General features: G+C 49.1%; 75 protein-coding genes. 27 read left to right on the top strand and 48 right to left on the bottom strand.

Annotation, left to right across the window (positions count from 1 at the left end; translation table 11 throughout):
* Window positions 1-94: 94 nt before the first annotated feature.
* Window positions 95-1,810, bottom strand: a complete 1,716-nt coding sequence (locus tag Q4491_RS14575) for a hypothetical protein (protein WP_303458414.1) — start codon at window positions 1,808-1,810, stop codon at window positions 95-97.
* 306 nt (window positions 1,811-2,116) lie between these two features.
* On the opposite strand from Q4491_RS14575, the gene Q4491_RS14570 reads away from it, so the two are divergent.
* Together Q4491_RS14570 and Q4491_RS14565 are read left to right on the top strand one after the other, a co-directional pair.
* Window positions 2,117-3,424, top strand: coding sequence for a mechanosensitive ion channel family protein (locus tag Q4491_RS14570; RefSeq protein ID WP_303458412.1), 1,308 nt, complete (start codon window positions 2,117-2,119; stop codon window positions 3,422-3,424).
* Between the two features lie 445 nt (window positions 3,425-3,869).
* Window positions 3,870-4,265 (top strand): PEGA domain-containing protein, encoded by a 396-nt coding sequence (locus Q4491_RS14565; RefSeq protein ID WP_218385323.1) that lies wholly within the window; start codon window positions 3,870-3,872, stop codon window positions 4,263-4,265.
* Window positions 4,266-4,470: 205 nt separating this feature from the next.
* On the opposite strand, the gene Q4491_RS14560 is transcribed toward Q4491_RS14565, so the two are convergent.
* The 11 genes from Q4491_RS14560 to Q4491_RS14510 form a co-directional block, all read right to left on the bottom strand.
* Window positions 4,471-5,511: a hypothetical protein gene (locus tag Q4491_RS14560; protein ID WP_303458409.1), complete on the bottom strand. Its 1,041-nt coding sequence runs from the start codon at window positions 5,509-5,511 to the stop codon at window positions 4,471-4,473.
* Window positions 5,508-6,299 (bottom strand): VOC family protein, encoded by a 792-nt coding sequence (locus Q4491_RS14555; RefSeq protein WP_303458407.1) that lies wholly within the window; start codon window positions 6,297-6,299, stop codon window positions 5,508-5,510. Before Q4491_RS14555 ends, Q4491_RS14560 begins: the two co-directional genes overlap by 4 nt.
* A 9-nt stretch (window positions 6,300-6,308) precedes the next feature.
* On the bottom strand, window positions 6,309-7,355 hold the full coding sequence (locus Q4491_RS14550; protein ID WP_192016449.1) for a ferritin-like protein: 1,047 nt from the start codon (window positions 7,353-7,355) through the stop codon (window positions 6,309-6,311).
* A gap of 14 nt (window positions 7,356-7,369) precedes the next feature.
* On the bottom strand, window positions 7,370-9,298 hold the full coding sequence (locus tag Q4491_RS14545) for a hypothetical protein (protein ID WP_303458405.1): 1,929 nt from the start codon (window positions 9,296-9,298) through the stop codon (window positions 7,370-7,372).
* A 9-nt stretch (window positions 9,299-9,307) separates the two neighbouring features.
* Window positions 9,308-10,693, bottom strand: coding sequence for an alkaline phosphatase family protein (locus Q4491_RS14540; protein ID WP_303458403.1), 1,386 nt, complete (start codon window positions 10,691-10,693; stop codon window positions 9,308-9,310).
* A complete protein-coding gene (gene eboE, locus Q4491_RS14535; RefSeq protein WP_303458420.1) occupies window positions 10,686-11,888 on the bottom strand; it encodes a metabolite traffic protein EboE in 1,203 nt (400 codons plus the stop codon). The genes Q4491_RS14540 and eboE overlap by 8 nt, the downstream gene beginning before the upstream one ends.
* A 40-nt stretch (window positions 11,889-11,928) precedes the next feature.
* Window positions 11,929-12,813 (bottom strand): TatD family hydrolase, encoded by an 885-nt coding sequence (locus Q4491_RS14530; RefSeq protein ID WP_225445231.1) that lies wholly within the window; start codon window positions 12,811-12,813, stop codon window positions 11,929-11,931.
* Window positions 12,800-13,744 carry an EboA domain-containing protein gene (locus tag Q4491_RS14525; protein ID WP_218385305.1) on the bottom strand — a complete coding sequence of 315 codons (945 nt, stop codon included), beginning with the start codon at window positions 13,742-13,744 and terminating at the stop codon, window positions 12,800-12,802. The genes Q4491_RS14530 and Q4491_RS14525 overlap by 14 nt, the downstream gene beginning before the upstream one ends.
* 17 nt (window positions 13,745-13,761) lie before the next feature.
* Entirely contained in the window at window positions 13,762-14,688 is a 927-nt protein-coding gene (locus Q4491_RS14520) for a UbiA family prenyltransferase (RefSeq protein WP_303458400.1), read from the bottom strand.
* The gene (locus Q4491_RS14515; RefSeq protein WP_303458398.1) at window positions 14,685-16,601 is read right to left on the bottom strand and encodes a 3-dehydroquinate synthase; all 1,917 of its coding nucleotides are present in this window, start codon (window positions 16,599-16,601) and stop codon (window positions 14,685-14,687) included. Before Q4491_RS14515 ends, Q4491_RS14520 begins: the two co-directional genes overlap by 4 nt.
* A gap of 419 nt (window positions 16,602-17,020) precedes the next feature.
* Window positions 17,021-17,536: a GNAT family N-acetyltransferase gene (locus tag Q4491_RS14510; RefSeq protein ID WP_303458396.1), complete on the bottom strand. Its 516-nt coding sequence runs from the start codon at window positions 17,534-17,536 to the stop codon at window positions 17,021-17,023.
* Window positions 17,537-17,692: 156 nt separating this feature from the next.
* Here Q4491_RS14510 and Q4491_RS14505 point away from each other — a divergent pair, with 156 nt between their 5' ends.
* From Q4491_RS14505 to Q4491_RS14495, 3 genes are all read left to right on the top strand, one after another.
* On the top strand, window positions 17,693-18,010 hold the full coding sequence (locus tag Q4491_RS14505) for a hypothetical protein (protein WP_303458394.1): 318 nt from the start codon (window positions 17,693-17,695) through the stop codon (window positions 18,008-18,010).
* A gap of 270 nt (window positions 18,011-18,280) precedes the next feature.
* The gene (locus Q4491_RS14500) at window positions 18,281-20,710 is read left to right on the top strand and encodes a M9 family metallopeptidase (protein ID WP_303458393.1); all 2,430 of its coding nucleotides are present in this window, start codon (window positions 18,281-18,283) and stop codon (window positions 20,708-20,710) included.
* Window positions 20,711-20,960: 250 nt separating this feature from the next.
* Window positions 20,961-21,875 carry a pirin family protein gene (locus Q4491_RS14495; RefSeq protein ID WP_237795337.1) on the top strand — a complete coding sequence of 305 codons (915 nt, stop codon included), beginning with the start codon at window positions 20,961-20,963 and terminating at the stop codon, window positions 21,873-21,875.
* 114 nt (window positions 21,876-21,989) lie between these two features.
* Here Q4491_RS14495 and Q4491_RS14490 read toward each other — a convergent pair whose 3' ends face one another.
* The 3 genes from Q4491_RS14490 to Q4491_RS14480 form a co-directional block, all read right to left on the bottom strand.
* Window positions 21,990-22,760 carry a helix-turn-helix domain-containing protein gene (locus Q4491_RS14490; RefSeq protein WP_303458391.1) on the bottom strand — a complete coding sequence of 257 codons (771 nt, stop codon included), beginning with the start codon at window positions 22,758-22,760 and terminating at the stop codon, window positions 21,990-21,992.
* A gap of 15 nt (window positions 22,761-22,775) precedes the next feature.
* Window positions 22,776-23,237 (bottom strand): carboxymuconolactone decarboxylase family protein, encoded by a 462-nt coding sequence (locus Q4491_RS14485; RefSeq protein WP_192016438.1) that lies wholly within the window; start codon window positions 23,235-23,237, stop codon window positions 22,776-22,778.
* A gap of 159 nt (window positions 23,238-23,396) precedes the next feature.
* Window positions 23,397-24,305, bottom strand: a complete 909-nt coding sequence (locus tag Q4491_RS14480) for a LysR family transcriptional regulator (protein ID WP_225445230.1) — start codon at window positions 24,303-24,305, stop codon at window positions 23,397-23,399.
* Window positions 24,306-24,411: 106 nt separating this feature from the next.
* Between Q4491_RS14480 and Q4491_RS14475 the strand changes: the two genes are divergently transcribed.
* The gene (locus Q4491_RS14475; protein ID WP_303458388.1) at window positions 24,412-25,767 is read left to right on the top strand and encodes an MATE family efflux transporter; all 1,356 of its coding nucleotides are present in this window, start codon (window positions 24,412-24,414) and stop codon (window positions 25,765-25,767) included.
* A gap of 934 nt (window positions 25,768-26,701) precedes the next feature.
* Here the strand turns inward: Q4491_RS14475 and Q4491_RS14465 are convergent.
* Window positions 26,702-26,914 carry a cold-shock protein gene (locus Q4491_RS14465; protein WP_027250907.1) on the bottom strand — a complete coding sequence of 71 codons (213 nt, stop codon included), beginning with the start codon at window positions 26,912-26,914 and terminating at the stop codon, window positions 26,702-26,704.
* A gap of 312 nt (window positions 26,915-27,226) precedes the next feature.
* Window positions 27,227-28,480 (bottom strand): MFS transporter, encoded by a 1,254-nt coding sequence (locus tag Q4491_RS14460; protein ID WP_303458385.1) that lies wholly within the window; start codon window positions 28,478-28,480, stop codon window positions 27,227-27,229.
* Window positions 28,481-28,582: 102 nt separating this feature from the next.
* Here Q4491_RS14460 and Q4491_RS14455 point away from each other — a divergent pair, with 102 nt between their 5' ends.
* Entirely contained in the window at window positions 28,583-29,497 is a 915-nt protein-coding gene (locus Q4491_RS14455; protein WP_192016435.1) for a LysR family transcriptional regulator, read from the top strand.
* A 143-nt stretch (window positions 29,498-29,640) separates the two neighbouring features.
* On the opposite strand, the gene Q4491_RS14450 is transcribed toward Q4491_RS14455, so the two are convergent.
* Entirely contained in the window at window positions 29,641-30,561 is a 921-nt protein-coding gene (locus Q4491_RS14450; RefSeq protein ID WP_192016434.1) for a LysR substrate-binding domain-containing protein, read from the bottom strand.
* 127 nt (window positions 30,562-30,688) lie between these two features.
* On the opposite strand from Q4491_RS14450, the gene Q4491_RS14445 reads away from it, so the two are divergent.
* On the top strand, window positions 30,689-31,603 hold the full coding sequence (locus Q4491_RS14445) for a DMT family transporter (protein WP_192016433.1): 915 nt from the start codon (window positions 30,689-30,691) through the stop codon (window positions 31,601-31,603).
* Window positions 31,604-31,688: 85 nt separating this feature from the next.
* Here the strand turns inward: Q4491_RS14445 and Q4491_RS14440 are convergent, their stop codons facing one another.
* Window positions 31,689-32,171: a VOC family protein gene (locus tag Q4491_RS14440; protein WP_218385286.1), complete on the bottom strand. Its 483-nt coding sequence runs from the start codon at window positions 32,169-32,171 to the stop codon at window positions 31,689-31,691.
* 100 nt (window positions 32,172-32,271) lie between these two features.
* Window positions 32,272-33,015: a metallophosphoesterase gene (locus tag Q4491_RS14435; RefSeq protein WP_303458380.1), complete on the bottom strand. Its 744-nt coding sequence runs from the start codon at window positions 33,013-33,015 to the stop codon at window positions 32,272-32,274.
* Between the two features lie 519 nt (window positions 33,016-33,534).
* Between Q4491_RS14435 and Q4491_RS14430 the strand changes: the two genes are divergently transcribed.
* Window positions 33,535-34,377, top strand: a complete 843-nt coding sequence (locus Q4491_RS14430) for a hypothetical protein (RefSeq protein ID WP_303458378.1) — start codon at window positions 33,535-33,537, stop codon at window positions 34,375-34,377.
* Between the two features lie 88 nt (window positions 34,378-34,465).
* On the opposite strand, the gene Q4491_RS14425 is transcribed toward Q4491_RS14430, so the two are convergent.
* Both Q4491_RS14425 and Q4491_RS14420 read right to left on the bottom strand, forming a co-directional pair.
* The gene (locus tag Q4491_RS14425; RefSeq protein ID WP_303458376.1) at window positions 34,466-35,128 is read right to left on the bottom strand and encodes a DsbA family oxidoreductase; all 663 of its coding nucleotides are present in this window, start codon (window positions 35,126-35,128) and stop codon (window positions 34,466-34,468) included.
* Between the two features lie 88 nt (window positions 35,129-35,216).
* The gene (locus tag Q4491_RS14420; RefSeq protein ID WP_237795326.1) at window positions 35,217-35,585 is read right to left on the bottom strand and encodes a hypothetical protein; all 369 of its coding nucleotides are present in this window, start codon (window positions 35,583-35,585) and stop codon (window positions 35,217-35,219) included.
* A gap of 239 nt (window positions 35,586-35,824) precedes the next feature.
* Between Q4491_RS14420 and murQ the strand changes: the two genes are divergently transcribed.
* The gene (gene murQ / locus Q4491_RS14415; protein ID WP_303458373.1) at window positions 35,825-36,733 is read left to right on the top strand and encodes an N-acetylmuramic acid 6-phosphate etherase; all 909 of its coding nucleotides are present in this window, start codon (window positions 35,825-35,827) and stop codon (window positions 36,731-36,733) included.
* An 11-nt stretch (window positions 36,734-36,744) separates the two neighbouring features.
* On the opposite strand, the gene Q4491_RS14410 is transcribed toward murQ, so the two are convergent.
* On the bottom strand, window positions 36,745-37,626 hold the full coding sequence (locus Q4491_RS14410; RefSeq protein WP_192016428.1) for an AraC family transcriptional regulator: 882 nt from the start codon (window positions 37,624-37,626) through the stop codon (window positions 36,745-36,747).
* Between the two features lie 170 nt (window positions 37,627-37,796).
* Between Q4491_RS14410 and Q4491_RS14405 the strand changes: the two genes are divergently transcribed.
* From Q4491_RS14405 to Q4491_RS14380, 6 genes are all read left to right on the top strand, one after another.
* Complete coding sequence (locus tag Q4491_RS14405) at window positions 37,797-38,948, top strand: iron-containing alcohol dehydrogenase (protein ID WP_303458418.1); 1,152 nt, start codon at window positions 37,797-37,799, stop codon at window positions 38,946-38,948.
* A 314-nt stretch (window positions 38,949-39,262) separates the two neighbouring features.
* Complete coding sequence (locus Q4491_RS14400) at window positions 39,263-40,051, top strand: TetR/AcrR family transcriptional regulator (protein ID WP_218385281.1); 789 nt, start codon at window positions 39,263-39,265, stop codon at window positions 40,049-40,051.
* Window positions 40,052-40,271: 220 nt separating this feature from the next.
* The gene (locus Q4491_RS14395; RefSeq protein ID WP_303458369.1) at window positions 40,272-42,626 is read left to right on the top strand and encodes an RND family transporter; all 2,355 of its coding nucleotides are present in this window, start codon (window positions 40,272-40,274) and stop codon (window positions 42,624-42,626) included.
* A 77-nt stretch (window positions 42,627-42,703) separates the two neighbouring features.
* Window positions 42,704-43,468 carry an outer membrane lipoprotein-sorting protein gene (locus Q4491_RS14390; RefSeq protein WP_303458416.1) on the top strand — a complete coding sequence of 255 codons (765 nt, stop codon included), beginning with the start codon at window positions 42,704-42,706 and terminating at the stop codon, window positions 43,466-43,468.
* Window positions 43,469-43,486: 18 nt separating this feature from the next.
* Window positions 43,487-44,638 carry a hypothetical protein gene (locus Q4491_RS14385; RefSeq protein ID WP_192016424.1) on the top strand — a complete coding sequence of 384 codons (1,152 nt, stop codon included), beginning with the start codon at window positions 43,487-43,489 and terminating at the stop codon, window positions 44,636-44,638.
* Between the two features lie 539 nt (window positions 44,639-45,177).
* Window positions 45,178-46,494: a PAS domain-containing methyl-accepting chemotaxis protein gene (locus Q4491_RS14380; protein ID WP_303458366.1), complete on the top strand. Its 1,317-nt coding sequence runs from the start codon at window positions 45,178-45,180 to the stop codon at window positions 46,492-46,494.
* A gap of 140 nt (window positions 46,495-46,634) precedes the next feature.
* Here Q4491_RS14380 and Q4491_RS14375 read toward each other — a convergent pair whose 3' ends face one another.
* The 4 genes from Q4491_RS14375 to Q4491_RS14360 form a co-directional block, all read right to left on the bottom strand.
* Window positions 46,635-47,129 carry a histidine phosphatase family protein gene (locus Q4491_RS14375; protein WP_237796294.1) on the bottom strand — a complete coding sequence of 165 codons (495 nt, stop codon included), beginning with the start codon at window positions 47,127-47,129 and terminating at the stop codon, window positions 46,635-46,637.
* A gap of 94 nt (window positions 47,130-47,223) precedes the next feature.
* Window positions 47,224-48,441: an ABC transporter substrate-binding protein gene (locus Q4491_RS14370; protein WP_237796323.1), complete on the bottom strand. Its 1,218-nt coding sequence runs from the start codon at window positions 48,439-48,441 to the stop codon at window positions 47,224-47,226.
* Window positions 48,442-48,588: 147 nt separating this feature from the next.
* Window positions 48,589-50,031, bottom strand: coding sequence for an ATP-binding protein (locus Q4491_RS14365; RefSeq protein WP_303458363.1), 1,443 nt, complete (start codon window positions 50,029-50,031; stop codon window positions 48,589-48,591).
* Between the two features lie 16 nt (window positions 50,032-50,047).
* Window positions 50,048-50,785: a response regulator gene (locus Q4491_RS14360; protein WP_192016420.1), complete on the bottom strand. Its 738-nt coding sequence runs from the start codon at window positions 50,783-50,785 to the stop codon at window positions 50,048-50,050.
* Between the two features lie 369 nt (window positions 50,786-51,154).
* Between Q4491_RS14360 and Q4491_RS14355 the strand changes: the two genes are divergently transcribed.
* Window positions 51,155-53,470 carry an FdhF/YdeP family oxidoreductase gene (locus Q4491_RS14355; RefSeq protein ID WP_303458361.1) on the top strand — a complete coding sequence of 772 codons (2,316 nt, stop codon included), beginning with the start codon at window positions 51,155-51,157 and terminating at the stop codon, window positions 53,468-53,470.
* 119 nt (window positions 53,471-53,589) lie between these two features.
* Here Q4491_RS14355 and Q4491_RS14350 read toward each other — a convergent pair whose 3' ends face one another.
* Window positions 53,590-54,507 (bottom strand): PIG-L family deacetylase, encoded by a 918-nt coding sequence (locus Q4491_RS14350; protein WP_192016418.1) that lies wholly within the window; start codon window positions 54,505-54,507, stop codon window positions 53,590-53,592.
* 63 nt (window positions 54,508-54,570) lie between these two features.
* Window positions 54,571-56,013, bottom strand: a complete 1,443-nt coding sequence (gene ptsG / locus Q4491_RS14345) for a glucose-specific PTS transporter subunit IIBC (RefSeq protein WP_192016417.1) — start codon at window positions 56,011-56,013, stop codon at window positions 54,571-54,573.
* A gap of 225 nt (window positions 56,014-56,238) precedes the next feature.
* Here ptsG and Q4491_RS14340 point away from each other — a divergent pair, with 225 nt between their 5' ends.
* The 5 genes from Q4491_RS14340 (at window position 56,239) to Q4491_RS14320 (ending at window position 62,053) form a co-directional block, all read left to right on the top strand.
* Window positions 56,239-56,934 (top strand): response regulator transcription factor, encoded by a 696-nt coding sequence (locus Q4491_RS14340; protein WP_225445227.1) that lies wholly within the window; start codon window positions 56,239-56,241, stop codon window positions 56,932-56,934.
* Entirely contained in the window at window positions 56,931-58,394 is a 1,464-nt protein-coding gene (locus Q4491_RS14335) for an ATP-binding protein (RefSeq protein WP_192016415.1), read from the top strand. The genes Q4491_RS14340 and Q4491_RS14335 overlap by 4 nt, the downstream gene beginning before the upstream one ends.
* The gene (locus Q4491_RS14330; protein ID WP_237796301.1) at window positions 58,391-59,662 is read left to right on the top strand and encodes an ABC transporter substrate-binding protein; all 1,272 of its coding nucleotides are present in this window, start codon (window positions 58,391-58,393) and stop codon (window positions 59,660-59,662) included. The genes Q4491_RS14335 and Q4491_RS14330 overlap by 4 nt, the downstream gene beginning before the upstream one ends.
* Before the next feature lie 185 nt (window positions 59,663-59,847).
* Window positions 59,848-60,852, top strand: a complete 1,005-nt coding sequence (locus Q4491_RS14325; protein WP_303458354.1) for an AraC family transcriptional regulator — start codon at window positions 59,848-59,850, stop codon at window positions 60,850-60,852.
* A complete protein-coding gene (locus Q4491_RS14320) occupies window positions 60,842-62,053 on the top strand; it encodes an MFS transporter (protein WP_303458352.1) in 1,212 nt (403 codons plus the stop codon). Before Q4491_RS14325 ends, Q4491_RS14320 begins: the two co-directional genes overlap by 11 nt.
* On the opposite strand, the gene Q4491_RS14315 is transcribed toward Q4491_RS14320, so the two are convergent.
* Genes Q4491_RS14315 through moeB form a run of 10 tightly spaced genes read right to left on the bottom strand, consistent with a single transcriptional unit; the run spans window position 62,050 to window position 75,702 of the window.
* Window positions 62,050-63,216, bottom strand: coding sequence for an acyl-CoA dehydrogenase family protein (locus Q4491_RS14315; protein WP_192016411.1), 1,167 nt, complete (start codon window positions 63,214-63,216; stop codon window positions 62,050-62,052). The genes Q4491_RS14320 and Q4491_RS14315 overlap by 4 nt on opposite strands.
* 35 nt (window positions 63,217-63,251) lie before the next feature.
* Entirely contained in the window at window positions 63,252-65,768 is a 2,517-nt protein-coding gene (locus tag Q4491_RS14310) for an aminotransferase class III-fold pyridoxal phosphate-dependent enzyme (protein ID WP_192016410.1), read from the bottom strand.
* A 10-nt stretch (window positions 65,769-65,778) separates the two neighbouring features.
* Entirely contained in the window at window positions 65,779-68,169 is a 2,391-nt protein-coding gene (locus tag Q4491_RS14305) for a hypothetical protein (protein ID WP_303458349.1), read from the bottom strand.
* 20 nt (window positions 68,170-68,189) lie between these two features.
* Complete coding sequence (locus Q4491_RS14300; RefSeq protein ID WP_192016408.1) at window positions 68,190-69,242, bottom strand: hypothetical protein; 1,053 nt, start codon at window positions 69,240-69,242, stop codon at window positions 68,190-68,192.
* Window positions 69,242-70,462 carry a CynX/NimT family MFS transporter gene (locus Q4491_RS14295; RefSeq protein WP_237796305.1) on the bottom strand — a complete coding sequence of 407 codons (1,221 nt, stop codon included), beginning with the start codon at window positions 70,460-70,462 and terminating at the stop codon, window positions 69,242-69,244. The genes Q4491_RS14300 and Q4491_RS14295 overlap by 1 nt, the downstream gene beginning before the upstream one ends.
* 1 nt (window position 70,463) lies before the next feature.
* A complete protein-coding gene (locus Q4491_RS14290; RefSeq protein WP_237796307.1) occupies window positions 70,464-72,128 on the bottom strand; it encodes a class I adenylate-forming enzyme family protein in 1,665 nt (554 codons plus the stop codon).
* A complete protein-coding gene (locus tag Q4491_RS14285; protein WP_192016405.1) occupies window positions 72,125-73,789 on the bottom strand; it encodes a CoA transferase in 1,665 nt (554 codons plus the stop codon). The genes Q4491_RS14290 and Q4491_RS14285 overlap by 4 nt, the downstream gene beginning before the upstream one ends.
* A 46-nt stretch (window positions 73,790-73,835) precedes the next feature.
* The gene (locus Q4491_RS14280; RefSeq protein ID WP_192016404.1) at window positions 73,836-74,108 is read right to left on the bottom strand and encodes a MoaD/ThiS family protein; all 273 of its coding nucleotides are present in this window, start codon (window positions 74,106-74,108) and stop codon (window positions 73,836-73,838) included.
* Window positions 74,109-74,117: 9 nt separating this feature from the next.
* The gene (locus tag Q4491_RS14275) at window positions 74,118-74,525 is read right to left on the bottom strand and encodes a Mov34/MPN/PAD-1 family protein (protein WP_192016403.1); all 408 of its coding nucleotides are present in this window, start codon (window positions 74,523-74,525) and stop codon (window positions 74,118-74,120) included.
* Between the two features lie 10 nt (window positions 74,526-74,535).
* Complete coding sequence (moeB, locus tag Q4491_RS14270) at window positions 74,536-75,702, bottom strand: molybdopterin-synthase adenylyltransferase MoeB (protein WP_192016402.1); 1,167 nt, start codon at window positions 75,700-75,702, stop codon at window positions 74,536-74,538.
* Window positions 75,703-75,931: 229 nt separating this feature from the next.
* Between moeB and Q4491_RS14265 the strand changes: the two genes are divergently transcribed.
* The 4 genes from Q4491_RS14265 to Q4491_RS14250 all read left to right on the top strand — a co-directional run bounded on the left by Q4491_RS14265 (window position 75,932) and on the right by Q4491_RS14250 (window position 81,666).
* Entirely contained in the window at window positions 75,932-77,956 is a 2,025-nt protein-coding gene (locus Q4491_RS14265) for a TonB-dependent receptor (protein ID WP_303458342.1), read from the top strand.
* Window positions 77,957-77,963: 7 nt separating this feature from the next.
* Entirely contained in the window at window positions 77,964-78,992 is a 1,029-nt protein-coding gene (locus Q4491_RS14260; RefSeq protein ID WP_303458340.1) for a trans-aconitate 2-methyltransferase, read from the top strand.
* 15 nt (window positions 78,993-79,007) lie between these two features.
* Entirely contained in the window at window positions 79,008-80,546 is a 1,539-nt protein-coding gene (locus tag Q4491_RS14255) for an aminotransferase class V-fold PLP-dependent enzyme (protein WP_303458338.1), read from the top strand.
* A gap of 223 nt (window positions 80,547-80,769) precedes the next feature.
* Window positions 80,770-81,666, top strand: a complete 897-nt coding sequence (locus Q4491_RS14250; RefSeq protein ID WP_303458336.1) for a glycosyltransferase family A protein — start codon at window positions 80,770-80,772, stop codon at window positions 81,664-81,666.
* An 86-nt stretch (window positions 81,667-81,752) separates the two neighbouring features.
* On the opposite strand, the gene pbpC is transcribed toward Q4491_RS14250, so the two are convergent.
* The 8 genes from pbpC to Q4491_RS14210 all read right to left on the bottom strand — a co-directional run bounded on the left by pbpC (window position 81,753) and on the right by Q4491_RS14210 (window position 93,106).
* On the bottom strand, window positions 81,753-83,960 hold the full coding sequence (pbpC, locus tag Q4491_RS14245) for a penicillin-binding protein 1C (RefSeq protein ID WP_303458334.1): 2,208 nt from the start codon (window positions 83,958-83,960) through the stop codon (window positions 81,753-81,755).
* A gap of 28 nt (window positions 83,961-83,988) precedes the next feature.
* Window positions 83,989-88,539 carry an alpha-2-macroglobulin gene (locus Q4491_RS14240; RefSeq protein ID WP_303458332.1) on the bottom strand — a complete coding sequence of 1,517 codons (4,551 nt, stop codon included), beginning with the start codon at window positions 88,537-88,539 and terminating at the stop codon, window positions 83,989-83,991.
* Between the two features lie 205 nt (window positions 88,540-88,744).
* Window positions 88,745-89,803 (bottom strand): polysaccharide deacetylase family protein, encoded by a 1,059-nt coding sequence (locus Q4491_RS14235; protein WP_303458330.1) that lies wholly within the window; start codon window positions 89,801-89,803, stop codon window positions 88,745-88,747.
* A gap of 172 nt (window positions 89,804-89,975) precedes the next feature.
* Window positions 89,976-90,524 (bottom strand): hypothetical protein, encoded by a 549-nt coding sequence (locus Q4491_RS14230; RefSeq protein WP_303458328.1) that lies wholly within the window; start codon window positions 90,522-90,524, stop codon window positions 89,976-89,978.
* A 6-nt stretch (window positions 90,525-90,530) separates the two neighbouring features.
* A complete protein-coding gene (locus tag Q4491_RS14225; RefSeq protein ID WP_303458325.1) occupies window positions 90,531-91,325 on the bottom strand; it encodes a hypothetical protein in 795 nt (264 codons plus the stop codon).
* Between the two features lie 73 nt (window positions 91,326-91,398).
* Window positions 91,399-92,184: a hypothetical protein gene (locus Q4491_RS14220; protein WP_303458323.1), complete on the bottom strand. Its 786-nt coding sequence runs from the start codon at window positions 92,182-92,184 to the stop codon at window positions 91,399-91,401.
* Window positions 92,181-92,675: a hypothetical protein gene (locus tag Q4491_RS14215; protein ID WP_303458321.1), complete on the bottom strand. Its 495-nt coding sequence runs from the start codon at window positions 92,673-92,675 to the stop codon at window positions 92,181-92,183. Before Q4491_RS14215 ends, Q4491_RS14220 begins: the two co-directional genes overlap by 4 nt.
* Before the next feature lie 26 nt (window positions 92,676-92,701).
* Entirely contained in the window at window positions 92,702-93,106 is a 405-nt protein-coding gene (locus tag Q4491_RS14210; protein ID WP_303458319.1) for a hypothetical protein, read from the bottom strand.
* 27 nt (window positions 93,107-93,133) lie between these two features.
* On the opposite strand from Q4491_RS14210, the gene Q4491_RS14205 reads away from it, so the two are divergent.
* Window positions 93,134-94,258, top strand: coding sequence for an ISAs1 family transposase (locus tag Q4491_RS14205; protein ID WP_303458317.1), 1,125 nt, complete (start codon window positions 93,134-93,136; stop codon window positions 94,256-94,258).
* Here Q4491_RS14205 and Q4491_RS14200 read toward each other — a convergent pair.
* Window positions 94,145-95,053, bottom strand: coding sequence for a hypothetical protein (locus tag Q4491_RS14200; RefSeq protein WP_303458315.1), 909 nt, complete (start codon window positions 95,051-95,053; stop codon window positions 94,145-94,147). The genes Q4491_RS14205 and Q4491_RS14200 overlap by 114 nt on opposite strands.
* Window positions 95,054-95,413 lie beyond the last annotated feature (360 nt).

Here is a 95,413-nt window from a genome sequence, read left to right as displayed (position 1 = left end):
CTTTCTTGTCCATATTGTCTATCCTTAAGCCTTTAAGGCTGAAGCTTAGACAATTACACAGAATTCAGGACAGTCTCCATCACACCAATCGACTTCAGCTCTTTGCGTTGCTTTTTACCTGTCTTTTTTCTTCGTGTTGCTGAGAGTTTGATTTCGAATCCAAGTAGACAACGAAGACATCATAGGTCCGCAATTCATTTTTACACACAGGCTGTTGCAGTTTGAAGTGGATATAATGATTCGAGCCTTTCTTTTGGTTTGGCAATGCGTGACTTATCTTCCATCCTCCTTCTTGTTTGGTCACGAGATTTACTAATTTTTCATAGATCACCTCATCTTTAGCATCAAAGGCATAAAGCACAGCACAACTGTCTCGGTCTAGAACTTTCGAGTAGTTTTTCATTTGAGTAAATAGCGCGTTCTCAACGTCTTTACTCATAAATGAGCCGTCCTTAAAGCAAATCTTGGCTTCTACCGCTAATGAATTGTGCGAATCTGTCCGAGTCAGCAGCAAATCAATGAAGCTTTTGCAATAGGGTTCTTCAGTGCTGACATGAATATCCAATTCAGCAGGATATTCATCCTCAATTGATACTTTTTTTAATGCAGTGATGACATCCGAACGGGCAGCGTTGATTTTGTCTTTAAGGTGATAAGTGATTTCATTCTCTACTTTGAATTTTTTGGACTTCCCATCCATGTAAGAAGCGACTCCATCCGTTATTCTAATGATACCGGCCTTCAATGCGCTTACTAAGAGATCGGGGACTGAGGTTTGCCGATAGTGCTTGCATGGACAGCTTTTTCGTAACCGATTATGCTCTATTTCTGAGAAATGGTTATACGCTGCTTCAAGCATCGGGTAGTGTTCTCGAAGTTCATTAATAGACTGCCGGGTGGGACGAGTGTAAGTACCGTAAAGCAAGGCTTCTCCACTAAGAAGGCTCGTGACCCATCGAACATACTCCATTATGAGTAATTCATCGGGATAGTGATCGATGTCTCCGTAATCTTCGAAACGGAAAGAAGCGTCGCTATCCAAGCCCTTTTTCGCCCTTTCCATGCATTTCACATAATGCTCGCGGAATCGAATATACCGCCAAACATCATCCGCACCAAGTTGTGAATAGGTGAACCATTTTTTGATTGGGACAAGCGAGTATCTGATCCCTTTTTTCTCATCGATGAACTTGTAACACTTAGTATTTTCAAACTCTGAAGCTGAGGACCCAGCTGGCACGATGAAACTAAGTTCTGGTTGGAATCTCAATACCTTTCCCCCGTTCCGCTGATAATCATCGCCACAATCACGCAATACTGTCCAATCGGGCTGAAGTTCATCGGGATATGACTCCATTTTTTCCTTGAGCGCTGACAGTAGCGTCATTTCAAGGCTATTTTTCCGTTCACCCTCTTTGAGACTTGACAAAATCGTGTGGCATTGGACTAAAGACCATCTTTCATTGCCATTAACAGCCAACAGAATCTCATTTTTTTGACTGTCATAGCAGGGTGTTACTCCGTCTAATAGGCTAAAAACACCACCGTGCTTTCGTTCTTCTTTAAGGCCCAGCATTGCCTCTATATGAGAGACCTTTTCTAAGAAATCACGTACTTTTTGATGCGCATTGGTATAACAATTAAACGGAGCATAGTAGTGGCGATGTGCACTTAAGGATGGGGTTCTATTAGATTCCAAATCACGAATAAGCTCATGATAAGCCGTGTCAAATTTAGCGATGGATTCGTCGGTTAGGTCTGATTCCTCTGCATCCCATAGGATGCTGAGCAAGTCGATATTCTCATTCACAGGCGCTGTCTCCCTTCTCGCCATCATACCGGTTCTAATTCTTTGTGTTGGCAGCCAAAATAAACTTAGTAGCAGAAGCAGTCAATGAATAGCCACCATCTCAGTACACAGTAGTTAGCCTTTTTTCATATCGCTTATCATGCTCTACTGGCGACTGCTGATTGTTAGAACCATATCTACGTCTACTGCTACAAATCCTATCAATCCCCCTCCCCACCCAAGATTTAACATTTTCCCTCATGTTGAAAAGCCGCCATCCATGCTACATTGACGGCCTGTTTGTGATTTATGGCAGCACTATTTTTCATGCTTACTGAATGGTTTACTTCTCACAATATTAATGTTGATCAACTGATAGATCTCGGCGAGGTGCTGGGGTTGATCGCCGGTATCTCTGTCGTGATTCATTTCATACTGCACCGCGGTGTGATTCTGTGGCTGAACCGGTTCACCGGGCACAGCGAGACGCTCTGGCATCAGGCTGTGTTTGGCAAAAAGCTCTTCAGCCGGTTTGCCCTGCTGATTCAGGGCATTGTGATTGCGGTGCAAACCCAGTTATGGCTGTCTGGCGACAGTGCCGTGTATGAGATTTTGCAAACCTTCACGTCACTGTGGATCGTGCTCTACAGCTTGCTGACACTCTATGCGGTACTGGGTGTTATTGAAGTGCTGTTAGGCCGCACGCAGGCTGGCCGCAATATGCCGTTGCGAGGCATTTCGCAGAGTCTGAAAATCATCTTTTTTGTTGTTGCGGCCCTGCTGAGCACCTCGATTTTGATCGGCAAATCTCCGGTCATACTGCTCAGCGGTCTGGGTGCGATGACCGCGGTGATCATGCTGGTGTTTAAAGATCCCATCCTGGGGCTGGTTGCGGGCATCCAGTTATCCGCCAATAAAATGCTCAGTGTGGGAGACTGGCTGGAAATGCCGAAATACGGTGCCGACGGTGATGTGATTGATATCAGTCTGACCACAGTGAAAGTGCAGAATTGGGATAAAACCATTACAACGATTCCGACCTACGCGCTGATTTCTGATTCGTTTAAGAACTGGAAAGGCATGCAGCAGTCGGGGGGACGCCGTATTAAGCGCAGCGTGCTGATTGACGCCACCAGCGTACATTTTCTGGCCGACAATGAGATCCGCTATCTGGAAAAAGCCCAGTTACTCGAACCATACATCAAGCATAAAGTGGCAGAGATCAATCAGTACAACGAACAAAAGCAGTCGGATTTAGGCTGCCGCATCAATGGCCGTCGCTTAACGAACCTTGGCAGCTTTCGTGCGTATCTGGAACGCTACCTTCGCCAGCACCCTAATATTCATCAACACATGACATTGATGGTGCGCCAGTTGCCGCCTTCTCATGAAGGGATATCACTGGAGATTTACTGCTTTACCAATACCACTGTCTGGGTGGAATACGAGCAGATTCAGTCGGATATTTTTGATCACCTGTATGCCGTACTGCCCGAGTTCGGATTGCGCGTTTCACAAGCGCCAACCGGCAGTGATTTTCGCGAATGGCACTATGCCAGAAGCCCAGCCGCAGCACAGAATACGGCATCCGATACACGATCAGCGCAGGTAGCTGAACCGATGAAGATGAATTAAAGAGGCGCAAATCAGTCAGGGCAGACTAAAGCTGTCTGTCCTGACTGACAAAACCTGATCATTGCGATGCTTTAAAAAAGAATAATTAGTCACATCATATTTTTAATTCAGGCCCACCATTATTCTGCCTGTCCTCTTTTGTTCTGCGCTTATAAAGAATCCAGCCTTTTTCAAAAGGCCTCCCTTTTACTTTTTACAGCTGCCACTTTGAATAGCCAAGCAATAAATCGAAATAAAACACCTACTATACGTATAACAGAAAATCCATATAGGGCACTGATATTGATAGGGTTATTCACAAAATCGCTTCTAGTTTATTGTATTTCATGTACAATCCCGTCCGACATTTTCGCCAGCCACTTAGATTAGTTTTTGGTGAATTATCTTTTTGATACGCCCCTTTCTGTCGTATCCCTTTTAACCACTCACAAACCCAAGGTAAACAATGAAAAAGCTGTTTTGTTTATTTATCGCTCTGTTCATGCTGAATGGCTGTGCGGCCATGTTTAGCGGCACCAGCCAGGAAGTCAGCATTCGCAGTAAAAGTCCAAATGCGAAAATTTATGTCAATGAGCGCTATATGGGCCAGGGCCAGGTGCTGACCTCTTTTAAAAAGAAAGAAGAATACACAATCCGTGTAGAAGAAAACGGTTGCGAGTCGGTGATCCCAGTGTCTAAATCTTTTGATGCCACCACACTGCTGGGTATTTTCATCGACTACGGCCTTGTCTCTATTCTGGTTATTGATGGCGCAGCGACAGGTTCATGGCAGGAATTTGACCAAACAAACTACCTGGTTGATGCTGAATGCCAGGCAGAAGTGGCGACTGCCGCTATCTGATTGATATTCCCTTGTTGAAATCATTCCCCCGCTAAGACAAAGAGCAATCCTATCCGGGATTGCTCTGTTAACATCAGAATACGTGCACTACAGAAATCGACCCAAGAGTGCCAGTCTTTGACGGCCGACGGCTCTGCTCGGGGCCATGACACAAAAGTGCCTGTCCCGTTATATTCTCACCTGTCCTGTTACATTCTCTGGCTCTTCAATCACCCGAGGGTTTGAGGCGTGGCGCTTTCAAATCACTCCAGACACCTGCGCCGCGTTTTGCCGGAACGGCCTGCAATGCTTTGTTGTCCTGTTGCTCCTGATACGTAAACAACTGGCACTTGGGTAAAGGTTGCGCCGTACACATCTGGCCGACTTTATCCCAGGTATCTGCAGCCTGAGGCCGCTGTTTACGAAAACTGGTGTAGTTCTGGCTGACAATCGGTGCTTTTGCTGTTTGCGAATCTCCCGAAAAGTAAAAAGACTGCGGATGTCTGTACCATTCGCCGGTCGCGGCGTCAGGCGACAGAGCTTTGTTGAACGCATAACCAAACAAGATAGGTTCTGGCCCTTGCAGGGTAAGTGCATAGGCCTGGATTGAGCCATTCAATAGTGCGCTTCGGTTCGCGCTATAAGGTAAGTGTTTGATAAAATCCCGTCGCGGCGGATGATTTTGCGGCGAGAACAGACAGCACTCCGGCATATCGGCTGGCCTGTCTTCCGGATAGGTCAGGAAATACGCCTTGTTTCCGAGAGACACAAACGAACAAGAATAATTGTTATTTTCTATCGGGAAAATGGGCAGGCAGTATTTGTGGTACTGCTCCATCATCGCCCCTTCGCCATCGCCGTCTGCTGGCCGGTATGTACTGTCGTAATAGGTCGTACCGTATGAAACCGTGTAATCCTGCTGACTCAGTGTGGCAGGGGGATTGGTATAAGGAGGCGGATTGTTTGCATAGTTCTGGAACACCCGAAACATGGTCCAGTCGCTGATCCAGTATTCCGGGTACTGAGGATCACTCGGATCACCCGCCTGACGCTGTGGCAGGCATTTAGACGCTGGCTGACAGCCAAAGTCATTATGCACACCCATAGTGAAATACACATCCGGGGCATCATCATTGTCGGCAGCCAAAACGGCGCTACTCATGACGACGGCAGCCAAAGCCCCAGGACTCAAGACGCCAACAGTGAAGGCACCGAAAATCCGGCCACCTAGCAGCAAATCTTCTCTTTCGATACGAAATGAACTCATGGCTTCACTCCCTGAATCCGGCGAATTAATCCCAGCTGGTTTCGCTGCGGGTCGCTGAACATGGCAATAGATACCCTTTCATCCCCTAATGGCACAGTAACTTCCGGCATGATCACTTCACCGCCCATCATGCCAATTTTCTCTAAACTGAGGGCTATATCGTCCACCCGGATATAAAAGCCGGCGTAGGAATTAAACCCGGGCAGCTCACTGACTTTCGTAATACCGCCGCTCAGTGTCGCGTTCCGGCCGGTGCTGATGGTATAAAAAGGCGCTTCCGAAGAGCCCGTCAACTCAATCGTCCAGTCAAACAAGGGCTGATAAAAGCGCGCGACCAGCTCCGTAGGATGTGCGGTTACTATTTCATTGAAATCAAAAGGCGTTCCGGGAAGCGCAACCACTTGCCCGGCTCGGGTCACAGGCTCCATCACACCGAAGTGGTTTCCCTGCGGATCACACAGCACAGCCAGGCGGTACTGCCATTCTCCGAGAGAAGAAGCCATTGCGGGCATCACGATCTGAGCGCCAAGCGATACCGCTTTTGGCAAAAATGTATCTATCTCCTCAACCTGAATATAAAACAGTGTGTTCTGGGAAAACCCCGGCTCGTCCGAGGTTTTTGTCAGCAGACCAACCGGCGCGCAGCCCGGTGTCGGAGAACGGATTGCGTACAATGTTCCCTGATCATCAATACGCTGAAACTGCCAGCCAAAGACCTCGCCATAAAAATGGCTGAGGTCAAAGGGTGCTGGCGTGACAATCTCGTGGAAAACAAACGGATTCGTCATACACCAGCCTCACACGTTGGTTGCGACATACTGAAATGGCGGTGCGGCAAACTCGCCATTGCCTAAGTCAATCGTGACCATTTTCTGTACGCTTAATCGCAGTTCATACATCAGCCCCATGGCATGATCCAGCTGCTGCGGCTCACCGTTGAAGGTGTGATGCAGTGAGTTCAGCAAAGAAGAGTAGGTGTAATTGGTTTGATCCGCGTAGCGCCGGGCCGTACTGCCCTCAGGGTAATCCTGCGCCTTAGCATTATGTTTAAGGTTATACACATCCTCCGGATTCAGCGGCACGGGTTCGCCGCTAAATGACCAGCCGACCGGTGAACTGGCGTCTTTGACCAGGCGCTTACCATAATAAATTTCGGCAAAACGGTAATAATGTGCCAGTTCGCCTTCTTCATCCGTCGGGGATTTACTGCTGCCCTCACCCTGTTCAACAATCAATTCCAGTGCGCGACAGGCTGTTTCCACATCCGTCACGGCCCACAATTCATCCGAAGGAAACCACTTGGTGTCGGCCAGCTGGCGGCTGGGATCGCCAGTAAAAATGCTGTTTCCCAATTGTACGATCTTGTCGATGATCGCCTGATAAAACTCACCAATCGTGGCGTAATTGGCATCCGCCTGAAGCAAACTGCTAACAGGTATATCAATGGGATTTTCCGGCTCTTCGATGGCCATGAACACGGTTTTCACCTGTTCTTTCGTCAAAGGTGCCAGGGTGGCAATTAGCCCTCTGTCTTCGCCCACTCCCATTGGCAACGGACCAGGAAAGGTCGGAACAAAATCGGGCTTGTTGATTTGCGGCGCACCGCCAATTGCATTGAGCACATTACAGGCGATACTCATGTGCAGCATTTCTTCGATCACAACACTGCGAACTATGTTGCTGGCTTCGACATTCTGCGCCTGTTTCAGCGAAAACATCCCGGTCAGATACACCGGCACAGTGGCGTGTTCAAGCTCGATCGCGCTTTGCAGATACTCACGCAATTCGCTCACTTCGGAAATGTCGTGGATTTTATCAATGATTTGTCTTTTGAGTTTCAACATGTTCGTACCCGCCCTTAATCTTGTTGAGTGAGGTTGCGGCGATACTGCTCCGCGGCCAGTTCTTTTGAACCTTTGACATCTTGTGATGATTCCGCTTCCAGGCTGGCTTTTGCCAGTGGCGAGCTGATTTCACAAGAGGCACAGGGCTCAATAGGTAAAGGCGCGTCGTTCTGCCCTCTTCGCAGCAGATAATTACCGTTGGCATCCTGCTCGCACAGCCACTTGAGCACCATTTGTCGCTTAGGCTCGGAAAGATCACGGGTGACAGGCATATAATTCGGATCGCTCTGCTCGCGGGAGAAAGCCAGTTCCAGCAGATTGCGGAATCTCACCATGGAATCGTAACTGCTGAGATTAACCAGCATACGGCCCATGATCGGGTACAGGTTGTTGTACTGACTCATAATAGGCTTGATGTCATCCCAGGTGGGTTTATCGGGCACGGTAAATTTGTCAAAGACCAGATTGGCAATGAAATCAAACATCTGCTGGATATAACCCGGATCACTGACCGGTGTGTAACTGAGTAAGTACACCTGGCCGTCGATATACTCTCTGGGATTACCCGGCGCTGAAACCTTGTAACCGTAATGCGCCTTGCCGTGTGCGTCGGTGGCAACTGTCTGGCCGAGAGCAATGGCAGACGCCGGGATGTTGATGACAGGAATAGGCACATCTGCCGGTTGCGGGCCGCCACCGCCCATACCTTTTGCCGGTGGCTGCAGCGTCACGGCAATCTTTTCTCCGGCAGCAGGGATGCCATAGCGGGACGCATAGAGATCGACCGACACAGGCACAGCCGGATTTAAGCGATGGACAACCTGATCGGCCCGCACCAGCAGCCCTTCTGCCGTTTCCCGGATCAGCACGCCGTTGTTGTTCGTGCTCAGCAAGGCCAGCGGCTGGCACTGTATTTTCTGAAGCAGGGTCGGGTCAAGATCAGTCACATTGAACAGGGCCCCTTCAGCATTGAGCCAGTCCGGTGTCAGATAAGGGATCGCACCGCCAATCGGAGTAAACTGATTGCCAGAGATTAGCTGTGTGTCGCCTTCTTTGATGTTCTCAAAAGGCGGTTCTAATACCACCAGCTGCATCTTGCCAAGATCAACAAAGGCGCCATCAGTACCCGACAGCGGCAACGCATTACTGAAGTCAACGCACAGGTTGCGGTTGGTGGCATCCACCTGGGCATTAAAGAAATTAATATTCTGCGTCGTGCTCTCGCCGTTGGCTGGCGCGAAACGACGCCCGAGTACAAAAGTATCCGGCTCATAATCTAATGCCGGGCCAATCACCCCGCTGACGCGACCAATGGTAAAGTCCGGATTCTTATGATCCATGTTGTAGCTGTACAGCATCATGCGGACAGACAATTTACCAACCTGCTCTGCCATTGCCTTCAACTGCTGAAGAAAAGGTGAGTGGCTGCTATCAACCCAGCTCAGATCCTCCAGTACCGACTGATAAATCGCCGTGGCGGCCTGATCGCCAGCACCACCTCCCTGCTGCCTGCCGAATAAAATGTCACGGAATGGCGCAGGTAAAAAACGTCCTGCCACGAAATCAGGCGTCTTTCCGTCCGTCAGCCGCATGGTCAGCCCCCAGATTTCAGAGACCATCTGCATCTGGGGATCCAGATCCACCATTTTGGCACTGACCAGATCATTGGAACCGCCCAGCAGCATACCGATGACAGGATCTTTCGCCGGGTCACTGGTGGTTGTACCGTTCTGATAGCCGACCTGCGTTACTCTGCAGTCGATCAAACGAAACGCACCGGAACCACAGGGATTCCACCAGCCATTGGTCGCACCCGGGCCGTACTCCTGATACTCAGGTACGAACTTGTCGACATCGAAATGACGCACATCATTATTGACGGTCGATACGTCCGACTGAAACCGGCCGGAAAACACCATCCGCAAGTTATTTAAGTAGCTCATATTGCCTCGCTATTGAAAGTGCTGTTGCAACAGACCACAGACTTGCTGCATGGGTAGACAATCCGGCTTATTCAACCGGTCTAACATCTGCTTATTATTGGTAATGAATATCGGTCCATCTTCTGGCCGCTCGGCCAAACGCCCGTGACTGCCTTTCACCAGGGAAGGATCCAGAGGAATGACGTCCATGAGCATGCGCTGCCCGAGTTTTTTCTGTAGCAATCGGGCGGCGATTTTCAGTTTGACGAAACGAATCGTAGGGTCGACAAACAGTTCTACCGGGTCGTAGCCGGGTTTGCGGTGGATATCCACAGTACGGGCAAAGTCAGGGGCTTTGCTGTCATCCAGCCAGTAGTAATAATTAAACCAGCAGCCCGGCTCAGCGATCAGCACCAGCTCTCCCGAGCGGGAATGAGCAATGCCAAATGCTTGCTGCTCCTGGCCGTCAAGCACCTGCTCAATGCCAGGTTGTGCCTGCAGCAGAGATTTCACGGCAAAAAGGTCAGCCGGATCTTTGACATACACGTGCGCAACCTGATGATCTGCAACGGCAAAAGCGCGGCTGCTGCCACAATCGAGCAGTTCCCAGCCCAGAGACTCTCGGACACGCAATAAACCGGCTTCGCGTAACAGGCGATTGACCGGCACCGACTGACTGACCTGAGTAATGCCGTATTCAGAAACCACCATGACATCGGCACCCTGCTCACGGGCAAACTCAAGCAAACGTCCGGCTTCGTGATCGATCATTGCCAGATCTTTGGCAATTTCCGGTGAGTCCGGCCCTAAACGCTGCAGGTTGTAGTCGAGATGCGGCAAATACACCAATTGGAGGTGCGGACGGTTCAGTGTGAATTCGAGCATGGCGCAATCGACTATCCAGCGGCTGGATCGGATATCGGCCGTCGGCCCCCAGAAATTAAAAAAAGGAAACGTGCCGACTCTGGCTTCGATTTCCTGATGAAGCTGCGCCGGTTCTGAATACAGGCCCAGGATCTTGCGGCCATCGGCAGGGTAATGCGGACGCGGCGTGATCGCATGGTCGACATCCGCATACATGTTGTACCACCAGAACAGTTGTGAGCATTTCAGTCCGGGATTGTCCCGTTTAAGTTTGTGCCAGATTTTCTCGCCCTGAACCAGTTGATTGGGTTGCAGCCAGAATTTCACTTCTGCCAGTTCGCGAAAATACCAGCCGTTGCCCACAATGCCGTGCTCACCGGGCGACAGTCCTGTCAGCATGGTGGCCTGCGCCGTTGCCGTCACCGCGGGAAACACCCCTTGCATGGGTAACATGATGCCGTCATTAACCAGCGCATTCAGCTGAGGCGTGTGCTCACCGATCAAAGCAGGTGTGAGCCCGACAATATTGATCACGATTAAGGGCTTAGTCATGATGTAACAACCCTCTGTCGGCCAACTGCTGTTCCAGCCAGTGCAATTCGCCGGTTATACCGTCAATCAGGGCATCATCATCCTGAGGCTGCAGGGCTGCGGGCAACACATCCCAGGTGTAGGTTTCGACTTCCAGACAGGGCTTCACGACGTCCTGATAGTCAGCAAGGAACTGAAAAACACCATTGAGTGTGTCGTGCAAGGGCTTGATTGCCGGGTGTATACAGGATGAAAAGCTGAGCGGTATATGAAAATGCACCCGCCAGCTTGTTGTATCGTTAAGTCCGGTGCGCGCCATATACATTGACGCTAATGCCTCAGACAAATCCGGCACAGCGATAATTTTTCCGTCCGGCCGACAGGCTTTTACCTGATGCAGATAGCGCGCTTCGGCAAATTCAGCCAGCAACTCGGGCACATCTGACACGGGATCCTGCAAACTTTGCATATCCACTTCAAACGCATTGGAAATCTGGATTTTTCCTATGGTGATACCGGCTTCAGTGATACGGCGTAAGGCATCATAGCTATCTTCATACATCACGCCCTGATGACACACATCAAAACACACGCCCAGATGCGCCGGATATCCGCCATTGGCGGCCGTCAGCGCCGAGAAAAACGCGATCAGCTGCGATGTAGTTTCCAGCACACAATCGGGCTCCATCTCCAGACATACCATTATGTGCTTGCCCTCCAGCTCTTTCAGCACAGCCAGTTCGGCATTGAGCCGTAACAACTGTTCAATACTCCTTTGCTGCTTTTCCTCACTCCATCGGTGCCGGTAGCCTAAAGGTAAGGTCGAAATCGTTCCCTGCGCAACTGACTCAGGCAGGCAGCTTGCCAGAACCACGCCCAGCTGACAGGTGTAGTTCAACCGATCCGGTTCACTCCAGTCTGGCAGATACACCGCCTCTTTCACCTTGGTCTGATGAAAGTTTCCATAGGGAAATCCGTTCAGGCTGGTCAGTACAACACCGTGTCGCTGAAGGGTTTCTCTGAACGCTTTTAACGATTCAGGCAACTGTAACGTACTGGCAGCGGCGGCACTGAGCCAAAGGCCGCTTGTCATCTCTGACAAAGCGCGCCTGGCCATCACACGGGAAAAATACCGGGCCAGATTCTCTTCCACATCGGCCAGTTGCTCGCCTGGATGGAGATTGCTGCAGTAAGTCAATTCACTCCGTCGCCACATATGCACACCACTCCTTGTGATTTGATTTCTGGGACTGTAATCAGCTTTCGACTATCGGTGTTTGCCCGCGCAGCGCCGAATTGGATTCCCACAATCTGGTCTGATCAACGCTGATGGGGACACTGACGTCTTCTTTGCTGATACGTCCGCTTTGAGCAAAGAAATCTATCGGGTTATCAAACAGCACTTTGGTGATATCCGCATCGCTGTACCCCGCCTGCCGCATCGCTGCGCCTGTTTTCGGCACTTTGAGCGGATCGCTGCATCCCCAGTCTGCGGCACTGTTCACCACCATTTTTTCCAGTCCGTACTCTTTGAGCAGCGCTACCATACGGTGTTCAGACATCTTGGTATTGGGGTAGATAGAGTGGCCACGCCAGCAGTCGGTTTCCATCACCAGAGGCAGCGTCTGTTCATTCAGGTGATCGATAATGACCATGTGTTCAGGAATACCCACTTCACGGATCAAGGCAATGGTGCGTTTCGTACCGCCTATTTTGTCTCTGTGCGGGGTGTGAACCAGTACCGGCAGTTCAAACTCCATCGCGAGCTGCATTTGTTCCGCCATGAACAGCTCTTCTTCAGGCGTAATATCGTCGTAGCCGATCTCACCAACGGCAACCACACCGTCTTTTGCCAGAAAGCGTGGCAGTACCGCCATGACTTCATTCGCCAGTCCCAGATCGTTGGCTTCTTTGGGGTTAAGCCCCATGGTGCAGTAATGATGGATACCAAACTGGCTGGCCCTGAATCTTTCCCAGCCTAACAAGGTGTCAAAATAATCAATGAAACTGCCCACAGAAGTCCGTGGCTGTCCCTGCCAGAAAGCCGGCTCAATAACGCCGACAATACCGGCGGCGTACATACGCTGATAATCGTCCGTGGTGCGAGACACCATATGAATATGCGGATCAAAATATGTCATGATTGAAGTACCCGGTTAGTGAAGAAAACGATTGAGAATGGCCAAAGCGAGACGCAGTCAGAAGATGGTCAATCAGTTGTTGAACCTCGCTGGTAAGCGACGATGAATGCCTTGCTGAAAGCCTTTGCCAGAACGGATCCGGGCAATCCTGCGCACCATTATTGGCCAGTGCCAGCAAGGTGTAGTATTGATGAGCGTCAGATTCTGAAAAGACAAAACCCATATAGGTATCTTTGCCACTGTCGGACAAATACCGAAAGCGCATCCCCAGCCAGACAGACTCGGGGACTTCGCGTTCAGCCAGGAGTCGTTCCTGCACCAGATCCGCACAAAGTTGTGTCAGTTCAGCCGACTGGCGCAGTGGCAGCCCTCTGACTGATTCAATATTCAAATCAAGAAACAGCGCCTTGAGCACTAATTGATGAAACGCCCGCTCGTTGAAATACTTCACCGGGTAGGCGTTGTTAAGCGCCAGTGCCGCGAACAGATTCACATCATTGGTACGGGCTGTTTCGTGCGCAATCCGGTTCAGTTCGTGATGGCTGGACAGCCAGTCCAGTGCCCTGACAACAACAATCTTCTCGTTTTCGTCAAACTGGCGATAGGCAGAGAACAGCACATCACTCCAGTTCGCCGCAGGCACTATGGTTCTCAATGTCAGTAACAAAAGCAGACGCCCGGCCTGATCAACCTGCCAATCTGTACCTTCCGGCTGATAAGGCAGCGCCTGCTCTCCCAGCTTTCGCCGCGCCATGGCACTGGTGAGCAGTAAAGCAGATACCGCGTCCTCCACGGATTGGGTGCCGAGAATTTTATCTCTGGCGACCTGCAGCCAGGTTCGGGCTTCAGGGGTCAGCGCTACCGCCAGCTCACTTTGCAGCGCATCGGGTGAAAAGGGACTGAGCGGAGTATCGAAACGTCGTGAATGCATGACTTGGTCTCACACGATCAGGTTGCCTGTATCCACTTCTGTAAACCAGGCATGATGAAAAACACCGCCACGCACAACAGGCTGGGCAGAATCAAATTCATACTGGCAAGCATTAAGCCATCCAGCAGCGGTACAGCAGCAAGCAGCCCGCCGATAAAGCCCCGCACATTTTTGTGCGGAGTGAACAGGCATCGCTGCATGGTATAAAGCAAATACAGACTCAGGCAGCAGGCATAGAGCCAGAAATAGGGAAAGGTATAACCAAGAAAACTGACCAGAATAACAGGCAGGAAAAGCAAGCCGACAGACCAGAACTGAGACACTTTGTTGGTGTGTTCTTCACGGGCGACATAGGTGATTCCGCTGATATAGAGACACAGCGCCAATGCCGCGAGAAACAACTCAGGGGTGATCTCTGCCAGCATTAAGGCGGCAACCAGATAAACGCCCAAACGGCATCCGCCCATCAGCACCGCGCTGTGTCTGAACTGCTTATGTACCCGGTTATACAGCAGTATTAAAGCCGCCAGTAAACCAACCGCAACCCAGCCATATGCAGCCTGTTCGGGAACGGCACGCTGATACAAACTGCCTGCCAGGCCCATTCCCAGCACCAGCATCCCCAACCCATTGAGCCAGACTGCAGTTGCAGATACCTTGCCCTGAGTAATTGGCCTGGCGTTGTTATTATGCCTGTCCCAATTGGCATCAAAGGCATCATTGAGAAACATACCGGCCAGGTACATCAGCGAGAGTGATAACAGGCAACCGGCCCAGAGTATGATCTGCAGGCTCACACTGCCCGGTAACCATTCTTCTTCGCTTCCCACAACCTCATGGCTCAGGCTGGCCTGCGCGATCAACGCGGCAGCAAACACATTGCTCCAGACACTGGGCAGATTGGACGCGCGACCGAGTGTCAGCCAGGTATGCAGCCGCATCATCCTACCTCCGACCAAGTGAGCGATTCACTTTGCGCGGCGATGTCAGCCTGATGATCACGCTTCAGGGCCAGCAACGCGATAAACAACCGGTCTGCATCGATGTCGTGCACTTCAACACCCACCCCGACGGACGACAAAAGCGTGACACATAACTGGCCGCCGAGATGCTGTCGGAAATCTTCCAGCCCCTGAAACACCACAGGCTGACCCTGCTTATCACACTGATCCAGTGCCGGATGCCACAAGGAAAAACCGAGCCCTGTCAGCAGCTGAATCAGCCTTTTCTGGTCACTCTGGCTCAACAGACCGATCTCTGTCGCATAATAAGCATCCAGTGCCATCCCTATCGCAACGGCTTCGCCGTGACGACATTCATAGTGGCTCATGGCTTCCAGTTTATGTGCCGCCCAGTGGCCGTAATCCAGCGGGCGGGCGTTTCCTGTTTCAAAGGGATCACCGGCAAGCGTAATCTGGTTAATGTGCAGCTCGGCACACCGCGCGATGGCAAACTGGGTGGCCTGATCGTCAAAGGTATTCAGCGAATGCGCGTTGTTTTCCAGCCAGTCGAAAAATTCAGTACTGCGAATGGCGGCCACTTTCACCGCTTCCGCCAAACCAGCACGACGATCACGGTATGACAAAGTATTGAGCAGCGAAAAGTCGTTAAGAACAGCGAACGGTGGACAAAACGTACCAATCAGGTTCTTTGCCCCATAACCGTTCACGCCATTTTTCACCCCGACACCCGCGTCATTCTGGGCCAGCACTGTGCTTGGCATCCGCAATAATTTAATGCCGCGGTGAAACGTAGCGCTCACATAACCCACAGTGTCGAGCACTGCGCCACCGCCCACCGCAATAACCACATTGTGTCTGTCAATCTGGTGCCTCAGCAGGTACTGATATAGCTTGTCTGTTTGCGATGCCTGTTTTATCGCTTCCCCGCCTTTCACTACCAATGGTTGCCCTTTTAAATGTATGTATTGATGATGTTGCTGAAAATAAGCCTGCGCCCGTTCCAGCCAGTCAGGACTTTCATTCACCACGCCCTCATCAACAATCAAAACACAGCCTTGAGCTGCCTCTTCCCGGCGGGCTCTGAGCAAGAGCGTCAATAAATCAGAGTTGCTGAGAGAAAAGACATCGTGAGTAAAACAGACGGGATATTGATAGTGAACGGTGAAGCGAGCTTTGATTGTCTGGATTTCTGTTGCTAACGGCTGAATGTCCGATGCCGATGCACTGGCTGTAAAAGTCGCACGTTGCCAAAGTCTCTGCAGCAGCCAGCCAACAACCGGAATCAGCACACTGCCGGCTACCACTAACAGGAAAGGATCGCTCTTATCACTATAAAGGCTGACATACGCATAAGCCCCCGCCAACCAGCTATTGGCCAGCGACGTTAATACAAGGAATTTGACAAAGGGGTACTGAACCATACCAGCCGCAATCACTGAGGTCTCCGCAAGTACGGGCACCCCCCGCATCATGATGAGCGCACCGCCCCCCATTTTGTCCGCTAGTTGCCGTGCCTTTTGGCGTTCTTTAACAGATAACCAGCGCGTACCAATCCATTTTTCAGAGCAGTCGCCGAGCCAGTACCCAATACAGCAACCCAGGGTCAGCCCCAACCAGACAGAGGCCGCACCAGGTAACGGACCTAAAACGGCCACAGCAAACATTGCCACAACGCTCGAAGGAACAGGCAAAATAATGTCAAATGCCAGTATGACGACAACAAAGAGAAAGAGCAGAAAAAGCCCGGAACCATGATAACCGGACAGCTCAGAGATGGATGATGACACCCATCGCATTGCATCCTGTTCAAATAACAAAAAGCTGACGATGATCAGGGCCATTACACTTGCACAGTAAAGCAGCAAGCCAGTGCCTGTTCGTTGAAATGTATCCATATGTCCCAACCTTGCTCAACTAAAAGTGGGTGACTCACCGACCGGGTACTTCGCACTCGCTTACTGACTTGTCCCTGTCAACAGTAAGCAAAAAGTCACTCTGGTCACTCAACGCTGAGTCAATAATCACACCACATAGTTTCCATGAAGGAATAATTGTTGTTTGAGTTGAATATAGCCCTACCAGAATAAGGGCTAATGGAAGAACACGGTATACACTCAACCAAAGGCTTAGATTGCGATCTGATTAAGAAAATAAATGTAAAGAACAATAAAGTCAGTTACATGAAAACATACGAGCAAATAAACTCAATAACGATTGAAAACCAATCATTTAAATTAAATTTTTAATACAAAGGATCTGGATTATTACTCACCCGAAGATCTCAGGTAACCTATCATTCGTATCGCCACCATAGTTACTCCCTGTCAACTGGGTGAAAAAGCATATTGAATTCAAGTTCAGATTCGCTCATACACTGGAAGCCAAGACGTTCATATAAACGCCGGGCTGGGCTGCCTTTCAATACACTCAGGGCTACAGACTCATTGTTGTCCGTCGCTTTAGTTATCAGCTCGGTGATAAGTGCCCTGCCTATTTTATGATTCTGATACTCGGGAAGGATTTGAATCTGAACCAGATACCACTGGTTCAGAACTGCCTGATAAAATGCTTTAAACAAGCCAACACGCTTATCGGCTATTTCCACAATTTGCGCGTCATCGAAATGATAGAGAATTCGGTTTTTATAGGCATCTTTGTCTGTCAGAGCACCAGCCTTTTGCAAATGATGTCGCATTGTCTGATCACGCAATTCCAACAAAAAGTCCATATCTGCCCATGTCGCTTTTCTTAGTCGAATCGGGTAAGTATCCATGCTTACTTCATCCTGTTTCATCTTCATTTTGATAATAAACAGCATAGTATCAAACACTTAAATTCAATCCAGAACATACGCATACCACTCATTCGAAAAAACCGAACAAGACGGAAGAAAAAACTCACTTTAACGTGATGAAAATCACACTTAGTATAACTGCATGCTTTAAAACATCCTTATTCATCTGAATCAATTGTCGGGAGTCACACTATGAAAACCTTTATTGCAGCACTGTTCACAGTCACCATCGCATTTTCCGCTTCAGCATTCGCCGATTTAAAAGAGTCACTCACGGTACAAGTTACGCCTCTAAAAGGCGGAGCATGGGTGTTCGTAGAAAAAGAGGGCGTACCGCAGGCCAATGTTGATGTCTCTGTGCCCAACCAGAAATCCCATTACAAAACCAAAGAAGACGGGCGTGTGTTTGTTTACAGCCACAGAGAAGCGGCCCACACGTTAACCATCAACATTTCTGAACAAGGTGGCGAGACATTTACGGTTCAACGTCTGATTCCATCAAGCCGATAATTCAGCTGCAACCACTGCTTTCTGCTGGTACAGGCGCGTTTATCCGCGCCTTTTTTATACCTGTGCCCTGCCATTTCGCTCCTTTCTGCAGTGAGAGTTAATCTCTACCCAATTTTTTTTGTACTTGCCTGACAACAATGTCAGGCCGTTTCCTTTTGCGTTTATTTGTGGACCGACCTCTTATTTTAATATTCAACGTGGTGCACTATTATTTCCTGCTGGTATAACAGGCGGCTTACCTTAACACTGATAAATCAAATGGTTGGCCATATGAAATACCTTCATTCCGGATGTCAGCGTTCAGCGCTGGCGCTGCTTATCTCTGCAACGTTATACACAAACACAGCTTCAGCTGCTCCGGCCTGCGAGATAGATGCCTTGTCATCTTCTCCTTCGTCTATCAGGGCGATTGAACAGGCCGATCTCGAATGCAGAATTGCCTGGTTCTCTGCGCCTTCTGATACATTGAACACGCTGTTCAGCGAGAACAACATCCATCAGATACAACAACAGTTAATGCTGCATGTCAGCAACTACCAGGGAGAAGCCCAGCAAGCCAGTGTCATAGAAAATCTCGGTGAATTTATCCGTGCCGCGTATTACGTGCGTTATCCGCATAAAGGACAGTACGGCGATTTTTCTGATGCATTAGATGTATCTCTGGCGAATGCTATTAATACTTTTCTCACCTCGCCCTACGCCAGCCAAAGTGGCAGAGAACAGGTCGCGGCGTTGAAAAGCATGACAACCATGGTCGACAACATCCGTCAGTTACCTCTGACCATGGCCAACCAACTGCAGCTCCTGAATCATTTCACCGCTGAAAAAGCACAGGATCTACAATTTGTTGACACACTCAACAACCTGTTCCGTGCCATGAGCGGGCACATCAGCATTGACAGTTTCTATGATGATCTGGCACAGCATCCTGAGTACCTGGAACAACTGCACCAGTTTATTCTGGACAGCGAATGGGCCCTGGGCACTGAGGCGGATTTCATTGTGACCAATGCCGCACGTGAAATGGGCCGTCTGCTGGTAACACCTCACGAATCAACCCGGACTCAGGTGCTCGCCATTCTGGAATCGCTGCTTCAGCGTTATCCGCTAGGCGGCAAGAGCGACAAAATGTGGGTAGGCATTGCAGAAATGATCAATTACTTTGCCCCCGATAAGGCAGAAGCACTCGGGCTGAAAGATGCAAAGAATCAGCTTGCAGCCAGAGTCATACCACTGCGCCATCACTGTGACGGACCGGCCATTATACGGGCACAGGCAATGACGCAGGAACAGGCCGCAGAGGCCTGCAATATCCTTGCTGATAAAGAAGCCGATTTCCATCAGGTCGTAAACAGCGGCTATCAGCCGGTGGCCGGTGATTATAACGACAGTGTTGAGGTGATCGTTTTCAACACCAATGCCGATTATGTCAGCTACTCTAACTTCCTCTTTGGCAATACCACCAATAATGGCGGGCAATACCTGGAAGGCAATCCGGCCAACCCTGACAATCAGGCCCGTTTTGTGGCCTACCGTAATGAATATGCGCAAGGTTACAGCATTCTCAATCTCGAACATGAATATGTGCATTATCTCGATGGCCGCTTTAATCTTTACGGTGATTTCAATGATGTGCTAAGCCCGGGGCACACAGTGTGGTGGCTGGAAGGTTTTGCCGAGTACATGCATTACAAACAGGGTTATGACGCTGCCGTTGAACTGGCTCGCAAACAAACCTATTCCCTATCTGACATACTGAGCACCACCTACGACCACGACCTGGACCGCATCTATCGCTGGGGTTATCTGGCCGTACGTTTCCTGATGGAAAACCATCCGAATGAGGTCGATACTTTGCTCTCTTTCGCTCGTCAGGGTGATTACACGCAATGGACCGAAACTGCAAAGACGCTGGGCACACGCTATACGGGCGAGTTCAATAACTGGTTACTGACAGTGACCACTGACGGGGAGCAGCCTGGAGAACCGGAACCAAGCCCGGATGAGGCGAAATCATTGGCATTAAACAGCGCTGTCACGCTTTCCGGCGCTGCATACAGCGAGCAACTTTTCTATGTTGATGTCCCCGCCAACACCCGCAACCTTGCCCTCACGATCACAGGTGATGGCGATGCGGATCTGTACGCAAGTTATGAGCGCACCGCCCATTACTACGACCATGATTTCACAGCCTTTACGGCTGACAGTAATGAAACTCTGATTATTACCCCCGACGCCAATGGCAATATCAAGCCTGGCCGTTATTATCTGATCATTGCTGGGCGTGAAGCTTTCAATCAGATCACACTGAAAGCTACAGCAGACAGTGTCGAGCCTGGCGAACATGGTGAGCATACAGGTTCCCAGCCAACGGATGATCTGACACCTTTCGTATTGGAAGCCAACACGCCTCAGACCCTGAGCATGTCAGCGCAGCGTTATCTGGCGTTTTATGTTCCTGAAGCGGGACAAACCCTGAGGGTCTGGGTGACACCCACCGAGCAAGATCAGAAAAGTAATGTCAGTCTCTATGCCGCCAGTGCACACTGGCCGACAGCAGAAAAATACGAAACCGCTTCGGCCTATCCAGGTAATCAGGCGTTCATAGAAATCACGGCAGAAAAAGCCGGGTACATGCATTTACTGCTGACCAATGAAGGAGACACCGCCAATGTTGAGGTGTACGCAGCCACTCTCTAACCTGACAGGCGGAATCTGATATTCGAAATTGAAACACATTTTATAACTCAGACAGCACTCAAACAGCGCAGTAGGGACACTGCGCTGTTTTTTTTATCTACCCTTTAATCACTCTCTCAGACGCCAAACCCTTTCATGCATCACCCTTAAACCGGTACTAGCTTTTTCCTGCATAGGCTTTTTCCATATTTGTTCACGAATAGCTGCTACTGCTCCATACTTAAACCAAAACGACACGCAGGAAAGATGAATGAGCAATACGTTTAAAGAGGTTGAACAGCCTTGCGACTGTAAGGACAGCTGCGGGGCGATCGAACGCATTCTGACGGCAAAAGACAAAGACTTAGGAGGTTTTTCCGTGCGCCGGCTGCTGCCGACAGCACAACAGAAAATGGTTGGTCCGTGGATTTTTTTCGACCATATGGGCCCGGCGCATTTTCCGGCAGGTGAAGGTATTAACGTGCGTCCCCATCCGCATATCGGCATAGCGACCGTCACCTATTTGTTTGAGGGCGAAATTCTGCATCGTGATTCGCTGGGTAGCCTGCAGCCCATCAAACCTGGTGACATCAATCTGATGGTCGCAGGCAAAGGGATTGTGCACTCTGAACGTGAACGTTATGAGGTCACTGCCGTTGATCATATTCTGCATGGCCTGCAGCTCTGGTTAGCACTCCCTCTGGCCGATGAAGAATGTGAACCGGCTTTTTATCACTACCCGGATGACACTATTCCATCCCTTAGTATCGACGGTGTACCTGTCAGAGTATTGATGGGAACCGCATTTGGCGTTACATCACCTGTTCAAACATTCGCAGAAACGCTGTACGTAGAAGCGGATCTCCAGCCGGGGCAGCGTTTCACCCTGCCGATGGCCGAAGAACGCGCCATTTACATTGCCAAAGGCCATGTCTCAGCAAAAGACAGCGACTTACCGGAACACAGCATGGCCATAGTGTCGCAACAGGAAGGGATAACCATTGAAGCAAAGGAACCATCCCGCATCGCCATTATCGGTGGTGAGAATATAGGCACGCGTTATATTGAGTGGAACTTTGTGTCCAGCCGTAAAGCGCGCATTGAACAAGCCAAAGCGGACTGGCGGAACCAGGACTTTCCACTGGTACCCGGAGACGAGACAGAATTCATTCCTTTACCAGACTGACGATAACGAGTGACGAGAGTAATGAGCTAACAGACGCTTGCTGATGATAACGTAAGCGTCTGCTTTACTTGTATATACTGGCATTCTGCGCATTAACTCTGGCTGACAGAATGGCTACCTGCTCTGTACCTGCTTCTTCTTCACCAGCAAGCTGTATTGCTTCGGGGTAATTTTAGCGATGTGGCTGAACTCTCGGGTCATATGCGCCTGATCGGAAAACCCTTGCTCTGCGGCCAGATCCGCCAGCGGGATGTCAGGAGAGAGCTGTATCAGCTCCAGCGACTGTTTAACCCGAAGAATTCGCTGATAGTATTTCGGCGTCATGCCCATCCATTTCTGGAAGTGCCTTTCTATCTGTCGAGTACTGACCGGAATGGGATGATGCCGGCTGTGAGGCTGTACGGCTTTCACTATTTCAGTAATGGTATGACGGGCAGAATCATCAGGATCCAGATGGCGTTTCATCCAGCGATATAGTGTAGCAATACGCGCCTGATGGCAGCGGCAATGACGAAGCTGCTGTTGCAATGGTTCAAGAAAGCATAAATGTTCCGGTTCATCGGCAATGGTAACCGGATGGTCAAAACGCTTGCCCAGCACACTGTAGCCCATGCCCGGATGGAAACGAATTCCAGCCAGGACGGTACCGGGAGGCAGGGTCACATACTGGGCTTCTTTGCTGTTGGGCATGATCATCACACCTTCCGGGTGGCAGTGATTGCCAAAGCAGACATCGCCACCCAGATTGAACATGATGCCGCTTCCGGCATCACTGAACAGCAGTTTTTTCTCTTCAACCACCCGATCAGGTGACACGGAAAGTGACCATATTCCCTGAACATGGTCTTTCAACACACCTTGTGGTTTAAAGATCCTGAAATCCATTTAACAGTGACTACCCTATGCTGCGGTAAAACTCCCTACTTTGGGTTTAAAGGTTTTTACCACTCGATTCCAGCTATTAATTGCATTAATGGCTAACGTAAGATCAACCATAGCCTGTTCGCCAAAGGTGTCCAACACCTGCTGATACATTAGATCGTCCACAGATTTACACGCGCTGAGATGTTCTGCAAATTCCAAAGCGACTTTTTCCTGCCCGGTATAAAACGGCATGTCGCGCCAGGCATTCAATCCCCAGATACGTTCCGGTTGCTCGCCCAGTTTGAGGGCATCTTTACTGTGCATATCAATACAGAATGCGCATTGGTTTATCTGGGATACACGCAGTTTCACCAGCTCCCAAATGGTCATCGACATAGTTTGAGATTCACTAAACTGCTGATGGAAATAGTTTTCCTGCTGTACCAGAATCTCTATCGCTTGCGGTGCAATACTGAAGTAATTTACGCGTTTCGTCATGTAATATCTCCTTGGTCTGAAACATGAAGATACTCACCGGAGCGTGAGATTTATTGAATATTTCCGACATGACGGAATGTATTGCCCGGCTTTAATTATGTGACATCAAAATAAGCCGGCATGATGACGCAGATAAAACACAAAAACAGCGCCCCCAAGTTAAGACAATCTTCCCGTATCAGAGTGATTCTCAGTAAATAACTGTTGTGCCTCTGCGATTAGCCATTTCAGAACTGTATTCCAGCCCGCATCTCTTCGCTTAATGGCGCACAGCATGAAATCGCGCTGATAAGGCAGGTTTTCCGTCGATAGGGTTTTCACTTCGTACCAGTCTGCGGTTGCCACATGCTCAGGAACGAATGCCCAGCCAACACCATGCATCACCAAAGACGATATCAGGTAAAAGCTATCCACGTGCCAGTAGCTGGGCGACAGCGGTTTGCCCAGCGCATTGCCCATGCGATCCCGGATAACCAGCTGTCTGTGCTCAATGAGCTGGCTTTCGGTTGGGGCAGCAAGCAACGCCAGCGGATGCTTATCCGATACAATCAAAGCTTGCCCACTGCGGCCAATCGCGAAACGCTCCAGTGAATCCGATAACACATGATCCTGTAAAACAAAGCCCATGTCCGCCTTGCCACCATCAACCCAGCTGGCGATATCTTCCAGGGAGCCATTTAACAGTGTCACACTCAGGTGTGGATAATGATCCGCCAGCCTGGCATAAAGCACTTCAAAATTTTCAAGTGGCACCGCTTCATCCATGGCAATGGTGAGCTGAACCGGATTAGCAGAAGAGACAGACAATACCCTCGACTGAAGCCGCTGACATTGCGTTAAGACTGACATCGCATCATTTAACACTTCCCTGCCTTCTGCAGTAAGCGTTGGAAATTTTCCGCTACGGTCAAACAATAAAAAGCCCAGATCGGCTTCCAGATTGGCAATTGCAGTGCTTATGCGAGATTGCGCCTTGCCCAACTTTCGTGCTGCGGACGTAAATGATCCCGTTTGCGCAGCCGTAACAAAGGCGTCCAGTTGATCAAGATTCCAGCTGATAGGTGACATTACCCACTCCAACCCATACGAAAAGCGGATGGTAACTAACTTTTTACCATCTTAATTTGATAAGAGAATACATAGTAATACAGATATGCTTCACAGAGAGATAAAAATGGAAGCGATTAATCAAACAGAATCAATCGGCAAAACTTTTCGTCGATTCACCATTCCAGCCGTCATGGCCATGCTGGTCAATGGGCTGTATCAGATAGTTGACGGGGTATTTGTCGGGCACTTTTTAGGGCAAGACGGCCTGTCGGCAATCAATATTGCCTGGCCAATTATCAGTATTTTCATGGGTGTCGGGCTGATGATTGGCATGGGGGCAGGCAGTCTGGTTTCTACGTTCAGAGGAATGCGCGAATCGGCTAAAGCGCGTAAAGCTTTGGGAAATGGACTGGCACTGGTGATATTCATTGGCCTTGGATGTTCAGCATTATTATATGTCTTTGGCGGGCAATTGATGACTTTGCAAGGCGCAACAGGCCAAATCCTCAGCTATGCCGTTAGCTACTTACAGATCTTTATCGGATTCTCAGTCATAGCCGTTGGCGCCAGTGCCGCGCCCTTTCTGATACGAAACGATGATTCACCTAAGGTGGCAACGGGTCTCATGGTTGCTGGTGCTATTATCAATATTGTGCTCGATTATATATTCATCGGAATACTGGGCTGGGGACTGGAAGGCGCTGCCATTGCCACGGTAACAGCTCAGAGTGTTGTCGTCTTATTAACATTGGTGTATTTCTGCAGCCGCTTCTCAACACTGAGGTTATCACTTACTGATCTGAAACCGGATGGCAAGAAAATGACTGATACACTGACACTGGGTTCATCGTGTCTGGTGATGTATCTGTACACTGGCTTGATGGTGGCAATTCATAATCGATTATTTATGGAATATGGTTCTGCTGTAAGCGTTGCTGCCTACGCCATTGTAGGTTACCTGATGACACTTTATTACCTGCTAGCGGAAGGTATCGCTGAAGGAATGCAGCCACCTGTGAGCTATTTCCACGGTCAAAACGCCCACGATAAAGTGAGAAAAACTGTTTTGCTGGCTTGCAAAGCAACCATTATTGTAGGCGTTAGCTGGATTACTTTACTCAATTTGTTTCCGGAATTTATGATCAGCTGGTTCAACAGCAGTAACGTTACGCTCGTGCAAGAAGCGAGTCATGGTATCACTCTGCACCTTTTCAGCCTATTTCTGGATGGGTTGATTATTATCGGCTCTGTGTATTTTATGTCTGTTGGTCAGGGCGGCATGGCATTGACGATTTCTCTCAGCAATATGCTGGTACAATTGCCTTTCCTCTGGCTATTACCAAAGTGGTTTGGAGAAAATGGTGTTTGGCTGGCAATGCCCGTCTCTAACATTTTTCTGGCTGTGTTGGTTCTTGGTGCAATGTGGCAGTCACTGTCACAAGCTCCGATACAACAAACAAGAAACACCGCCGCAGCTTAAAAACAAGCGGTAATTCCTAACGGGTAATCATTCAGATTGCCCGTTGTCTCTCGTGATGAGGGGATCGTTATTCCGTAGAACTGTCGGCGGCAGACATATATAAGGCAAATCAGTGATGTTTTGAAGACAATACGGAATATAGGTTTGAGCCACCCTGTCTACTAACACATAATCTCATTCAGCGTTTTAGCTAACACCACGTGCCTTAACTAACATCACGCATAGTTAGTTATATAACGATAGCAGCATAAGGGGCTTTCTGATTATTGCCTGTCCGGCATAGCAGGGATGAACACAGGTGAAGTAAAGTCAGAGGGAGTGACTCAATCATCGCTCACTGCATGGCTTGGCGGCGGTAGCCATGAAATGAATGATTGCGGGAGTTATGACGAAAAAACGCTGAAATGACCAATCACTTGGTTTTCACTGTTTAGAATATTTCCCGAGTGAGACCTTTCACAGTAGGAAAAATCTATATCTCTGCGGGCAATATTACCCTGAAGGTGTACATGTCGGAGCAGAACATCATCATTTAACTGATGTATACGTGAACTCCAGGATTTGTCTTCTTTATAAAGCGTAAAATTAACTATCACTTAATGGCTACCCTCTTATTTGCGGATGTATTTTTAGTACGACTTTGATGAAACCAAAATCGATGACGACCAATTGAACGAGACATAATATCTCCTTATTTTTCTTTCAAATAAGCAAAATTATTACGTATAAAACGCAATCTGAAACTTGCTTATGATAAATATGCTAATGGAATTTATTTGCAGTTTGATGACAAAGCAAATGCTGGTGTTTGATGGTGTGTTACGAAGGCGTTTGGAAGCTTACAGCTGACGTGCTTTTAAGGCAGGAGAGGCATAATTTTCGTTGTAAATACATTGGCGTAAAAGGCAAAACACCTTTTACGCCAATGAAAAAATTACAGCGCTACTACGTTAGCAGCTTGAGGGCCTTTAGCGCCCTGCTCTACGTCAAAAGACACTTTCTGACCTTCAGCCAGAGTTTTGAAGCCTTCTGAAGCGATTGCACGGAAGTGAACGAATACGTCAGCACCACCGTTGTCTTGAGTAATAAAACCGAAACCTTTCTCTTCGTTAAACCACTTAACCAGACCAGTTGATTTGTTAGACATAATTTGTCCCTTTTATATAGATGAATTCAAAATATTTACCGCATTCATGCGATGCGCTGAGAGCCTAAATTATTGAATGTCACAATGAAGCTAAGGGAAACACTGAGGATAACGACAGTTACGAAGAAATTCTGAGGTTTTACTTTGACTTGAAGTTGCATTAATTAATCTGAGCGACAGAGCAAGACGAATCATACGCTACTCTCCCCCTTTGTAAAGGTTTATTTGAGATTGTTCTAAAAATAATATCGCTGACCGCCTGAAAACCCCATCTTCCGCACATTCTTTCTTCAATTAGGCGAATCCGTCTCATTACCCAGGGCTTGTCTGTCTCTGCCTGCCATCGCCTGCCATCGCCTGCCAGATGCTCAAAGCGCACGCCGATAGCGTCATAATCAATGCGCTCACCTGCCAGGCTACCGGCACAGAAAATGTTTGGGTCAGCCATGACAGCAAACCGCCTGTCATCACCCCACCGAGATTCAGACTCAGTGACAGTAGAGAAACAGACGCACTCCGGTGCGACGAGCCGACATGCCGATGTAACTCTGCCGCTATGACAGGGCGAGACAGAAACACAGCGGAAATAAACACCCAATTCGCCAGTAAAAAGCCCCAGGGATTACTTACTAACGACATGGCAATCAGCGCCATCGCTGCGCACACTGCATAAACCGGCAAAATTGCTACAGCTGAAAAAGAGGCAGCAGTAGCGTCCAGCAACCTGCCAAGGAGCGCTGCGAGTAAATAGTTTGAGGCCACTATAAATCCAACCCATTCAAGCATGCTGTTCCCACCCTCAAGCATGGCGAACACGGGTTGCCAGTACACACTGTGGTTAGCCAGAGCATATCCCATCAGCATTTGCCAGGCGAGAAGCAGGATCAATACCGGATTTGCCATGAAATACGTGTGTAAGTTACTGCCCATCGACAACAGTGATTCATGATTGTGATCTTGTCGTGACCGCGCATTTTCGCCTTCATGAAAAGTCAGAAAGCTGATCCCCAGGGCTGCGAGGTGGATTGCCATGCCCAGTATTAACGCCACCTTATAAGGGTTACCATTCAGATATGTCTGGCTGAACGTATATGGCACCTGAGCGGGTAATAGTCCACCTATTGCAGCACCAATACCCAAACCTGATAACAGCCACAGATTCGCACGTGACAGGGCTGCTTTGATATTCGTATGGCACCCTTCTTTATAGCGCTGGTTAACGTACCATGCTTCTAAACACCCTGAACCCAAAGCGCGCCCGATGCCGCCGATTGCCGATGCTAAAATCACAGTCGTAATACTCGGAGCCAACACCAACAGGACAACATTCAGCATATCAAAGCCTTTCGCCAACCGATAAACGGCCAGATGTCCAAATCGGTCAGCCAAAAAACCACTCGGCACTTCCAACACAACCATGACGATAAAAAAGGCGGCAAAGAACCAGCCCAATTGCTGAAGTGTCATGCCCTCTGCAAGGCAGTACAAACCAGAAACCGCCATGAACACGCCTGCTGCACTGATATCCAGCGCCAAATGAAAAGCATATCGAGTATCAAGATTCACTTTGCTTACCTATAGTTATGTCAGGAAAGCCAGTGTAATTTGCCTTCACTTTCAGTGATAATTCATAAAAGCGGATTTATTTATAGATAAACAACTATGAACATGGATAAGTCATTTGCCTTGTTGCACTACTTTCAGGCAGTAGCGGAATACAACAGTTTTTCCCGTGCGGCCAATAAGATGAACATTTCGCAGTCCACCATCAGCGCCCAAGTTAAGAAGCTTGAGTCGCAGCTCGGATGTGAGCTGTTTATTCGAGAGAACAAACATCACTTTAAGTTAAGCCGTGAAGGCATGAAGCTGCTGGCAGAGTGCCAGACCAGCCTGAACGGGTTGCGTCACTGCATGATGTCACTCAGCCAGACAGAGACTATGGCAGGTTCCATTAACCTGGCCTGTTCCGTCGCACTGGGCAATCAGGTGGTGCTGCCTGTGATCGAACAGCTCATGGAAACTTACCCGCAACTGGTTATCAACCTGATAGAGACCAGTCTTGAAAAAGCGTTCTTTGACGACGATTTGGATATCGCCCTGAATTTCTCTCCGCCCGAACCGGCCTTTTATTACCAGAGGGTGGCTGATATCGATAAAGTGATTGTGGCCAGCCATGCATACCTGGAACGTTACGGTACGCCTGCCTCTTTCTCAGATCTCTGTGAGCACCGCTTGCTGATTCAGGCTAAGGGGAAATTAGACTGGCCGAACATCTATGCTCAGCAAAGTAAATTTTCCCTGCCTGAGCGCAGCCAGTATTTTGATAACAACCTGACCAAACAGCATGCCGCCGAAAGAGGTATGGGCATTGCCGTGTTACCCACCTATCTGTATTCGCCCAACAGCCAGTTAGTGCCGGTGTTACCGCAATACGCACTGCGGCTTAGTGAGTCTCTCTACATCATGTGCAGCAAAAAAAAGGTCAGGCAGCCGGGCATGGTCGAACTGATCGTCGAAATCGCCGAATTAATCCGGCAGCAGCTTTACGATGCCACTCATGGCGGCGTCTGCTTTCACAAGTGATCTGTTAACTCCCTCTTCGTGATGGAGAGGGAGTTAATAACGGTTTGATACCCGATGCTAACCGGCAATAGACGCTATTGTTTTTCAGCGCTGGTTTGACAATGACAGCCACTCACTGTAACGCCCTGACGCTGAATCTGGCCTCAGCTTTGGCTTCCACGTCTGTCCAGCTCATCACACTGCTGTTTAAGCCAGCGACCCAGAGTGATAATGGCGGTTTGCTTAGCGCGTGATTTTTTATACACAAAATAAAAACTGTCACCGGTCGGCAACTCATGCATAGGAATCCGCACGAAATGCTGCTGCCTGTCGATGTCATTCATCAGGTAGTCATTGAGAAAAGTGATGCCCTGATCATAGCGGGCCGCTTCCGCCGCCAGCAACATATGGCTGAACAACTGAAATCTCGCCTGTTCAGGCAGCTCAAAACCGCCCAGCATACACCAGCGGTGCCAGTCTTCGCCGTGTTTGGCATCTTTAAAAATAGAACGAGTGGTCAGCAACGGATGCTCCCACAGGGCGTCCGGCAACGGTTTGTCCCGCATTTGCAGCCAAAGCTTATGGCTGCACACCGGATAGAGCTGCTCATGATACAGCAGCTCTGAAATGAAATTACTACGCTTGGGTGGCGAAACAGTAATAAAGCAATCTGCCAGTTCGTCACTGAAATTCGGGTCGTTACTCACCATGTTTAACGTGAGCTCTATTTCAGGGTGCAGCTGGCGCAGATTTTCAAGCCGTGGGATCAGCCATTTCACTGCCAGTGAGCTGTAAAGTGCCAGGCGAATCTTGCCACCTTCGCCTTCCCGGATCTGCTGGCTGGCTTCAGAAATATCAGCCAGAGCATGGCTGATCTGCTCGTAATACTTTTCACCAACGGGTGTCAGAGACAACTGACGTCCCTGACGCTGGAACAGTTCTTCACCCAAATAATCTTCTAAAAGACGAACCTGGTGGCTGACGGCACTTTGCGTCACACTCAGAAATTCCGCCGCACGGGAAAAACTGTTCAGGCGGGCGACAGCCTCAAAGTAATGAACAGCACGAAGTGGTGGCAGCTTCATTATCTAAAAAACTCATAACAAAAAAATTTATATCATTATACTTCATCACTACCGCTGGTTTATGCTTTGGATCACAGTTTGTTGTCTCGTTGACATTTCATTAACCCCAAAAAAGAAGGAGCAGCCCATGCCTCAAATGTCTGTCGGTTTAGCCATGATATTGCTGATTGTTGGCAACTTAATTGCTGTGTGCTCCGATGCCATGATTAAATCATTGGGTGATGAAACGGCTATTTTTCAGTTTGTTTTTTTCCGCCAGTTAACCGCCGTCGCTATTCTGGCACCCTTCTGTATTGGCACCAAAAAAGCCGATTTTTTTGCCGGATTTAAGTGGCATGCTCTGCGCGGACACATTTGGTTGCTGGGTATGGTATTTATGATCATCTCAATTACCAGCCTGCCACTGGCCACTGCGAATGCCATCTTCTATGCCGCCCCGCTGATCATGCTGCCTATGGCCATGATGCTGTTTCAGGAAAAGCTGACCAAATATTCTGTTGGCGTGGCGGTAATAGGTTTCATTGGTGTGCTGGTGATTATCCGCCCGACTGAAATCAACTGGGCAGCCATTGCGGCTCTGATTGTTGCGTTTACGCTGGCCTGGAACAACCTGTTGGTGCGTAAGCTGCCAAAACACCAGACTGTTGCGCAAACCCTGATGCTGACCAACCTGGCAGGTATGCCGGCAGCGCTGGGCCTGGCTATTTGGGAAGGACAGCCCTGGGACTGGTCGCCGCTGCTGACAGCGGCCGGCTCCAGCACGTTCATTATGATTTATGCCGGCACCTGTGTACTGGCTTACCGCTCGGCGGAATCGAACAAGATTGCGAGCGCCGAATACAGCGGACTGATTGGCGCAGTGATCATCGGCATGCTGTGGTTCGACGAAGTACCTGACTTGCCAATGATTCTTGGCACTATGATGATCATCGCCCCCCTGATCTGGCTGGCACAAAAAGAAAAGCGTGCAAAAAAAGCCGCGGCTCTCAAACCCATAGAAGCGGCTGTCGCTACAGATGCTGCAGAAGAAACCAAAGCCTGACGATTAACTATCCCTTGTGCGACAGAACGGGAGCTCCTGCCCGCCTGTCGCTTTTTTTGTGATTCACTCTTTTTGACCCGACCTTCTACTTACCATTGAACGCTCGTTCCAGCGCAGCTATCTCCAGTTTTGTCATGGTCAGGAAGCACTGCGTTAGCCGCGCCAGCTTATCGTGATCATGGCTTCGCATCATCACATCCATCGATCTCGGCACAATCTGCCATGACAAACCGAATTTATCCTTAAGCCAGCCACACTGCCCTTCCTCACCACCATCCTGAGATAAAGCCGTCCAGTAACGATCGATTTCTGCCTGATCGTCACAATGAATAACAAAAGAGACCGACTCATTAAACGTGAAAAAAGGCCCGGCACTGATTGCTGTGAATGGCTGTCCGAACAATTCAAAGTTCACCACATCAACACTGCCTGAAGGGGTATCATCAATCTTGGTGACATTAACAATTCTGGAATGATCAAAGAGCTGAGTATAAAACTCGGCGGCTTCAACCGCTTCTTTATCAAACCACAAGTGAGGAGAGATTTTCGCCTGCTGAAACGATGCCATAGAACCTCCGGGAAACTGGACAGGAACACAAAGAAAAACGGCATACTGTATCAACCAAGTGTAGATGAAGAAGCAGCGTTATGAGCTGACGCTCACTGAGTTAACATCTGCCTGTCATCAGGTACTGTGCCCAGTCTTCGCGACCATTGGCCGTTGCTGCCTGCACAGCCGCTTTTACATCATAATCAACGCGGTGAAAGGCCGTTTCCCAGTGGTAGTCTTGCCGCGTTAACACAGCATACGACGCTTGCGGGGTGTGATTCTGCATCGAATGAGGCGACGGCAATTCATCGGCGTAAGCCTGAAGGCCCACGCTGCCGGGATTAATCACCGTCTGTCCCGTCGAGATCCGGACACAACGGGGAATATGGGTATGACCACAAAGAATAATAGGAGAATGGATGTGTTTGAGATGCGCGGCTATCTCGGCATCTGCTTTGACCAGCGGATGACCCGAACTGATCTCTTCCAGCAGATACACCAGATCATCGTCCGGCGTGCCATGGCAGGCGTATATCTCATCGGATATCCAAGCATCAAAAGGCAGTTGCTGCATCCAGTCCAGCGGGGCCTGGCCTAAGTCGTTGAGGATAAATTGCAGCGTGGGATTGGCAGCCACTTCTGCAGCCGTCGACTGGTAAATTTGTCGATCCTGATTACCAGAAATGGTCAGCATCTCTTGCTGTTGCAAAAAATCGAAGGTAGCACGAGGGGCTATCGGGCCGTATAAAATGTCACCCAGATTCACCAGCCGGGTCACTCCCTTACTGGCCGCATCCGCGACCACAGCTTCCAGCGCAAAGACATTACTGTGAATGTCCGATAACACGGCATATTTTTCCAACGCACACTCCTTGTGATAATCCAGATGATTCAGCGCGACACCTAGCTTTTACTCTCAGTGATGTCCTTACTGCACACCACTTTGCACCGTGTAAAAAACATAGCCAAACAAGGCAGCGAATATCACAACGGTCAGAATCAGCTTTATCCAGAATCCTTTCATCTTGTTCTCTTCGCGATTGATATCAATGCTAGACACCAGACCAGCTATCGTCATTTAAGCTGTGATGACCAAACACCAACTTACCTGATGTTAGTTTTAATGCCAACACACTGTATAGTAAAACCGTTCGGCTTACCGAACTTTTGAATAGCGGTTAAACACGTCCACAGACACACTCATCCTTTAATCCCCTTAGGTTTCTGATAAGTAATATCAACTCAATACTGAGTGAATAGTAACTATTCCATGAAAGAATCATTTGAAGCCTTATTTTACATTAAATCCCTTCCTGGGATTTTTATTTTATTTCACAAACATATGCTACACACATCACATAAAAACAAAGGAGTTAATTAAATGTTTTATATTATCATTCTGAAAATTTCAGAATTAAAGAGAATGAAACAAATGAACAAAAATGTTATATTATGTGCTGTATTATTTCTATCAGCATGTGGCGGTTCTGGGAGTGGAGAACAAATAAATCAGAACAAGGTGAAATCTAACAATAATGCCAACTGTTCGAATTCAAGGTTAGACTCATGTTATTATGACGTCAATCAGTTGTCGCTTAATGTGATGTTCAGTAAGAACAATACAGGAACTCTGAATGTAAGTGCATCAGTATCTGGTCCCAAGCAGGATATTTTTTTTACCGGAAGTGATGTATTGGAAATTCATGCTGATGGTGAGGTATTATTACCCGCCAATAACGGCGCAAATAGGTTAATATATGAGAATATTCCTGATAACGCACAAATCTATGAATTTTTCTGGTATAGAAACAGTCAATTAATTGAGTATAATTCAATCGATGGCCTTACAGAACCAAGTGTTATTTTATCTACAAACCAACATGATGGAACTAATACTATCACTACGGATTGGTTAAATAATCCTGACTACACATATCAAATTCACACACCAAGTTTATGGTGCACCAACTTAAACAATGAAAGCGAAATGTTTTCGCCGAGTACCGAACTGTTAGACAATCAAAGGCCACCTTATCAAGCGACCTTACAGGCGTTGTATGGGAAAAACATCGAAAACCTGAAGATAAATTATCGAAGCTGCGATATTTCAGTGACTCTGATAGCAAAAAACAATCAAGTAAACTATAGAAACAAGCAAAAAAGATTATTTATTCATCACGATAACTTTAGCGAGCATCCCCTCACTCTGTTTGAATCAAATTAATGGTTTATTTCTTTCGGGGTACCATAAACTCTTTCATTACATGCAATGGATAAATATACAATGCCCGCAATCATGCGGGCACTATATGTCATTCGTCATTCAATTCCTGTAAAGCCATTTCAATAGCATCTATGAACGTTTCTGTTTCCTGCGCACCAGAAAGCAGATATTTTTCATTAAAGACAAACGCAGGCACAGCAGTGATCCCCTGCCCGCTCCAGGTTTGTTCTTCAGCTCTCACGGCTTCAGCAAAATTGCCTTGCTTAAGTACCAGTTCGGCTTCATCGCGATCCAGGCCGGCGGTCTCAGCAGCATCCAGCAACACAGATAATTGACTCGGATCATCCTGTTCAGTGAAATAAGCCTCGAAAAGCGCCAGCTTCAGCTCTGTCTGACGGCCGTAGTTCGCGGCCCAGTGCAACAACTGATGGGCTTTGAACGTATTGTAGATACGGGAGAGTGGGGTGAAATGAAACCGAATACCAGACTCTTCACCTAAAGCAATGATCCTGGCTCGGTTCTGCTCACTTTGTTCGGGTGTGATCTGATACTTCTCGGCCAGATGCTCACTCAGCAACTGGCCATCTTCCTGCATGGCCGGATTCAGTTCGAAAGGATGCCAGCGCACAGTAAACTGCACCTGATCTTTATAGGCCGCCATAGCCTGCTCCAGCCGTTTGTAACCAATGTAGCACCAGGGACAGACGACATCAGATACGATATCAATGGTTAAGTGGGTATGCGTTGGCATGCATTTCGTCTCTTAGTTCAGGTGGGCTGATAGTGGTTAGCGTGACGTAAAAAATCAACCCATAATCCCTAAAAATGAGATCTTAAAATTAGGGTTCAGCTAACACGGAAGTATCCCAAAGGACATAAATGGACTTGTCGCTCATTTCAAAAATCATCCCTTTTGCGCCCAATCCGTTTCTTCTGTAAACAGGCTGATTACGATCATCGCGGTATTGCCCCGGCTCCCCCCGCATCGGATAAAAATCGTAATAGACGCCATCTGCTCTGTCTATGGTGATATAGCCATGATGCTGAGACAGCACGCATAAGTAACGGCCTGAGGGTTTATCTGCACCTCTGGGGTATATATCGCAGCGGGCATCAACAATGTCGGCCTGAACAGGCAAGCTGTAGCCAGCCCACAGCGTGGCAAAAAGAAAAAGAGCAACAGAGCATTTCCACAATAAACTGACCATACTTGCCTCCGCGACGAACCCAATTCCACGAAGTCAGTGTCGGTATGAGTGTAGCACGCTGATTCAGACAGTCAGGCCGTTGATCAGCTGCGACATCGTCTGAATTCGATGATTTGCCTGTTTATCGCGTTTTTGAATCAGGACAGGCAAGAAGAGACCGCTAAGATGGCGCCCGTTTGCTACGCCATATGTTATTCCCTACAATTCTCATCAGATAACGAACCCTAAGGTCATCCCTGATGAAAATTGATTTAAACACGCTGATCACTGAAAGCCGCAACCCTGCCAGCCAGGCGATAGATACCCTGTCGACCGTCGACATGCTCAAGGTCATCAATGACGAAGATAAGCAAGTGGCGCTGGCTGTTGAGCGCACCTTGCCGCAAGTGGCTCAAGCTGTTGATGCTATCGCGATTGCTTTTCAGCAAGGTGGCCGCTTAATTTACTCAGGCGCAGGGACATCAGGCCGCTTAGGCATTCTGGATGCCAGCGAATGCCCGCCCACTTATGGCAGTGACCCGTCTCAGGTTATCGGCTTGATTGCAGGTGGGCGGGAAGCGATTTTCCGTGCCGTAGAAAATGCTGAAGACAACACCGATCTGGGTGCAGAAGACCTGAAAGCCCTGAACTTTTCTGACAAAGATGTGTTAGTCGGCATTGCTGCCAGTGGCCGTACCCCTTATGTAATCGGTGCCATGACATACGCCAAATCGATCGGTGCGACCGTCGCCAGCATCAGCTGCAACCCCAACAGCGCCATGACTCAATTAGCAGATATTGCCATGACGCCCATAGTCGGACCCGAAGTGGTGACCGGCTCTTCCCGCATGAAAGCCGGTACTGCGCAAAAAATGATCCTCAATATGCTGACAACAGGTGCCATGATACGCACCGGCAAAGTGTACGGGAACCTGATGGTAGACGTTGAAGCAACCAATGCAAAGCTGGTCGAGCGCCAGAAAAACATTGTCACCGCGGCAACCGGTGCAACACGCGAACAAGCCGAATCTGCACTGACAGCCTGTGGCGGCCACTGCAAAACCGCCATTGTGATGATTTTGACCGGTTCAACGGCTGAAGAAGCGCGTGTGCTGTTAAACAACTCGCAGGGATTTACCCGGCAAGCTGTCCAACAGGCAGGTCAGTAAGCGCACACCACTTACCCCGCCTTACTGGGCGGCAGTCCAAAATAGCGTTTAAACTCCCGGCTGAACTGTGCGGCGCTTTCATATCCCACTTTGCTTGCTGCTACGCTGGCTGATACGCCATCCTGTACCATGAGTTGCTTGGCGTTATTGAGCCGGATTTTTTTAATGTATTGCAACGGCGGATCCGTGACGACTTGCTTAAAAGCACGGTGAAAGGCAGAAGTGCTCATGCCTGCCATGTCAGCCAGATCATCCACCGCCAGCTTATCCGCATAGTGCAGCTGGACATGCTCTATCACACCTGACACGCGGGCCAACGCACTGTCTTGCTTCACATACTGGGCAAGCAGGGATCGCTGATGACTTTGCAGCAGGCGGTAAAAAAACTCTCTGAGTATCTGCGGCCCCAGTAATTTTGCATCAATAGGGGTATGCAGAACCGATAATAATCGCTGCATACAATCATTAATCTCAGGTGTGACAGGCGAGGCGGCCACGCCTTTGTGCTGCTGCTGAGAGGCGAAATAATCGGCTCCCAGATCCGCTTCCATATCATCGACCAGCTGACGAATAACGCTGTGGTCGAATCCGATATCAATACCGATCAGCGGCGCCTCTTCCGACGCAAAGGTTTCACAGGCAATAGGGTACGGTGCTGACACAATCAGGCAATGTTCAGTGTCGTACTCAAATCGATAATCATTCAGGTGGCCAATTTTGTTGCCCTGAAAAATAACAACCACGCCTTTCTGATACATCTGCGGAGTAACATGATGATATTGGGTAATTTTAAACAGGCTGACACCTTTTAGTGCCGTATTTACCTTACCTTGGCCGCTCTCCAATCCCAGTTGGCAGCATAAGGAAGTGGCCAGTTCCAGGGTAGTATTCATAATCGGAACTCAATTGTTCAAGATGGCTTAGTGTTGATGAATAACCGTACGAATAAAAGTGTAAAGCAGAATCAGGCAAGAATTAAGCAGAATCGTGTATTACAGCGAGGCATGTTGTCACCTACACTTTGCAGCACACTATATCTTACAGGCAAACCTGGAGAGCAATGATGAACCCATTTAGCTATCACAACCCTACCCGCATTCATTTTGGTGAAGGTCAGATTGCTGCAATCACCAACGAAATTCCTAAAAGCAGCAAAGTACTGGTGCTGTACGGCGGTGGCTCTATCAAAGCTAACGGTGTCTACGATCAGGTTGCTAAGGCGCTGAGTGAACACCAATGGACTGAGTTCGCTGGCATTGAGCCAAACCCGCAATACGACACGCTGATGAAAGCGGTCGACACAGTCAAAACTGAAGGCATCGACTACCTGCTGGCAGTCGGTGGGGGTTCAGTCGCTGACGGCACCAAATTTGTAGCGGCAGCAGCCTGCTATGAAGGCGCAGACCCGTGGGATATGTGGGCTAAAGGGCTAAAAGTGGATAATGCTCTGCCTATTGGCTGCATTCTGACACTGCCAGCAACGGGCTCCGAAAGCAATAAAGCCTCTGTGGTGTCACGCGGTAACGACAAGATTGGCTTCATGTCATCTAAAATCCAGCCTGCTTTCGCCGTCTTGGATCCGGCAACCACTCTGAGCCTGTCTCCTCGCCAGATCAGTAACGGTGTGGTTGACGCGTACATCCATGTGATGGAGCAATATCTGACTTTTCCGGTGAATGCCAAAGTGCAGGATCGGTTCGCTGAAGGTTTGCTGTTAACCCTGATTGAAGAAGGCCCGAAAGCGCTGACTAATCCTAAAGATCTGACAGTTCGTGCCAATATTATGTGGTCAGCCACGCAAGCACTGAACGGACTCATTGGTGTCGGTGTCCCGCAAGACTGGGCTACGCACATGATAGGTCACGAACTCACTGGCAACTACGGCATTGATCATGCGCGCACTCTGAGTATCGTGCTTCCCGCCGTGATGAAAGAGCGACGTCAGGAAAAAGAAGCCAAACTGCTGCAATATGCAGAACGTATTTTCGGTATCGCTGAAGGTAACGATGACGAGCGTATCTACGCCGCCATTGCCAAAACAGAAGCTTTCTTCAAAGCCATGCAGGTGCCAACCCGCTTAAAAGATGTCGAACTGGATGAAAGCGATATTCGCGTGCTGCTCAGCGGTCTGGAAAAGCACGGCATGACAGCATTAGGCGAACACGGCAAAATCGGTCTTGCCGACAGTGAAGCCATACTCCGCACTGCGCTTTAATCGCTTTGATTTCGGCAAACACGCTTAAACCGCCAGCTCTGGCGGTTTTTTATTACCTGCCACAACCACTGTTTATCGGGACAGAACAAATAATTCTCAGCACCGGTATTGATCTCTGCGCATAAGTAGCTATTATGACGATAAGTCAACTTTGACTAATCGTCATTTTTGTAGTGATTTACCCTTGTCGTATTCGTGTTAAACTGATTACAGGGTGCTTGCTTCTTGTAAAGCAGAAACTTACAGGAGCACCAGCATCTCACAGAAGGAGTTGCAATATATTCACGCAACTGACAACTTAAAAGTCGGAAGTTATGTTCGGGTTGAACTGTAATAAAGAAAGATGTGCCATCTTCTCTGGAGAGCGAGCACCCAAAACCAAGAAACAGCAAGCGATTGCAGAACGCGATCACGAGCTGATCATGCTTGCCAAAGATCTGGTTAACAAGGAAGGTTTTGCTAACCTGACCATGGATAAGCTGGCGTCGATCAGTCCTTACTCTAAAGGAACGGTGTATAACCATTTCTGCAGTAAAGAAGACGTCATAGTGGCATTATGCAGCCATGCCATAAAGGTTGAAATGACCCTGTTCAACCGGGTGTTAGATATGGAAGGCAGCAGCCGGGATATTCTGATGGGTGTCCACGTTGCGTACCATATATTTGCCCGACTCGAACCCATACTATCGACGTGTCTGCTGACTGCGAAAACCCCCTGGGTTATCGATAAAGCATCCAATGCACGCGTGGAAATGTTGAATCAACTTGAGGAGCAAATGATTGATAATGCTGATGCAATCGTCAATCGTGCTCTGAAAGAAGGCAGTCTGGCTATGTCTGCGGCCGTCAGTACCGATGCGGTGGTTTTTGCAAACTGGTCGCTGGCATTGGGATCGAATGCGTTGATTGCTAATGCTACCAATAGTCGCTGTATACATCGCCTGCAGGATCCGTTCACCATTCTGAATAACATCAATATGTTATTGGATGGAATGAACTGGAAACCACTGTCCAGCGAAAGGGATTACAAAAGGCTGTGGAAACACATTGAACAGACCTTTTTTGCGGAAGAGATCGATCTTCTGTCGCAACTGGGTCGTTAGTTGCTGTAATAACCCGCTTTCATGCGGGTTATTTTCAGACCATAGTTGACGATTTGTCATAATTTGATTTTTCTGCAGCGAACACTGGAGAGTGTTAACGCTGCTAAGTAGCTGAATAATTGAAATTCGCTATGAGTAAGTAACTTATTCTTGCCCGGCCAGCATATATGCTGGCTTTAAAGCACCAAGTATTGACGAAACGTCACTCATGGAGATTGTGATGAAAGACAGTATCTACACTTTACCGATCAAACGTGCTTATATCGTCCTGGCGATAATGACGGCACTGCTGATCGCCGCGACTATCGGCGCCAAAAACCTCTATTTCCGCGGAGATTACAACATCTTCTTCGACGGAAATAACCCCCAGCTGCAAGCCTTTAACACTATCCAGAACACATTCAGTAAAACAGACAACATCAGCTTTGTTGTTGCGCCCAAAAACGGCAATGTCTTTACACCCGACACCTTGTCTCTTATCCGGGATCTGACCAACGACAGCTGGCAGATTCCCTTTTCCAGCCGCGTCGACTCGTTAGCAAACTATCAGCACACAGAGGCGATTGAAGATGATCTGCTGGTCGAAGATTTGCTGTTAGACGAGTACCCGCTTGATGCGCCGCGTATCGCGAAAGTGAAATCAGTCGCCTTACAAGAACCTTTGCTCCGTGATTCACTTATCTCATCCAGCGGTGATGTTGCTGTAGTGAACATCACTTTACAAATGCCTAAAGTTGACGAAACGACAGAAATCACCACCGTTACTGATTATTCCCAAACCTTGCTGGCGAAATACCGGGCCGAATTTCCTGAGGTTGATTTCTATCAGGCAGGTATTGTCGCGATGAATCGTACTTTCATGGACATGGCCATGAAAGACAGCAGCACACTGGTACCGACCATGCTGCTGATTGTGCTGGTTTTTCTGGTATTAATGCTACGCACTGTGACCGGTGTTCTTGCAACTCTAATTGTGATTATCGGTTCTGTGGCGTCCACTATGGGCCTGTCCGGCTGGGCAGGCATGTTCCTCAGCACAGCCACAGTTAATGTGCCAACCCTGGTGCTCACACTCGCCGTTGCTGACTGCGTTCATGTTATTGCCACTATGCGGCAAGGCATGCAGCGGGGCATGCTCAAAAACGAAGCCATCGGCTACAGCATCAAACTCAATGCGATGCCGGTACTGATTACCTCGGTAACAACGGCGCTTGGCTTTTTAATGATGAATGCCTCTGATTCCCCGATCCTGCGTGATTTGGGTAACCTGGCCGCTCTGGGGATAATGATCGCCTGCTTCCTGTCGGTTTCTCTGCTGCCAGCGTTACTGACTGTACTACCTTTGCGTGCCCCGGCCGTGAAGCCGGCTGGCCAGCACAGCTGGACCGATAAATTAGGCAATCTTGTGGTTAATCATCGCAAAATCATCCTGCCTTTATCGGTGATCGTTCTGACCGGCGCTACCCTGCTTCTGCCCCGTAATGTGGTCAACGATGAGCCAGTCAAATACTTCGCCACAGACAGCCAATTCCGTCAGGCGGCCGATTTCATGGCTGAAAATATCAGTGGAATGACCACCATCAGCATTGCTATTGACTCAGGTCAACCTCAGGGGATTGCTGATCCTGGCTTCCTGAACATTCTGAATCAGTTTACCAACTGGTTGCGTGAACAACCTGAGACCGACCATGTCGCCAGCCTGAGTGATGTTTACAAACGCCTGAACAAAAACATGCATGGTGATGATGACAGCTGGTATCGCCTGCCGAACGACAGAGAACTGGCCGCACAATATCTGTTGCTGTATGAAATGTCTTTGCCATACGGCCTGGACCTTAACAACCAGCTCAACGTAGATAAATCATCCGTGAAACTGACGCTGACCACCAAGAATGTCGGCAGTAAAGAACTGGTAGCCCTGGAAGCCCGTATTAATGACTGGTTTGATGCTAATGCGCCGGGTTACGCCATTATGGCGTCCAGCCCGAACCTGATGTTCGCCCATATTGGCGAAACCAACATGGCCAGTATGTTATCGACACTACCGGTTACGCTGGTGCTGATCTCCGCACTGATGATTTTCGCTCTGCGTTCACTGCGGCTGGGTGTGATCAGTCTTATTCCCAACATCGCCCCGGCGATTCTCGGATTCGGACTCTGGTCACTCTGGTCCGGTGAAATCAACCTTGGGTTGTCTGTGGTGGTCACTCTCACACTCGGTATCGTTGTCGATGACGCCGTACATTTCCTCAGCAAGTATCAAATCGCACGCAAAGAAGGCCGAAATGCCGAAGAAGCCGTTCGTTATGCCTTCAGCACTGTTGGCCGCGCGTTATGGATCACAACCGTCGTACTGGTTGCCGGCTTCTCTGTACTGGCCAGCTCCAGTTTCCGTCTGAACAGTGACATGGGCCAGCTCAGTGCCCTGATCATTTTCATTGCCCTGGTGGTGGACTTCTTGCTGCTGCCCTGCATGTTGATGCTCTTTGACCGTAAGCCGGTGGAACAGGCTGACACCGAGACAGCCAGACCGGATAGCAAGAACCCAATTAACCAGAAACCATTGGCCCAATAACCTTTTAGCCAAAGATTAGGAGAAAGCTCATGACAGACAAAACAGCCAAAATCACGCAATGGCTAGCGCCTATAGCCATGATTACTGCATTGGGTATGGCTATCATACCGGCGGTATGCCATGCGGGTAACGAACAAGGGTTAGAGATTGCCAAGGAGCGAAAACTGCGTGATACCGGTTGGGGCGACAGCATTGGGGAAATGACCATGTTGCTATCCAACGCACAAGGGGAAAGCAGCACCCGAAAAATGCGTATCAAGACACTGGAAGTGGCTGATGATGGCGATAAAGGCCTGACGATTTTCGACCAGCCCCGTGATGTGCAAGGCACAGCTTTTCTGAATTTCGCCCACACAACCAAGCCTGATGACCAATGGCTTTATCTGCCAGCGCTGAAGCGGGTAAAACGTATTGCTTCGCGCAATAAATCAGGCCCTTTCATGGGCAGCGAGTTCGCCTACGAAGATTTAAGTTCATTTGAACTGGAAAAATACGACTTTACCTATCTGGGTGATGACACCGTTAAAGGTGAAGCCGTATTCAAACTCCGGCAAGTGCCGACGGATGAATACTCAGGTTATACCAAGCAGTTGGTATGGTTGGATAAAGACCATTACCGGCCTTTGAAGGTGGAATTCTATGACCGTAAAGACAGCCTGCTGAAGACACTGACTTTTAACGACTATGAGCAGTATCTGGGCAAATACTGGCGCGCGCATACGATGACAATGAATAACATCCAGACTGGCAAGACAACGGTACTGACCACCCATAAACTGACGTTTAACAATGGCCTTGATGAGAGCGATTTCAATAAGTCCAGCCTCAAGCGTGTCAAATAATCTCAGGCAGGAGCAAGCATGATATACCGATTTTCTGCATTGCCCCTGTTTCTGGCTGCCTCAGTAGAGGCAGCTGGTATCAGCGGCCAGATAAACCTTGAACAACGTCAGTTTTTGCACCCTGGTCTTGAGGGCCAGGACAAAAGCCAGACCTCTGTGGTGATAGAACCCGAATGGTACACAGAGTGGCAGGACGGTGACGCCCGGCTGACCATTCAGCCATTCTACCGCTGGGACAGCATGGACGATGAACGTACCCATTTCGATCTGCGTGAATTCATGTATCTGCAACTGATCGATGACTATGAGCTCAGAATGGGCGTCGGGAAAGTTTTCTGGGGCGTGACCGAGTCCATTCACCTGGTGGATGTGATTAACCAGACCGATAACGTCGAATCTGTCGACGGCGAGCAAAAACTCGGGCAGCCTATGATCAATGTTGCAGCCGTCAAAGACTGGGGCACAGTGAATGCCTTCATCCTCCCCTACTTTCGTGAACGTACTTTCGCCGGTAAAGACGGGCGGCTGCGGCCCCCACTGCCGGTAAATGACGATGCATTATATGAATCTTCAGCCGAGCAGGAGCACATCGACTGGTCATTGCGCTACAGCCACTATTTTGGCGACTGGGATGTCGGTGCCAGCTTTTTTCAGGGGACCAACAGAGATCCCTACTTCCTGCCGGGACGTACCAGCCTGACGCCATACTACGCCCAAATGGACCAGACCAGCATGGATGTTCAGGGCATTTTTGGCAGCTGGTTATTAAAGCTTGAAGCGCTTTACCGTGACAGCCTGGAAAACCACTCCGCCGTGGTCACAGGGTTTGAATACACACTCGTCGGTGTCTTCGATACCTATTGGGATCTTGGCCTGATTGCCGAGTACCAGTACGATTCCCGATCACTGAGTCTGAATCAGAATGACCTGTTTCTGGGTACACGATTTGCACTCAATGACATAGACGGTACAGAAATTTTAGTTGGGATTAATCAGGATCTGGACAGCAGTCAGGAATCTACCGGCAGAATTGAAGCCTCCGCACGGATAAACAACAACTGGAAATGGCGGGCTAACGCCTGGTGGTTCGACGCCAGCAGGCTTGACAGTCCACTTTATTTTGTTCGTAAAGACGACTTCATAGAGCTGGCTCTGGAATATTATTTCTGAGCCAATTTTCCATTTTATTCAAAAACCTGCCGGAACTGTAACAGTCTGAGTTCCGGCCTTTGCAAGATACCTGTCGCTCTTTCCCGGCTGAACATACCCTACTCGTGCATCACAGCGACATCTGCAAAAAACTCGTGCAGCCCAGCCTTTTATTTATCGCCAGCCTGAATGAAAATGACATTGTGAGTCAAAAAACAACCTATACATTCAACACCCTAATCATTCAGAAAAAACAGACAACAATAATGAATGATATTAATCGAAGTAAGATCACAAGAACTAAAAATATCAAAGACAGGCAAGCTTCATTTCAAGGCATAAATTGGTCATTTTGCCTTTCTGATATCAGTCTTAACGACATTTTTCATAACAAATTAAATTGTTAATAGCAGATAAGTCATTGAAGTCACACATCCGAAGAATAATAGCCTCACTATTTAGCTTTTACTAATTTTTCAGTCATTCTGAAAATATCTCTTTTAAACATATTTCTCTGTTCTATATTCAGCTAGAGGGCATATATCGACAAGGACTGTGACATGTTCGGGTTATCTAACAAGAATAACGTAACTCAAGACGCGTACAACTCACTTCAACAGCAACTTCAGGAAACCACCAATACCTTAGCTGCAATCAGGGATTCCTTTGCATCTATTGAATTTACACCATCAGGAGAAATCATCAGCGCCAACCAACATTTCCTTAATACCATGGGATACAGCCTAAATGACATTCAGGGTAAACATCACAGGATTTTTTGTACCGATGAAACCAAACAAAGTCAGGAGTACCAACAATTCTGGTATCAGCTAAGTCAGGGCAAGCAAATTAAGGGACTGTTCCAGCGTATGACTAAAAACGGGAAAGACATTTGGCTGGAAGCCAGTTATTGTCCGGTTTTCGACGATCAAGGGAGTGTTTATAAAGTCATTAAAATTGCTTCTGACACCTCAACAAGAGTCGCAGAGCACCATGAACTTGCCAGTCAGACACAGGCGGTTTCCCGCTCCATGGCGGTTATCGAATTTGATCTCAATGGTAATATATTGCACGCCAATGAAAACTTTTTAGCAACGGTCGGCTACACATTTGATGAAATCAAAGGAAAACATCATCGCCTGTTCGTCACCCCAAGCTATGCTCAAACCAGTGAATATCAAAACTTCTGGTACCAGCTCAATCAAGGGCAATTCATGGGCGGTAAGTTTGAACGGGTAAACAAAGCGGGCCAGACTCTATGGCTGGAAGCCACCTACAACCCTATTTTTGATACCAATGGCAAACTGTATAAAGTCATAAAATTTGCCACAGATATTACACAGACAGTCATTCTCGGCCAGGAAAACAGTCAGCTGGCTTATGACTTGTCAGTTAAGACCCGGCAGTTATCCGCCGAGGGAAGTCATTCGGGTAATCAGGCTATCGAACAGATGGTACAAATGGTTGAGGCGTTAAATTCAACCTCAGATGTGATATCCCAGCTTGAGGAACAGTCAAAAACCATCACTAACATGGTGGACACCATTTCCGCCATTGCCGATCAAACCAATCTGCTGGCGCTCAATGCGGCCATTGAAGCAGCCAGAGCGGGCGATCAGGGACGAGGCTTTGCCGTTGTTGCCGACGAAGTTCGCCAGCTAGCTTCGCGCACCAATGAGTCGACCGTGAAAATTGATAATGTGGTTAAGCAAAACAGTCAATTCACGACCCAAGCCGTATCCTCAATGTCTGAAATTATTGCCCGCGCTGAAAGCAGTATGGAAAAAGTCAAAGAAGCCAGCACATCCATTCAAGACATTGAAGACAGTATTAACGATGTTGTTATGGCCGTGCAAAAAATGTCAGCAGTCAGTTAACTCCTGCCCTGCCGACAATCTGTCTCTTGAGCATCTTTCCATGCTCAAGAGGCAGATGTTCAAGAGGCAGATTCATAAGCGACAAGTGTTCAAGAGACATTCTCTCAGAAAGAAAAAGCCTGCCCTGACAGCGCAACATATCAGTGAGCCAGGCGTTTCGGAAAATCAAAATACAGCAACTGACAATATTCCGGCCCGAACGCCTGCCATGTTTCTGCCTCAATTGCAAAAACCGCCAGGCCACAGGTCGGAACATTGTCGGTTTTTAATCCAAGACGGCCCACCAGTTCATTGATGGCGGGATTGTGGCAGACCACCATAAGCCGTTCAACCTCATCAGGCACCGACTGAATAATGCTGACCACTTCATGGGCAGAATCGGTATACAAGCCCACTGTGGTTGCCAGCTCAGTAGGATGCGGATGCAACGCCTGTTCAAAAAATTGCGCGGTCTGGAATGCCCGCTCAGCGGTACTGGATAGAATTCGCTGGGGCAGCGCCTGCCAGGCGGCGAACCGGGTTGCCATCTCAGCCGCGTTTTTCAGGCCGCGCTCATTCAGCGGGCGATCATGATCATCCAATTCCGGGTCATCCCAGGATGACTTGGCGTGACGAACAATATAAAGCAGTTTCATAGCCGCAAACTCCCCGTTAGTCTTTTGCTCCAGTGCTGTTTGTACTAATCCTAGCGCAAACAAAACGGCTTAACACCGGCTAGGCGAAAGCGCTTTACTGTGCTGATTTAACGGCCCTGGCCAGCTGATTCGCGGCTTTTTCCGGATCAGCCTGCTTACTGTGGAAAAAATCGGTCACTACGTCAAAAATTGCTGCCTGCACATAGCTGGTACTGGCAAGCCCCTGAGAAATACTGGGTACCAGAGTATTATTTTGCTGATTTAATTGAAAAGCAGCTGCAGAGGCCAGTGAACAACTGTCGAAACCTGTCATGTCCACATCGGTACGCACGGGGATGGAGCCTTTCGCTAAATTAAATTTTCGCTGAAAATCAGGTGTCAGAATGGTATGTGCCATCGTTTCCTGCGCCTGAATACTCAGGTCATCGCTATGCTTAAAAAAAGCAAAACTGTCGATGTTGTATGTAAAGAAGCCTTGGGTGCCCGGAGCTGGCACACACAGAATCTCCTTACCCAGAGTTTTCCCCAACGCAGAAAATTCCCCCTTCGCCCAGTCCCCCATGAACTGCATCGCGGCTTTCCCTTCCATCAGCATGGTACTGGCGTCGCTCCATTCCATGGCCTTGGTTTTCACATCAATGTATTGCCGCATTCGCTCGAACTGGCGGAAAACATCCACCATCTGCTCACCGGCCAGCAGGTCTGAATCTAAGTCAACAAAAGCACGGCGATAACCCTGAGGACCCAGTACCGCCAGCGCCACAGATTCGAACAAGGTCACCTCTTGCCAGGGATCGCTGCCCAAGGCTATGGGTACAATATTGGCCTGCTTCAGTTTGTCTGCCGCAACAAAAAACGACTCAAGCGAATCCGGCACAGTCGCACCGGCTTTCTCCAGCAAGTCCGGGTTAATCCATAACCAGTTAACACGGTGAATATTCACAGGAACGGCCACATAATGGCCCTGATATTTCATGATCTGGCTGATAACCGGTGGCAATAGCTGATCCCAGCGCTGAACATTTGCCACCTCATCAAGACTGGTCAGAAAACCCAGCATGCCCCACTCTTGCAAGTCGTAACCTTTGAGCTGTGCCGCCGAAGGGGGATTCCCCGACACAGCACGGCTTTTCAGCACTGTCATGGCACTTTCACCGCCACCACCCGCAATAGCAAAGTTCTTCCAGCCGATACTCTGCTGTTCAAGGCTATCCTGCAACACTTCCGCGGCTTTCATTTCACCTTTCGCTGTCCACCAGTGAAGCACTTCAACCTCTTGCTCAGGCTGCTGACCAGCATCAGATGCACTCATGACCGGCGCAGACAAGAATGCCGATACCGAAGCCGTGATTAACACCGCTGCCAGCGACAGTGTGCGATAGCGCCCCGCTGAAACACTCATGTTCATTTAGGTTCTCTTACTTTACGCCGTGTCTGCTGTGAGTAGATGCGGCTATCATCAGTCCATCAGGCGAGGCAGGATCATCGTCACTTCCAGCCCCCCTTGCTCCATGTTGCGGATAGACATTTCACCGCCATGGGCATGTAAAATATTGCGCGTTATTCCCATGCCGAGGCCATGGCCTTCATCATCCTTCGCTAATCTGACATAAGGTTCATACACACTGTCCATTTTATCCTCTGGAATCCCCGGCCCCCTGTCCTGCACCCGAATAACCAGACTCTCTGCTGTGTCTTCGGTCAGTACCCAGACTTCCTGACCGTATTTCACCCCGTTATCAATGATGTTGCTTAAACAACGTTTAAGGGCCAGCGGCTTACCCGTAAGTGGCGCAATGTCTGCAACAGGCAAATGCACTGTAATACTGTTTCTGTTATGCCCTTCGGCAATACTGCGTATCACTTCTGCCACATCCACCTGGGCCAGATTTTCATGCAGATCGGTATCCCGTACTGTCTGCAGCGCCCCTTTGACCATCATTTCCAGCTCATCAAGATCTTTATTGAACTTGTCGATTTTGGTGTCATCTTCCAGTAGTTCTGCACGCAACCGAAGACGGGTGATCGGGGTTTTTAAATCATGGGAAATGGCGGAAAACAAATGTTCCCTGTCATCAATATAACGACGCAGGCGCTGCTGCATCCGGTTAAAGGCCCGGGTCGCGGTGACCAGCTCACTGGCACCTTCTTCCTTGAGCTGCGGCTGATAAATATCCATGCTCAAGGCATTAGCGGCATCCGCTAACTGCTTGAGCGGTTTCGTTTGGCGCCGGATCATTGTATAGGTGAAGAAAAGCAGCAAGGCGGTGATGAACAGCAGAAACAGCACTTGTTGCTTAGTAATGATCTCATCCTCCAGCGTGGAGTACGGCGCTGGTAACAAAGCGGCGATATACAGCCACTCGTTGTCCGCCAATTCCAGCTGCACCACCAGAATCGGCGGATTCAGCGGCTCCAGACTCAGCGTGTAATGCGCCCAGGAACGGGGTAAGTCACTCAACAGAATGTCATTTTTCAGTACATGCAGGGTTTCAGGCCGTGAAAACTCCACCCGGATAACGTCCAGGCGCGGCAGTTTGTCATGCAGCACTTCCTGTATTGCTTTAACTGCGGTGTTTTTCATACTGGAACCGGGGATAGGATCGATCCGTATTTCTTCTTCGTTGAATGAAACAAAAAAACGGGTGCCGCCCATGTTCCGAATCTGATCCAGAACGATGTGCCGGTACTGTAAAGGCAGGGATTCAAAAAAAGTGACAGTGGAAGCAAACATGGTGGCCATACTGGTGGCCGCCGATTCCAGTCCGGCCAGATCCCGACGCTTAGACTGCCCGTACCATATCAGCGTCGCAATCATTTGTGCCAGAAACACAGCCAGCAAGGTAAACCACAAAGTGCGGGCCATCAGGGATTGAGGCCACCATTTTTTCCTGTTGATCATCTGCTGAGCTTTCCGGTCAGTTATCCGTTTCGTAAGTGACATCTGCATTAAACAGATAGCCGTTTCCCCGCACTGTTTTGATTAACCGCTGCTGACGCCCTTTGTCACCCAGGCGCTGGCGTAACCGGCTCAGCTGGACATCTACCGCACGCTCAGACGGCTGCGCATCACGCCCGCGTGTCGCAAAGAAAATCGTATCCCGGTCGAGCACTTCATTGGGACGACTGAGAAACAGTAAAAGCAGCGCGTAGTCACTGTTGGTCATTTCATAGGTGCGCTGAGTCTGCGTATCCTGCAGAGACTGAGCAGCCGTATCCAATCGCCAGTGATCGAATAAAAAGGCTTTTGGCAACGACGGGTTCACCGGCTGGTTCGATTCTGTTGGCTGTACTCTTCGCAGCAGCGCTTTAATTCGCGCCATTAACTGACGGGGGCTGAATGGCTTGGCAATATAGTCATCCGCGCCGAGCTCCAGCCCGACAATCTGATCCATCTCGTCTGATACGGCTGTGAGCATGATAATCGGGACGGCAGACGTTTTCCGGACATGCTGACACAAAGTGAAACCATCCTCACCGGGCAGCATAATATCCAGCAATATCAAATCCGGCTCACTGATGGTCAGTTCCCGTTTCATTGCCACACCGTCTTCTGCTGTTACAACACGGAAGCCCTGCTTGCCCAAATATTCGCCCAACAGTTCACGAATCTCCTGATCATCATCCACGACCAGTACTGACTTGTCCGCAACCATTCTGATTTCCTCATTGCGGCCATTTCCGGCATGGTAAACAGGTACTCATGACAGATAAAAGCAGCATCTTTGCACATATACGACTCAAAAATGTAAGATACCAGACTCCGGCCCAAAACGCTTGGGGTTCAATGTAACGCTAAAGTAACAGGCACCGTGATTACCGGCTCATCACAGTATGTTGCACCCGTTGAGTATATCCCTTTACCCGAAATGGTTGAAAATTCATAAACTAACAGGCTACCCATACACATTTTGTGGATAAGGTTACATTTTTGTCTGGCCTGCCGTCATACTATAGAAACCGGTATCTTTATGGATATGTTCTGTTTTAATCCGTCGCCCAGGCCATGCAGGAAGACAGTCGCCATGACAGTGAAAAAATATAAAGGCTCAGCCGGTGGCTGGGGAGCGCTAGCAAGCACCACCCGTCACCTGGTGAAAAGTGAAAATATCACCCGAAACATACGGAATCTGCTGAAAACCAATCAGGATCAGGGGTTCGACTGTCCGGGCTGTGCCTGGGGCGAAACCGATGAACCGGGACATTTCCGCTTCTGCGAGAACGGCGCCAAAGCCGTGAACTGGGAGGCAACCCGCCGTCGGGTAACGCCGGATTTCTTTGCCCAGTACCCTGTCGGCTGGTTACAACAGCAAAGTGATTATTTTCTTGAATATCAAGGCCGCCTCAGCCATCCGGTTCGTTATAACTCACAAACGGATCATTATGAGTCCATCAGTTGGGACGAGGCTTTTTCACTGATTGCTGAGCACCTGCAAGGTCTGGACAGCCCGAATCAGGCCGAGTTCTACACCTCTGGCCGTGCCAGCAACGAAGCGGCTTTTTTGTATCAGCTTTTTGTCCGGGCGTTTGGCACCAACAACTTCCCGGATTGCTCCAACATGTGCCACGAGGCAAGCGGTGTCGCGCTCAAGCAGTCAATAGGGATTGGCAAAGGCACAGTGCGTATTGATGATTTCGAAAAAGCCGATGCCATTTTTGTGTTCGGACAAAATCCGGGCACCAATCACCCCCGCATGTTAGATACCTTACGTAAAGCCTCCAGACGCGGAGCCGCTATAGTCACTTTCAATACACTGAAAGAACGCGGTTTAGAGCGCTTTACCAACCCGCAGTCGCCGGCAGAAATGCTGACCGGCGGAGCAACAACGATCAGCAGTCATTACTTCACGCCAAAACTGGGTGGTGATATGGCGGTGATACGCGGCATGGTTAAAGTACTGATCGCTATGGATCACAGTTCAATTGAACAGGGCAAGGGCTCTATTTTTGACCACAGTTTCATTCAGGCCCACACTCAGGGCCTTGAAGCGTATCTGGCGGAAGTGGCAGCCACTGACTGGTCTCTTATCACAGAGCAATCTGGCCTGTCGCAACAAGATTTGGAATACGCAGCAAACCTGTACCGGCATTCTGAACGCGTGATCATCACCTGGGCGATGGGGATCACTCAGCACAAACACTCAGTGAATACGATACAGGAAATTGCCAATTTACAACTTCTTTTCGGGCAATTAGGTAAGCCCGGAGCCGGTCTTTGCCCGGTGCGCGGCCACAGTAATGTGCAGGGTGACCGTACCATGGGGATCAATGAGAAGCCCACCCCAGATTTTAATCAGAGGATAGAAACAACCTTTGGATTCACCCCACCGGCGGCGCACGGTCACAACACGGTGCAGGCCATCAAAGCCATGCTGACCGGCGAGAGCAAAATCTTTATCGGACTGGGTGGAAACTTCGCTTCGGCAACACCGGATACCCGGCTGACTCAGCAGGCATTAGCGAATTGCGATCTCACGGTCAACATCGCCACCAAGCTGAACCGCAGCCATTTGATCACAGGTAAAAACAGTTTGATCCTGCCGTGCTTTGGCCGCACCGATGTTGATCTTCAACAATCCGGCCCGCAGTCGGTGACAGTCGAAGACTCGTTCAGTATGGTGCATGCCTCAGGCGGTGTGGTTGAAAGTGACACAGGCGAAATGCGCTCAGAACCTGCCATAATTGCCGGTATCGCCAAAGCGACATTGGGCAATCATCCGGTCGACTGGGATTCGTTAATTGATAACTATGACAGAATTCGCGAACTTATCGCCAAAACTATCCCTGGCTTTACCGACATGAACCAGAAACTGAAACAGCCGGGCGGGTTTTATCTGGGCAACAGCGCGGCAGAGCGTATCTGGCATACCGATTCTCAACAAGCCACCTTCATCGCGCATCCGCTGCCAACTCACCTGCTGCCGGCCAATCTGCGTGCACTCAGCGACGATCCTGTTTTTGTGCTGCAGACTGTCCGTTCACACGATCAGTACAACACCACAATTTACGGTTTTGAAGACAGATACCGCGGGATCTCTGGCGAGCGCAAAGTCTTGATGATCAACCCGGCTGATATCGACGCTCTCGGCATGGCGCCGGGTGACCGGGTCGATGTGACATCACTGTCAGCCGATGGCGTAAAACGCACTGTTTATGGTTTTAAGCTGGTAAGTTATGACATTCCCACTGGCAATATTGCCGCCTATTTCCCGGAAACGAATCCCTTGGTGGCATTAGACAGCGTCGGTGACCTGAGTGATACCCCGATATCCAAGGCTATCCCCATTGTTCTCGCACCCAGCCAACTCAGTGAAGAGCGCATAGACTTATCACCCTACTGATCAGCAGTACCGGCAATTACGTAACAGAGGCAAAGTACAGGATAAGAGCTCAATGAACCGGGCGCATAACGACGGCCCGGTCTTTTACTTAATGTGTCAGGGGGAACTGAACACGTTCGTTATTGCAGGTTACAATAAGCCGACTGACAATGTGCATGCGGCTGCAAGGCGCTGTATGTCGTCTTATCCCATTTATAAATGGTTTCGTAATCGGTGCTTTCCAGTGGCGGGATATAACCCAGATCATACTGGCTGAGATAAAATTCCTTAAACGCATCAATTTTATGTTGCTTATCAATCCAGAACGTCATTGGCGTGATTGAGTTTGCCGGCAAACGTGCCTGAATGCTATTTACTTCGTCCATTGCATTATCTGGATTCGATCCTGTATATGGCTGATCTTCGCCAAAATAAATCTGACACTTCGCCTCTGCCCCCAGGTCATGCGCCGCTTTCATTACCGCTTCACGTACGATGAAATGATCGATATGGCTACCATTCGCCAGCAGCACAAAGGCGGCGCAGTTATCCTGCTTAAGAATAGGGGTGACATCTGCGGCAATGCGCTCATAAATGCCGATTTCATCCTGACGAAAATCAGTAAAAGTACCTGCTGGGCCGCCACCTGCAGTCGGAGAGCCTTCATATTTACGCAATGGCGCATCATAAAAACCGGCGGTTTTATAGCGGAAGTGATCCCACTGAGTAAACATCTTCATGTGCGCTTCAAAGTCTTCTTTGTAACGCATGGTAGAAACATCGAATACGCGCTTGTTTGTCAGTTCGTTTAAATGGTTGGTCGTATAGTTGGAAAGTGAAAAATATACCTCGGTGACATTTGTTTTTTGTGCCAGCGTACCTTCTTTAGACAATTTATTTATCAAGCCTCCAAAGGTAAGCAAAATATCATCCGGATGCGGGCTGAGAAAATACAGGTTGTGCTGATTGACATCCAGTGGCGCAGCCTGAACAGCCGGGGCCATGCAGCTTGCTGTCGCCAGTAATCCAGCCACTAATGAGTTGGTATTGAAACGCATTTTCTATTCCTTTTCTTCAACGAACAAAAATAAAAAGGGCGGGGTAAACCGCCCAGACTTGTATCAGTTTGAAGCAACGAGAACGGCATTAATCTCAGTTTTGATGTTGTCTGACTGGGTACCAAAGATAGCCTGCAGGTTATCTCCTACCACCAGCACTTCACGTGCCCCCAGCTGTTTGATTTTCGGAATGTCAGCGCCATTAATATCGCGAAGACTGACACGCAGACGGGTAATACATGCGTCTACATTTTTGATGTTATCCTTTCCGCCGAGCGCCTGAACCAGAGTTTGTGCCAGCTCATTACCGATTTCAGACAAGTTGCTGACTTCAGATTCTTCACTTTCCCGGCCAGGAGTCATGAGATTGAGCTTGGCGATCAGTACACGGAAAATGGTGTAGTACATCAGCGCCCAAACAGGGCCGATGAGAATAAACAGCCACGCATTCTGCGAGAGTGGATAGTAGATAAGGAAGTCAATCGCACCATGAGCAAAAGTCACACTGTGGTGAATATCCAGGCTGGTCACCAGCGCAAAACCCAGGCCGGTAAGAATACAGTGAATAACGTACAGTACAGGCGCCGCGAACAGGAAGGCGAATTCCATAGGCTCTGTGATACCCGTTAACCAGGAAGTCAATGCTGCTGATGCCATGATACCGCCAACCAGCGCGCGTTTTTCAGGTCGTGCGGAGTGGTAAATCGCCAGACCAACAGCAGGCAGTGCCCACATGGAATACAGGTAACCTCCTGCAAGATTGCCCGCGGTAGGATCGCCAGCCAGATAGCGCTGAATCTCACCTTTAATCACTTTGCCGGTTTCAGGATCGACATACTCACCCACTTCAAAGAAGAAAGGCACATTCCAGATATGGTGTAGTCCGAATGGGATCAGTGAACGCTCCACCAAACCATAAAGACCAAATGCCGTGGTCGGGCTCTGGTATGCCGCCCAGTGCGAGAAACTGTCAATTGCGTTACCGATTGGCGGCCAGACATAACTCAGGAAAATACCCAGAAATATGGCTGTGATACCGGTGATAATGGGAACAGAACGTTTGCCGGCAAAAAAACCAAGGTACTCAGGAAGCCTGATATTATGAAAACGATTAAACAGATATGCAGCAACGGCACCTATCATGATACCGCCAAAAACCCCGGTATTCAGGCTTGGAATCCCTATGATGGTTGCCGGTTCGATGCCGTGAAGTTTTGCCATCACGCCCATTGTTGCTGTCATGATAGCGAAGCCCACAGTCGCAGCCAGCCCGGCGGCCCCGTCATTATCTGACAGGCCCAGCGCCACACCAATCGCAAATATCAGTGCCAGATTGCTGAACACTGCATCGCCCGACATCGCCATGATCTCTGACACCAGGCCCGGCATCCAGGAGAAGTTAGCTGAACCTATCCCCAGCAATAAACCGGCAACAGGCAGGACAGCAACAGGCAGCATTAGCGACCTGCCTATCCGTTGTAATAACCCAAAGGTGCTACTAATCATTTCTCGATCCTTCTTGATGTATAGTTGGGGGTACACATATAAGGTAATGAAAAGCAGCGTGCTGAAGGTTACAAAAGCCTATGAGTTTGTAAGTAGCCTGTTACATACGCACATTGCACCGTGCGTGAATTTTGCGCTATACCTGTAGCCTTCCCATAAGAAATGATGTATCAGATAGATTATTGAAAGTAGGCAACTTGGTAAGGTATGAAAAACCTCAGGGAAATGAAAACCATACTCGTCGTCGACGATAATCAGGAACTCCGTGATGCACTCACAGAATATCTTGGGCGATCTGAATTCCATGTATTGACCGCCAGTGACGGTGAAGAAATGTGGGATCATTTCCATCGTGCCGAACCTAACCTGATCATCCTCGATATCATGATGCCCGGCGATGATGGGCTCACCTTATGCCGGCAAATCCGCCAGCGTTCGAATGTGCCTATCATTATGCTCACAGCGGTGACCGACGAAATTGATCGTATTGCGGGTCTTGAAATCGGTGCTGATGATTACATCACCAAAACCTTTAGCCCGAGGGAACTACTCGCGCGTATTAAAGCCTTATTGCGACGTACTCAACCCGCACAGGGCGAAACAGTGGCACACCAGTTGCAGTTTTCAGGCTGGACTTGCGATCTGATTAAGCGGCGGTTAATCAGCCCGGATGGCGAAGTGGTTCCTCTCTCTGGGGCAGATTTCAACCTGATAAGTCTGATGCTGGAGAAACCCCATCAGTTGCTGAGCCGGGACGACATCGCTCGTTGTATCTGGGGCCGGGATGCTGACCCGTTTGAACGTGGTATCGATGTACAAATCAGCCGCCTGAGAAAACACCTTCACGACGAAGAGCGCTCGCTGATTCTGACGGTCAGAAACAAAGGCTATATGCTGGCAAGCGATGTCCATACTGTATGAATACGCCGTCATTTCTGAAGCTGACAACCCTGCAATCGCTCTGTTCATCCATTACTTTTCGGATTGGAGCGACCTTGCTCATCATCATTATGATTGCTGAGTTGATTGCCGGACTTATCTGGTACCAGTCCAGCGCCAAAAAGGAAGTTGAAAACCTGCATAAAACGATCGTCAGCCTGATGTCGAATGCGGCCGATACTTACAACTATTTTCATGCGCTGCCGGTCAATTATCGCTACCTTATTCTGAACCAGATCCGTGAAATGGGCGGGACCCGTTTCTTCATCTCAATCAATCAGCACCAATTATCTGTTGTTCCTCCCGCCAATAATGCACGCACTGACATTCTGCTGTCTGCTGCGCATGACGTGCTGAACAAAAAAATCTCCCATGCTAAACAGGTCACTATTTCCCTCAGTCGCCGACAGGATCTGCGCGTTTTTAACTCAGGCATCAAACTCGATGCCCTGCCGGAAATATGGGCGGGGTACAGTCTGGCACTGGGCGATATGGATTTACCTATTGTCGTCATGCAAATCCAGATGTCGGAACAGGAATGGTTCTATCTGGCTGCCACTTTACCCGTTCCTTTCTCTGCATTGTCGCCGCAGTTTATTGATCAAAAACAGCTGATGTTCCTGGGTATTTCCTCTCTGTTACTGGTGCTTTGCACTGTCTGGTTACTGCGCCTGGAAATTCGCCCTATTCGCCGGTTGGCGAAAGCAGCGACTCTGATGAGCGGGCAGCTCTATGTACAGGAAGTCAAAGAAGAAGGCAGTAAAGAAACCCGGGCTGCTGTTCGCGCATTCAACAAAATGAACCGGCGGGTCCGCGCCTATATCCGGGACAGAGAAATGCTGTTTGGCGCCATTTCCCACGATCTGAAAACACCCTTGGCTTGTCTGAAGTTACGCACCGAAATGCTCGATGATGAACAAGCAAAAGCCAGATTCGAAAAAATACTGGATGAGTTTGATCTGATGTTAAAAGGTGCCTTGCAATGTATTCGGGACACAGACATTCACGAAGAGCCTGAGTGGATCGATGTTACCCAGATGGTTGAACAATGTGCCAGTTACTACAACCGGAACACCCCCAAGGTTCAATTAAGTCTCGCAGAGCCGGTTCATTACCTGGGCAAACCTCTGGCCGTAAAACGTTGTCTGTATAACATAGTGGACAATGGCGTGAAGTACGGAGAAAAAGTCGATATCGAACTGATATCAACGACCGACAGTATTCTGCTCACGTTCAGAGATTACGGCCCGGGTCTGGATAAAAAATGGACAGAAAAAGTGTTCGAACCTTATTTCCGTGTTAATCCGCAAGATGAGTTGGGTTCCGGTCTTGGGCTCACCATATCCCGCAGTATTGCTCGCAGCCACGGCGGCGATCTCACCCTGCAAAACCACCCTGTTCAGGGACTGATTGTTCACATTCAATTGATGAGAGATGAATGAAGTTTTTCTTTTTCATTAGCCTGCTGGTGCTCACTGTATCCGGTGCTCAATCACAGGCAAAAGCCCAGGCATCGCCAGGTACCACCTATCAGGAAGTGGAATTTCTGCACTGGTGGACAGCCAAAGGTGAAGTTGCCGCTTTCAATCTGGCGACAAAGGCACTGCAAGATGCCGGCGTGTCTATTCTTGATCTGCCCGTACAAGGCGGGGGCGGCGACACGGCAATGTCTATCCTTCAGGCCCGTGCGATTGCAGGCACCCCACCCGATATCGTGCAATTGGAAGGTCCGTCGATTAAATCCTGGGCCGCTTTGGGATTTCTCCATAAGCTTGACCAGGTGGCTGTTGAGCAAGACTGGCACAAAAACCTGCTTCCTATTGCACAAGACACTAACCAGTATCAGGGACACTATGTGGCAATTCCCATCACAGTCCACCGGCTGAACTGGATGTGGATTAATCGCAAAGTCTTGCGCCAATACGGTTTAGCCGTTCCCACCAGCTGGGATGCATTGATTGATGTATTCAGCCGTTTGAAACAAAACGGCGTAGAGCCACTGGCACTTGGTAAAGACCAGTGGCAGGTTGCACTGCTGTTTGAGAACCTCGCCTTTGGCTATGGCGGAGCGGATTACTACCGACGCGCCTTTATCAAGATGGAGCCGCAGGCACTCAACAGCCAAACCACCTACGACATCCTTGAGCGTTTCCGCGCTATCAGCCAGTTGGTCAAACCTGGCATGTCTCACATGCGATGGGATGAGGGGACACAATTACTCATAGAAGGCGAGCGGGCGTTCCAGATCTCAGGAGACTGGGTTCTGGGTGATTTGCTGGCCAATAACATCGCTGTTCCTTCCGCCATTGGCTGCTACCCGACCCCTGCAAAACAGACAGGCTTTATTTATAACATGGACAGCTTCGCACTGTTCGACAGCCCGCGCACCAATACTGACACGGCTCAAATCGTCAGTAAGACCCTGTCTTCACCGGATTTTCAGAAATCCTTTAATGCTCTGAAAGGTGCCATTCCGGCCAGAAACGATATCAGCCTGAAGGGATACAACAGTTGCTCAGTCAATGCCAAAGCCGACATGGAGAAAGCGTCAAAATCTGGTCAGTTAATCCCCAGCATCGTAGATTCTATGGCCGTCAGCCCAATAGCGCAGCGTGCCACATCCAGCGAAATTTTTCGCTTCTTTAATGACGAGACCATGGCACCAGAAGATTTCATTCTTCACCTGCAGAATATTCCACGTGGTGAGTAGAAACACCCAAAGCCTTTATTCTTCATTTTCCCATTTAGTAAAGGAAAACCAGCAAGAAGCTTCAGATAACAGCATAAGAATTGGTCTGCACAATTCACGTCGATAAAGCTTATCGTTGCATGTGTCTATAGAGTCATATATATTTAGTTAATCTAAATGATAATTATTATTAAGCGCATACGGACATGTCAATTCAGCCTATTCATAACCTTATCGTCAAGGACACGACGGCCGGAGTCACACAGGTCACACCCGGCTTACATGAGAGGTGTGCTTTTAACCCATTAGGGTGGTACGACATAACATTTCCAGACAATAAAGGCGAGAGTCACTTCCGCTGCTTCCGTCTGGCAGAAGATGTCTGCTTCACCAAAAGCACCTATCAAAGCGATGAACCGCTCTTATCAAAAATTGATTATCACAGTGACACCACGTTGATGGTATTTGGTTTAAAAGGTAAAAGTCAGCTCGGTTTTCATCCTTCAAAACTTCACACTATCAATGTCGGGGACATCTGGCTTTTCAACCTGACAGGCAACACGTTTTACCGTTACAGCAGTGCTGGCGTTCCGCACGAAATGGCTGTACTGAAAATTCCGACTCAACGCCTTAAAAAAGCATTTTGCGAAAAAGATGAAATCTTTAGCGCCATTTTTACCATGCCCAGCGCACAAGTTGCTGTACAGCAAAAAAACCAGGAATGGATCGCCCCTCTGATCAGCAATCCGCTTCACAATCCTTTTGATCGCATTAAAGCAGAAGGAAGCGCGCTTGAATTATTGGCTCATTGGCTAGTGCCTCTGGCACAGTCTGTCCAGCCATCGGAAGCTCCCCCCAATCCTGTACACAATAAACCGATTGAGCGCGCGCGTCATATTTTGGTATCCGCTTTAGCAAATCCCCCGACTTTGTACGAACTGGCGAAAGAAGTCGGTATGAGCCATACCCGTTTAAACCGGGATTTCAAGAAAACGTACGGTAAAACGGTTTTCTGCTGGCTGCGAAGCTACCGTTTAGATCTGGCAAAAACCTACCTGAAGGACCCATCACAAAGCATTACGGATATTGCCCATCTGTGCGGTTTCAGTAGTGCCAGCCACTTTACCCATGCATTCCGAAATCATGAAGGGTTCACCCCTGTTTGTTACCGTTCTCATCAACTACAGAAAGCCTCTCAAAATGAAAAATAATCCGCCGAACCCTATCCGCGCGCTCCTTCCTCTGATGGCAATACTCATCGGTAATGCCGTCGCTCATAGCCTGTTCATGATTAGCTTTCCGATTGCCGGGAGAGTGCTGGGAATGAGTGATATACAAACTGGTGCTGTTCTCTCCCTATCCGCCTTTACTATGCTTCTGGTCGCCCCCTGGTGGGGACGATACAGTGATAGCGTCGGATGCCGGCCGGCTATTCGCTCCGGTATCATATCGACAGCTTTGTTCCTGATTATGGGTGCGGCTCTGTTTACCCTGCAATCCTCATTAATCTTGTCTGCAACCGCCCTTTTTCTCAGTTTTCTGGCAATTCGTATTTTTCAATCCATTGCGGTTGCAGGGATGATGCCAAGTATTCAGGCGCATATTGCCAATGTTACCCCAGAACAAAAACGTGTATCCGGCATGGGACTGATGGGAGCCACATTCGGTATTGGCAGCTTAATTGGCGGCAGTACAGCCATGCTGACCGGCGTCGCGTACTTTCCTCACTCAATGCTAATCATAGCGGTGCTGATGTTACTGACATACTGGCTGTATCTTCCCCGTATTAACAGCACATTTGTCAGGCAAACCGTTCGTGAGAAATCTGCCCCCGTTCAGAAACTGCCTCTGAAAACAATCGCGCCTTATGTGCTGATTACGTTTGTCGTGATTTTTATCTACGGCCTGATACAGCAAACCACAGGTTTACGATTACAGGATCAGTTCAGTTATACCGCTCAGCAGGCGCTCAAAGGCAGTGGTGCTATGCTCACGATGGCAATGGGCTGTATGGCATTAAGCCAGGTGCTGCTGTCCTGTTTAACGATTAGCCGGCCAGTGAATATTCTTTTCGGAGGGGTGGTGCTAGGCTGTATCGGCTTAGCCGCGCTCATCCGGGCGGATACCTATTTAGCAATGATGATTTCAATGGCAATGACAGGCCTCGCCATGGGATTAGTCCTGCCTGCTAACCTCGCGCTGTTGAGCCAAAAAGCAGGCATAAACCACCAGGCTTATGCCGCTTCAATCAATATTATTGGTAAAGGGATAGGGCTGGCGGCCGGACCATTGGCAGGGGCAGCAATGTATCAGGCTGATGCGCTCTTCCCTGTGTGGGCCTCACTGCTGTTATTCGCTGTGTTGCCGCTGTTTCTGTTGCATCAGCGCCAACACGCTATCGCAGAGGGTTAAACGTCACAGAGCGGTAAAACCCCATTTTTGAGCAGAGAACCTGAAATGATATTACGGTGAATTTCAGACGTACCGTCAATAATGCGGAACAAACGGGCGTCACGGTAAAAGCTTTCAATAGTGCCACCATCATGGCAACCTGACGCCCCAAACAGCTGTACCGCATCATCGGCTAATCGCCCCAAAAGTTCAGAGACATACACTTTCAGCATAGAGATTTCTTCCCTACAAGCCTCTCCGGCATCCATTCGCTTCGCTGTTTCCCACAACAGTGCTCGGGACAGGCGGATTCCTGTGGCCCCATCTGCCAACTTTGACTGCACAGTTCCAAACATGGAGAGTGACTGACCAAACTGCTGCCTTTGCTTAGCGTGCTCTGTCATTTCGTGCAGCAACCTGACACACTTGCCTAACCCTCTGGCGGCCACTTTTGCCAGCCTCGCTTTGCCCAAAGTACTGCAGAGCAGTTGAAAGCCTTGATTCTCTTCACCTAATAACGCATCGTTAGCGAGCTCTATTTGATCAAAAATCAGTTCTCTGTGACTGGTGCCATCAAAACCTATCATGTTAAAGCGCTGCCCTAGTGAGAACCCTGCTGCCTGCTTATCAACCAGAAAGAGTGATATTCCCTTCACTCCACGCTCAGGTGCCGTTTTCGCAGCAACAATAAAGTAGTCGGCATAGTCGGCATCACTGATATACAGTTTGCTTCCTTTCAAAAGCCATCCACTGTCGGTTCTGACCGCTTGCGTTTTCATCGCTGCCACATCGGAGCCTGCATCTGGTTCAGATACGGCTAAAGCCGCCCAACGTTTCCCCGCCACCGACGGTTGCAGATACTGCTCCCGTTGACACGCGCTCGCCAAGGTCAAGCAATCATAAACGTTGCCAGTAGCACGACGGACCAAAATATCTTTGGTCACACCTAATTGCTCTTGTACCAGTACATTTTCAAACAGACTCAGTCCTCTGCCACCCAGCCCGGTGGCAATATTCGTGGCAAAAAAACCAGCCTCTATACCTTTTTGAGTGAGCCGTTTCGCATCATCGTCGGTCAGAGTGGCAAACTTAGTGATCTTGGATTCAAAGGGCAGCAATTGCTCATGAGCGAACAGACGCGCACGTTCCACCAAAACTGTCTGGCTTTCTGTCAAAATTGTCATCAATCGGTTCCTTCCTTTAAATACACGGTTTACCCCTAATTCCTGAATGTTGACAGGTCTTCACAGACTTGGCGAAATGCATGAATAAACCGCATAGCATCGCTTTCGCTCAGGTTGAGCGGAGGCTGAATACGCATAACACGGTTACTGTTTGCCGTCATGAACGTCAGAATCTGATGCTCTTTTGCCAGCTTTGTCACAACACGCAGCACAAACATATCCTCGAGACTTTTCTCAATATCCTCAACAGCCGAATCAATGTGTTGTTTGGCTTTGTCTGAAATCTGATGGTAAGTCCCGGCGGCATCCCACATAAAGCGATGTGCCAACTCCTCAACTGTGGCGGCTATACTGCCGGAAAAAGAGTGCTCAAACTCAATACCCAGCATGAGTCCTTTTCCTCTTACCGCTTTGATGAAGGGATATTCACTGGCTATATCGTCAAGCGCTTGTTTGAGCATCACACCTGTTGTGCTTGCTCTGATTGTAAGCTGCTCTTTTTCAATAATGTCCAGTGTTGCAATAGCCGCAGTCGCGGCCAGATTGCCACCACCAAAAGTGGAGGTATGAAGTGCAAAACGATCGGTGCTGCCGTAGGCGGCATCCCAGACACGGGAAGCGGACAGTGTCGCGCCAATCGGCACCATGCCACCGGACAACGATTTAGACAGAACTAAGATATCAGGACAGACGTTATCCCACTCGCAGCAAAACATTTTACCGGTGCGCCCCAGTCCGGTCTGAATCTCATCCAGTATCAGTAAACAACCATAATCATCACACAGCTTGCGTACTGCTTCGAGATAACCGCCAGGGGGTAAAATGACCCCTCCCTCTCCCTGAATTGGCTCCAGGATAAAAGCTGCGATACCGCCTTTTGCCAGTGCCACTTCCAGTGCCGCTATATCGCCAAATGGCACTGAATGGCATTGTGTAAGCAAAGGCTCGAATGGTTTTCTGTGTTTTTCTCGCCCTGTCACAGACAACGCACCCAGCGTTTTACCATGGTAACCATTTTCACAGTACAGCATCTGCGATTTATCCGATGCCGCCAAGGCCAGCTTTATCGCTGCTTCAACCGCTTCAGTACCGGAATTACTCAAAAAGACTCGGGACAAATCACCCGGCGCCAAAGCAGCCAGCTGTTCTGCCAGCAAAGAGGCCTGATACGGCATAGACACGTACTGAATAAAGGTTGGTTGCTGAGACACCAGGTAATTGGTCATTGCCTCGGTAATGGAAGGATGGTTATGGCCGACATTGACACAGCCGTAACCGGACACAAAGTCCAGATATTCAGCGCCTGACGTATCAGTCAGGATCGCTCCCTGGCCTTTAACAAACACCCGCTCTAAATGATGATGTTCATAAAATCGGGCCATTTCCGGATTAATATACTGCGCAAAACGCGATCTCGTCTGGTTTAATGTCAGCTCACTCCGTTCAGCCAAAACGCCGACATTTATGTTACGCGAATGATGAAACTGCCTGACTGCCGACCAGTGCTGCTTGGTCACTTTGCGCCCAAGGCTGGCAATCGGCGTCGGAAAAAAGCCATGACGCTGAGCAATTTCACCGATTTCGAGTACGCGCTTACTGTCTAGCTCCCTACCGATAGAAAAGGCTTCAGCCCGACCTTCCAATGCCAGTATCAGGGTTTCAGCCAAACAGCCGTTCATAAACATTTTGGGGTCAAATTCAGGCTGAACGCCCCCAAATGAAACCTCTTCACTGGCAGAAATCAGCCCGCCGTCAATCAACAGCAAGTCGCTCCTGGGCGATGCCTGTTCCATCACATCACGCGGTAAAGCAACATCCACCACAACTGAGCCTGGCAGCAGCCGGGCAGGATCAATCACGCCACCTGACGAAGTAGCTGCAACATAAAAAAGCATATTCTGATAACAGGACGACAAATCATTGGTCAAGATGACTTGTCGGTGGTACTGCTCCGGCAGGTAAGCAAGCAAATGTGCCGGTGAAGATTCCCGGTGACGGTGGACCAAACGCAGTCGCACTCCATGTGGCAACAGCAAGCGTGCAATCACTAATGCAATGGAACCCGGATATCCGACAATAGCGACCTCAGCACCATCTTCACTGACCTCCAACTCTGCCAATGCATCCAATACATTTTTATAAGCGACATACGCTGTCAGAGAATTACCTGTTGTAACCGGTAGCTTTGCCCGTTTCGCTGTCTGCATGCCACGCTGCCCGACTATGCCGGTAAAGCCGCCCAGTCCGACCAACTCTGCGCCTTCCTGCTGTAACTGATGGATCCCTTCAACGACTCTGTCAGTCATCACCTGAGGCTGACTCAGCATTTCTTCAGCAGTAAGTGGCATGTAGTGAACAATACCGCTGCATTGCGCCCCCGTAGCACTAACCACCCGCTCAAATCGTGTAAAGGGAACCACATTTTCTTTCTGCCAGTTTTCAGGCGAAAAACCATAAGCCTGCTCCCGGCTCATCCGGCCAAACATATCCATCAGTTTCGCATGCCGTTTGAGCGGCACGGACGTTGGGTGGGCAATAAAACCAAATTTCACTATCAAATCCTTATGCTACGTTTATTCGATGCCATGCCGCTTCCGACAACAGGCTTAATCCATCACCGTCTGAGTTATGAGCGAGTACCACATCAATGAAATGCAGGCCGTGCTGCTTGGTTAACCGAGCCTGACATTGCTCTGGATCAAAACGCTCCCACCGCTCACGAACAATCGGAGGGCAGTCCAGAGAATACCGCCCCTCCAAACGGCCGCTCTGCGATACATCATGCGTCTGTAACAAAGAAACCTGTCTGGTATTACTGCTCGCACTGCGATTATCAAGATAGGAACGAATCATAGACAGCACCCCGTTACACAAATAGAAAACGGTAATACTGATTTGATCCCGATGAGGGTTTTGCGCAAGTGCAGCCTGTGTCTGGCGTTCTATGTCCGGCACTAATGCTCGTGCCCCGTCTCCGATAAACGCCAGAATGGGAAGTTTGGACGTTCGCGCCAGGTAAGGCAGAGCCATCAATGCATCCCCCATGAGCGCCCTGCCATACCAACCTGAAAACCCTTTATCTGTCTTCGGCAAATTACGAATCGCACTCATTCCGCAGCGACCAACATCGTACACCCCCAAGTATCGATATCCGTCCTGAACAATCTTCTGATGTAACAAGGAACCCAGGGAGGCAAAGAAAAAGTTTGGAGACATAGGAAGCTGCGACAGCCAATCCGATGGCATGGTTTCAGGTTCTGCCTGCACCCTGTCTAACTCAGACTGCCGGAAATCCAGCACCTCTGAATCAACATCCAGTCTGGTATAAACTGACTCTAAGAATGGCAGCAATGCACTGACAACACCTAGATCGGTAAAGGGCGAAATATGCTCTTGTTTCCTGTTCACCTGAACAATGTGGCACTTGTTTTTCAATTTACCGGGTGAAAGAGGAGAAGCCGCTTGATCAACTTTGCTCTTCAGAAAGAAGAGGCTTTGGGAGGCCGGGTCAGCTAATTGTTGTTCCTGATGCAGATAACGGAAGACTTTACGGTTAAAGCCGTACACAGAGAATGTTCCTACATAGTTATCTACAGGCTGCTGCTGGTAGTAATCACACACTGAACCGGGAGACACCATTGAATCGGCTAAAGCAATACCGGCCTTACGGGCAATCCGGTAGACCAAATCACGCTCATGATCGGTCAAATGACTGCATTGCCAGAGAATACGTCGCTTAGAATGATTCAACAGATTCATGACTTCTGCCAGCCGGTCCGGTTCAACGTTTGATCTTGCCACAGGCAGCAAACATTGTTCGGGGGCAGGTACTAAGCCCTCTTTCAAAACACACTCCAGCATCTGCTGGGTGGCAATCACGAATACCGGACCGGGTTGCGTCTGCTGAATACGGGCAACCTCAGCCAGTCGCTCCGCCAGCGTCGATTTATCGTTCAGGTAAACACAGGGAATTCCTTTGGCTGCCAGTGTCTCACGCCCATCATAATCGCAGTGCATTGTCCCCTGAAACGGAAACCAGCTCGTATCAGGACTGTCAGCACACAATATGATACCTGGCGCATTTGCACGTTTTAGATTGTATAAGGTCCCGCGAAATTCATCGATCATACCTGACGTAATTGCAATGACATAACCACGCTGAGACAACTGCCAGCCACAAAGTGCCGACACAGCCAGACTGTGTTCATTGGGCCCGCTTTCACATAACGTGGCAGAATTTTCGGATAACCGGAACATTGAGTCGATAAACCCAGAGATCATGGAACCTGTGTAATAGTGAAAATCCCAGCGATCCGGAAAGTTCAGTGACATAAAGCGATGGATAAATCGCGCCGTGGTAGAAACGGTTGGGGTGGCTGCCAGGGTTCTTGCCAGCAATTTATTAATATAAGCGCTGTCCAGATGATCCATCAGGGTTTTCAGAATCTGCATTTCCCAGATCAAAGGCGCTTCTTGCTGAATGCTCAAGGCCACCATACCGGGTGAACGCCCTTCAGCCATTGACAGATCCGGTAATGACAGCAGAAATGAATAAGATGAAACTCTGCCAGGGTTACACTCAAGAACCGACCAAAAGTGTTGGCATAGTGTTTGCCCACTTTCAGACGAAAGCAAAATGTCATCCGCAATGATCACATCTATCGGGGAAGAATCCGCCGCCATGAGTGCAGTCCTGGCTTCCTCTGCTGAGCAAAATTCACAGATATGAAAAGAAAACTGATGGTGTTCCTCTGCGTCTCTGAGGTAATGTTTAGCCTGACTCAACAAGTGATTAAATATTTCTTCCTGCGGCAGGTTGACCCCGGAATGCCATTTGGCAAGCTGTCCGTTTTCCGCGGCCATAGCTGAATGTAACTTGTCGATCGCATGCCGTACCCCGTTACGAACTTCGGCAGAGCGGGCTATCACACAAATCCCTATGTTTCGATGCACTTGAACTCTCCTCACTCAGATTAAAATGCACTGGCTTCCACTCTTCCCGATACAATCAGCAAAGCCTGCAATAAAAAGAAATAACCGTAAGGCATTTCTACGCTATCCTGACGGTTCGCAGCAGTGGCATAACAGCAACCAGAAAAGCGAATACCCTCTGTGTTACCGGTGACACAATCACTCGCCAGAACAGAGTCCAACATGGCAACTGCTCTGTCCTTCCATTCGCCAACGCCCCCCATCACCTGGTGCATTTTCAAATAAGCCACCACGCTAATCAGGCTTGCAGAGGCATCTGGCAATAACACACTGTCCTGAGCGGTATTGAACGGAATAGATACACCAAAACGCTGCCACCAGCGCTCGCAGCAATGCTGAGCTTTTTCCTGATAGGTTTCTGGGTCATACAATGCAGCTGTTGCCATTGCTAATACTCCCCAGCTTTGTCCTCTTGGCCATTCCCCACTGATACCTTCCGGATGCCAAGCGTTTCGAAATAAGCTATGGGTATAAAAATCACCTTTGGCTGTCATTAATTGGCTCACCATTAACTTGGTATGCGCCATAGGCATAGACTGCCAGTCAGCATGCCGGCCCATTTCAATCAGCGCCGCGCAGGGATCAATGGTTATTCTGTTATTGCCAGCCTCCCCGCCCCCCATCGCTGTTCCTAAAGGAAAGCCTTCCCAGTGTGCGAATGTTGCCGACAATTGACTCTGACACTCAGTCAACAGGGTTTCGGCCTCGCTATCATTGGTTAGCCGGGCAACCGGGCCAAAGCCATACCAAGCATTCATTGCTCTGAATACTGAGTCGGCATTCAGTCCCTGTGCTATCTGATTCCAACGGCGACGCCCCCGGTTTTGCAAGGTGTCAGAATCCGTCGCGTACCCGGCCAGCCATAAACAGCCAGACCAAAACCCTGCGATCCAAGAGCCACGGGATGACATCACCCACTCATTACCGGTTTTGCGGAAAAGTGGAAACTGCCCTTCTGATTGCAAATCAGTTGTCAGTATGTGCGCCGCCAACCCGGAGATAATTTCAGCCCTTGTCATATGAGATACTGCCATCACTGTGTGCACCCTGCTTTTGTTACCGACGCCCGTAAGCGCTTGGCTGCCCATATGCATGAAATGAGACACGCCAGCAAAAGTCCGACCCCTGCATATAAAGAACCTGCCAGCAGGACGACCCCTTGAAACAGCAGAGAGCCCGTTGCAATGCCACCGAAAAACGCCATTGACACTTTTCCTGACGCTACTGGCACTTCACCAAAACCCGGATACTTGATGATCATTGCCATGGCGACTGAGTTCGTCGCCACCAAGGTTCCGCCTATCCCTGCGACACCTGCGTAAATCATCCACAGGTGTTCGGTACCGGCACCAAAAGTAACCACCAGAGCTATAGCCGCTATGGCATACAGCACAATCAGTAAATCAGACTCGTGGCGTAACCTGCTGGCTAGCGGCGTAAGTACAAGGCGGGATAAAATACCCATCAGCCCAAACAATGTGATTAAAAATGCCGCCTGCCGGGCAGACATGCCACTTTGAGAAGCAAAAGCAGGTACCTGAGTAATGAAGGCTGCCAGTGTGATCCCTACGCTTGCCTGCATTTGCATAACATAAAGTAACCAGGCGCGGTTCGCTTCGCCTCTGGCAGGTGGCGGTGCGGCATGGACTTTGGGTTTCCAATTTCGCCCAGCGGCAAGAAATGCCATTAGCAGACACAGAGGAATAACGAAAGCAAACGCGGTACGCCATCCCCACAATGAGGCAGCCAAAGATAAAACGGAGCCGGCAGCCAGTGCCGATAGTTGAACACCGGACTGCTTCACTCCAACCATGAAAGCTTTACGCGCAGGGGGGACCTGAAGTGCAATCGCCTGATTAGTGACAGGGTTCGCCAATGCCTGCGACACACCGCATACCGCAATCGCTATTAACATCCCGAACCAATGTTCAAAGAGCACTAACGCGGCAAAAGACACCCCTGTTAACAAAAACAAAGCAGTGGCTGAGCGTCGCAATCCCCACTTCCTTACCCAGCGACCCGCCTGCGCAGACAATAGCGCGGCCACGCCAAAAGCTGCCAGTGTAAACATGCCTAACAGCTCGGCATTAATATGTTCATCAGCCAGCATTAATGGCGCAAGCGCACCACTGGCATACAAAATGAGCATGGGTAAAGCCATTGCCATTAGCAGCGTAAGCAGTAAGGTATAGTCTGTTTTCGCTTCTATCTGAGGCGCGAATTGAGCCTGAGAGGAATTGGGGGATTCACGCATATTATCTCTCCCTGCTAACCTGGGACGCTTCCGACTGTTCAGGTTGTGGCAAACTGGCTAACCACTTAGTGATAGACGGTTTATCAACTTTACCGGCCGGACTTAGCGGTAACTGACTAAAGTGACTTAAGAATTCTGGCCACTTATGTTTTTCAAGACCTTGCTGGTGTAAATACTGGGTAACGTCATTCAGAGAAAGTGGTGATGTACCCTGCTGTAATGACAGACAAATGCAAACGCGTTGACCCAGGTCATGATCAGGAACAGCGACGCAGGAAGCGCTGACAACATTCGGATGTTGTGTCATCAGTTTTTCTATCTGGGCAGGACTGATATTCACACCACCGCGAATGATCACATCTTTCTTGCGCCCCATCAGATTCAGGTAACCGTCACTGTCTATACAGCCCAGATCGCCGGTATAGACCCAGCCTTGCTGATCCCGATAAGTTTCATCCAGCACTGGCGAGTTAACATACTGCATCGGCGTAATGGGGCCACGCGCTGCAATTTCGCCGATCTCACCCTGTTCCAGCGGCTGATGGTGATCGTCAACAACCCGGATTTCACAGATTGATGGATCCGGCTTACCAACGGTTGCCGCAACCTTTTCCCTGCTATCGGTCAACGCATTAAAGCAATTCACTCCATCTGCCGAACCGTACAGGTTAATGAACTGGCAGCCAAAAGCCTCATAACACCGGTTAATCGTGGCTTCATCGATCAATGCGCCGCCGCTCACTAAGGCGACAAGATCCCTCAAATCGAGCGCAGCCAAACGATCATCGGATGCCAAGCGCTGAAACATAGTCGGCACGCCCAGAACATGAGTCGGCCTGAACATGCGAATCGCGTCAATCGCTGCATCTACGGAGAATTTAGGCAGAATAATGACAGTACCGCCAAGTAAGGCCATCACACACGAACTGGCTGTCGAACCAAAAGCCGACCCCAGAGGCATCAGGTAAAGCGGGGCGAATCGTGGTTTCCCGTCCGACAGTAATGCCATAAACCGCCCTCTGCCGCCCAACAGCGCATTGTGCGAATAAGCCACCAGTTTGGGTTCAGATTCAGTACCTGACGACACCAAAAAGCGAACAGGATCATCCGGCGACAGTGCCGGGCATTCAGGCAAAGCGCTAGCATTCAGTAAATCAGCAAAATCGCACCAGCCCTGACGCTGTTCACCTACGGTAATGAGCAAACGCAATGACAACAACAATGGCCGCAGAGTCTCCAGCATTGCGCAAACATCTTCACCTTCCGAGTGATGTTCTACGATAATAGCTCTGGCCTGGCATCGCTTGAGTATGGACTCAATATCCAGCTTGCCCCTTCCTGGCGGGATGGGACACACCACCACACCAATCGCGGCCGCGGCCATGTCAATCACCAGTGATCGCCAGCTATTGCCCAATTGGTAAACCAGCACATCTCCCTTCACCATTCCGGCCTGCGCCAATCCATTTGCGACTTTGAGACTGTGCTGATAGATCTCCTCAAATCGATGGCTTCCTTCACTGGAACACACTGCAATAGCATCCGGCTGTCGCCTGGCCTGCTGGGTGAAAGCATCAAAAACAGTGATGTCCGGATAAGCACCTTCAGCTTTCCACTGTGTACGTACTTGTGTAGGAACCAGATTGATAATGCCTGCAGAATTCATTGCGGCCTCCATAATGAGCTTAACTGGGTAAACGCCCGGGTTGTCAGGAAAGGTTCGGTTTCATTAGCAGATGAGAGGGACGCTAACTCGATGTAATCGCTATGCATCAAAGAACTGCAGTCGCAGGCATCACCTTGTAATGCCGGTTCGGTCAGCAGAGTGGCTGCACCGAGCAATGAGCTTTCGGCGTATATGCCAGATTGCCCCTTCACTCGACAGTACAACGCCATTACCGCAGCCTGAGCGGCCAGAATACCGCCAAAAACATCCGTAGCCGTAAAAAGCGTCCCTCCCGGAATACCCGAGTGCCGGCTAATCACATCGGCCAGTCCCGAATAGGCCTGAGCCATAAAGTCAGTACCGGGTATCTGGATTGTGCTGTCCATTTGCCCCCAGCCTCCTGCATAGACATACACAAGATCAGGGTTAGCTTTACTCAGTTCAGTCATGTCCAGACGGAGCTCTGCTGCCTTGCCGGGCGCCCAGTTGTGAATGAACATATCGGCATCACCAGATAATGCAGTCACCTGTGCCCGGCCCGCTTCTGACTTGATATCGACTTCAATCACCTGCTTGTTACCGTTCAGTGCCGAAAAGCGGGCCGAACAATCATCGGCAAGCGGAGGCATACCGCGTAACGGGTCTCCTCCTAACGGTTCAATGCGCGTCACACTTGCTCCAAGCGCTGCCAGAATGTAACCGGCCAGCGGCCCCTGAATCCGACGGCAGGATTCCACTATGCTGATACCTGATAAAGGAAGCCCTCCGGGCTCAGTACTGAAAGGCAGAGGACAAACAGAATCAGACTGCTGAAACATGAAATGCCATGGCCCCTGAGACAACAGGGCCTCGACATCGTCATCCTCTCTCCGCGCTTGCAAAGAGCGCACTGCCGTAATTGCAACTCCCTCTTTTATTGCTACTTTTTCCAAATCACTAAAATCGTGTTCAGCTAACAGTGATGGCATCGCCGGAGGTAACGGGGCAATAGCCTTGGCATAGCGCTGCATAAACGCATGCCAACCTTGGCTGACATCTTTCGGAGCCGCGCCCAGGGACAGCCAGAATGCCTGCCAACGCTGCGGTGACAAGGATTCCAGCTCAAACAAAACACCGTCTTTAGATGTGAACGGTGGTCGAACAGAGGGATCCGACTGGCCACTGGAAAAACACTCGGGATCAGAGGCTGTTGTAGCCCCGGCCATATATTGTCCTACCGCTAACAGGCCTGCTTGTCGCAAATCAAAAACAGTTTGATCGCAAGTCATCCCACGATGCTTCCCGGTCAGGCCAGCAAATAATTGCTGCACAACCAGAGATGCACCCGCGATGGAAATATAATCGACCCCTAACGTCACCTGACGATCCAGAGAGCGTGAATGAACCGAAGCCAAACCGGTTAATACCTGTAACGCCCCCTCACCACACACCTCACCGTCTACAATCGGCGTTGTAACCATAACAGTGAATGCAATGCCATCCTGCTCACTCAGTGCCAGATGCAATTCATTCGGGGCCGTTTCGTTATTTCGATCCTCGAACCGAATTCCCAGCTTCACCGCCTGAGAATAAAGTGCCTGAATAAAAGGGGAAAATGCGTCACTGGCCTGACTGAAATTACCCGTCAGGTTTAACGATTGAAAATATGCTGATTTCGACATGACTTTTCACTCTGCATTATTGAAGACTGATTAAAAGCCCGGAACATTAACCGCCAGCGACGGCTGGAAGAATAGTAATGGCATCACCGGCCGAGACAGCAGTATTCAGCCCTTCACCAAAACGAATATCCTCATCATTGACATATAAATTAATGAAGCCATGGACTTGCTCATTTTCAACTAAACGAGCTTTAATGCCGGGAAAGTCGACGTCCAGATTTTCGATCACTGTTTTAACGCTGTTACCTGACGATGTGACGGTTTTCTGATCATTTGTCAAAACGCGAAGAATAGTTGGAATATGAATAGTGACAGACATGAGTTTTCCTTATTGAATAATCTTAATGTTTTCTTCAACCGGACGTCCTTCCAGATACCTGAAACTTCGGACTTCCAGATACGAATCAGGGGAGGTCGAAACAATGACATGGTGAGTATGTGGCGTAAGAGAAAAGGCCAAATCTTCACGGCTGGGATAGGCCCGCGAGCCTGAGTGAGAGTGATACAGCACAATAGGCTCACTACCTTCCTCTTCCATCTGACGCCAGACCTGAAGCTGTTGTTTAGAATCAAAGCGGAAATACACTTCAGATTCAGCGATATTGCGCATAGGGATGACCGCCGATGGGATATCGCTGCCTGCCGGACCAACGATTAACCCGCAGGCCTCGAGAGGATGCTCCTGCCGCGCATGTGCAACGATGGCGTCAATTTGAGACTGAGTCAGTACTAACATCCAGATATCCTCAGTAACTTGCCATATTTGGATCAACCTGCTGAATCCAATTCAGAATGCCGCCTTCGAGGTTTTTCAGATCCTCAAAGCCTTGTTCTTGTAATGCCAGCAGCGCTTTACGTGAACGTCCACCCATCTTGCAGTACAGGATCACCGGCAGCTGTCGATCGAGCTGGGATAAGCCTTTACCGCTGATGATGTCTCGTTGGGGAATACTGACAGAACCCGGTATATGGCAAATTTCGCGCTCACCCGGCTCCCGGACGTCAACCAGCTGAAAGGTCGCTTTCTGCTCAAGAATACGCGCTAAATCTAACGGCGCTATTTGCGGAACAGCGACATCAGAAACTGTGTTATTCAAGCCGCACAGCATCTGATAATCACTCAGAGCATGAATGGGCTTACGATTAGGTGCTTTGCGCAATGGCAGGGTGCGATAGGTCATGTCCAACGCATCATAAACCATCAGGCGACCAAGCAGACTGGTACCTGCTCCTGTGATCAGTTTGATGGCTTCCGTTGCCATGACACTACCAATTGCCGCACAAAGCACGCCAAGTACACCTCCCTCAGAACAAGACGGCGCATGTTCAGGTGGCGGTGGTGCAGGATACAGATCGCGATAATTCAGCCCCTGCCCTTCAGGCGCGTCTTCCCAAAAAACCGATGCCTGACCTTCAAACCGAAAAATGGATCCCCACACATAAGGTTTCTTTGCTAATACGCAAGCATCATTCACTAAATAACGGGTTGAAAAATTATCTGTGCCATCCAGAATCAAATCATACTGACTAATAATCAACAGAGCATTTTCCGGTTCCAGTCGCTCATAGTGACAAATCACTTCAATGAATGGGTTAATATTTTCAACCGCATTTCGTGCACTGTCCGCTTTATTCTTACCTACATCAGAAATACCGTGAATAATTTGTCGCTGCAGGTTTGATTCTTCAACATCATCAAAATCAATAATACCCAAGGTTCCAACCCCAGCGGCGGCCAAATAAAGCAACGCAGGAGAACCAAGTCCACCGGCTCCAATCACCAGCACTTTGGCATTCTTTAGCCGACACTGACCGATATATCCAATATCTGGTAACAATAAATGACGACTATATCTCTCTTTTTCTTCTCTCAACAGATTTGGAGCAGGTTCTACTATTGGTAATAGTTTCATATCTAACCCTCTGAAATTTTCCGGCCTTTACTTTTGAAGACCAACTCATTTTCACTTTGTATTAAAGAGAAGAAGGGAAATAAAAAATATCAAACGGCGAGCTTTTTTCTATCAAATGACGAACACCCGCTTATTTGTTCGCAATTTGATATCGGTTTGTTCTGCATTTTATATCGCAAATAGTTACAGCCCCTATAGTGATGCAAGTATTTCGTTGCGGAGAAAAATAATGAAACGGCATCACATCATCGGGCTAGGGGTATTGCCAGTCACCTGTCTCAATGCTCAAGATCAAATCCCCCACACAGCACCTGATGACATTATTGTCGTTGAAGCAAAATACTGGCCAGAATCCGGACAGGATATACCCGCCACGCGCCACTTTATTCCGTCAGAAAGTATTGCCACACCTGCCCAGGAAAATATAGAGCGCCTCAGCCAGTATGCTGCCAATACCATTGTCGAGAATTCTTCCGTCCAGCCCAGGGTTGTCATCCGCGGTCAGTCATCACTGGATACGGGTTTGAGCAGCCCTGTAGGTTATATGATTGACGATGTATCTTTGCCTCTGGGTATCCGGCAAGCCCCGGATTTGCTGGGTATCGACTATATTGACCTCATCAAAGGCGCTCAGGGCAGTTATTACGGCAGAAATTCTGAATCCGGAGTAATCAAAGTACATAGCCTCACTCCCGGTCGCGAGATGTCCGGCTGGGGAGCATACAGCTATCTTCAGTCTAAAGGAGGCGAAAGCAGTGCGCCTGGCCATCAGATTGAAGCTGGTATCCAAGGAGGCTCAGAAACGATTGCAGGAATACTGGCAGTCCGTTCACTAGATGCAGAAAGCCCCTACTATAACCAGTTCAGACAATCCAGTAATGAGAACGAATTAACTCGCCTCCATGTAATGGCAGGAATGACTTACGCACCCAATGCACAAACGGCCATACAAGTGCGCAGCCGGTGGCAAGACAGTGATGATGGCAGAGCCACAATGCGTTATCTGACAGGCCCGCTGGCAACCGAGCGATTCGTCGTAAATCAAAATACGCTCTCAGATGAAAACGAAACCACATCCGTGCATTCACTGCGTATCGACCACGATTTCGGCCCAATGGCGCTAACGGCTATCACCGGTTATACCGATTATTTGCAAGATTTCATTATTGATCCGGACACAGGCCCCGCACCGATAGCCGCCACGACCTCATACCTTCACGACATTTCTGTTTCTCAGGAGATCCGCATTGCCGGCACTCAGGCTTCTGGCTTGCAGTGGGCAGCGGGAACCTACTTATTTCAGCAGGACACACACGTTGATTTCACTATGGGCTTTTCAGGTCTTGCCCGTGATACCTTAATCGAACATAGAGGGATCGCTGGTTTTGGTCATCTGCAAATACCGCTCACGCCTGCACTCAGCTTGACTGCAGGTTTGCGGGTAGAGCATTCAGAGCAGGAAGGCGCAATGTCAGGCGTTAGCCCGCAAAATGTAACTCAGACGCTGGACGATACACAGTGGTTACCCAATCTGATCAGCCATTACCGGTTTTCGCCACAACAACTGGCCTATCTCAGCTGGTCCACCGGCTATCTGCCCGGCGGGTTTAATTACAGCTCTGCTCTGTCAGATGACAATTTCACCTATGATGCGGAATACACCAACAGCTTTGAAGCTGGCTATCAGAGTGACTGGCTAGATCACGACCTGCACATAGAAGCTGCCCTCTTCTATAACCAGATCCGAGATAAACAGATGCTCGACATTTTGCCTGGCATGGTTCAGAAAATGACAAATGCCGCTGAAGCGGATATTTATGGTTTAGAAATGCTGGCTGACTGGCAGTTCAACTCGCTCTGGTCCGTCAGAACACAAGTCGGCCTGCAGCATGGTGAAGGCCAGCAAACCAGTAATAATGCTTCAGGGCAGACAACAAACGACCTGCCATACACACCCGATTACACTTGGTCTGTCGGCCTCAGGTATTCGCCGTTACCCACGCTGGATACTGAGCTTGCGGTCAGGGGCAGCGACACCTATTTCTTCGACAGCCAAAACACCCTCAAACAGGATGCTTATGAAGTGGTCGACTTCAGTGCCACCTATCTGTTGAGTCCGGTTACGCTGACCTTTGCTGTCAATAACCTCTTTGATGAGGAAATCTTCAGCCGCGCTGTCAACACACCTGCGGGCGCCATTGTCGAAGACACTCAGCCGCGTACATTTTCAATTACCGCTAACTATCAATGGTGAGCCAGTCATGATGACTTCACTTTGCGGCACCCCAGAGCAGCATGCACTATTTTCATCCCTGTTAGGGCCTGTACGCTGGCAGGTGCTGGAGTTTGCTTTTTCACACCGCTTATTTGACCATTTTGAACAAAGCAATTCTGTTGAAATCGTCGCGCAGCAACGCCACTGGGATCCTGAGCGGCTTGAATTGTTACTGAACGCCTTAGTTGCCATGGAGTTGGTGAGTAAATCTGCTTGCGGTTACAGGTTAAATACGCAATATCGCCCCTATCTGCTCAGTCATTCTGCACAGTACCTTGGCGACACCCTCACTCACCTTGCCCGCGTGAAGTCAATCTCACCTGCCACTATTAATGATTTACTCCAATTCCCGCACCGGTCTGCTACAGAACTGAACATGCGAAATACGCAGTTCTGGCAGCAGGCGACTACCGGTTTACAAGCTTTCCAGCGCAGTGTTCGCAACCCGATCCTTCTTCCTGTTTTGAGCACACTGCAAGGCTGGGATACAGGCTTAACAATTCTGGATTTAGGTGCAGGGTCTATCCAGCTCGCTGAAGATATTCTGAACTGTTCTCCACAATGTGAAATCACAATCTTTGATCTGCCACCTTGCTGTGAGCTCCTTCAGCAACAGGTCTTGCCAGAAAGTAAGCTGGCCTCTGCAATCAGATTTCTGCCAGGGGACATGAATGAGGCTAACTTCGGAGTGGGTTATCAACTCATTATCGCCGCCATGTCCCTCTACTTTGCCAACGATCTCAACCAGTGCATTAACCAGCTTTGGCAGGCTCTGGAGCCAGGCGGAACTTTCATCAGCTTTCATGAGTCGCTCAATACGGCGCGCACACAGCCCGCTTTTCACATACTGGGGCGCTTACCTGCCGAACTAGCCAATGGGCCACTTTCACTAGAGGCCGGGCAAGTTGAAGCCGCACTGGAAGCCAATACACCAGCAAACCTGCGATCTCTTCCACTACAAACACCTTTTGGTGAAATGACTTTGATCATTGCAGAAAAATCCATCAACGCATAATTAGAGAGGGTAAACATGTTATTAAATAAAGACTATCTTCGTCAGTCTGTGATTGGAGATCAATGGCCGGTACACACTCCTTTCGGCATCAAACCCCTTGTGTACGCCGATCACACAGCCTCTGGCCGTAGTCTGTCTTTAATTGAGCAATTTATTCAGGATCAAGTGATGCCATTTTATGGCAACACCCATACTGAAACCTCGCTTACTGGCAGGCAGACCACCTTCCTGCGCGAGCAAAGCCGGCGTATTATCCGTAAAGCCTTAAATGCTTCTGAAGAACAGCACGTGATTTTCACAGGGTCTGGTGCCACCAGCGCCATCAATCGCTTTATACACCTGCTGGATTTACCTCGGTATCAAGAACATAAACCTGTTGTGTTTATTGGCGGGTATGAGCATCACTCTAACGATCTTCCCTGGCGTGAAGCGAATGTCAAACTGGTACGCATACCGCTAAATGCAGCAGGCGCTCTCGATCTGGATGCATTACGTGAGCAACTTACCTGTCACCAGTCGTCTCCGCTATTAATCGGTTCATTCTCTGCAGCATCCAATGTCACCGGAATAAAAACCGATGTAAAAGCAGTAACGGCATTACTCAAATCATTCGGTGCTCTGGCTTGCTGGGATTTCGCAGCCGCTGCACCTTATGTGCCCATCGATATGCAAGCTGTTCCTATGGATGCTGTTTTTATCTCTCCTCATAAGTTTTTGGGTGGCCCGGGCACCCCGGGATTACTGGTCGTTCGTCGAGGCTGCTTTCAACAACGGCTTCCGGGGCTGAATGGCGGTGGTACGGTTTCTTATGTTAATGCAGACATGCACCATTATGTTGAGGACATTGAACGACGGGAAGAAGGCGGAACACCGGCAATTATTGAATCCATCCGTGCTGGCCTGGTCTTCAAAATCCAGCAACAAATCGGGCTGGACTACATTGAACAGAGAGAAAAAGAATTGGTCGAACAGGCATTTACCTGTTGGGCATCTATCCCGAAGCTAGACATGCTTGGCAGCCAATCATTAGAACGTCTCGCTATCTTTTCCTTTAACATCAAACAGATGCATTATGGTGTCGTTGTAGCCATGCTCAATGACTTATTTGGCATCCAGGCTCGTGGTGGGTGTTCTTGTGCTGGCCCATACGCGCATCACCTCTTGGGCATTTCATCTTCTGAAGCTGAGCAAAACCGACAGAAACTACAATCTGGAGACACTCAAAGCCGACCCGGGTGGGTGAGGTTAAACTTACACTATTTGTTTGATCAAAAAACCGTCGACTATATCCTTGAGGCCGTGTCAGTTATCGCGAACCAAGGCCACTTACTCCTGCCCTATTATCATTACCACCAAGATAAAGGTGTCTGGCTTTATCAGCATCATCAGCCTCAGCTGACAGCTTCACTGGATCATTTCGACACTTATTCGGATAACAGCTTCAGCCCACCCGAATCAATGAGCGATGCCATGAGCAATGCTAAGTCACTGTTTGAGCAACTGCGTAATACCCCCGCCCACCGTCTGCACAGTAATGATGCAACTGTACCTTAGCAGTCCGATTCAACAGGCAGTATTTCCGGGTGAGAACGCTCTCACCCCATGACTATGCCCGCGACACCAAATGATAAGACTGGATAGAGTCAGATTGATATGAATCACAAGGCACAATAACTAAGTCCGGGCCGTAGTGCGATTTCATCCTGCGTTTGGGCTGTGTTCAAAAACCCGTATATAGTTATTCCAATAAGGGATGGCCGTTGCCGGGAATGGTAAGATGATCAATGTTCAAATTTGCCTTTTTGCATACAACCTGGAGGAAAGCATTGCCAGCTGTATTGAAAGCGTCATGGAAAACTGCGGCAGTTATCAGTATGAACTGTTTGTCATGATAAACGGCTGTACCGATCAGACATATGACATTGTGTCTGGTATCGCTGATACAAACTCCAATCTTCACCCGGTTTTGATTGAGATAGGTGACAAGTCAAACGCCTGGAATACGTTTATTTATCAATATTATGATGGCCATTCAGTCGCCGTTTTTGCCGATGGCGATCTGACATTTGGTAACAACGCCTTCAAACATATTGTTGACTGCCACATCTCACAGCCACACTACAATGCCATTACAGGCTTTCCTTATGATCAGGGAAGAAGCAGTAAGCAGATGCAAAACAGAATGCAGCAGAATCATGACCTGGCTGGTGGTTTATACCTGCTTTCCCCTTTATTTATTTGGGCATTAACAAACAGCCACGTCAAATTGCCCGTCGGATTGATCGGTGACGACAGCATGCTGGGATTTCTCTCAGCAACCAATATTTGCAGCGGTACTGATTTACCCAAACAACGCATTGGTGTGTGCGTCAAAGCCGTGTTCATCTACTCCCACCTCAGCCCGTTACGCTGGCAAGACTACAAGCTTTATTTCAGACGCCGGGTTCGCTACTCGCTGCGTTACTTTCAACAACTCAGTATTGTCAGTGATCTCAAACAGCAGGGTATTTCCGCCATGCCGGCAGTCGCCATTCATGGCACGTCTGCATCCCTGCATCAGGTTCGCTGGCGAAGCAGTAATCTGATTTTTGACCTGATATCAAAATGGATGATCGACAGACAAAAAATGCGATTACACCCTGAGTCAGATAATACCAGCAAGTCTCTCAGCTAGCCGTCGGTTTACCGCGCAACGAACTGCCGGCCAGCTTCTGCACCATCCGCTCACAGTCCATATTCCATATTCCATATCTATGCTTCTCAGTGATGAACCACTATCACTCTCTTGTCGCATTGCAGCCCCTGACATGCTGTCAGAGTCAGCTCTCCCTGATGGTGCGTAAGATCGATCTGACGGCCATTAAACGGCTGGTGATTGACATACCAGAATACCTCAGACGGTTTTTTGTTACTTTTCAGTGCAATCGAGTCTATTTGTGACAGGTAATAGTGCTGGCCATTGTTGACAGACAAAATCCGGATCCCCGCCTCTGGCTGCTTCTGCTCAGATGACGCTTGTTCAGAGAGCCCCTGACTCATCATATGCTGCTGTTGCAGCCATACACTCAGCGCCTCGGGCCATCTATCCGTCACCACAAAGTCACCATCACTTTCCAGAGTAGGCGGCGTCAGACCATTACGGGTATAGGCATATTTCTGATACGCGCAGCTGGCGTCCGCTGATACTGATTTGGCCCGGCCTCCGGGCCAGCAGATCAACTGGCGCTTCACCGTTGCCGGCTGGTGTACCCGACTGGCGTCCTCGGGTAACTGATCAAATACATCAAACATAATCGGTGCTGCCTGAGTTGCGCCGAGATAACCGACAACAGGCGATGAATCCGGGCGGCCGACCCACACCGCCACTGTGTAATCGGCGCTGACGCCGACCGACCAGAAATCGCGGTATCCATAACTTGTGCCTGTTTTCCAGGCAACTTCACGACGCACCCGCGGTACCACCCGGTCCGACGCGCTGATCGCACTCAGGGTGTTAAATACCATCCAGCTGCTTTCAGCACTGAGGAGCGTTTTCTCAGTTTCTGGCGCTCTCTGCTGATCTCTCACCATATTCAGCGTTCTGAACTTCCCCTCTGTGGCCAGAGAACGATACATTTCAGCCAGTGTCAGCAGGTTGGTTCCCGTCCCGCCTAATCCAACCGTCAGGTTGGCCTGATGGTGTTGTAACTGCACCCCCACCTGACGTAAGCCCTGCTCGAAAACAGCAGGCGTCAGCGCATTAAATACCTGAATCAAAGGTACATTCAGCGATTGTTTCAGCGCCTCACTCACACTGATGGCGCCCTGAAACCGCTCATTCAAATTCTGCGGCTTGTAATCAGAAAAACGGGTTGGGATATCACTCAGCAGACTTTCGGTATGAATAACGCCGCGATCTATCGCCATACCATAGATAAAGGGCTTGAGTGTGGAACCTGGAGACCGGACAGCCTGAATCATGTCGACATGGGCAAAGCGGCTATTATCCTGAAAATCCACCGAGCCCTGATACGCGAGCACATTGGCTGTTTGGTTATCCACCACCAATACAGCCGCGGAGGAATGCTCAGGCAACTGGCGCTTCACTTTGGTCAGTAAGCGGGCGACCCGCTGTTGAATAACACCGTCCAGCGTTGTCTGGATAATATGCCTGTCCGGATACTGCTCCCTGAGCATACGACTGAGCAAAGGGGCCAGCGTTGTGTTGTGCGTACGTCTCAGTTCAACCGCTTCCTGTTTTAAATGCTGTGTCGCCTTATCACTTAGCAATCCGCTGCCGTGCAGACGATCCAACACTTTATTTCGCATGGATTGCGCTGTGTCCGGGTATCGGTCAGGCCGGTACAGCGACGGCTTTTGCGGCAAGACCACCAGTAAAGCGGCTTCGTTCTTCGTCAGGTGCCCGGCCGTAGTATTGAAATACCGCCGGGAGGCGGCCTCAACACCGGCGATATTGCCGCCAAAAGGCGCCAGGTTCAGGTAAAAAGTGAGTATCTCGTCTTTACTGTAATACCACTCAAGCTGTAAAGCCCGCCAGAGCTGTTTCAGCTTGCCGGTAATCGATCGTGCATGAGGATCAATCAACCTGGCCACTTGCATGGTCAGCGTGGATCCGCCAGACACAACGTAACCATTGCTGGCCCACTGCCAGGCGGCCCGGACAACGGACACAGGGTTAACACCCGGATGCCAGTAAAACCAGCGATCTTCATAATTGAGCAGTGCCTGAATATAGAAAGGATCAACATCAGCCAGTGTGACGTTGTAACGATGGACGCCCTGCCGATCTCCAAATGAGCGCAGTATCTCGCCATCCCTGCTAACGACGACTGTCGCAGGGCCATCCGGGTACAGAGGAGGCAAAGGCCACAAACTGTTCAGCACAAATACTGCCAGCCAAAAGAAAACGAGCAACCCTGCCATTTTCACTGGCAGAGTGGCTCGCAAATTGAGCAATAATCGTTTCATCAGAAATGATTACTCTGGATCATCACGGCTATTTTTCCACCGTCATGGTTTGCGGCTTCTGCCAGTACGCCAGATGTTTTTCCGGACGATACATTGACTCGATAAAGACAGGCGGTACCGCGAACGTGCCCGGTACTTCTGCACGCAGAATATACCCATAACGGGATTGCTGGCCTTTGCGCATTTCATCGGACAGCACAAAACGATCATTGCGGTATTCCTGATGATCGGCAGTCTTGAGCTCAATACCTGCCGGTAATACCCGTTCGAGCGGCAAGCCTTGATTCAGGGCCGGGTTTTCCAGCACAAAACCGGCAGGAATCTTATCAACCAGTAAGGCATCATTCACGCGCTCGTTCAATGCGACAGTGAGTACCACAACAACCCGGTCTCCCACTTTCACACGGTTAGACGCCAGAGGTTCGCCCTTCATGGTATAGAGTTTGCGCTCTACCTGTTCGGCATCCAAGGTATTAAAGCGGTTAGCCTCATTGGCAATCCCGCGATTTAACATCTGGTAGCCTTGCGCCAGCACTTTGACATACACAGGTTTGTCATCCAGATTCTGGATTGTCATCTCACTCGCTAATGGCTGACTGAACATCCCTGTCTGGCTCACCGGATTACCGCTGAAGGACAGATTGAAAATCTGATCGCGGTTTGCCGCGTTGGTCAGGGCAGATGCCTGCACCAGCGCGGCACGTTCCTGCGTGCTCATCCAAGATGTGTTTGCCAGATCGATCAACTGCTCCAGATACTTTGTCTGCAGCTCTTGTGCCATTTCTTTGAGAGAATTATCACCCGCCATCTCCTGCAACACAGTCACCGATTTTGCGACATCGCGCAGGTTCGAGCCGTAATCGCCGAAATACCTGTGCCTGCGGTTGTAATCCCTGATGTCATCGAGCATGTCTTCCGCATCATCACTGGCACCTACGTTGGCATAACTGGCCGCCATATGCAGATAACTGAGCTGGGTTGGCAGGGTCGTCAACTTCATGCTGTCGAGATCACTCCACTTCAGCTTGCCCTGCTTGCTCATCAGGTAGGCAGCGTAGGCACGCGCCACTTTGGCTGATTCCATGTCATAGGCCAGATTACTGGTCAGTGATTCATTACGCACATACGCCATCAAGCGATTGGTGGCTTTAGTCAGCATGGAAGCCGGTACCACCCCAGGGAACCGTTTGTCAGCCGCGAGCAGAAAATCGGTCACATAGCCGCTGAGCCAGGGATTTTCCCGCCCACTGCTGTCCCACAATGAGAAACCGCCACTATTTTTCTGCATGGTTTTCAGCCGCAGCACGGCTTTTTCGATCAGCTGTTTGTCTGTCGATGGCGTATCGTCTCCGTCATCATCACTGTAATGACGAGTCTGATGGGCCTGGGCTTTGAAACGCTGCAGTTCTGGCTCATCCAGCAGAAATGGCCAGGCTTTACTGGTTGTCTGTTCGGCACAACCGTACGGATACCGGAACAGTCCTCGCGCATGCTCCTCGGTATTGAGCACAGGTGTCCGGCTGAAATAAGCATGTCCCATGCTGCCACGCACCACATCCAGGCCAGACCAAAGCTGCTCGCTGACATTGTATGTCTCTTTCGAATCCAGCAGCACCGACTGCGACTGCGTCACCCAGGGCATGACCGGGCGAACCGGGATCCCCCACGAGCGTTCAATCGATATCTCCTGGTTGTTCACACTCAGCGTCAGCGAAGCACGGTCAGTGATAGTGGTATCTGACACACCAAAACGATAACTCTGGCTCCAGTGTTCACCATCTTTCAGCACCAGTTCAGTCGCTGGCTGCTGGTTGAAGTTAAGTGTTTCGGATCCCGCAATCGCCACCGCCAGAGTCTGAGTGTGACCACTCACATTGTGAAGATCGACAGTGACACTTGATTGGTCGCCAGGCACCAGAAAGCGCGGCACACTCAGTTCAGCCACCACAGGGGCGCTGATGGGTTTATCCAGCACCGCTTGCCCGACTTGCGAACCGTTAAAGACGGTCGCCACAATCTGAGCTTCACCGTTGTAGTCCGGGATGGCCATGTCAACCACAGCTTTGCCGTCCACCAGTTTGATCGGTCTGGTCATCAGAATGATGGACTTACTTTCAACCAGGCCGTCATTTTTGTTATCGGTGTCTTCGTTGGCATCACTGCCAAACCGCGACTGAGCAAACGGATCAGGCCGCTGATCGTACAAGCGCGAATACATATCGATGACATCCGCACTGTATCGGCGCTGGCCAAAGAAATAATCATGCGGATTAACCGGCTTGAACCGACTCAGATTGATGATCCCTTTATCAACCATAGACAGGGTGATCCAGGTATCACCGCCCTGCCGGGCATCAATGTTATCGACAGTCACCGGGACAGAAAGCGTTTCTGAGGGTTTGATCAAATCCGGCAGATCCAGCGCAACATTCAGTTTTCTGTTACTGCGATCCAATTTAAGCGGTTTGATACCAAAGTAGCGCTTGGGTGTCTGTCCGTCTATTCCAGTCAGTGTGGTGGTCAGGAACACATCGTGGCGGGCCAGTGATGCCGGAACCGGTACAGTTACATCAATCATACCGGCCTGTACAGGATAGCTTTCCGACCAGACAAGCTGATCCGCTTCCAGTGTCACCAGCAGGCTTCCGGACAGAGGCGCAGTCACTGTGACTGTGGCTTGCTCACCGGCGACATACGCCGGTTTATCCGTTTGAATCACCAAATGATCCGGTTTGGCTTTCAGCTGTTCATTACCCTGATACCAACCGGCATAAAAGCTGTAGCTGGATGACACACCGGTCGACACATCAGTCACCGTCAGCAGATAGTCGCCCCACTTGGTGGAAAACGCCAAGCTTTCCGGCTGCTGGCCGACTTTGATTTTCTGGCTTGATAAACGCTTCCAGCGTTCCTGTTTTTTACGTTTCCAGCCAATGCCTTCTTCGTAAACCCAGTAATACGGCCCCTGATCATAATCCATGGTGATTTCCAATTCACCGCTGGTGAGAGACTGTCCATCAGCACTGAGCAGTGCAAGCTTGAACAAGGCATCGGTATTGTATGGTACAGAGACAAATTCAGGTTTAATGCCGGGAACCGGCTGATTTTTCCATGTCACGTAATTGAGCTTACGCTGTACCGCTGCACCGCCCGACTCCAGCAAACTGAAATTTGCCACGGTTTTTACCGGACTTTTTATCTGTTCCGGATCAGGCGTAGGGAGATTAACGGTTAACCGTCCTTCTTCCGACAGGGCGACTTCTTTCAGCTCCTGATAATTGGAATCCAGCGTGAAAGGCACGCCGACAGCATAATCTTCAAACTTGCCCGGAATATGAGTGACGGGGGCATAAGTCACCGCTGATTTCACTTTATTGCCAGCCGCCGGGCTGCCAAAAAGATAGCGGCCATTCAGTTCGACCTTATTCGTCTGGCCCGCGAACACAAATGGCGCGGCGTTTTGAAATGTCAGATCCATACGCTCAGGTACAAATTCTTCGAGCTGAAATGACAATTCGCTTATCGGGTCTGGCGCGGTCGGATCTAAACGGACTTCGATACGGTATCGCCCGGTTTTCCAATTCGTCTCGGTCTCAAGCTGACGAAAATAATAACCCTCGGCCTGAGGCTGTAACTGCTCCTTCAAGATTTCCTCATTCCATGGATTCACCACAGACAAGGAGACAGGTCGCTGAGATAAGGTCCTGCCGTCTTTATCGCGCAGAAGAATGTTTACCGGTAAGGCCTCACCGGGTTTCACCAAATCACGGTTACTGTAGATATAGGCTTCTGTCGCCTGATATTTTCGACCGCCAACGGCACTGTCCGACAAATCCAGCGGCGCTTCACGCATAGGCAGAATCGCCATTTCTTCTTTAGCGACACCGCTATCATTGCGGCTTGTCATCCGGGCGATAACAATATCTTTACGCTGAGTCCGGATATCAAAACGGGCAACCCCGTGCAGGTCAACAGGCTGACTGTCGAGTAAGGCGTTATCGCGGTAAATCTCTACCACACCTTGTGTCAAAGCGTCGCCCGTCGAGAGCCTCGCCAGACTGAATACAGCCTGGCGGGTATTGATTCTGGCCTGAATACCGACATCGGTGAGCAGCATATGCTTGGCTTTCACGCGGTAAAACGTACCAGGCGCTTTAATCACCACTATGTACAAGCCCGCATCCAGGAAATGCGGAATCGGCAGTCGGGCTGAGGTCTGGACGTCTTTCTCGCTGGGCGGCAGTGTATAGCGGTCTGAAAACACGCTTTTATAAGCATGCTTGATATTGTCCAGGTCATAGCTGGATAATTGGTCCTGAAGATAATGCCTGTTCAGCAGTTGCCCTGGCTCAGTCACCTGTAATATCTCGACATCGACATGGTCAAGATTGATAAAGTTAACAGGGATCGATTGCTGGTTAGACTGCGGAACCAGTGGTCCGCTGCCGACAAATAAAACTTCCGGTGTTTGCTGTGATTTTTCTTGATCCGCTTCCGCATAACTGAATAACGAAAACAGCGACAGACACAACAACAGCAAACATTGCCGCCATTGCGCCAAATTAATTGATATAACCATAAAGTATTATTCTGCCCTTACCAACTAGAGTCGTAAAATATTGCTTTTATGTTCACTATGCGCATTATTCTATCCCGACCTGAATATAAAATGCTGCGATTAAGAATAAAAACGACCACTGGCCCGCAAATACAAAGCAGGCCATTAGAAATCAGTTATGAAGATCGAAAAAAACGCTGGCACTGAGACCAACGTCTTTCGCTGTTTATGAACATGACCGCCATTTCAGCCCGGCCTGATGCACCATGTCATCAAGATCATTCAGCACAACCGTCGCGTGAGGGTGAATGTCATGGAAAAGCACTATCCCCTTTCGCCATAACAACATCAATGTCATGACACGATCAGCAACCTGCCGTGATGACAGACGGGCATTCCAGTCCTGGCTATCAATAGTCCACAGATAAACAGGTTTGCCCTGACGTTGTAACCACTGTGACAGCGCCAGGCTTCGCATACCATAAGGCGGGCGGAAAGGGGTGTCTGAAGGCAGGGAAGCAAATTGCGCCATTACCTGATCCGTGCTGGTAATGGAGTCTTTCGATTTATCCAGCGCCTTATGCGCATGATGTCGCCATCCGTGGGACCCAAGGCACTGAGACTGATACCAGTTCTTATGTTCAGCCGGAACCAGCTTACTACCCAGCACAAAAAAGTACGCCTGGATGCCTCTGTAATTCAGCTGATTAATCAGTGTATGGGTACGAGTGGGATGCGGGCCGTCATCGTAGGTCAGCAGAAACTCGCCGTCGTCAAAACGTTCACCCGTTACCTCAGTGTCGTTAAAAGTCAGAATCTCACTGCTTATCCGGGGAAACAGCGCCGCTAAACGTACCTGCTCAAACAAATAATAGTGGTAAAACTGCTCACTGGATTCACGCCATTTACTGTCAAAAGCAGGCAGGCGTTCGCGCGCGATCCTGACCAGATCGTCCCACTGCTTCACAGACTGATTGTGAGAAGCAAAACGATACCCTTCCAGCATTCGCTGCTGCGTTTTGCTACGCCATGTCACAACAGAGTCAACACTCACCTGCTTCACACCGGTAAAACGAGAGATGTCCTCTGCGCTTGCCAGCGGTACTTTCGCCATAACATGGACAAACTGCAGTATTTCTGCGGCAGAAGCCCGATCAAAAGTCATCTGCGAATCAATGATCTCCGGCCACAGTGCCCTGTTAATTGAGGCGACTTTGTCTGGCCCAGCAGCATAAAGCAAACCCGGCCATAAACAGACCAGCAACATCAAGCGAATGATTTTCATAAGATATCCGACCTAATTCACCATGACGACTTGCGCCGAAAAGCAGATCTGGACACATCGGCCAGAAAGCTAATCCCAAGCAACTTCAGGTCGTTGGGTCTACTGGTATAAGCGACATAAGCATGCAGACACTTAAGGGTTTCCTCAATCAATGCGAGAAATTGTTCACGACTCAGTTCAGGCAACGCTGTTTAAGTGCTTCAAAAACTTCACGGCTTATACTTTGCCGGGTCATCCCGGAAGTACCAGTATTTCGCTCGTAATCAAATGTCACATGCTGCAAACTGACACCTTTCGTCAGAATCTGAATTTCATACTGAGTATTGCTGATACGGCGCAGACCGCACACCAGTTTTCGCCGCGGGTTCAAGTGTAATCCATTCATTTTCCAGTCCGCTTCCTGAGAAAACAGCCGCGCTTTCGGATGATATAAAAACACTTCAGATAACTGATTGGCTCCCAGATTATCGTCAATCACCAAATCAGGATGCCCGTCAAAGTTGATATCCAAAAAGCGGGCACTATAATCCAGATACTCAATTTCGTGGGGCACCGGGATGGATTGCATCCGCCCATCAGCAAACTGAACGCTGACCGCATGATCACCAATCTCGACCGACCTCACCAAAGCCACCGGATTTTCCCCGGCGGTGGTTTCAGACCAGACAGAAGCACTGAGCATCAAGCTCAGCACAATAAGTAAAGACTTCATTTGATTCATGCTGAACTACCTGCATGTCGCTTCGAAAAGCAATTGTGATTGCAGACTGACCCGAAGCTGGTGCGTTTGCGAATCAATCTGGTACTTGTAATGACCGCGCTGGAACGACAAGTCGATAGCACCGGGACTGGTCAGCGTTTTTGTCATGGTGAGTTCCTGCGTACCCGCTTTAGAAAACCTGTAAATCAACACCTGATCTTGCTCACGGAAACAAACGCTAGCCACACGCTCACGTCCGATCTCACACAGATAGACATAACTTTCCCCATCCAGACAACCTGCGTTGGTGGCATGTCCGATACGATTCAATAAAGAAAAATTTTGCTCGTCAAAGAGTTGGGCCGGAGAATAGCGGCTAATATCCAGAGGCAAGTGATACAGCGTGGATAAAAGATTTATATCCACCGAGGAACGAATCCGGTCCAGCTCCACAGTCAGAGGTTGCCAGACCTGCTGTTCAAGAATTCGGAAATCTGGCAGGAATGGATGCCGGGTGAAAGACACTTGTGCAGCAATGACAAGCGGACCTGCCGTATTGATGTAATAGCCGGTTGAATGCTTGCCCCTGTCATGCACCACAGTCAGTTTTTGCAGTTGATCACTGTCACGATACACCGCTTCAGATTGAACGCTTCCACACCAGGCTCCCCATAATTGCGTTTCAAGCACTTGTCCCTGTGAACTGAGCTGTATCGCACAATAGGGTTCGCCATTGTCGCGGCGGTTCTCTGTGTGTACGTCAAGGGCTGCCGCCGGAGCTGACAACAGCACAATGCCCAGCCAGAAAATACGTAACATCATCCCTCGTCCCCGAATTCACAAGCATCAAACAAGACTGGCAACAGGCAATCCTGTGCGCCTTCTGTCCCGGAAATCACGGCCATGCTTTAAATCCCTGATAGACTTTTCCGTCAAATTTCAGCGTCTGATCAAAACTCCAGGCCGTTTCATAAACATCTGAAAAGTATTGATCACTCATCTTATCTTTGACTTTTGTCGTCAGTTTTAAATCCCGGTATCCATGGGAGATTTTATTTCCGATATTGATATAGACTTTGGCCTGATGAATCGGGACAGGCTCATCGGTCACTGAAAAATGGCCTCCCTGATTCGTCCAGTAATTCATCGGCAAACTTTTCAGTACAGGCTGTAACTTCTCTTGTTCGCGTACAAAGAGCGTCATATAGCCAGACGCCCCGCCCTCTGCATACCGGGAAGCATGACCAATATCTAACCGAACCCCGAAGGCTCTGGTCTCATCGTTCAGGTAATAACGCGCGGTATCCAGCCAGATCTGATCATTATCAATCCGTATTCCCCCTTCATCGCCAACTGAACCGGTATAAGCAGAAACCACCTGATGCGTTGTTGTATCAACCAAGACAACGCGCCAGAGGTACTGAGATGAGTCATCGAGCGAATCCATAAAACGGCGCTGAAAATATGACCCCAACATGATGTCTGGCTCTCCCGGTAAGCGCTTACACGCAACCGAGCTGAAATTATCCTCATTCCATTCAGAATCATTCTGATTGCGGGCATCAGACTTTAATACCGACATCATGGCATTACTGCATAACTGGGTTTGCGCGGCCTGTGCCGAACCCGCCCACACCGAAAGAAAGAGGGGGGCAGACACCATCAATTTCAATCGTTTCATGATTCATTTACCTTCAAAGATTGAATATGCTGGTAGAGCGCAGTCACCCGCTTGATATCCGGCACATACTCGCACTCCAGAAATGCATCCTTCACGGTATCACCTTCTGTAAACACGTGATTCACCAAAAGCGCCTCATCATCGATAAAGCTGAATGTATAATAGTTATATTCTGCAGTTGCTATTTTCAGAAAACCTAAGGGATCCATGGTGACTGATTCGGAAGTCACCTTCTTTTCGACGGCCAATGCATCATTTCTGTAAATCGAGACATCCTCACCGGAGACAATTAATTCCACTTTCCCACTATAACCATCTTCCATCTCATAGACTGGATAGGTCCCGTACTCGTTGGTAATATATTCGCCTCTGTGCAAATCATCACAACTCAATTCAAATTCAAACAGACTGTCACTACTGCTGGCTTGAGCGACATGAGAAAACAGCAGCATTGCTGAAAATACCAAACCGCTTCTACTGCCTAATTTCATCAAAATTTTCCTTCTGGTTGACTGACTCATAATTCACACGCATCTATCTCAAAATTCAATGCGACATAGCGATTCCCGTACTTTCTCAGCAATAAAGAACGCTTCGAAAAATAAGTACCCAGTTTCGACTTATCCACAAAACAAAAGTGATAGCCTAAATGGTTCTCTTTAGTGAGGGTTAAAGCGTAATACCAGTATTCACTGTCCAAAACGATCATCTTTTCTGAATAGACAGGCCTGGGAATGGTTTTAAACTCTGGAAAACGATTTTCTTTCGCTATGCGTTTAGGCATCAAAGAACTTCTGAATGTGGTGATATCCAGATTCTCATAGACATCTTTCAGTAATTGCGGATGATTTAGCAGGGCAAGATCACGAACGTTTTTTGAACAAAACAGATCAGTTTGACGATCAGGGCTGGCTGTGATCATATACTCCCTTTTTTACGGGAGTTCCTGATGCATATCGATGCTTTTTCTCAATTCTTTTCAGTTATTCAAGACCCACGACAGTCAGCAAAAATATCGTACCCACTGTTCGACATTTTGTTTCTGACCGTATGCGCCACCATTGCAGGCATGGAGGGCTGGGAAGATATCGAAGACTTTGGCGAAGCTCACCTCGATTGGCTACAGGACAAAAGACTTTTTCGCCAGGGCATCCCTGTTCATGACACTATTGCCAGAGTTGTTTCTTCCATTGAACCTGACCAGTTTCAAGACTGCTTTTTAAAATGGATACAGGCAGTCAACGTCCATTCAAATGGCGAGCTTATTGCTATTGACGGCAAGGTGTTACGCAGCTCCTACAACCGAGAAGATCGGCAATCAACGCTCCACATGGTCAGTGCTTTTGCGACAGCCAACGGCGTTGTCATGGGACAAGTTAAAACCCAAGATAAGTCCAATGAAATCACCGCCATCCCTGAGCTGCTCAAGCTGTTAGATATCAAAAGTTGTCTTGTCTCTATCGATGCGATGGGCTGTCAAACCGATATCGCCAAGCAGATAGTTGAGCAAGGTGGCGATTACCTATTGGCAGTCAAAGGCAACCAAAAAAGTCTGGCTAAAGCGGTACAAAAAGCATTGGCGCCATTGCTCGGAAAAAGCCCAGCGTGTGACATTGAGCGCGGACATGGGCGTATTGAAGCGCGCGAATACCACGTCATGTCAGCGCAGGAGTTGACGACAGATTTCCCTGATTGGAAAGGGCTTCAAAGCGTCGGTGTTGCTATTGGCTATCGTATTGACTCAGCAGGGAAAGAGTCGCTGGAGTACCGCTACTATATTAGCTCTGCGGTGCTCACCCCCGAACGTTTTGCCAATGCAGTCCGAGGTCACTGGGAAATCGAAAATCGGTTGCACTGGGTGCTTGATGTCACGATGAATGAAGATGCTTGCCAAATCTATCGTGGCAATGCCGCCGAACTCCTGGCTGGTGTGCGTCACATGGCTCTTAACATGCTTCGATTAGAAACAAGTAAAAAGGCGAGTATCAGGCGAAAGCAGAAAATAGCTGCCATGAATATTGCCTATTTGGAGCAAGTAATATTGGCGGGAATCCAAGGTTTGGATAAAAAATGAGCATACGTGCTCTCGCCCTGGATGATTTAGCCGTACTTCTGTAGCTTGATAAAATTGCCCATCAAAACGAAGCGTTTTGTCTGTTTTATTTACGTCCGATTCATGAATGTTCTTTAATGGATAATCAGTCGACTTTTCGACCTTTGTTGTGATTCGAATGTCCCGATAACCATGTGCTTGATCCTTAAGAAAAGAAAGGAACACATGGCTCTGTTTTGTAATCAGAAGATCATCGTTCGTGCTACAGTGATCCCCTTCAAGTCGTTGCCAAAGATTCGTAGGAAAATTCAAAAGGACAGGCGTCAGCTCTGAATCTTTTTCTACAAACAATGTAAGAAAATCAGTTATGAGAGAATCAGCACACCGGGGAGCAGTACCGATCATTAACCGGACTCCCAATGCTCGTGTTGTCTCATTTAAGTGATATCTGGCAGTATCCAACTTGATGCTATAAGGACTTACTCGAATACCACCATCTTCCTGAACTTCATCACGATAGCTGGATAGGACTTTTCCGGATGATTGATCAATCACTAACACACGCCATACATATCGATCACCGTGACCGACTTGCGTCATATTCTTCAGATACGACGCGAGCATTTTCTCTTGATTGTGAGGCAATATTTTGCAAGCAATCGCATCAAACTTTTTATCGGCGAAGCCTTGATGAGACAAGTCAAGTAATAGAATTGATTTCGATGCCTCTGAACAAGGCTGACTGTCGGAAGCATAGAGGTGGTTGGCGAACAATAATGCGCACAACGTAAAAATAAAACGGATGGTACTTTTCATCAGTCAGTTTCCATTTCAAGCCATTGCATTCTTCAACATCATGATCGTCACGGTTTCAGACCCATAATTAAAGCTGCAAAGCTGAATAATAAAATCGCTGTCTTTCCATGCAATCGATTCGGTTTTCTTTCAGATAGGTGCTCAAGAATTGACAGTTTTTGTCTGCATAGGCTTGCCACGATACTAATAGCTGTGATTTTGAAACGACAACAGTATCCCTTCATTCCAGCCCGCAAAAGATTGACGACTGAAATGCATCGTGGGTGTCAAGGCCAGTTTAACAGGTAGTGTTCAAAGTTTTGTGTCTTTTCCTACACTTCCTAAAAAAGGGGGGAGACACATCATGGCTGATAAATACGA

It is taken from the genome of Photobacterium sp. 2_MG-2023 (assembly GCF_030547675.1).
Classification (GTDB): Bacteria; Pseudomonadota; Gammaproteobacteria; order Enterobacterales; family Vibrionaceae; genus Photobacterium; species Photobacterium arenosum.
This window is presented reverse-complemented; position numbering and strand designations above follow the sequence as displayed.

Bases quoted from the DNA above. Each gene is read 5' to 3' on its own strand.
- Q4491_RS14570 (WP_303458412.1), top strand. From the start codon at position 2,117: ATGCTTACTGAATGGTTTACTTCTCACAATATTAATGTTGATCAACTG.
- Q4491_RS14565 (WP_218385323.1), top strand. From the start codon at position 3,870: ATGAAAAAGCTGTTTTGTTTATTTATCGCTCTGTTCATGCTGAATGGC.
- Q4491_RS14560 (WP_303458409.1), bottom strand. From the start codon at position 5,511: ATGAGTTCATTTCGTATCGAAAGAGAAGATTTGCTGCTAGGTGGCCGG.
- Q4491_RS14555 (WP_303458407.1), bottom strand. From the start codon at position 6,299: ATGACGAATCCGTTTGTTTTCCACGAGATTGTCACGCCAGCACCCTTT.
- Q4491_RS14550 (WP_192016449.1), bottom strand. From the start codon at position 7,355: ATGTTGAAACTCAAAAGACAAATCATTGATAAAATCCACGACATTTCC.
- Q4491_RS14545 (WP_303458405.1), bottom strand. From the start codon at position 9,298: ATGAGCTACTTAAATAACTTGCGGATGGTGTTTTCCGGCCGGTTTCAG.
- Q4491_RS14540 (WP_303458403.1), bottom strand. From the start codon at position 10,693: ATGACTAAGCCCTTAATCGTGATCAATATTGTCGGGCTCACACCTGCT.
- eboE (WP_303458420.1), bottom strand. From the start codon at position 11,888: ATGTGGCGACGGAGTGAATTGACTTACTGCAGCAATCTCCATCCAGGC.
- Q4491_RS14530 (WP_225445231.1), bottom strand. From the start codon at position 12,813: ATGACATATTTTGATCCGCATATTCATATGGTGTCTCGCACCACGGAC.
- Q4491_RS14525 (WP_218385305.1), bottom strand. From the start codon at position 13,744: ATGCATTCACGACGTTTCGATACTCCGCTCAGTCCCTTTTCACCCGAT.
- Q4491_RS14520 (WP_303458400.1), bottom strand. From the start codon at position 14,688: ATGATGCGGCTGCATACCTGGCTGACACTCGGTCGCGCGTCCAATCTG.
- Q4491_RS14515 (WP_303458398.1), bottom strand. From the start codon at position 16,601: ATGGATACATTTCAACGAACAGGCACTGGCTTGCTGCTTTACTGTGCA.
- Q4491_RS14505 (WP_303458394.1), top strand. From the start codon at position 17,693: ATGAAAACCTTTATTGCAGCACTGTTCACAGTCACCATCGCATTTTCC.
- Q4491_RS14500 (WP_303458393.1), top strand. From the start codon at position 18,281: ATGAAATACCTTCATTCCGGATGTCAGCGTTCAGCGCTGGCGCTGCTT.
- Q4491_RS14495 (WP_237795337.1), top strand. From the start codon at position 20,961: ATGAGCAATACGTTTAAAGAGGTTGAACAGCCTTGCGACTGTAAGGAC.
- Q4491_RS14490 (WP_303458391.1), bottom strand. From the start codon at position 22,760: ATGGATTTCAGGATCTTTAAACCACAAGGTGTGTTGAAAGACCATGTT.
- Q4491_RS14485 (WP_192016438.1), bottom strand. From the start codon at position 23,237: ATGACGAAACGCGTAAATTACTTCAGTATTGCACCGCAAGCGATAGAG.
- Q4491_RS14480 (WP_225445230.1), bottom strand. From the start codon at position 24,305: ATGTCACCTATCAGCTGGAATCTTGATCAACTGGACGCCTTTGTTACG.
- Q4491_RS14475 (WP_303458388.1), top strand. From the start codon at position 24,412: ATGGAAGCGATTAATCAAACAGAATCAATCGGCAAAACTTTTCGTCGA.
- Q4491_RS14465 (WP_027250907.1), bottom strand. From the start codon at position 26,914: ATGTCTAACAAATCAACTGGTCTGGTTAAGTGGTTTAACGAAGAGAAA.
- Q4491_RS14455 (WP_192016435.1), top strand. From the start codon at position 28,583: ATGGATAAGTCATTTGCCTTGTTGCACTACTTTCAGGCAGTAGCGGAA.
- Q4491_RS14450 (WP_192016434.1), bottom strand. From the start codon at position 30,561: ATGAAGCTGCCACCACTTCGTGCTGTTCATTACTTTGAGGCTGTCGCC.
- Q4491_RS14445 (WP_192016433.1), top strand. From the start codon at position 30,689: ATGCCTCAAATGTCTGTCGGTTTAGCCATGATATTGCTGATTGTTGGC.
- Q4491_RS14440 (WP_218385286.1), bottom strand. From the start codon at position 32,171: ATGGCATCGTTTCAGCAGGCGAAAATCTCTCCTCACTTGTGGTTTGAT.
- Q4491_RS14430 (WP_303458378.1), top strand. From the start codon at position 33,535: ATGTTTTATATTATCATTCTGAAAATTTCAGAATTAAAGAGAATGAAA.
- Q4491_RS14425 (WP_303458376.1), bottom strand. From the start codon at position 35,128: ATGCCAACGCATACCCACTTAACCATTGATATCGTATCTGATGTCGTC.
- Q4491_RS14420 (WP_237795326.1), bottom strand. From the start codon at position 35,585: ATGGTCAGTTTATTGTGGAAATGCTCTGTTGCTCTTTTTCTTTTTGCC.
- murQ (WP_303458373.1), top strand. From the start codon at position 35,825: ATGAAAATTGATTTAAACACGCTGATCACTGAAAGCCGCAACCCTGCC.
- Q4491_RS14410 (WP_192016428.1), bottom strand. From the start codon at position 37,626: ATGAATACTACCCTGGAACTGGCCACTTCCTTATGCTGCCAACTGGGA.
- Q4491_RS14405 (WP_303458418.1), top strand. From the start codon at position 37,797: ATGAACCCATTTAGCTATCACAACCCTACCCGCATTCATTTTGGTGAA.
- Q4491_RS14400 (WP_218385281.1), top strand. From the start codon at position 39,263: ATGTTCGGGTTGAACTGTAATAAAGAAAGATGTGCCATCTTCTCTGGA.
- Q4491_RS14395 (WP_303458369.1), top strand. From the start codon at position 40,272: ATGAAAGACAGTATCTACACTTTACCGATCAAACGTGCTTATATCGTC.
- Q4491_RS14390 (WP_303458416.1), top strand. From the start codon at position 42,704: ATGATTACTGCATTGGGTATGGCTATCATACCGGCGGTATGCCATGCG.
- Q4491_RS14385 (WP_192016424.1), top strand. From the start codon at position 43,487: ATGATATACCGATTTTCTGCATTGCCCCTGTTTCTGGCTGCCTCAGTA.
- Q4491_RS14380 (WP_303458366.1), top strand. From the start codon at position 45,178: ATGTTCGGGTTATCTAACAAGAATAACGTAACTCAAGACGCGTACAAC.
- Q4491_RS14375 (WP_237796294.1), bottom strand. From the start codon at position 47,129: ATGAAACTGCTTTATATTGTTCGTCACGCCAAGTCATCCTGGGATGAC.
- Q4491_RS14370 (WP_237796323.1), bottom strand. From the start codon at position 48,441: ATGAGTGCATCTGATGCTGGTCAGCAGCCTGAGCAAGAGGTTGAAGTG.
- Q4491_RS14365 (WP_303458363.1), bottom strand. From the start codon at position 50,031: ATGATCAACAGGAAAAAATGGTGGCCTCAATCCCTGATGGCCCGCACT.
- Q4491_RS14360 (WP_192016420.1), bottom strand. From the start codon at position 50,785: ATGGTTGCGGACAAGTCAGTACTGGTCGTGGATGATGATCAGGAGATT.
- Q4491_RS14355 (WP_303458361.1), top strand. From the start codon at position 51,155: ATGACAGTGAAAAAATATAAAGGCTCAGCCGGTGGCTGGGGAGCGCTA.
- Q4491_RS14350 (WP_192016418.1), bottom strand. From the start codon at position 54,507: ATGCGTTTCAATACCAACTCATTAGTGGCTGGATTACTGGCGACAGCA.
- ptsG (WP_192016417.1), bottom strand. From the start codon at position 56,013: ATGATTAGTAGCACCTTTGGGTTATTACAACGGATAGGCAGGTCGCTA.
- Q4491_RS14340 (WP_225445227.1), top strand. From the start codon at position 56,239: ATGAAAACCATACTCGTCGTCGACGATAATCAGGAACTCCGTGATGCA.
- Q4491_RS14335 (WP_192016415.1), top strand. From the start codon at position 56,931: ATGAATACGCCGTCATTTCTGAAGCTGACAACCCTGCAATCGCTCTGT.
- Q4491_RS14330 (WP_237796301.1), top strand. From the start codon at position 58,391: ATGAAGTTTTTCTTTTTCATTAGCCTGCTGGTGCTCACTGTATCCGGT.
- Q4491_RS14325 (WP_303458354.1), top strand. From the start codon at position 59,848: ATGTCAATTCAGCCTATTCATAACCTTATCGTCAAGGACACGACGGCC.
- Q4491_RS14320 (WP_303458352.1), top strand. From the start codon at position 60,842: ATGAAAAATAATCCGCCGAACCCTATCCGCGCGCTCCTTCCTCTGATG.
- Q4491_RS14315 (WP_192016411.1), bottom strand. From the start codon at position 63,216: ATGACAATTTTGACAGAAAGCCAGACAGTTTTGGTGGAACGTGCGCGT.
- Q4491_RS14300 (WP_192016408.1), bottom strand. From the start codon at position 69,242: ATGGCAGTATCTCATATGACAAGGGCTGAAATTATCTCCGGGTTGGCG.
- Q4491_RS14295 (WP_237796305.1), bottom strand. From the start codon at position 70,462: ATGCGTGAATCCCCCAATTCCTCTCAGGCTCAATTCGCGCCTCAGATA.
- Q4491_RS14290 (WP_237796307.1), bottom strand. From the start codon at position 72,128: ATGAATTCTGCAGGCATTATCAATCTGGTTCCTACACAAGTACGTACA.
- Q4491_RS14285 (WP_192016405.1), bottom strand. From the start codon at position 73,789: ATGTCGAAATCAGCATATTTTCAATCGTTAAACCTGACGGGTAATTTC.
- Q4491_RS14280 (WP_192016404.1), bottom strand. From the start codon at position 74,108: ATGTCTGTCACTATTCATATTCCAACTATTCTTCGCGTTTTGACAAAT.
- Q4491_RS14275 (WP_192016403.1), bottom strand. From the start codon at position 74,525: ATGTTAGTACTGACTCAGTCTCAAATTGACGCCATCGTTGCACATGCG.
- moeB (WP_192016402.1), bottom strand. From the start codon at position 75,702: ATGAAACTATTACCAATAGTAGAACCTGCTCCAAATCTGTTGAGAGAA.
- Q4491_RS14265 (WP_303458342.1), top strand. From the start codon at position 75,932: ATGAAACGGCATCACATCATCGGGCTAGGGGTATTGCCAGTCACCTGT.
- Q4491_RS14260 (WP_303458340.1), top strand. From the start codon at position 77,964: ATGATGACTTCACTTTGCGGCACCCCAGAGCAGCATGCACTATTTTCA.
- Q4491_RS14255 (WP_303458338.1), top strand. From the start codon at position 79,008: ATGTTATTAAATAAAGACTATCTTCGTCAGTCTGTGATTGGAGATCAA.
- Q4491_RS14250 (WP_303458336.1), top strand. From the start codon at position 80,770: ATGATCAATGTTCAAATTTGCCTTTTTGCATACAACCTGGAGGAAAGC.
- pbpC (WP_303458334.1), bottom strand. From the start codon at position 83,960: ATGAAACGATTATTGCTCAATTTGCGAGCCACTCTGCCAGTGAAAATG.
- Q4491_RS14240 (WP_303458332.1), bottom strand. From the start codon at position 88,539: ATGGTTATATCAATTAATTTGGCGCAATGGCGGCAATGTTTGCTGTTG.
- Q4491_RS14235 (WP_303458330.1), bottom strand. From the start codon at position 89,803: ATGAAAATCATTCGCTTGATGTTGCTGGTCTGTTTATGGCCGGGTTTG.
- Q4491_RS14230 (WP_303458328.1), bottom strand. From the start codon at position 90,524: ATGAATCAAATGAAGTCTTTACTTATTGTGCTGAGCTTGATGCTCAGT.
- Q4491_RS14225 (WP_303458325.1), bottom strand. From the start codon at position 91,325: ATGATGTTACGTATTTTCTGGCTGGGCATTGTGCTGTTGTCAGCTCCG.
- Q4491_RS14220 (WP_303458323.1), bottom strand. From the start codon at position 92,184: ATGAAACGATTGAAATTGATGGTGTCTGCCCCCCTCTTTCTTTCGGTG.
- Q4491_RS14215 (WP_303458321.1), bottom strand. From the start codon at position 92,675: ATGAAATTAGGCAGTAGAAGCGGTTTGGTATTTTCAGCAATGCTGCTG.
- Q4491_RS14210 (WP_303458319.1), bottom strand. From the start codon at position 93,106: ATGATCACAGCCAGCCCTGATCGTCAAACTGATCTGTTTTGTTCAAAA.
- Q4491_RS14205 (WP_303458317.1), top strand. From the start codon at position 93,134: ATGCATATCGATGCTTTTTCTCAATTCTTTTCAGTTATTCAAGACCCA.
- Q4491_RS14200 (WP_303458315.1), bottom strand. From the start codon at position 95,053: ATGAAAAGTACCATCCGTTTTATTTTTACGTTGTGCGCATTATTGTTC.